Annotated in this window: 118 protein-coding genes, 1 pseudogene and 1 riboswitch (1 of these 120 only partly in view); of the genes and pseudogenes, 71 read left to right on the plus strand and 48 right to left on the minus strand. The window is 72.4% G+C overall.

Features of this window, described 5'->3' with window-relative positions; genetic code table 11:
• On the minus strand, positions 1–1414 hold a 1414-nt coding region (locus AB0F15_RS07330), incomplete at its 3' end, for an ABC transporter ATP-binding protein (protein ID WP_360266587.1).
• Between the two features lie 53 nt (positions 1415–1467).
• A complete protein-coding gene (locus AB0F15_RS07335; RefSeq protein WP_360266590.1) occupies positions 1468–2328 on the minus strand; it encodes a hypothetical protein in 861 nt (286 codons plus the stop codon).
• 51 nt (positions 2329–2379) lie between these two features.
• On the opposite strand from AB0F15_RS07335, the gene AB0F15_RS07340 reads away from it, so the two are divergent.
• A complete protein-coding gene (locus tag AB0F15_RS07340; protein ID WP_360266593.1) occupies positions 2380–2892 on the plus strand; it encodes a DinB family protein in 513 nt (170 codons plus the stop codon).
• Positions 2893–3169: 277 nt separating this feature from the next.
• The gene (locus AB0F15_RS07345; RefSeq protein WP_360266596.1) at positions 3170–4333 is read left to right on the plus strand and encodes a hypothetical protein; all 1164 of its coding nucleotides are present in this window, start codon (positions 3170–3172) and stop codon (positions 4331–4333) included.
• On the opposite strand, the gene AB0F15_RS07350 is transcribed toward AB0F15_RS07345, so the two are convergent.
• Positions 4265–4822, minus strand: a complete 558-nt coding sequence (locus AB0F15_RS07350; RefSeq protein ID WP_360267126.1) for a helix-turn-helix domain-containing protein — start codon at positions 4820–4822, stop codon at positions 4265–4267. The two genes, AB0F15_RS07345 and AB0F15_RS07350, sit on opposite strands and share 69 nt — an antisense overlap.
• A gap of 78 nt (positions 4823–4900) precedes the next feature.
• On the opposite strand from AB0F15_RS07350, the gene AB0F15_RS07355 reads away from it, so the two are divergent.
• From AB0F15_RS07355 to AB0F15_RS07380, 6 genes are all read left to right on the plus strand, one after another.
• Positions 4901–5854 carry a zinc-binding dehydrogenase gene (locus tag AB0F15_RS07355; RefSeq protein ID WP_360266599.1) on the plus strand — a complete coding sequence of 318 codons (954 nt, stop codon included), beginning with the start codon at positions 4901–4903 and terminating at the stop codon, positions 5852–5854.
• Positions 5855–5864: 10 nt separating this feature from the next.
• Positions 5865–6575, plus strand: a complete 711-nt coding sequence (locus AB0F15_RS07360; RefSeq protein ID WP_360266602.1) for an MBL fold metallo-hydrolase — start codon at positions 5865–5867, stop codon at positions 6573–6575.
• A gap of 124 nt (positions 6576–6699) precedes the next feature.
• A complete protein-coding gene (locus AB0F15_RS07365; RefSeq protein WP_360266605.1) occupies positions 6700–7515 on the plus strand; it encodes an ABC transporter permease in 816 nt (271 codons plus the stop codon).
• A complete protein-coding gene (locus AB0F15_RS07370) occupies positions 7500–8204 on the plus strand; it encodes an ABC transporter ATP-binding protein (RefSeq protein WP_360266608.1) in 705 nt (234 codons plus the stop codon). The genes AB0F15_RS07365 and AB0F15_RS07370 overlap by 16 nt, the downstream gene beginning before the upstream one ends.
• On the plus strand, positions 8191–9201 hold the full coding sequence (locus AB0F15_RS07375) for an ABC transporter substrate-binding protein (RefSeq protein ID WP_360266610.1): 1011 nt from the start codon (positions 8191–8193) through the stop codon (positions 9199–9201). The genes AB0F15_RS07370 and AB0F15_RS07375 overlap by 14 nt, the downstream gene beginning before the upstream one ends.
• The gene (locus tag AB0F15_RS07380; RefSeq protein WP_360266613.1) at positions 9198–10349 is read left to right on the plus strand and encodes an LLM class flavin-dependent oxidoreductase; all 1152 of its coding nucleotides are present in this window, start codon (positions 9198–9200) and stop codon (positions 10347–10349) included. Before AB0F15_RS07375 ends, AB0F15_RS07380 begins: the two co-directional genes overlap by 4 nt.
• A gap of 88 nt (positions 10350–10437) precedes the next feature.
• Here AB0F15_RS07380 and AB0F15_RS07385 read toward each other — a convergent pair whose 3' ends face one another.
• The 3 genes from AB0F15_RS07385 to AB0F15_RS07395 form a co-directional block, all read right to left on the minus strand.
• Entirely contained in the window at positions 10438–12558 is a 2121-nt protein-coding gene (locus AB0F15_RS07385; RefSeq protein ID WP_360266616.1) for a glycosyl transferase, read from the minus strand.
• Between the two features lie 95 nt (positions 12559–12653).
• Complete coding sequence (locus AB0F15_RS07390; protein ID WP_360266618.1) at positions 12654–13439, minus strand: IclR family transcriptional regulator; 786 nt, start codon at positions 13437–13439, stop codon at positions 12654–12656.
• 60 nt (positions 13440–13499) lie between these two features.
• A complete protein-coding gene (locus tag AB0F15_RS07395; protein WP_360266621.1) occupies positions 13500–14090 on the minus strand; it encodes a TetR/AcrR family transcriptional regulator in 591 nt (196 codons plus the stop codon).
• 85 nt (positions 14091–14175) lie between these two features.
• Here AB0F15_RS07395 and AB0F15_RS07400 point away from each other — a divergent pair.
• The 4 genes and pseudogenes from AB0F15_RS07400 to AB0F15_RS07415 form a co-directional block, all read left to right on the plus strand.
• Positions 14176–15057 (plus strand): annotated as a pseudogene (locus AB0F15_RS07400) (oxygenase MpaB family protein); the annotation flags it as partial.
• Between the two features lie 116 nt (positions 15058–15173).
• Positions 15174–16199, plus strand: coding sequence for an LLM class F420-dependent oxidoreductase (locus AB0F15_RS07405; protein ID WP_360266624.1), 1026 nt, complete (start codon positions 15174–15176; stop codon positions 16197–16199).
• Between the two features lie 97 nt (positions 16200–16296).
• Positions 16297–17610: an MFS transporter gene (locus AB0F15_RS07410; RefSeq protein WP_360266627.1), complete on the plus strand. Its 1314-nt coding sequence runs from the start codon at positions 16297–16299 to the stop codon at positions 17608–17610.
• Complete coding sequence (locus AB0F15_RS07415; RefSeq protein WP_360266630.1) at positions 17597–19012, plus strand: aminotransferase class V-fold PLP-dependent enzyme; 1416 nt, start codon at positions 17597–17599, stop codon at positions 19010–19012. The genes AB0F15_RS07410 and AB0F15_RS07415 overlap by 14 nt, the downstream gene beginning before the upstream one ends.
• 3 nt (positions 19013–19015) lie before the next feature.
• Here the strand turns inward: AB0F15_RS07415 and AB0F15_RS07420 are convergent, their stop codons facing one another.
• The 4 genes from AB0F15_RS07420 to AB0F15_RS07435 are packed head-to-tail and all read right to left on the minus strand — an operon-like array spanning position 19016 to position 22140.
• Positions 19016–19288, minus strand: coding sequence for a DUF6295 family protein (locus tag AB0F15_RS07420; RefSeq protein WP_360266633.1), 273 nt, complete (start codon positions 19286–19288; stop codon positions 19016–19018).
• Positions 19289–19301: 13 nt separating this feature from the next.
• Complete coding sequence (locus AB0F15_RS07425) at positions 19302–20042, minus strand: dienelactone hydrolase family protein (protein WP_360266636.1); 741 nt, start codon at positions 20040–20042, stop codon at positions 19302–19304.
• Complete coding sequence (locus AB0F15_RS07430; RefSeq protein ID WP_360266639.1) at positions 20039–21709, minus strand: MFS transporter; 1671 nt, start codon at positions 21707–21709, stop codon at positions 20039–20041. The genes AB0F15_RS07425 and AB0F15_RS07430 overlap by 4 nt, the downstream gene beginning before the upstream one ends.
• The gene (locus AB0F15_RS07435; RefSeq protein WP_360266641.1) at positions 21706–22140 is read right to left on the minus strand and encodes a MarR family transcriptional regulator; all 435 of its coding nucleotides are present in this window, start codon (positions 22138–22140) and stop codon (positions 21706–21708) included. The genes AB0F15_RS07430 and AB0F15_RS07435 overlap by 4 nt, the downstream gene beginning before the upstream one ends.
• Positions 22141–22282: 142 nt before the next feature.
• Here AB0F15_RS07435 and AB0F15_RS07440 point away from each other — a divergent pair, with 142 nt between their 5' ends.
• On the plus strand, positions 22283–22579 hold the full coding sequence (locus AB0F15_RS07440) for a hypothetical protein (RefSeq protein WP_360266644.1): 297 nt from the start codon (positions 22283–22285) through the stop codon (positions 22577–22579).
• Positions 22580–22584: 5 nt separating this feature from the next.
• On the opposite strand, the gene AB0F15_RS07445 is transcribed toward AB0F15_RS07440, so the two are convergent.
• From AB0F15_RS07445 to AB0F15_RS07465, 5 genes are all read right to left on the minus strand, one after another.
• Positions 22585–22881 (minus strand): hypothetical protein, encoded by a 297-nt coding sequence (locus AB0F15_RS07445; RefSeq protein ID WP_360266647.1) that lies wholly within the window; start codon positions 22879–22881, stop codon positions 22585–22587.
• 184 nt (positions 22882–23065) lie between these two features.
• Positions 23066–24118 (minus strand): GTP-binding protein, encoded by a 1053-nt coding sequence (locus AB0F15_RS07450; protein ID WP_360266649.1) that lies wholly within the window; start codon positions 24116–24118, stop codon positions 23066–23068.
• Positions 24115–24264, minus strand: a complete 150-nt coding sequence (rpmF, locus tag AB0F15_RS07455; protein WP_360266652.1) for a 50S ribosomal protein L32 — start codon at positions 24262–24264, stop codon at positions 24115–24117. Before rpmF ends, AB0F15_RS07450 begins: the two co-directional genes overlap by 4 nt.
• Positions 24264–24518, minus strand: a complete 255-nt coding sequence (locus AB0F15_RS07460) for a type B 50S ribosomal protein L31 (RefSeq protein ID WP_360266655.1) — start codon at positions 24516–24518, stop codon at positions 24264–24266. The genes rpmF and AB0F15_RS07460 overlap by 1 nt, the downstream gene beginning before the upstream one ends.
• Entirely contained in the window at positions 24515–25777 is a 1263-nt protein-coding gene (locus AB0F15_RS07465) for a GTP-binding protein (protein WP_360266657.1), read from the minus strand. The genes AB0F15_RS07460 and AB0F15_RS07465 overlap by 4 nt, the downstream gene beginning before the upstream one ends.
• 78 nt (positions 25778–25855) lie before the next feature.
• On the opposite strand from AB0F15_RS07465, the gene rpmB reads away from it, so the two are divergent.
• From rpmB to cobA, 8 genes are all read left to right on the plus strand, one after another.
• On the plus strand, positions 25856–26092 hold the full coding sequence (gene rpmB, locus AB0F15_RS07470) for a 50S ribosomal protein L28 (protein ID WP_360266660.1): 237 nt from the start codon (positions 25856–25858) through the stop codon (positions 26090–26092).
• A complete protein-coding gene (gene rpmG / locus AB0F15_RS07475; RefSeq protein ID WP_005149953.1) occupies positions 26092–26259 on the plus strand; it encodes a 50S ribosomal protein L33 in 168 nt (55 codons plus the stop codon). The genes rpmB and rpmG overlap by 1 nt, the downstream gene beginning before the upstream one ends.
• Positions 26259–26564, plus strand: a complete 306-nt coding sequence (rpsN, locus tag AB0F15_RS07480) for a 30S ribosomal protein S14 (protein ID WP_360266663.1) — start codon at positions 26259–26261, stop codon at positions 26562–26564. The genes rpmG and rpsN overlap by 1 nt, the downstream gene beginning before the upstream one ends.
• A complete protein-coding gene (rpsR, locus tag AB0F15_RS07485; RefSeq protein WP_360266666.1) occupies positions 26561–26815 on the plus strand; it encodes a 30S ribosomal protein S18 in 255 nt (84 codons plus the stop codon). The genes rpsN and rpsR overlap by 4 nt, the downstream gene beginning before the upstream one ends.
• Positions 26816–26906: 91 nt before the next feature.
• The gene (locus AB0F15_RS07490) at positions 26907–27623 is read left to right on the plus strand and encodes a MoxR family ATPase (RefSeq protein ID WP_360266669.1); all 717 of its coding nucleotides are present in this window, start codon (positions 26907–26909) and stop codon (positions 27621–27623) included.
• Positions 27624–27750: 127 nt separating this feature from the next.
• Positions 27751–27957 (plus strand): hypothetical protein, encoded by a 207-nt coding sequence (locus AB0F15_RS07495; RefSeq protein WP_360266672.1) that lies wholly within the window; start codon positions 27751–27753, stop codon positions 27955–27957.
• Positions 27954–29825 (plus strand): hypothetical protein, encoded by a 1872-nt coding sequence (locus AB0F15_RS07500; RefSeq protein WP_360266674.1) that lies wholly within the window; start codon positions 27954–27956, stop codon positions 29823–29825. The genes AB0F15_RS07495 and AB0F15_RS07500 overlap by 4 nt, the downstream gene beginning before the upstream one ends.
• A gap of 47 nt (positions 29826–29872) precedes the next feature.
• Positions 29873–31111 carry a uroporphyrinogen-III C-methyltransferase gene (gene cobA / locus AB0F15_RS07505; protein WP_360266677.1) on the plus strand — a complete coding sequence of 413 codons (1239 nt, stop codon included), beginning with the start codon at positions 29873–29875 and terminating at the stop codon, positions 31109–31111.
• Between the two features lie 125 nt (positions 31112–31236).
• Here cobA and AB0F15_RS07510 read toward each other — a convergent pair whose 3' ends face one another.
• Together AB0F15_RS07510 and AB0F15_RS07515 are read right to left on the minus strand one after the other, a co-directional pair.
• Positions 31237–31383 (minus strand): hypothetical protein, encoded by a 147-nt coding sequence (locus AB0F15_RS07510; protein ID WP_360266679.1) that lies wholly within the window; start codon positions 31381–31383, stop codon positions 31237–31239.
• A 12-nt stretch (positions 31384–31395) separates the two neighbouring features.
• The gene (locus AB0F15_RS07515; protein WP_360266682.1) at positions 31396–32274 is read right to left on the minus strand and encodes an alpha/beta hydrolase; all 879 of its coding nucleotides are present in this window, start codon (positions 32272–32274) and stop codon (positions 31396–31398) included.
• 135 nt (positions 32275–32409) lie between these two features.
• On the opposite strand from AB0F15_RS07515, the gene AB0F15_RS07520 reads away from it, so the two are divergent.
• Positions 32410–33252 (plus strand): crotonase/enoyl-CoA hydratase family protein, encoded by an 843-nt coding sequence (locus AB0F15_RS07520; RefSeq protein ID WP_360266685.1) that lies wholly within the window; start codon positions 32410–32412, stop codon positions 33250–33252.
• A gap of 10 nt (positions 33253–33262) precedes the next feature.
• Positions 33263–34966: an AMP-binding protein gene (locus AB0F15_RS07525; RefSeq protein WP_360266688.1), complete on the plus strand. Its 1704-nt coding sequence runs from the start codon at positions 33263–33265 to the stop codon at positions 34964–34966.
• Positions 34967–34988: 22 nt separating this feature from the next.
• Here AB0F15_RS07525 and AB0F15_RS07530 read toward each other — a convergent pair whose 3' ends face one another.
• Positions 34989–35381, minus strand: a complete 393-nt coding sequence (locus AB0F15_RS07530; RefSeq protein ID WP_360266690.1) for a hypothetical protein — start codon at positions 35379–35381, stop codon at positions 34989–34991.
• Between the two features lie 25 nt (positions 35382–35406).
• Positions 35407–35910, minus strand: a complete 504-nt coding sequence (locus AB0F15_RS07535; protein ID WP_360266693.1) for a hypothetical protein — start codon at positions 35908–35910, stop codon at positions 35407–35409.
• Positions 35911–36225: 315 nt separating this feature from the next.
• Here AB0F15_RS07535 and AB0F15_RS07540 point away from each other — a divergent pair, with 315 nt between their 5' ends.
• The 8 genes from AB0F15_RS07540 to trxA all read left to right on the plus strand — a co-directional run bounded on the left by AB0F15_RS07540 (position 36226) and on the right by trxA (position 40536).
• A complete protein-coding gene (locus AB0F15_RS07540) occupies positions 36226–36435 on the plus strand; it encodes a hypothetical protein (protein ID WP_360266696.1) in 210 nt (69 codons plus the stop codon).
• 194 nt (positions 36436–36629) lie between these two features.
• Positions 36630–37247, plus strand: a complete 618-nt coding sequence (locus AB0F15_RS07545) for a CDP-alcohol phosphatidyltransferase family protein (protein ID WP_360266699.1) — start codon at positions 36630–36632, stop codon at positions 37245–37247.
• Between the two features lie 100 nt (positions 37248–37347).
• Positions 37348–37734, plus strand: a complete 387-nt coding sequence (gcvH, locus tag AB0F15_RS07550; RefSeq protein ID WP_360266702.1) for a glycine cleavage system protein GcvH — start codon at positions 37348–37350, stop codon at positions 37732–37734.
• A 114-nt stretch (positions 37735–37848) separates the two neighbouring features.
• Positions 37849–38319 carry a glycogen accumulation regulator GarA gene (garA, locus tag AB0F15_RS07555; RefSeq protein ID WP_360266705.1) on the plus strand — a complete coding sequence of 157 codons (471 nt, stop codon included), beginning with the start codon at positions 37849–37851 and terminating at the stop codon, positions 38317–38319.
• Positions 38316–39062 (plus strand): MerR family transcriptional regulator, encoded by a 747-nt coding sequence (locus AB0F15_RS07560; RefSeq protein ID WP_360266708.1) that lies wholly within the window; start codon positions 38316–38318, stop codon positions 39060–39062. Before garA ends, AB0F15_RS07560 begins: the two co-directional genes overlap by 4 nt.
• Before the next feature lie 216 nt (positions 39063–39278).
• A complete protein-coding gene (locus AB0F15_RS07565; protein WP_009078856.1) occupies positions 39279–39752 on the plus strand; it encodes a bifunctional nuclease family protein in 474 nt (157 codons plus the stop codon).
• A 41-nt stretch (positions 39753–39793) separates the two neighbouring features.
• Complete coding sequence (locus AB0F15_RS07570; RefSeq protein WP_360266712.1) at positions 39794–40189, plus strand: MerR family transcriptional regulator; 396 nt, start codon at positions 39794–39796, stop codon at positions 40187–40189.
• Between the two features lie 11 nt (positions 40190–40200).
• Positions 40201–40536: a thioredoxin gene (gene trxA, locus AB0F15_RS07575; protein ID WP_360266714.1), complete on the plus strand. Its 336-nt coding sequence runs from the start codon at positions 40201–40203 to the stop codon at positions 40534–40536.
• Here trxA and AB0F15_RS07580 read toward each other — a convergent pair.
• Positions 40517–41128 carry a TetR/AcrR family transcriptional regulator gene (locus AB0F15_RS07580; RefSeq protein WP_360267129.1) on the minus strand — a complete coding sequence of 204 codons (612 nt, stop codon included), beginning with the start codon at positions 41126–41128 and terminating at the stop codon, positions 40517–40519. The genes trxA and AB0F15_RS07580 overlap by 20 nt on opposite strands.
• Before the next feature lie 298 nt (positions 41129–41426).
• Here AB0F15_RS07580 and AB0F15_RS07585 point away from each other — a divergent pair, with 298 nt between their 5' ends.
• The 5 genes from AB0F15_RS07585 (at position 41427) to AB0F15_RS07605 (ending at position 49025) form a co-directional block, all read left to right on the plus strand.
• Entirely contained in the window at positions 41427–42005 is a 579-nt protein-coding gene (locus AB0F15_RS07585) for a MerR family transcriptional regulator (protein ID WP_360266717.1), read from the plus strand.
• A gap of 42 nt (positions 42006–42047) precedes the next feature.
• Positions 42048–42146, plus strand: a riboswitch (glycine riboswitch).
• A gap of 308 nt (positions 42147–42454) precedes the next feature.
• On the plus strand, positions 42455–42856 hold the full coding sequence (locus tag AB0F15_RS07590) for a hypothetical protein (RefSeq protein ID WP_360266720.1): 402 nt from the start codon (positions 42455–42457) through the stop codon (positions 42854–42856).
• A gap of 153 nt (positions 42857–43009) precedes the next feature.
• The gene (gene gcvP / locus AB0F15_RS07595; RefSeq protein WP_360266723.1) at positions 43010–45913 is read left to right on the plus strand and encodes an aminomethyl-transferring glycine dehydrogenase; all 2904 of its coding nucleotides are present in this window, start codon (positions 43010–43012) and stop codon (positions 45911–45913) included.
• A gap of 5 nt (positions 45914–45918) precedes the next feature.
• Positions 45919–46854, plus strand: coding sequence for an NAD-dependent epimerase/dehydratase family protein (locus AB0F15_RS07600; protein ID WP_360266726.1), 936 nt, complete (start codon positions 45919–45921; stop codon positions 46852–46854).
• Positions 46851–49025: a glycosyltransferase family 2 protein gene (locus tag AB0F15_RS07605; RefSeq protein WP_360266729.1), complete on the plus strand. Its 2175-nt coding sequence runs from the start codon at positions 46851–46853 to the stop codon at positions 49023–49025. Before AB0F15_RS07600 ends, AB0F15_RS07605 begins: the two co-directional genes overlap by 4 nt.
• Here AB0F15_RS07605 and AB0F15_RS07610 read toward each other — a convergent pair.
• The gene (locus AB0F15_RS07610) at positions 48955–49452 is read right to left on the minus strand and encodes a GtrA family protein (protein WP_360266732.1); all 498 of its coding nucleotides are present in this window, start codon (positions 49450–49452) and stop codon (positions 48955–48957) included. The two genes, AB0F15_RS07605 and AB0F15_RS07610, sit on opposite strands and share 71 nt — an antisense overlap.
• Positions 49453–49641: 189 nt before the next feature.
• Here AB0F15_RS07610 and AB0F15_RS07615 point away from each other — a divergent pair, with 189 nt between their 5' ends.
• On the plus strand, positions 49642–50796 hold the full coding sequence (locus AB0F15_RS07615; RefSeq protein WP_360266735.1) for an NAD-dependent epimerase/dehydratase family protein: 1155 nt from the start codon (positions 49642–49644) through the stop codon (positions 50794–50796).
• A 41-nt stretch (positions 50797–50837) separates the two neighbouring features.
• Here AB0F15_RS07615 and AB0F15_RS07620 read toward each other — a convergent pair whose 3' ends face one another.
• Positions 50838–51197 carry a nuclear transport factor 2 family protein gene (locus AB0F15_RS07620; RefSeq protein ID WP_360266738.1) on the minus strand — a complete coding sequence of 120 codons (360 nt, stop codon included), beginning with the start codon at positions 51195–51197 and terminating at the stop codon, positions 50838–50840.
• A gap of 188 nt (positions 51198–51385) precedes the next feature.
• Here AB0F15_RS07620 and AB0F15_RS07625 point away from each other — a divergent pair, with 188 nt between their 5' ends.
• Entirely contained in the window at positions 51386–52180 is a 795-nt protein-coding gene (locus tag AB0F15_RS07625; protein ID WP_360267132.1) for a helix-turn-helix transcriptional regulator, read from the plus strand.
• A gap of 40 nt (positions 52181–52220) precedes the next feature.
• Complete coding sequence (locus AB0F15_RS07630; RefSeq protein ID WP_360266740.1) at positions 52221–53000, plus strand: aldo/keto reductase; 780 nt, start codon at positions 52221–52223, stop codon at positions 52998–53000.
• On the opposite strand, the gene AB0F15_RS07635 is transcribed toward AB0F15_RS07630, so the two are convergent.
• The 5 genes from AB0F15_RS07635 to AB0F15_RS07655 all read right to left on the minus strand — a co-directional run bounded on the left by AB0F15_RS07635 (position 52997) and on the right by AB0F15_RS07655 (position 59071).
• Positions 52997–54889 (minus strand): hypothetical protein, encoded by a 1893-nt coding sequence (locus tag AB0F15_RS07635; protein ID WP_360266743.1) that lies wholly within the window; start codon positions 54887–54889, stop codon positions 52997–52999. The genes AB0F15_RS07630 and AB0F15_RS07635 overlap by 4 nt on opposite strands.
• 100 nt (positions 54890–54989) lie before the next feature.
• Entirely contained in the window at positions 54990–55898 is a 909-nt protein-coding gene (locus tag AB0F15_RS07640; protein ID WP_360266745.1) for a 3-methyladenine DNA glycosylase, read from the minus strand.
• On the minus strand, positions 55895–56938 hold the full coding sequence (locus tag AB0F15_RS07645; protein WP_360266748.1) for a hemolysin family protein: 1044 nt from the start codon (positions 56936–56938) through the stop codon (positions 55895–55897). Before AB0F15_RS07645 ends, AB0F15_RS07640 begins: the two co-directional genes overlap by 4 nt.
• Positions 56935–58272, minus strand: a complete 1338-nt coding sequence (locus AB0F15_RS07650) for a hemolysin family protein (protein WP_360266751.1) — start codon at positions 58270–58272, stop codon at positions 56935–56937. Before AB0F15_RS07650 ends, AB0F15_RS07645 begins: the two co-directional genes overlap by 4 nt.
• Positions 58273–58489: 217 nt before the next feature.
• The gene (locus AB0F15_RS07655; protein ID WP_103352903.1) at positions 58490–59071 is read right to left on the minus strand and encodes a TetR/AcrR family transcriptional regulator; all 582 of its coding nucleotides are present in this window, start codon (positions 59069–59071) and stop codon (positions 58490–58492) included.
• Positions 59072–59254: 183 nt separating this feature from the next.
• Between AB0F15_RS07655 and AB0F15_RS07660 the strand changes: the two genes are divergently transcribed.
• The 5 genes from AB0F15_RS07660 (at position 59255) to pip (ending at position 63458) form a co-directional block, all read left to right on the plus strand.
• On the plus strand, positions 59255–59656 hold the full coding sequence (locus tag AB0F15_RS07660) for a hypothetical protein (protein WP_360266755.1): 402 nt from the start codon (positions 59255–59257) through the stop codon (positions 59654–59656).
• 38 nt (positions 59657–59694) lie between these two features.
• On the plus strand, positions 59695–60282 hold the full coding sequence (locus tag AB0F15_RS07665; RefSeq protein WP_360267135.1) for a DUF3558 domain-containing protein: 588 nt from the start codon (positions 59695–59697) through the stop codon (positions 60280–60282).
• A 3-nt stretch (positions 60283–60285) separates the two neighbouring features.
• Entirely contained in the window at positions 60286–61671 is a 1386-nt protein-coding gene (locus tag AB0F15_RS07670) for a hypothetical protein (RefSeq protein WP_360266758.1), read from the plus strand.
• Between the two features lie 25 nt (positions 61672–61696).
• A complete protein-coding gene (locus tag AB0F15_RS07675) occupies positions 61697–62425 on the plus strand; it encodes an ESX secretion-associated protein EspG (RefSeq protein ID WP_360267138.1) in 729 nt (242 codons plus the stop codon).
• Positions 62426–62504: 79 nt separating this feature from the next.
• Entirely contained in the window at positions 62505–63458 is a 954-nt protein-coding gene (gene pip, locus AB0F15_RS07680; RefSeq protein ID WP_360266761.1) for a prolyl aminopeptidase, read from the plus strand.
• On the opposite strand, the gene AB0F15_RS07685 is transcribed toward pip, so the two are convergent.
• Positions 63459–64658 carry a Glu/Leu/Phe/Val dehydrogenase dimerization domain-containing protein gene (locus AB0F15_RS07685; protein WP_360266764.1) on the minus strand — a complete coding sequence of 400 codons (1200 nt, stop codon included), beginning with the start codon at positions 64656–64658 and terminating at the stop codon, positions 63459–63461.
• Positions 64659–64778: 120 nt separating this feature from the next.
• On the opposite strand from AB0F15_RS07685, the gene AB0F15_RS07690 reads away from it, so the two are divergent.
• From AB0F15_RS07690 to AB0F15_RS07720, 7 genes are all read left to right on the plus strand, one after another.
• Positions 64779–65705, plus strand: a complete 927-nt coding sequence (locus AB0F15_RS07690; RefSeq protein WP_360266766.1) for a LysR substrate-binding domain-containing protein — start codon at positions 64779–64781, stop codon at positions 65703–65705.
• 130 nt (positions 65706–65835) lie between these two features.
• Positions 65836–67098, plus strand: a complete 1263-nt coding sequence (gene egtA / locus AB0F15_RS07695) for an ergothioneine biosynthesis glutamate--cysteine ligase EgtA (RefSeq protein ID WP_360267141.1) — start codon at positions 65836–65838, stop codon at positions 67096–67098.
• Complete coding sequence (gene egtB, locus AB0F15_RS07700; RefSeq protein WP_360266769.1) at positions 67095–68432, plus strand: ergothioneine biosynthesis protein EgtB; 1338 nt, start codon at positions 67095–67097, stop codon at positions 68430–68432. Before egtA ends, egtB begins: the two co-directional genes overlap by 4 nt.
• A gap of 4 nt (positions 68433–68436) precedes the next feature.
• Positions 68437–69192 (plus strand): ergothioneine biosynthesis protein EgtC, encoded by a 756-nt coding sequence (gene egtC, locus AB0F15_RS07705; RefSeq protein WP_360266772.1) that lies wholly within the window; start codon positions 68437–68439, stop codon positions 69190–69192.
• Entirely contained in the window at positions 69189–70166 is a 978-nt protein-coding gene (egtD, locus tag AB0F15_RS07710; RefSeq protein ID WP_360266775.1) for an L-histidine N(alpha)-methyltransferase, read from the plus strand. The genes egtC and egtD overlap by 4 nt, the downstream gene beginning before the upstream one ends.
• Before the next feature lie 46 nt (positions 70167–70212).
• Positions 70213–70635: a nitroreductase family deazaflavin-dependent oxidoreductase gene (locus AB0F15_RS07715; protein WP_360267144.1), complete on the plus strand. Its 423-nt coding sequence runs from the start codon at positions 70213–70215 to the stop codon at positions 70633–70635.
• Positions 70636–70793: 158 nt separating this feature from the next.
• Positions 70794–72398: an alpha/beta hydrolase gene (locus tag AB0F15_RS07720; protein ID WP_360267147.1), complete on the plus strand. Its 1605-nt coding sequence runs from the start codon at positions 70794–70796 to the stop codon at positions 72396–72398.
• 45 nt (positions 72399–72443) lie between these two features.
• On the opposite strand, the gene AB0F15_RS07725 is transcribed toward AB0F15_RS07720, so the two are convergent.
• A complete protein-coding gene (locus tag AB0F15_RS07725; protein ID WP_360266777.1) occupies positions 72444–73022 on the minus strand; it encodes a TetR/AcrR family transcriptional regulator in 579 nt (192 codons plus the stop codon).
• A gap of 88 nt (positions 73023–73110) precedes the next feature.
• Here AB0F15_RS07725 and AB0F15_RS07730 point away from each other — a divergent pair, with 88 nt between their 5' ends.
• Positions 73111–73965, plus strand: coding sequence for an alpha/beta hydrolase (locus tag AB0F15_RS07730; RefSeq protein WP_360266780.1), 855 nt, complete (start codon positions 73111–73113; stop codon positions 73963–73965).
• 105 nt (positions 73966–74070) lie between these two features.
• On the opposite strand, the gene AB0F15_RS07735 is transcribed toward AB0F15_RS07730, so the two are convergent.
• Positions 74071–76935 (minus strand): aconitate hydratase, encoded by a 2865-nt coding sequence (locus tag AB0F15_RS07735; protein ID WP_360266783.1) that lies wholly within the window; start codon positions 76933–76935, stop codon positions 74071–74073.
• 366 nt (positions 76936–77301) lie between these two features.
• On the opposite strand from AB0F15_RS07735, the gene AB0F15_RS07740 reads away from it, so the two are divergent.
• From AB0F15_RS07740 to AB0F15_RS07765, 6 genes are all read left to right on the plus strand, one after another.
• Positions 77302–78615 carry an NlpC/P60 family protein gene (locus tag AB0F15_RS07740; RefSeq protein WP_360267150.1) on the plus strand — a complete coding sequence of 438 codons (1314 nt, stop codon included), beginning with the start codon at positions 77302–77304 and terminating at the stop codon, positions 78613–78615.
• A 43-nt stretch (positions 78616–78658) separates the two neighbouring features.
• Positions 78659–79375, plus strand: coding sequence for a methyltransferase domain-containing protein (locus AB0F15_RS07745; protein ID WP_360266786.1), 717 nt, complete (start codon positions 78659–78661; stop codon positions 79373–79375).
• A gap of 9 nt (positions 79376–79384) precedes the next feature.
• Positions 79385–79930: an NTP transferase domain-containing protein gene (locus tag AB0F15_RS07750; protein WP_360266788.1), complete on the plus strand. Its 546-nt coding sequence runs from the start codon at positions 79385–79387 to the stop codon at positions 79928–79930.
• A 168-nt stretch (positions 79931–80098) separates the two neighbouring features.
• Complete coding sequence (locus AB0F15_RS07755) at positions 80099–81172, plus strand: AAA family ATPase (RefSeq protein ID WP_308671871.1); 1074 nt, start codon at positions 80099–80101, stop codon at positions 81170–81172.
• A gap of 7 nt (positions 81173–81179) precedes the next feature.
• A complete protein-coding gene (locus AB0F15_RS07760) occupies positions 81180–82124 on the plus strand; it encodes a DUF58 domain-containing protein (protein ID WP_360266792.1) in 945 nt (314 codons plus the stop codon).
• Positions 82125–82197: 73 nt separating this feature from the next.
• Positions 82198–83178, plus strand: coding sequence for a VWA domain-containing protein (locus AB0F15_RS07765; protein WP_360266795.1), 981 nt, complete (start codon positions 82198–82200; stop codon positions 83176–83178).
• A 40-nt stretch (positions 83179–83218) separates the two neighbouring features.
• On the opposite strand, the gene AB0F15_RS07770 is transcribed toward AB0F15_RS07765, so the two are convergent.
• From AB0F15_RS07770 to AB0F15_RS07805, 8 genes are all read right to left on the minus strand, one after another.
• Complete coding sequence (locus AB0F15_RS07770) at positions 83219–83731, minus strand: hypothetical protein (protein WP_360266798.1); 513 nt, start codon at positions 83729–83731, stop codon at positions 83219–83221.
• A gap of 66 nt (positions 83732–83797) precedes the next feature.
• The gene (locus tag AB0F15_RS07775) at positions 83798–84265 is read right to left on the minus strand and encodes a tRNA (cytidine(34)-2'-O)-methyltransferase (protein WP_360266802.1); all 468 of its coding nucleotides are present in this window, start codon (positions 84263–84265) and stop codon (positions 83798–83800) included.
• 3 nt (positions 84266–84268) lie between these two features.
• Positions 84269–84691, minus strand: a complete 423-nt coding sequence (locus AB0F15_RS07780) for a thioesterase family protein (RefSeq protein ID WP_360266805.1) — start codon at positions 84689–84691, stop codon at positions 84269–84271.
• A gap of 16 nt (positions 84692–84707) precedes the next feature.
• Positions 84708–85652 carry a TAXI family TRAP transporter solute-binding subunit gene (locus AB0F15_RS07785; RefSeq protein ID WP_360266808.1) on the minus strand — a complete coding sequence of 315 codons (945 nt, stop codon included), beginning with the start codon at positions 85650–85652 and terminating at the stop codon, positions 84708–84710.
• A complete protein-coding gene (locus AB0F15_RS07790; RefSeq protein WP_360266811.1) occupies positions 85649–87043 on the minus strand; it encodes a HAMP domain-containing sensor histidine kinase in 1395 nt (464 codons plus the stop codon). Before AB0F15_RS07790 ends, AB0F15_RS07785 begins: the two co-directional genes overlap by 4 nt.
• A 4-nt stretch (positions 87044–87047) precedes the next feature.
• A complete protein-coding gene (locus tag AB0F15_RS07795) occupies positions 87048–87716 on the minus strand; it encodes a response regulator transcription factor (protein WP_360266814.1) in 669 nt (222 codons plus the stop codon).
• A gap of 7 nt (positions 87717–87723) precedes the next feature.
• Positions 87724–89040, minus strand: coding sequence for an MFS transporter (locus AB0F15_RS07800; protein WP_360266817.1), 1317 nt, complete (start codon positions 89038–89040; stop codon positions 87724–87726).
• A 134-nt stretch (positions 89041–89174) separates the two neighbouring features.
• The gene (locus tag AB0F15_RS07805) at positions 89175–89936 is read right to left on the minus strand and encodes a GntR family transcriptional regulator (RefSeq protein WP_360267152.1); all 762 of its coding nucleotides are present in this window, start codon (positions 89934–89936) and stop codon (positions 89175–89177) included.
• 525 nt (positions 89937–90461) lie between these two features.
• Between AB0F15_RS07805 and AB0F15_RS07810 the strand changes: the two genes are divergently transcribed.
• Both AB0F15_RS07810 and fabI read left to right on the plus strand, forming a co-directional pair.
• Positions 90462–91166, plus strand: coding sequence for a beta-ketoacyl-ACP reductase (locus tag AB0F15_RS07810; protein ID WP_360266820.1), 705 nt, complete (start codon positions 90462–90464; stop codon positions 91164–91166).
• Between the two features lie 43 nt (positions 91167–91209).
• A complete protein-coding gene (fabI, locus tag AB0F15_RS07815; protein ID WP_360266823.1) occupies positions 91210–91977 on the plus strand; it encodes an enoyl-ACP reductase FabI in 768 nt (255 codons plus the stop codon).
• Positions 91978–91980: 3 nt separating this feature from the next.
• Here the strand turns inward: fabI and AB0F15_RS07820 are convergent, their stop codons facing one another.
• Complete coding sequence (locus AB0F15_RS07820; protein WP_360266826.1) at positions 91981–93141, minus strand: Cmx/CmrA family chloramphenicol efflux MFS transporter; 1161 nt, start codon at positions 93139–93141, stop codon at positions 91981–91983.
• A gap of 69 nt (positions 93142–93210) precedes the next feature.
• The gene (locus tag AB0F15_RS07825) at positions 93211–93789 is read right to left on the minus strand and encodes a TetR/AcrR family transcriptional regulator (RefSeq protein ID WP_360266829.1); all 579 of its coding nucleotides are present in this window, start codon (positions 93787–93789) and stop codon (positions 93211–93213) included.
• Between the two features lie 86 nt (positions 93790–93875).
• Between AB0F15_RS07825 and AB0F15_RS07830 the strand changes: the two genes are divergently transcribed.
• Positions 93876–94919 carry a ferrochelatase gene (locus AB0F15_RS07830; RefSeq protein ID WP_360266832.1) on the plus strand — a complete coding sequence of 348 codons (1044 nt, stop codon included), beginning with the start codon at positions 93876–93878 and terminating at the stop codon, positions 94917–94919.
• Here AB0F15_RS07830 and AB0F15_RS07835 read toward each other — a convergent pair.
• A complete protein-coding gene (locus AB0F15_RS07835; protein WP_360266835.1) occupies positions 94916–95698 on the minus strand; it encodes a methyltransferase in 783 nt (260 codons plus the stop codon). The genes AB0F15_RS07830 and AB0F15_RS07835 overlap by 4 nt on opposite strands.
• A 52-nt stretch (positions 95699–95750) precedes the next feature.
• Positions 95751–96548, minus strand: a complete 798-nt coding sequence (locus tag AB0F15_RS07840) for a hypothetical protein (RefSeq protein WP_360266838.1) — start codon at positions 96546–96548, stop codon at positions 95751–95753.
• 100 nt (positions 96549–96648) lie between these two features.
• Between AB0F15_RS07840 and AB0F15_RS07845 the strand changes: the two genes are divergently transcribed.
• A complete protein-coding gene (locus AB0F15_RS07845) occupies positions 96649–98046 on the plus strand; it encodes an ATP-binding protein (protein ID WP_360266841.1) in 1398 nt (465 codons plus the stop codon).
• Positions 98043–100004, plus strand: a complete 1962-nt coding sequence (locus tag AB0F15_RS07850) for a VWA domain-containing protein (RefSeq protein ID WP_360266844.1) — start codon at positions 98043–98045, stop codon at positions 100002–100004. Before AB0F15_RS07845 ends, AB0F15_RS07850 begins: the two co-directional genes overlap by 4 nt.
• A gap of 247 nt (positions 100005–100251) precedes the next feature.
• Here the strand turns inward: AB0F15_RS07850 and AB0F15_RS07855 are convergent, their stop codons facing one another.
• Both AB0F15_RS07855 and AB0F15_RS07860 read right to left on the minus strand, forming a co-directional pair.
• The gene (locus AB0F15_RS07855) at positions 100252–100590 is read right to left on the minus strand and encodes a hypothetical protein (RefSeq protein ID WP_360266846.1); all 339 of its coding nucleotides are present in this window, start codon (positions 100588–100590) and stop codon (positions 100252–100254) included.
• A complete protein-coding gene (locus AB0F15_RS07860; protein WP_360266849.1) occupies positions 100587–101849 on the minus strand; it encodes an amidohydrolase family protein in 1263 nt (420 codons plus the stop codon). The genes AB0F15_RS07855 and AB0F15_RS07860 overlap by 4 nt, the downstream gene beginning before the upstream one ends.
• Positions 101850–101903: 54 nt before the next feature.
• On the opposite strand from AB0F15_RS07860, the gene AB0F15_RS07865 reads away from it, so the two are divergent.
• From AB0F15_RS07865 to mshC, 3 genes are read left to right on the plus strand one after another with little or no spacing between them, the layout of a single operon-like run.
• Positions 101904–102560, plus strand: coding sequence for a MerR family transcriptional regulator (locus AB0F15_RS07865; RefSeq protein ID WP_360266852.1), 657 nt, complete (start codon positions 101904–101906; stop codon positions 102558–102560).
• Positions 102500–102679, plus strand: a complete 180-nt coding sequence (locus tag AB0F15_RS07870; RefSeq protein WP_360266855.1) for a TipAS antibiotic-recognition domain-containing protein — start codon at positions 102500–102502, stop codon at positions 102677–102679. Before AB0F15_RS07865 ends, AB0F15_RS07870 begins: the two co-directional genes overlap by 61 nt.
• A 24-nt stretch (positions 102680–102703) precedes the next feature.
• Positions 102704–103942: a cysteine--1-D-myo-inosityl 2-amino-2-deoxy-alpha-D-glucopyranoside ligase gene (mshC, locus tag AB0F15_RS07875; protein WP_360266858.1), complete on the plus strand. Its 1239-nt coding sequence runs from the start codon at positions 102704–102706 to the stop codon at positions 103940–103942.
• A 63-nt stretch (positions 103943–104005) separates the two neighbouring features.
• On the opposite strand, the gene AB0F15_RS07880 is transcribed toward mshC, so the two are convergent.
• Complete coding sequence (locus tag AB0F15_RS07880) at positions 104006–105646, minus strand: ABC-F family ATP-binding cassette domain-containing protein (protein ID WP_360266861.1); 1641 nt, start codon at positions 105644–105646, stop codon at positions 104006–104008.
• A gap of 155 nt (positions 105647–105801) precedes the next feature.
• Positions 105802–106278 carry a MarR family transcriptional regulator gene (locus tag AB0F15_RS07885; RefSeq protein ID WP_360266863.1) on the minus strand — a complete coding sequence of 159 codons (477 nt, stop codon included), beginning with the start codon at positions 106276–106278 and terminating at the stop codon, positions 105802–105804.
• A gap of 145 nt (positions 106279–106423) precedes the next feature.
• Between AB0F15_RS07885 and AB0F15_RS07890 the strand changes: the two genes are divergently transcribed.
• Genes AB0F15_RS07890 through AB0F15_RS07900 form a run of 3 tightly spaced genes read left to right on the plus strand, consistent with a single transcriptional unit; the run spans position 106424 to position 109110 of the window.
• Complete coding sequence (locus AB0F15_RS07890; protein ID WP_360266866.1) at positions 106424–107011, plus strand: helix-turn-helix domain-containing protein; 588 nt, start codon at positions 106424–106426, stop codon at positions 107009–107011.
• Positions 107008–108243, plus strand: coding sequence for an MFS transporter (locus AB0F15_RS07895; RefSeq protein WP_360266869.1), 1236 nt, complete (start codon positions 107008–107010; stop codon positions 108241–108243). Before AB0F15_RS07890 ends, AB0F15_RS07895 begins: the two co-directional genes overlap by 4 nt.
• A 33-nt stretch (positions 108244–108276) precedes the next feature.
• A complete protein-coding gene (locus AB0F15_RS07900; protein WP_360266872.1) occupies positions 108277–109110 on the plus strand; it encodes a metallophosphoesterase in 834 nt (277 codons plus the stop codon).
• Here the strand turns inward: AB0F15_RS07900 and AB0F15_RS07905 are convergent.
• A complete protein-coding gene (locus AB0F15_RS07905; RefSeq protein ID WP_360266874.1) occupies positions 109105–109650 on the minus strand; it encodes a CGNR zinc finger domain-containing protein in 546 nt (181 codons plus the stop codon). The genes AB0F15_RS07900 and AB0F15_RS07905 overlap by 6 nt on opposite strands.
• Positions 109651–109682: 32 nt before the next feature.
• On the opposite strand from AB0F15_RS07905, the gene AB0F15_RS07910 reads away from it, so the two are divergent.
• On the plus strand, positions 109683–110624 hold the full coding sequence (locus tag AB0F15_RS07910) for a phosphotriesterase (RefSeq protein ID WP_360266877.1): 942 nt from the start codon (positions 109683–109685) through the stop codon (positions 110622–110624).
• Positions 110625–110628: 4 nt separating this feature from the next.
• On the opposite strand, the gene AB0F15_RS07915 is transcribed toward AB0F15_RS07910, so the two are convergent.
• Positions 110629–111540: a PAC2 family protein gene (locus AB0F15_RS07915; RefSeq protein ID WP_360266880.1), complete on the minus strand. Its 912-nt coding sequence runs from the start codon at positions 111538–111540 to the stop codon at positions 110629–110631.
• A 38-nt stretch (positions 111541–111578) separates the two neighbouring features.
• On the opposite strand from AB0F15_RS07915, the gene metH reads away from it, so the two are divergent.
• Positions 111579–111861 carry the 5' end (the start) of a methionine synthase gene (metH, locus tag AB0F15_RS07920; protein WP_360266883.1) on the plus strand. 3272 nt of this gene lie beyond the right edge of the window, so 283 of the gene's 3555 nt are visible here — the first part of the coding sequence; the start codon lies at positions 111579–111581; the stop codon falls past the right edge of the window.

The following is a 111861-nucleotide window of genomic DNA, read 5'->3' on the forward strand; positions in this document are numbered from 1 at the left end:
GGGGGCGCGCGCCCCGCGGCCGCGGCCCGCCCGAAAGCGACCGCCCGCGCTCGGTGACGGCGGTCGCGACGCCGTCGGGCAGCGCGCTCGCCACCTCGTCGACGGCGGCCGCGGTCATCGCCTCGGCGGTTTTCGGTCCGGTGGAGACGTTCTCGGCGACCGTCCCGGCGAAGAGGTCGGCGTCGTGCGCGGCGACCAGCACCACCGCGCGAACCCGGCCGGGGTCCACTGTGGACAGGTCGACCGAGTCGACCGACACGGAGCCGCCCGCGGGATCGGCGGCGCGGCCCAGGCAGTCGAGCAGGTCCGTCGCGGCGGCCGGATCGGTGGCCACCACGCCGAGCAGCTCACCGGGCCGGGCTTCGAAGCCGACGTCGCGCAGGGCGCCGTGGCTCAGCGCGGACACCGTGACGTGCCCGGCCGCCGGAACCGGCAGCACGGCGTCCCCGGCGCCGACCGCGGGCGGCGCGTTCAGCACGTCGGCGATGCGCGCGGCCGACGCCCGGCCCTGCGCGAGTTCGCCGTTGACCCAGGAGAAGATGCTGAACGGCGTGATCAGGTACTGCGCGAGCCCGACCGCGGCGACCAGGTCCCCGACGCTGATGTCGCCCGCCGCGGCGAGATTGCCGCCGACGAGCGCGACCACGGCGATGAAGATCCCGGTGAGCGCCAGCAACGCGCCGTTGTGCCAGGCCTGGGCACGGGCCGCGCGCAGTGTCGCCCGCAGCGAGTCCTGGCTGGTCCGCCGGTAGCGGTCGACGGCGGCGCGCTCGGCGCCGACGCCCTTCAGCACGCGCAGCCCGGCGACGAGGTCGGTGGCGATGCCGGAAGCGACCGCGGAGCGCTCCTGCTCGGCCTCGCTGCGGCGCTCCAGCGGCTTGCCGATCAGGTGCGCCAGGTACAGCATCGGCGGCGTGCCGAGCAGCACGAGCAGGCCGAGCGGCAGCGACATGGTGAGCAGCGCGACGGCGCTGACCAGCAGCCCGGCCAGGCCGGCGACGCCGAAGGGCAGGACGCCGTTGACCGTGCCGACGCGCTTGGCGTCCGACGTCCCGATGCTCACCAGTTCGCCGGCGAGGGTGCCGGAACCGGCCACCCCGCCCGGGTGCAGCACCCGGCGTCCGACGGCGAGGCGGAGGTCGTGACCGGCGCGCTCGGCGGCGCGTTCGCCGAAGCGGGCGCCCAGGCGGTAGCTGGTCGACAGCGCGGCGAAGAGCACGCCCAGCACCGCCAGCCAGACCACCAGCGTGCGCACCGAACCGCCCGCGACGGCCTGGTCGATCACCACGCCGATCACCACCGGCACCAGTGCTTCGCCGCCTTGGTGGCCCGCGGTCAGCAGCGCCGCGAGCACCACCGATCGTCGTTGCCCGGCGATCGACCGGCGGAGGACTTCCCGTCCCGTCGTGCTCACCCGCGCCTCCCTGTCCAGAGCTGGGATAGGTAAGGCTAGTCTAAGTAAAGGAGTTACGGGAACACGGTGGGCTTCGTCTCGGCTCGCGGTTCGGTCGCCGGTTCGCCGAACCGGGCGAGCGCGAGCGCGGCCACCACGGCGAGGGCGAACCCGGCGACGGCGACGACGGCGAATCCGGGCCGGGTGCGGTCGCCGAGCGCCAGGACGCCGATCAGCGACGGGAACACCGTCTCGCCGAGCACCATCGCCGCGGTCGAGGTGGTGACGCTCCCACGCTGCAACGCCGTCGCGTAGAACAGCATCGCCAGTCCGCCCGCGACGGCGACGGTGTAGGTCGCGGGGTCGGTGAGCAGGTCCAGCGGCGCGAGGCTGGGGATGATCCGGCCGGCGATGGCGACGACACCGAAGCACAGCCCGGCGACGAGCCCGAGCGCCGGCGTCCGGATGCGGCGGTTCGCCTTGCCCGCGACGATCCCGGCCAGTGCGAGGACGGCGACCGCGCCGATGAGGACGAAGCGGAAGCCGAGCCCGACCGGGTCGGAGCCCTCGCTTTCGGCGGCGGCGCCGAGCAGGGCGAGCCCGGCGCACACGACGGCCACGGCCGCCCATTCGCGGCGGCCGAGCCGCACCCCGAGGAACCGCGCGGCCACGGCGGTCACGGCCAGGCTGGCGGCGAGCGCGGCCTGCACGACGAACAGGGGAAGGACGTGCAGCGCCACGATCTGCGCGACGAACCCGAGAACGTCGAGGGACAGTCCCAGCACGAACTTCCCCTGGCCGAGCACGCGGACCAGCAGTTTCGGGTCGACGCCGTCGGCGCCGGTGTCGGTGGCCCGTGCGGCGACCGACTGCATCACCGAAGCCACGCCGTACGCGCATGCCGCGCTCAAGGCGCAGAGCAGTCCCCACCACATGGCGATCACTCTATGGGGGATTTTGTCGGACCCGCGCGGTAGGTTGCCGTCATGTCGAACACGAGTTCGAAGACGCACCGCCGTTGGCCGGCGCCCGTGGCCGGTGCCGAGCTGCGCCTGCTGCTGGATTTCCTGCAGTTCCTGCGGGCCACGGCGGTGAACAAGCTGGCGGGGCTGCCCCGGGAGCAGGCGGCGGCGACACCGTTGCCCGCCTCGCCGCGGATGAGCGCGCTGGGCGTGGTGAAGCACCTCACCGCCGCCGAGCGCTGGTGGCTGTCGATCGAGGCGGGCGGGGCCGACCTGCCGTCGCTCTGGGCCGGCAGCCCGGATCCGAGCTGGGACCTGGCCCCCGGCGACACCCCGGCGACGGTGGTGGCGGCCTACAAGGCCGAGTGGGCGCGGGCGGAGAAGGCCCTGCGCGGGCTGGGCCCGGACGACCGCACGCGGCGGCGGTCGGAGTTCACGGTGCGGTGGGTGGTGGCCCACGTGGTGCAGGAGACCGCGCGGCACGTAGGGCACCTGGACGTGCTGCGCGAGCTGGCGGACGGGGAGGTGGGGGAATGACGCACGGGTGAGCGGGCGGGCCGTCGGGGCGGAACCCAGGCGGATCGCGGCGGGCATCGGCCGGAGAAAAACGGATGACGCCATCGCTATCGTGGATTCGTGGCCGTCGTTGCGGAGTACCGCCGATTTACCGGCCCCCTGGCCCTTTCCGGGAGCCGGTGGGGTTGCGGTGCCACGTCCGCGGCCGGCGCTGCCTGAACCGCGACACCGACCTCGCCGGGTGCCCGGGCCAGGGGGAAGAGCCCCCAGCCGTCCCGCTCACCTCGGAGGTCTCGTCATGCCCCGAACGCTCACCGCCGCCCAGCTCACCCACGCTCTCGCGGTCCGCGATCTCACCGATCCGGCCGCCGGGCCGCACGCCGTGCAGCTCGTCGTCGACCGGGCCGTCGCGGCGGTCGCCGCCCGGTGGCCCTGCGCCGTCCGGTGGTGGCCGGGCGATCGCATCGTCACCGTCGCCGACAACTACGACCACCTCGGCTACGACCCCGCCGACGTCACCCGCGACGCCCGCTACACCCGGTACGTCGACGCCGGTCACGTGCTGCGCAGCCATTCCAGCGCGATGATCCCCGCCGCGCTGCGGGCCTTGGCGGCGAACCCGGCCGACGACGTCCTGCTCGTGTGCCCGGGCGTCGTCTACCGCCGCGACAGCATCGACCGGCTGCACAGCGGCACGCCGCACCAGCTCGACCTGTGGCGGATCACCCGCGGCACGACGAACCGGGCGGACCTCGAGGAGCTGGTCGGCGCCCTCCTGCCGGGACGGCGTTGGCGGCTCGAACCCCGGCGGCATCCCTACACTGTGGACGGTGCCCAGCTGGACGTCGAACACGACGGCGGCTGGGTCGAGATCGCCGAGTGCGGCCTCGCCCATCCCGCCGTCCTCGCGCGCGCCGGCCTCGGGGACGGCTGGTCCGGGCTCGCCCTCGGCCTGGGTCTCGACCGGATGCTGATGCTGCTCAAGGGCGTCCCCGACATCCGCCTGCTCCGCTCGGCCGAGCCGGCGGTCGCCGCCCAGATGACGGACCTCGCGCCGTACCGGCCGGTGTCGGCGTTGCCGCCGGTGTGCCGCGACCTCTCGATCGCCGTCGCCGCCGACGACCGGGCCGAGGACCTCGGCGACCGCGTCCGCGACGCCCTCGGCGCCGGCGCCGACGTCGTGGAGTCGGTCGAGATCCGGCAGGAGACGCCGTGCGCCCGGCTGCCACCGCAGGCGCGAGCCCGCATGGGCGCCCGCCCGGACCAGAAGAACCTCCTGGTCCGCCTGGTGCTCCGGCCCCTGGACCGGACGCTGTCCGACCACGAAGCGAACGTCCTCAGGGACCGCGCGTACGCCGCCCTCCACCAGGGAAGCGCCGGCGAGTGGGCCGGCTCAGGCCCGCAGGCCCCGGATCGCGAGCGCGGCGAAGCGCCGGGAAGCTGCGACGCGGGCCGCCGGTGAGGCGCCCTGGAGGCCGCCGTTGGCCATGAGGACGAGGAGCACGTCGGCCGGCTCGACGTCGGGGCGCAGCTGACCCGCTTCCCGTGCGCGGCGGGTCAGCTCGGCGATCGACCGCACCGCGCGTTCGCGGTCCGCGGCGAAGCCCAGCGCGTGCGGGAACTCCGCGGTGAACGCCGCGGCGAACCCCCGGTCGCGCGCGTGCAGCTCGCACAACCCCTCGATCATCGAGGTGAAGCCGCGCCCCGGATCGGGATCGGCCAGTCCTTCGTCGACGATCGCGTAGCACGCGCGCATCCGGTCGGCGAACGCCTCGGTGGCCAGGGCCTCCTTGGTCGGGAAGTGGCGGTACAGGGTTGCCGGGCCGACGTCGGCGTGCCGGGCGATCTCCCGCATCGGCACGGTCAGGCCGTCGGCGGCGAACACCGCTCGCGCCGCATCGAGGATGCGTTCGCGGTTGTCCCGGGCGTCCGAGCGCCGGAGGTGAGGCAAACCCACGGTCACTCCCTCACTTTAGCCAACCGGACGAGGGCGTCCGTTACCGTCCGGCGTCGACGATCGGAGGAAACGGTGCAGGCAGTCGCGGTGCAGGTGTTCGGCGGTCCCGACGGGCTGGAGGTCGTCGACCGGCCGGTCCCGAGCCCGGCCGGCGGGCAGGTGCTGATCACGACCGAGGCGATCGGCGTCGGCGGGGTCGACGTCCTGATCCGCCGCGGCGCGCTCGCGGCCTACGGCTTCGAACCCGGTCACGTCCCCGGCGGCGAGATCGCCGGCACGGTGGCCGCGGTCGGCGACGGCGTCGACCCGTCCTGGATCGGACGCCGGGTCTGGGCGTTCGCCGGCGGAGGCGGCGGCTACGCCGAACGAGCCGTCGCTCCGGCCGCCACGCTCGTCCCGCTGCCGGAAACCCTGTCGCCCGTCGACGCCGTGACACTCGGCAGCTCCGGGGTGGTCGCCCGCTTCGGCCTGCGCCACGCCCGGTTCACCCCCGGCGAGTCGGTGCTGGTGCGGGGCGCGGCCGGCGGCATCGGGATCATGGCGGTCCAGCTCGCCGCCCGCGCCGGTGCCGGAGCGATCGCGGTGACGACGTCGTCGGCCGGCCGCGGCGAGCGCCTGCGGGACCTGGGCGCGACCCACGTGCTCGGCCGCGACGGCGGGGGAGCCGGCGGCTTCGACGTGATCCTCGACGTCGTGGCCGGTCCGGACCTCCCCGCGTTCTTCGACCGGCTCAACCCGAACGGGCGCTTGGTGGCCGTCGGCGCGGTCGCCGGCGACCCACCCGCCGGATTCGGGCAGGCGTTGTTCAAGGCGTTCCGGAAGTCGTTGTCGTTCGCGACCTTCAGCGCGGACACCGTGCCGCCGGCCGACCGCACCGCCGCGATCGCCGAGCTCTTCTCCGGCGGCCTGCGCGCGGTCGTGCACGAGGTGCTGCCGCTGGAGCAGGCCGCACTGGCGCACCGGAAGCTCGACGACGGCGAGGTGTTCGGCCGGCTCGTGCTCACCACGTCGAGCTTCCGCCCGTAGGGTGTCCCGCATGACTGATCGGCTCTACTTCCGGCAGCTGCTGGCCGGGCGTGACTTCGCCGTCGGCGACCCGGTCGCGACGCAGATGGTGAACTTCGCCTACCTGATCGGCGACCGCGAGACCGGGGACGCCGTCATCGTCGACCCGGCCTACGCGGTGCGGGACCTGCTGGACGTCTTGGCGCAGGACGGGATGCGGCTCACCGGCGTGCTGGCGACCCACCACCACCCCGACCACGTCGGCGGCGAGATGCTCGGCTTCTCGCTGCCCGGGATCGCCGAGCTGCTCGCCATCGAGCCGGTGCCGATCCACGTCAACGGCGCCGAGACGGAGTGGGTCCGGCGGGTTACCGGCGTGTCCGGTACGGACCTGCGCTCGCACGACCACGACGACGTCCTCGAGGTCGGGGCCATCCCCATCCGGCTGCTGCACACGCCGGGGCACACGCCGGGCAGCCAGTGCTTCCTGGTCGAGGACAAGCTCGTCTCGGGCGACACGCTCTTCCTGGAAGGGTGTGGCCGCACCGACTTCCCTGGCGGGGACGCCGACGAGATCTACCGCAGCCTGCAAGCGCTCGCCGGCCTGCCCGGCGACCCCGTCGTCTACCCGGGGCACCAGTACTCGGCCGAGCCGTCGGCGGCACTGTCGGAGGTGAAGCGCACCAACTTCGTCTACCGGCCGCGCTCACTCGACGAATGGAAGGTCATGTTCGGCGGCTGAGCCAAGTCGTTCCACGGGGTGAAACACGCGGAGTTCACGGAGTGGGCGCGGATTGACTTCGGTTCCCGAGGACTGGAAGGTCGGGACCACGCCATCCCGAACGCCCCCTCCCCGGGAGAAATCCGTGTCGATTTCCACTACGGGCGTGCTCGCGCACGTCCGGAAAGCCGCCGAGCGGCCGCCTCGCGCGGTCCGGCGGTCCGATCTGCGGCGCTGGATCAGCCCGGTGGCGCTCCTTGCCGCCTGGCAGCTCGCCAGCGCCACCGGTGTCCTGCCGCCCGACAAGCTCAGTTCTCCGTGGACGGTCGTGCAGGCCGGTGTCGAATCCGCGCGCAGCGGCGAACTCGGGACTGCGTTCGCGGTGTCGCTCGGCCGGGTCGGCGCCGGTTTCGCGCTCGGCGCGGTCGCCGGCCTGCTGCTCGGCATCGTCTCGGGGCTGTCGCGCTGGGGTGAGGCGCTGGTCGATCCGCCGGTGCAGATGCTGCGCACGCTGCCGTTCCTCGGCCTGATTCCGCTGTTCATCCTGTGGTTCGGGATCGGCGAGGAGACGAAGATCGTGCTGGTCGCGCTGGGCGTGGCCTTCCCGCTCTACCTGAACGTCCATTCGGGAATCCGGGGCGCCGACCCTGCGCTGGTCGAGGCGTCGCGGGCGTTGGGGTTCAGCCGTGCGGAACGGCTGTGGCACGTCGTGCTGCCCGGCGCGTTACCGCAGACGCTGGTGGGGCTGCGGCAGTCGCTCGGGCTGGCCTGGCTCGCGTTGATCGTCGGCGAGACGGTCAACGCCGACGCCGGCGTCGGCTACCTCATCAACAACGCCCGGGAGTTCCTGCGCACCGACGTCGTGGTCGTCGGGTTGGTCCTGTACGCCCTGCTCGGCCTGGTGACCGACGCGCTGGTCCGGCTGCTGGAACGGAAGGTGCTGCGGTGGCGAGCCCGGTAGCGGAGGTGCGTGGTCTCACGAAGCGGTTCGGGGACCGGACCGTCCTCGACAGACTGGATCTGACGGTGGAGCACGGCGAGTTCGTTGCTCTGCTGGGCCGCAGCGGGTCGGGCAAGTCGACGCTGCTGCGGGTGCTGGCCGGTCTCGACGGTGACGTCGAGGGCCGCGTGGACGTGCGGGGGACGGTGTCGGTCGCGTTCCAGCAGCCGCGGCTGCTGCCGTGGCGGAAGGTGTGGCGCAACGTGGTGCTCGGCCTGCGTCAGGGCGGTGTCGCGAAGTCCCGGAACCGGGTGCTGGCGGAGAAGGCGCTGGCGGAGGTGCAGTTGGCCGCGCACGCCGAGGATTGGCCGTTGACGTTGTCCGGCGGTGAGGCTCAGCGTGTGTCGCTGGCGCGGGCGTTGGTGCGCGAGCCGGGTCTGCTGTTGCTGGACGAGCCGTTCGGCGCGCTGGATGCGCTGACCCGGATCTCGATGCACCGGTTGGTGCTGGACCTCTGGCGGCGGCACCGGCCGGGTGTCCTGCTGGTGACCCACGACGTCGATGAGGCCCTGCGCCTCGCCGACCGGGTGCTGGTGCTCGACGGCGGGCGGATCGTGGCCGGGCACCGGCCGCGGGACGCCGCTGACCACGACGACCTCCGCCGCCGCGTGCTGGCCGACCTGGGAGTGACCGAAGATGCTGTGGCGTAAGGGATTGGCTGCCGTCGCGGCGGCCGTCATCGTGACCGCGTGCGGGGCGGCGACCGGCGAAGACCCCGCCGCCGTGCCGGCACCCGTGAGCGCGGCGGACCTGGCGAAGGTGACGCTCAAGATCGGTGACCAGAAGGGCGGGCTGAAATCCCTGCTCACCGCGGCGAACCTCCTGCAGGGGACGCCGTACAAGATCGAATGGTCGACGTTCACGTCGGGCCCGCCGCTGCTGGAGGCCGCCTCGGCCGGCGCGATCGACGCCGGGCGCGTCGGCAACACGCCGCCGATCTTCGCGGCCGCCGCGAAGGCGAAGATCAAGGTGATCAGCGTGTCGCGCAGCAACGTCGAGCGCGAAGCCATCCTCGTCCCGCCGGACTCGCCGCTGCGGGACGCCGCCTCGCTGAAGGGCAAGACGATCGGCGTCGCGAAGGGCAGTTCGGCGCACGGGCAGCTGCTCAACACGCTGCACAACAACGGACTGTCCACTAAGGACGTCAAACTGAGCTTCCTGCAGCCCTCCGAGGCGTACGCCGCGTTCACCCAGCACGCCATCGACGCCTGGGCGATCTGGGACCCCTACACCGCGCAAGCCCAGCTCGAGGCCGACGCGCGGGTACTGGCCGACGGCCGCGGCGCGTCGAACGGCCTGGCCTTCCTGACAGCGGGCACGGCCGCGCTCGGCGATCCCGGCAAGAACTCCGCCCTGCGCGATTTCGCGGTGCGCGTGGTCAAGGCACAGAAGTGGGCCGACACGCACCGCGAGGAGTGGGCGCAGGCGTGGGCCCGGGAAACCGGGTTGAAGCTCGAAGTCGCGCAGAAGGCCGTCGAGGCGGGCCGCGATCAGCCGATCGTCCTGGACGACGCCGTGGTGGCGTCCGAACAGCAGCTCGCGGACGCCTTCACCGATGAGAAGACCTTGCCCGGCAAGGTGGACTTCGCCGCCTTCGTCGACCGGCGGTTCGGTCCCGACCTGGACCAGGCGAGGAGCAACGGATGAGCGTCAGGCTGCACTGGTTCCTGCCCACCAGCGGCGACGGCCGCACGATCGTGGAACGCTTCCACGCCAACCGGTCCGCGGGCCCGTCCGCGCAGCGCGACCCGGATCTGGACTACCTGGCCCAGGTCGCCCGCGCCGCCGAGCGGCAAGGCTTCGAAGGCGTCCTGACGCCGACGGGCACGTGGTGCGAGGACGCGTGGCTCACCACGGCCGCGCTGATCCGGGAGACGACCCGGCTCAAGTTCCTGGTGGCCTTCCGCCCCGGCGTCATTTCGCCGACGCTGGCCGCGCAGATGGCCGGGACGTTCCAGCGGCTCTCGGGCGGCCGCGTGCTGCTCAACATCGTCACCGGGGGCGACGCGGTGGAACAGCGGCGCTTCGGCGACTGGCACGATCACGACGCCCGGTACGCCCGCACCGACGAGTTCCTCACCATCGTCCGCGGAGTCTGGTCCGGGCAGCCGTTCACCTTCACGGGCGAGCACCTGCGGGTCGAAGGCGCGACGACGCTGGCCGCGCCGGACCCGGTGCCGCCGATCTACTTCGGCGGTTCGTCGCCGGCCGCGCTGCCGGTCGCCGCGCGGCACGCCGACGTGTACCTGACCTGGGGCGAACCACCCGCACAGGTCGCCGAGAAGATCGGCAAGGTCCGCGAACTGGCCGCCGGGCGGGACATCCGGTTCGGCGTCCGGCTGCACACCATTTCCCGCGACACCTCGGCCGAAGCCTGGGCAGAGGCGCAGAAGCTGCTCGACGCGCTGAGCCCGGAACAGGTCGCCAAGGCGCAGGCGCAGCTGGCCGCCAGTGAGTCGGTGGGGCAGCAGCGGATGGTCGCGCTGCACGGCGGCCGGTCCGGCGGCGGCGTCCGCGGCCTCGAGATCCACCCGCACCTGTGGGCCGGGATCGGCCTGGTCCGCGGCGGTGCGGGCACCGCACTGGTCGGCAGCCACGCCGAGGTCGCCGACCTGATCGAGGAGTACCACTCGATCGGCGTCACGGAAGTCGTGCTGTCGGGCTACCCGCACCTCGAAGAGGCGTACTGGTTCGGCGACGGCGTCCGGCCGGAACTGGCGCGGCGCGGCTTGCTGGCGGACGTCCCGGCACCGCTCCGGCCGGCGCACCCGGAGCGCACCGTCGCCGCGCTCTGACCTGGCCGGGTCGAGCCGCGTCGAGGACCTGGTCGCGGACGGCGATCACGACCCGTCGCCGCGTGGTTTCCGTCCCCGCCAACGGAATCTATCCGACGAACGGGACGAGCAGGCCCGGCGGCGCGAACAGCGGGTAGGTGACGAGCACGCCGTCGGCCGTCCGGATCACCGAGGCCGGGCGGAACAGGTCGCGCTGGCCGGTGTAGAACGCCGTCGTGCCGTCTTCGCCGCCGGTCAGCAGGACCCGGCGGCGCGGCTGCCCGGCGGCGTCTTCGCCGGCGACCTCCGGGAAGGCCGCGACCCGGACCGGCTGGATGGCCGCGAGCGCGGCGATCGTCGCGATGAGCCGCGGATCCGCGCCACCCGCGCGCAGCACGGCGGCGGCCTCCGGGGTCAGCGTGATCCGCCCCGACGCCGTCAGGGCCTCCCCGGCGTGGGCCCGCGCCGGCGCCTCCGGCGGCGCGGCCGGATCGGCAGGCGGAAGCCCGAGGCGCCAGACGGTGACGCGGGCGTCGCCGTCGCCGAACACCGCGGTCGTCCCCGCGCCGGCGAAGGCGCCCTCCAGAGCCGGGTAGTGCTGCCGGAGCCCGGTCTCGCCGGCCCCGAAGACGGCCCATTCGGCGGGCGGGCAAGTGACCGCGCACGCGGCGGGCGCGGCCAGCAAGCCGGTCGGCCAGCCGGCGTTCGCGAGTTCGGCCCAGGCGGCGTCGTCGACGAGCAGCCGGGAGCCGGAAGCATTGGTGCGCAACCACTCCCGCGCCGCGGCGAGTGGCCCGGCCCGCTCGGTGGTCGGCCGCAGCGCGGGATAGCCGACCCCCCAGCTGACGGCGACCGTCAAGGCCACCGCGGCACCGGCGAGGGCGCGCCCGGTGCGGTTCCGGTGGCCGGTGTCGCCGCGGGGTGCGGGGGTGAGTTGCCGGGTGGCACCGGTCCGGCTCTCGCCGGTGGTCCCGCGGTGGTCGGGGGTGGGTTGGTGGGCGGTGGCGCTGGTGCGGCTCCGGCGGCCGGTGTCAGTGCGGGAACCGAGGCTGGATTGCCGGGTGAGGGCCAGCGCCGCCCTGGTCCGGCCTCGGCGGTCGGTGTCCTCGCGGTGGGCCGGGGCGCGCCGCCGGGTGATGGCCTCGGTGACGCCGGCCAGCACGACCCCCGTCCGGCTCCGGCGGCCGGTGTCGCCCCGAGACACCTGACTGAGCTGCCGGGCGACGGCCAGTGCCGCCCTGGTGCGGTTCCGGTGACCGCTGTCGCCGCGGTGGGCCGGGGTGCGTCGCCGGGTCGTGGCCTGCGCGACGCCTGCCAGCAGCAGGGGTGTCACCGGCAGCAGGAGGGCGAGCGCCGCCGTGTCCGGTACGCCGGGCACCACCAGCGTCGCGGCGAGCAGCAGGCCGGACACCGCGAACGGCCGTACCGCGGTCACGGCCAACCCGGCGACCAGAGCGGCGGCCGACAGCGCCGCCCACGCCGGGTCCAGGGCGGCCCAGTCCGCGACCGAGGGACGGCCCGCCGCCGCGAGGTGCGGGCGGAGGAGCGCGGCCGCCGGGCCGAACGCGATGCCCAGCCCGAGGTTCAGCAGCACCGCCACCAGCGCCGCCCGGACCGGGGCGCGCCGCACCAGCAGCCAGCCGGCCGCGGGCAGGAAGAACAGCGCCAGCGGCGACGTGAGGACCGCCGCCAGCAGGCAGACCGCCGCCGCCGCGTCGTGGCGGATCCGGGCGCCGGGCCGGGTGATCAGCACCAGCGCCCCCAGCACCCACACCGCCGCCAGGTGCTCCACGACGACCAGCCGCTGCAACCCGAGCGCGAGCGGGGACGCCGCGAGCAGCAGCACCGCGGCCGCCGACGCCCACCGGGTCAGGCCGAGCCGGCGCGCCAGCACCCAGAGCAGCACGGCGCCGGTGATCGCCGCGACGAGCACGGTCTCGCGGACCGCGGCCAGCGCCGTCGCCGAGCGCACGAACGCGCCGGAGACCATCGTGACCCCGGCGAGCTGCAACCAGCCGAAGGGGCTGCCCCCGGCACCGCCCGCGTCGGCGAACGACGTGAGGTGGCCGAGCGCGTAGGCGTGGGCGACCGTGGCGGCCTCCGCGGGCAGGACCGGCTCGGGAGCGGCGAGGTAGAGCACGCGCAGGCCGCCGGCCAGCGCCAGCAGGGCGAGCACGATGTCGAGCGACAGCAGCCGATGCGCGGCGGAGACCGGGCTGTGCTGGGCCATTGGACGGATGGTAGCGGGTCCCGAAGTCCCGTCCAGTGGGGGACCACGGCGTCAGCCGGACGGCCTAGCCGCCGCAAACCCCTTGCCGCGCAAGACTAGTTCCTTCTGTCCGGAGTGGATCCGGAGAGTGTCCGGGTCAACGCGAGCGCCACCGTCCGGACGGCCGGAGCGACCCGTTCGGTCCGCATCCGGTTGGCCCAGCCGGAGATCGACACCGCTGCCACCGCGACCCCGCGGGAGTCGAGCAGGGGGCTGGCCGCGCACACCACGCCGACGCCGGATTCCTCGCGCTCCAAGGCGATCCCGTCCTCCCGGACCCGGGTGAGCTGGCGGCGGAGCAGGCCGGGCGCGGTGATCGTCCGCGCGCTCATCCGCGGTAATCCGGCGTCGATCACCTGGTTCACCACGGATTCCGGAGAAAATGCGAGGATCGCCTTGCCGACGCCGGTGGCGTGCGCGGGAAACCGGCCGCCGATGCGCGACGGCAGCGTCGGCGCGTCCGGGCCGCGCAGCACGTCGAGGTACACGACTTCGGTGCCTTCGAGGATCGCGAGGTGGACGGTGTTGCGCGTGGCCTCGCGCAGGTCGGCCAGGTAGGGCCGGGCCGCCTCGACCAGGCCACGGCGGGGCGAGGCCAGCTGGCCGATTTCGAACAGGCGCAGCCCGAGCCGCACCGCGCCGGCCTCGCGTTCGAGCAGCCCCGTCTCGGTCAGGTGCCCGACGAGCCGGTGCACGGTCGTCTTCGCCAGACCGGTCCGGCGGGCCAGTTCCGAGACGCCGAGGGCCTCGTCACCCGGCCGGAAGGCCTCGAGGAGCGCGGCGAGCCGGGCCGCGACGAGGCCGTCGCCGCTCGCGCCGTCGTTCCGCCCAGCGGTACGCATGGGTTGAGTGTGCCCGATCCGCCGCGCGACTGTCAGCAGGCGGAGGTGAGGGAAGTGCGGCTAGTGGCTGTCGGCGCCGAGGACGAGTCTCACACAGTGCGCGACGAGCCGTTCGCGCGAAACCTTCAGCGACCCGTCGAGGTAGGCGATGAAGACGTTGCTCAGCGCGCCGACCAGCCCGACGGCGACCAGCCGGCGTTCGGTCTCGTCGTCGTGGGACAGCTGCTCGCCGACGAGTGCGGCGAACACCGGCAGCAGGTGCAGGCCACGGCGGGTCAGCGCCGGGTCCGTCAGCGGGGCGAGCAGCAGGACCCGGCCCTTGCGGGGGTCGTCGACGATCAGTTCGACGAACGCGCGCACGGCGTTCCCGGCCCGCAGCACCGGCGTGGGGGCGTCCCGCACCGCGTCGACGAGCGCCTGCCGCGCCTCTTCGCCGACGTGCTCGTACACCGCCGCGACCAGCTCTTCGCGGTCGGCGAAGCTCTCGTAGAAGTAGCGCTCGGTCAGCTTCGCGTGCCGGCACACCGCGCGGACGCTCGTCCCGGCCGAGCCTTCGGTGCCCAGCAGTTCCAGGCCCGCGGCCACCAGCTGCCCGCGCCGGAGCGCCTTCCGGTCGTCCAGCGTCGTGCCCGCCCAGGTCCGGCCCGGCATCACAGCTCCTCGGTTGACTACAACTGTTGTCAGATCCTAGCCTGACAACAGGCGTAGTCAGTTCCGACTCGACGAGGAGCCGCTGATGACCCGGGAAACTCCCGAACCACTCGGGCCGGACTCGCTGACCTGGAAGTACTTCGGCGACTGGCGCGGCCTGCTCATCGGCCTGTGGGCCGGGTCGATGCAGAACATGCACCCGGGCCTCGGCGCCGGCGTCGAGCAGCACTCGCGGTTCTTCGAGGAGCGCTGGCAGCGGCTGTTCCGCTCGCTCTACCCGATCGGCGGGGTCGTCTACGACGGTCCGCGCGCGCACCGGACCGCCCTGGAGGTCCGCGGCTACCACGACCGCATCAAGGGCGTCGACGCACAAGGGCGGCGCTACCACGCGCTCGACCCCGACACCTACTACTGGGCGCACGCGACCTTCTTCGTCAGCACGATCCTGATCGCCGACCACTTCACGGGCGGCATCGGCGAGGCGGAGAAGCGGCAGCTGTTCGACGAGCACGTCCAGTGGTGGCGGATGTACGACATGAGCATGCGGCCGGTACCCGAAAGCTGGGAGGACTTCCGGCGCTACTGGAAGCACATGTGCACCGAGGTCCTGGAGGACAACAAGGCGACCCGGGACGTCCTGGACATCCGCGGGCTCGGGAAGCCGCCGTTCCTGCCCTGGCTGCCGGACGCGCTGTGGCGGCCGGTCCAGCGGGTGATCGCCCGCAACTTCGTCTGGCTGACGATCGGCCTGTACGACCGCGAGATCCGCGACCTGCTCGGCTTCCGCTGGTCCGAGCGCGACGCGCGGCGGCACCGGCGGTTCGGGAAGCTGGTCAACGCCGTCTTCACGCTGGTCCCGGACGACCGCCGCTACCACCCCCGGGCCCGCGCGGGCCGTCGGCGCGCGCGTGGCGAGGTGGCTGCGGATGCGCCGTTGGTCGAGACTCCACCCAGGAACCTGCCGCCATGGACCGCTGTCGGGGGTCCAGGGGGCTCGCCCCCGGCCGGGTCCGGGGCCGGGCCCCGGAAACAATTGCGCGGGGCAAGCCCGAGCACTACGCGCCGAACGTCTAGGAGGCCTTCGTGAAGCTGGGATTCCACATCGGGTACTGGGGCAGCGGCCCGACCCCGGGTGCGCTGGAAGCCGTCCAGAAGGCCGAGGAGCTCGGCTTCGACTCGGTGTGGACGGCGGAGGCGTACGGCTCGGACGCGTTCACGCCGCTGGCCTGGTACGGCGCGGCCACGAGCCGCATCCGGCTCGGCACGAACATCGTGCAGATGGCCGCGCGCACCCCGACCGCGACCGCGATGCACGCGCTGACCCTGGACCACCTTTCGGGCGGCCGGATGGTGCTCGGGCTCGGCGCGTCCGGCCCGCAGGTCGTCGAGGGCTGGTACGGCCAGCCGTACCCGAAGCCGCTCGCCCGGACGCGGGAGTACATCGACATCGTCCGGCAGGTGATCGCCCGCGAGGCGCCGGTCACCCTCGACGGCCAGTTCTTCCAGCTGCCGCTCAAGGGCGGCACCGGGCTCGGCAAGCCGCTCAAGCCGACGGTGCACCCGCTGCGCCCGCAGATCCCGATCCACCTGGCCGCGGAAGGCCCGAAGAACGTGGCGCTGGCCGCCGAGATCGGCGACGGCTGGCTGCCGATGTTCTTCTCGCCCAAGAGCAACGGCTTCTACCGGGCGGCGCTCGAGGAGGGCTTCGCGCGGCCGGGTGCGCGGCACACCCTGGAGACGTTCGAGGTGCCGTGCTCGGTCCCGGTGATCGTGCACGACGACGTCGAGGAGGCGGCCGGCTGGATCAAGCCGTCGCTCGCGTTGTACATCGGCGGGATGGGCGCGAAGACCGTCAACTTCCACCACGACGTCTTCGCGCGGCTCGGCTACGAGGACGTCGCCGACAAGGTGCAGGAGCTGTACCTGGCCGGCCGCAAGGACGAGGCCGCGGCCGCGATCCCGACGGCGCTGGTGGAGGACACGTCGCTGATCGGGCCGCCGTCGAAAATCCGCGAAGAGCTGAAGGCGTGGGAGGACACCGTGGTCACCCAGCTGCTGCTGCGCGGTGACGCCGCGACACTGACGAAGATCGCCGAAGCCCTTTTGTGACCGGGTAGCGCGGGTCGCTCCGTGTCCTCGGTCACGGCGATGGCACGATTCCCCTCGACACCGGGTGAGTGCGCCCGGCACGCCTTCGAGGAGGACCATGGCGACGCTGTCCGGCCGGACGAGGTTCCGCTATTCGCTCGGCTCGTTCGTCACCGGGTCCTTCGGCACGGTCCCCGGCCTGGTGCTGGTCAAGTACCTGACCGACACGATGGCCGTGCCCGCGGGCTGGGCGGCGGCGATCGTGTTCGTGCCCAAGGCCTGGGACTTCTTCTTCAACCCGGTCGCCGGCCGGCTGTCCGACGCGGACCTGATCAAGACCGGCAGCCGGCGCCGCTTCCTGCTGATCGGAGGCGTCGGCGTCGCGATCCTGTTCGCGGCGATGTTCGCCCACCCCGGCTTCGGGAGCCCGGTGCCGGACGCGCTGTACGTGGCGATCACGTTCGCCCTCTGCGCGACGGCGTACGCGCTGTTCCAGGTGCCGTTCAACGCGCTGCCCGCCGAGCTGACCGAGTCGGCGACCGAACGCACGAAGCTCACCAGTGTCCGCATCGGCGTGCTGGCCGTGACGATCCTGATCTGCGGCGGCGGCGCCCCGGCGATCACCGCGTCGATCGCGGGGGTCGCCGGCTACCGGGTGATGGCCGTGGTGATCGGGCTGATCGTGCTGGCCGCGACGCTGCTGGTGTACTTCGGGCTCAAGGGCGCGCCGGTCGGTTCACTGCGGCCGAACACCGTGAACCTCAAGGAGCTCGTCCGCACGCTCGCCGGCTGGCGGCCGTTCCGCTGGCTGCTCGGCACGTACTTCATCCAGGCGCTGGGCATCGGCACGGTGCTCGCCGCCATCCCGTTCTTCGCCCAGCGCATCCTGGGCGACGACGCCTACGGCACGATCCTGTTCGTCATCTTCGTCGGCCCGGCGCTGGTCACCATGCCGCTGTGGCCCCGCCTCGGCGACCGCGTCGGCAAGCTCAACGGCTTCCGCCTGGCCACCGCCGCCTTCGCGATCGGGCTGCTCGGCCTGGTCTTCGCCCAGTCGATCCCGCTGGTCGTCACGTTCGTCTTCGTAGCGCTGTGCGGGGTCGGGTACGCGGGGATCTCGGTGTTCCCGCTGGCCATCCTGCCGGACCTGATCACGGCCGAGGAGGAGCGCACCGGCGAGACCCGCGCCGGGATCGCGGCGGGCGTGTGGACGGCGGGGGAGACCCTCGGACTGGCGTTCGGCGGCGGGCTCTGGGCGCTCATCCTGGCGTTCGGCGGGTATGTGTCCAGCACGGACGCCACCGCGTTCCAGCCGCACAGCGCGATCGTGGCGATCCTCGTCGGGGCGTCGATCATCCCCGGCGTGCTGATCGCGCTGGCCCTGCCGCTGCTGCGGCGCAAGGTGCTGGAGCCGCGCCGTGAACCCGTCTGAGGACGTCCTCGCGACGCTGCGCGAGCTGCGCGCGGGCGACCTGCCGACGCACGGCGGCCGGACCCTGGCCTACGTCTACGACAGCGGTCTGTCCGAAGTGGACTCCCTGGGCGCGGCGGCGCACGCGCTCGCGTCGTCGGCCAACGGCCTGGACCCGACGGCGTTCCCGAGCCTGCTGAAGATGGAGAACGACCTCGTCTCCGCGGCCGCGGAGCTGCTCGGCGACGTCCCGGGGGTGGTCGGCTCGGTGACGTCCGGCGGGACGGAGTCGTGCCTGCTGGCGGTGCTCGCCGCCCGCGACGCGCACCCCGGGATCGCGTCGCCGTCGATCGTGCTGCCGACGACCGCGCACGCGGCGTTCCACAAGGCGGCCCACCTGTTCGGGTTGCGGCGCATCGACGTCCCGGTCGACCCGGTGACCTTCCGCGCCGACCCGGCCGCGATGGCCGCGGCGATCGACGACTCGACGGTCCTGGTCGTGGCGAGCGCGCCGTCGTACGCCCACGGCGTGCTCGACCCGGTGCCCGAGATCGCGGCGGCGGCTTCGGCGCGGGGCGTCCGGATGCACGTCGACGCCTGCATCGGCGGCTGGGTGCTGCCGTACTTCGCCCGCCTCGGTGCGGACGTCCCGCCGTTCGGCTTCCGCGTCCCCGGCGTCACGAGCATTTCCGTGGACCTGCACAAGTACGCGTACTGCCCGAAGGGGACGTCGGTGCTGCTGCACGCTTCGGCGGAGCTGCGGCGCACGCACTACTTCGCGAGCGCGGCCTGGCCGGGCTACACGATGCTGAACACGACGATCCAGAGCACCCGCTCCGGCGGCCCGCTCGCCGCGGCGTGGGCGGTGGTCAACCACCTCGGGTCCGACGGCTACCTGAAGCTGGCGGCCGCCGCGCGCGAGGCGACCGCCCGCATCCGTTCCGGCATCGCCGGACTGCCGGGCCTCCGGGTGCTCGGCGACCCGGTGTCGACGCTGATCGCGTTCACCGGCGACGACGGGTTCGACGTCTTCACCGTGGCGGACGAGATGAAGGCGCGCGGCTGGTACGTCCAGGCGCAGTTCGCTTTCGCAGCGTCGCCCGCGAACCTGCACCTGACGGTGACGGCGGCCAACCACGGCAGCGAACAGGAGTTCCTGACCGACCTGGCCGCAGCGGTGGATGCGGCACGGGCGGCCGGCCCGGTCACGGTCGACCCGGCGGTGGCGGAGTTCGTCGCGGCCTTGGACCCGGCGACGCTGACTTCGGAGCAGTTCGCAGGTTTGCTCGCGGCCGCCGGGCTCGGGGGCGCGTCCGGCCTGCCGGACCGGATGGCGCCGATCAACGCGCTCCTCGCAGCGGCACCGGCGCCGCTGCGGGAGCGTCTGCTGCTGGAGTTCCTGGGCGCCCTCTACACGCCGTGAATCTCACTGGTCCCGCGAAGCCAGCCCCGCCGGCGCGGACTTGACCGCCGCGTGGATCGCGTCCGCCAGCGCCAACGCGTCCTCTTCCGTGAGTTCCAGGGCGACTCGGGCGGAAGCGCCCAGGGCGGGGTTCCGGAAGTCGATGTTCACCGTGTGCGCGTACGGCGCGTGGACCGGGTGGTCGACGTACACGGTGCCTTCGGTCAGCCGGAACCAGCCGCGGGCGCCCTTGCCGCTGCCTTCGAGCGCGAACTTCTCCGTCAGGTAAGTGCACATTGCGGGTCCTCTCTCAGGCGGTGAGCGTGCGGGCGTAGAAGCCGAGGATGCGTTCCCAGCCGTCCTTGGCGGCTTCGGGGCGGTAGCTCGGGCGGTCGACGGCGAAGAACGCGTGGCCGGCGTCGGCGTAGGTGTGGAACTCGTGCTCCTTGCCCAGCTTCTCCAGCTCCGCAGCCAGGACGGCGACCTCGTCGGGGCCGGGGAACTGGTCGTCGGCGCCGAAGATGCCCAGCAGCGGGCAGGACAGCTGCGGGGCCAGGCCGAGCAGCGGCTTCATCCGCTTCATGGCCTCCGGCGGGTCGTTGACGACGAACGCGCCGTAGCAGTCGACCGCCGCGTCGAGGTCGAGGGAGCAGGCGGACAGGAACGCGTGCCGGCCACCGGAGCAGTGGCCGATGACGCCGACCCTGCCGTTCGCGTTCTCCAGGGCCTTCAGGTAGTCGGCCGCGCCGGAGACGTCACCGACCAGGCGGCCGTCGGGGATGCCACCGGCCGCGCGGACCGTCGCGGCCGCGTCGTCCGGGTCCGCGCCCGGCGCTTCGCGCGTGTACAAGTTGGGGCAGAGCGCGTTGTAGCCCTCGACGGCGAAGCGGCGCACCATCTCCTTCGTCGCCGCGTCGTAGCCGGGCAGGTGGTGGATCACGACGACGCCGCCCCGCGGAGCCGGGTCGGTCGGTTTGGCCAGGTAGGCCTCGAGTTCGTCGCCGCCGTCGCCGGTGATGGTGACGGTTCCGGCGATGATTTCGTCGCTCATCGGTGCTCCTTCGATCCTTCGGGAGTGTGGACGTACCGCGCGCCGCGCGAAGCGGAAGCGATCGCGGCGACGACGGCCATCGCCGCCGCCGCGGTGAACACGACCACCAGGCCGTGGTGGAACGGGCCGGACACCAGCCGCGGGAAGAACTCGCCGCCGGTGAGCGCCGCCCGGTCGGCGGGGGCGAGCCCGGCGAGGACGTCCGGGCCGAGCAGGTGCCCGACCGGGTTGCTGCCGAGAAATGCCGCGAACAGCGTGCTGACCGGCGGGAGCTGCGCGACGCCGTCGGCGACGGTCGCCGGGACGCCGTGGGCCTGCAGGCCGCCGGTGAGCGTCTGCGGCAGTGACGAAGCCAGCCCGGCGACCATCAGCGAGAAGAACACGCCGATCGACAACGACGTCCCGGAGTTCTGGAACGTCGCCCGCATCCCGGAGGCGACGCCGCGCTGTTCGGTCGGGACGCTGCTCATGATCGCCGACGTGTTGGGCGCGGCGAACATGCCCTGGCCGACGCCGCTCAGCACGAGGAGGGCGGCGAACGCCGGGTAGGAGAAGTCCACCGGCAGGGCCAGGAGGCCGAGGAACGCCGCGGCGACCAGGAGCAGGCCGCCGGTGGCCAGCGGCCGGGCGCCGAACCGGTCGGACAGGTATCCCGACACCGGGCCGGCGAGGAGGAACCCGACAGTCAGCGGGAGCAGGTGGATGCCCGCCCACAGGGGTGTCCGCTCGTAGTCGTAGCCGTGCAGGGGCAGCCAGATCCCCTGCAGCCAGATGATGAGCATGAACTGCATGCCACCACGGGCGACCGAAGTCAGCAACGCGGCGACGTTGCCGGCGGCGAACGCGCGGATCCTGAACAGGCTCAGCTGGAACATCGGTGCGGCGACGCGGCTCTCGATGACGCCGAACAGCAGGAGCAACAGCACTCCGGCGCCGAGCCCGCCGAGCACCCACGGGTTGCCCCAGCCGGTGGCGGCGCCGCCGTAGGGCTGGATGCCGTAGGTGATCGCGGCCAGCACCAGCGCGGTCCCGGCCGCGAAGGTGACGTTGCCGCCCCAGTCGATCTTGGCGCGCTGCGGCGTCCCCACCTCGCGGAGGCTGCGGATCGACCAGATCGTGCCGAGCAGGCCGAACGGCACGCTCACCCAGAACACTGCGCGCCAGTCGATCTCGGCCAGCAGCCCGCCGACGACCAGGCCGAGGAACTGCCCGGCCAGCGCGGTGATCTGGTTGACGCCGAGTGCCATGCCGCGTTGCTCGGCCGGGAAGGCGTCGGTGAGGATGGCCGCCGAGTTCGCCGTCAGCATCGAGCCGCCGACGGCCTGGACGACCCGCCAGCCGATCAGCCAGAGCGCCCCCGCGCCGCCGTGGAACGGGTCGAACGACAGCGCCACCGACGCGGCGCTGAACACGACGAACCCGACGTTGTACATCTTGACCCGGCCGAACATGTCGCCGAGCCGTCCGAGCGTCACCACCAGCACGGCCTGCACCAGCAGGTAGCCGAGGATCATCCAGAGCAGGTAGCCGATGTTGCCCGGGGCCAGGGGGTCGAGCCCGATGCCGCGGAAGATCGCCGGCAGCGAGATGATGACGATCGAGCCGTCGAGCGCGGACATCAGCACGCCGAGCGTGGTGTTGGACAGCGCGACCCACTTGTAGCTCACAGCTCGTCCGCCAGCCGCTCGATCAGCGGGATGGCCGCGACGAGCTCGCGCTGCTCGGCCGCGGTGAACTTCCCGGCCAGCGCGGCCGCCATCCGCCGCGTCGTCTCCGACCGCCGGTCGGTGAGCAGCTTGACGCCGGTTTCGGTGACCGTCATCAGCACCTTGCGGCCGTCGGAGTCGTCCTTGCGCCGCTCGACGAGCCCGCGCTCGACCAGCCCGGCGAGGGTGACGCCCATGGCCTGCGGCTTGACGCGTTCGAGGTCGGCGAGGCAGCCCGGGGTCGCCGGGCCCTCCCGGTCGAGCCGGGACAGCACCAGGCGTTCGGGTTGGGTCAGTTCGCCGGCGACGTAGCCCTGCCGCAGCCGGCGGATCAGCCGGCCGAGCGCGACGCGCAGGTCGGCGCTCGCCTGGAGGAGCTCCTCGTCCGTCACGATCGTCAACCTAGACTGATAAACCTGGGTTGATCAACTCGGACTCCGGCGGCGCTATCGGGTGAGCCGGGAGCTTTCGCCCGGGCCGCCACCGGCGTCCGGTGTTACTGTCCGAAGTGGACACACCCGGGAAGGGAAGCCGATGACCACCCTGCACGTCCGGCACGCCGGCCACGACCACATCCACCGCGAGGGCTGCGGCCACGCGGCGATCCCGCACGGCGACCACGTCGACTTCGTGCACGAAGGCCACCTCCACCGCGCGCACGACGGGCACTTCGACGAGTGCGAAATCGCGGGTCACGTGCCGCACACCGGCCACGACCACGTCCACGGCGACGGCTGCGGCCACCAGGCGGTGCCCCACGGCGACCACGTCGACTACCTGCACGACGGGCACCGCCACGCGACCCACGAAGACCACTACGACGACCACTGACGCCCTCAGCCGAGCGGGATTCCCACGGTGGTCCGCCCGCCGGGGGTCTCGACGGCCACGGTGAGCACCCGGGCCTCCGCCGGCGGCCCGGGTTCGAAGATGTGCCGCTCCAGGACCATGCCGTGCGACCCCGAACCGCCCGCGCGCCCACCGCGGTACTGGGTTCCCGCGTCGTCCCACCCACGCCGGCGGATTTCCGCCCCGAAGCGTTCCCGCAACCGGCGCGGGTCGAAGTCACCGTGCGCGAAGTTCCCGTGCGCCAGGTTGAGGACGACGATGGTGGACCACACCTCCAGGCTCACGGTCGGCGTCTTCCTGGGCCAGGGTTCCCGCGGCCACCAGGCCGATCGCCACCCCGCGGATCTCGCGCCGGTCGAAGCTCAGCTGCCGCCCGTGCGGCGGCTGCCCGCGACCCGTGCCCAATTGATCGGAAATCAGTTTCTCCAGATATCCCCGCCCGTCCATGTTGCCATTCTTCAGCCGCGGTCAATGCATTTCGACCGGCTCCCACTCCGGGAACGGGTCCGGTCCGGTGGCGATGTCGCCGAGGCAGTCCCGCAGCGCGGTCAGGAGTGCTTCGCCCGCCAGGTCGACGCCGATGAACACCAGCTCCTGCCGTGGCGCCGCGGCGACGCCCTGGGGTTCGAACCGCGCCACCGTGCCCGCCTGCGACCACAGCCCGGTCACCCCGGGCCGGGACGCCAGCGCGAAGAACCCCTTCGACCGCAGCACCGTCCCGAATTCGCCGGAATCCAGTCGCCGGGTGACGAAATCCCACAGCCGGGCCGGGTCGAATGGCCGGGAAGCGCGGAACACCACGCTGGAGATGCCGTACTCCTCGGTCTCCGGGACGTGGTCACCGTTGAGCTCGGCCACCCAGCCCGGCGCCTCCTGAGCCCGGACGGCGTCGTACCGGCCGGTCCCGAAGACCTGCTCGAGTGGCACCTTCCCGAAGCTGCCCGTGACGACGTCGGCGGCCGGGTTGAGCCGTCGCAGCGTCGCCACCAGGCGGTCGACGTCGGTGGCGAGGTCCGTCTTGTTCAGCAACAGGACGTCGGCGAACTCCACCTGGTCCACCAGCAGGTCGCTGACCGTCCGCTCGTCGTCCTCGTACTGGTCGAGCCGGCGCTCCACCAGGGAGTCGCCTGCCGTCAGCTCGCGGGTGAAGTTCGCCGCGTCCACCACCGTGACCATCGTGTCGAGGTGGGCCACGGACTCCAGGAACGAGAACGTCGCCGCGACCGGCATCGGTTCGGAGATGCCGCTCGACTCGATGAGCAGGTGGTCGAAGCGGTCGCCCGCGCACAGCGCCGCCACCTCCTCGAGGAGGTCCTCCCGCAGGGTGCAGCAGATGCACCCGTTGGTCAGCTCGACCAGCCGCTCCTGCGACCGGACCAGCGCGGCGTCGATGTTGACCTCGCTCATGTCGTTGACGATCACCGCCACCCGCAGGCCGTCGCGGTCGGCGAGGATGTGGTTGAGCAGCGTCGTCTTGCCCGCGCCGAGGAAGCCGGACAACACCGTGACCGGAACGCTCACGAGTGGAAGTGCTTCATCAGCCGGCGCGGGACCAGCTGGACCTTGCCGTCCACCTCGATCGGCACCAGGTCGGGCACGGCGGCCTTCCACTGCGCCCGCCGGGACCGCGTGTTGCTGCGGGACATCTTGCGCTTCGGGACGGCCATCAGCGGGTGCCCCGCTTCCCGTAGCGGCGGTGGAACTTCTCGACCTGGCCGGCGCTGTCCATGATCCGCTGGGTGCTGGTCCAGAACGGGTGCGACCACGAGCTGATGTCGACCACGACGAGCGGGTAGGTGCGGCCGTCGGACCACTCGATCGTCTTCTCGGAGGTGATGGTGGAGCGGGTCAGGAAGGCGTCGCCGGTCGACGAGTCCTTGAACACCACGGGGTGGTAGCCGGGGTGGATGCCGGGTTTCACTGGTCTTCCTTTCGGTTGGCCGCGGTCGCGTCGTGCCGCGCCGGGTCGATTTCGGTGTCCTCGCAGGGTTCTTCGTGCCAGTCCCCGAACGGGTCGGGGTAGCGCAGCCAGGCCTCGGGGCCCTCGGCGAGTTCCGCGTCGGTGAGCAGCGCGCCGCGCAGGGCGGCCTCGATCTCCGCCGGCGTGGCCTGGTCGGTGACGACGACGAGTTCCTGCGCCCGGTCACCGTGCACCGGGTCCCAGCGCAGGGACGCCAGTGTGCGGCGCTCGGGGGAGGCGTCCGTCCACTCCGGACCGTCCGGCGACGCGAGCCACGGCCCGGCGTGCCCGAGGCCCAGCCCGCCGCCCGCCGACTCGATCCAGAACGCGACGTCGGGCTGGCTCGCCACCCACCCGCGGCCGCGGGTGCGGACGACCCCGTCGAGGAGCACGTCGAGCGCGTCGTGCAGCCGGGTGGGGTGGAACGGCCGCCGCGCGGTGAAGGTGAGCAGGGCGATGCCGCAGTCGGGGTGCAGCGGTGGCGCGCCGCGCAGCAGCGCGCCGTGCATGTCGGTGACCTCGCCGCGCCGGGCGTTCCCCGGTACGGCGTCGAGCACGCTGTGGCCGTCGATCCGGGCGAGCTCGACCCGGGGGATCGACGGCGCGACCCGGTCGAGGACCGCGGACGCCTTGGCGGCGCTCCACGCGTCGGTGGCCGCGCCGGCCAGCACGAGGACGTCGGCGAACTCGACCTGGGACAGCGCGACCTGGGCGACGGTCCGCTCGTCTTCGGGGCTGCCCTGCAGGTTCCGGTCGGCCAGTTCGTCGTCGCCGGTCGCGTCGGCCAGCCAGGTGGCGCAGTCGACGACGGTGAGGACGGCCCGCAGGTCGACGTCGTCGCTCACCGGGTGCTCGCCGACCAGGACGTTCCGGATCGCCCAGCTCACCGGCTCGGGCTCCATGGCTTCGTCGAGCCGGACGACGATCCGGGTCACCTCCGGGCGCCGGGCCAGCCGCCGCAGCAGGGGAAGCAGGTCCTGCCGCAGGGTGCAGGACACACAGCCGTGGGCCAGCTCGAGCACGGTCAGCTCGTCGTGCTCGCCGAGCCGCAGGCGTCGCCGGACGACACCGGAGTGGATCTCGCGCAGGTCGTGGTGGACGACCGCGGTGCCCGGTCCGGCGGCGCGCAGCAACTCGGCCAACGCGGCGTTCGGGGCCGGGGCGAGGCCGCTCACCAGAACGAGCGGGAGGCGGGGGTGGGGGGTCTGGTCGGGGGTCACGGCGGCTCCAGGAATACGGGCGGGGTACGGTGCGTAGAGTAGATGAAAACGAAAACCACTATCAACTTGGGAGGGTCCTTGTCCGCCGTCTGCCAGGTCACCGGCCGCAAGCCGGGCTACGGCAAGCAGGTCTCGCACTCCCACCGCCGCACGTCCCGGCGGTGGGAGCCGAACCTGCAGAACCGCCGGTACTTCGTGCCCGGTGAGGGCCGCTGGGTGCGGCTGCGCGTCTCCGTCAAGGGCATGAAGACCATCGACAAGCGCGGCATCGGCGCCGTCGTCGCCGAGCTGAAGGCGAAGGGGGTGAAGCTGTAATGGCGAAGAGCACCGACATCCGGCCGATCATCAAGCTGCGGTCGACCGCGGGCACCGGCTACACGTACGTGACCAAGAAGAACCGCCGGAACGATCCGGACCGGATGGTCCTGCGCAAGTACGACCCCGTGGCGCGCAAGCACGTCGAGTTCAAGGAAGAGCGCTGATGGCCAAGAAGTCGAAGATCGCGAAGAACGAGCAGCGGAAGGTGATCGCCGCCCGCTACGTCGAGCGCCGCCGCGCGCTCAAGGCCGTGATCGCCTCGCCGGACTCACCGGCCGGGGAGAAGGGGGCGGCGGTCGTCGCGCTGCAGAAGCTGCCGCGGGACGCGAGCCCGACCCGGATCCGCAACCGCGACACGGCCGACGGGCGGCCTCGTGGGTACCTGCGGAAATTCGGGCTGTCCCGGGTCAAGATGCGCCAGGCCGCGCACCGCGGCGAGCTGCCCGGCGTCACGAAGTCGAGCTGGTGAGCCGGATGCCGAAGCCCCAGCGCGACCGCCCGGCCAAGCGCAAGGTGAACCTGTTGCACGCCAACAAGATCACCGAGGTCGACTGGAAGGACGCCGACCTGCTGCGGAAGTTCGTCTCCGACCGCGGCAAGATCCGTGCCCGCCGCGTCACGGGATTGACCCCGCAGCAACAGAACCAGGTCGCCACGGCGATCAAGAACGCGCGTGAGATGGCCCTTCTGCCGTACCCGTCCGCGGGGCGCGCGAGCTGAAACCGGGTGCGCGGAGCCGGGCGGTGCGCGACCATGGGCGGACGAAGGGGGGCGTCGCGGGAGGATGTCCTGACACACAGGAGGTCCACGCTTGCGCGCCCAGCTCACGGTCACGCCCGCCCGGCTGCCCGATGTCCTGCTGACCGTCGCCGTCGTGCGGCCGGTGTTCCTCTGGGGTGCGCCCGGCATCGGGAAGTCCTCCCTCGTCCGGGAGTTCGCCGCCGGGCTGGGTCTCGAGTGCGTTTCGCTGCTGGGGACCCAGCTCGCGCCGGAGGACCTCATCGGCGTCCCGCAGATCGTCGACGGCCGCAGCCGGTTCTGCCCGCCGGAGCCGATCGCCCGCGACGAGCCGTACTGCCTGTTCCTCGACGAGCTGAACGCCGCCGCGCCCGACGTGCAGAAGGCGTTCTACTCGCTCATCCTCGACCGCCGGATCGGCTCGTACGAGCTGCCCGCCGGGTCGGTCGTGATCGGTGCCGGCAACCGGGCCACCGACCAGGCGCTGGCCCGGCCGATGGCGTCGGCCCTGGTCAACCGCCTGGTGCACATCCACCTGCGGGCCGCGGCGGGCGACTGGCTCGCGTGGGCCGCGGGGCACGGCATCCACCCGTGGGTGATCGAGTACCTCACCCAGCGGCCGGACCACCTGTGGAGCCCGCCGCCGAAGACCGAGGAGCCGTTCTCGACGCCGCGGTCCTGGCACATGCTCTCGGACCTGCTCCACTCCGCCGGCGTCCCGGCCGACGACGAGACGGTCGCGCTGCTGGCGTACGCCACGCCCACGCCGGTGCGTTCCGCGCGTACCTGAAGGTGGCCCGGCACGCCTTCGACCTGGAGGCGATCCTCAAGGGTGACGCGCGCTGGCCGGCCGAGCCGGGCGATCGCGACCTGCTCTACTTCCTCGCCGAGACGTTCCGCGCGCGCCTGGTCAGGACTTGCCCGCGGACAAGCGCCACGCTTCGGCGGCCGTGCGCCAGTTCGCCTTCCGCGCGAAGAGCCTGCTCGTGGAGCTGGCCGAAATCTCCCTGGAGATGGCGCAGCTGGTCATCGCCGACGACGAAGCGGGCGACCCCCGGCTGCCGTCGTGGTTCCTGGTCGAGGCCGCCCGCGACCTGCCGCGGCTGGTCGCGGCGCGCGCATGAGCGGCGCTCGCGTCGAAGCGAAGCGCCGCGAGCGCCGGAACCAGGCGATCGCCGACGGCTGGGACCGGGCGCGCTCCCACACCGTCCTCGACCACCTCGCCCGCGGCGCGAGCCTGAGCCAGGAGAGCCTGACCGGCGTGGCCGGCTGGGCCGTCGTGAACGACCGCGGGCTGATCACCCCGAACCGCGCCCGCGACGCCGAGCGCGGCGAATGGGCGTGGGTGTTCGCGCACCTGCTGCTGCACCTCGGCCTCGGCCACCTCGACGACGAGCAGCTCGCCGACGTGGAGCTCGGCGAGCCCTACGGTGCCGCGTGCTGCGTCGCCGTCCACCGGTTCGCCGAGGCCGTCCGCGTCGGCACGCCCCTGGTGACGCTGCCGGATCTGCCGGGCACCGACGAGCTCGCCCTGAGCCGGGCCTGGCGCGAAACCGGCGTACCGGAGCCGTTCCGGTTCCTCGGGACGGGCGGCGCGCGGCCGTGCCTGACGCTCGCGCCCCCGATGAGCCGCCGGCAGTGGCAATACCACGGGAAGCCGAAGCCGTGGACCGAGCGCTTCGCCCGCGGGCTGATCGCGTCGGCCACCGAGGCGATGGAACGCGCCGCGGACGCGCGCGGGCAGGCCCGGCACCACCGGGCGACGGGGGAGTGGGACCGCGCGCTGTCCTGGTTCGTCTCCTCGTTCCCGCTGCTCGGCGCGGTGGCCGCCGGATTCACCCTGGTCGTCGACGCCGAGGTGGTCCGCGCGTGGGACATCTCCCTCGCCGCGGTCGACGCCGAGCACGGCGAGATCTACGTCAACCCGGCCGCCGCGCTGACCGCCGAGGAGTGGCGGTTCGTCCTGGCCCACGAGATGCTGCACGCCGCGCTGCGCCACGACCGCCGGGCGCTGGGCCGTGACCCGTACCTGTGGAACGTCGCCTGCGACTACGTGATCAACGGCTGGCTGGTCTCGATGGGCGTCGGCGAACTCCCCCACGGCGTCCTGCACGACCAGCAGCTCACCGGGATGTCCGCGGAGTCGGTCTACGACACGCTGACCACCGACATCCGCCGCGCCCGCAAGCTGCTCACCCTGGGCTCGCGCGAGGTGGGCGACGTCCTGGGCGACTGGCTGACCGAGCCGGAGGCGGCGCAGCGGCGGTCGTCGAAGCGGGCGGAGGCGAAGCCGCTGCCGTGGCGCGACGGCGACCGGACCGGCGGCGTCGACCTCGACGAGTTCTACCGCCGGGCGCTGACGCAGGGACTCCAGTACCACCACGCCCAGGGCCGCGGGCTCCTGCCGGCCGGCCTCGAGCAGGAGATCCGCGCCCTCGACCACCCGCCGCTGCCGTGGGACGCGCAGCTGGCCCGCTGGTTCGACGAGCACGTCCGGGTGGAGGCGGCGGTGCGCAGCTACGCGCGGGCGTCGCGCCGCCAGTCGGCGACCCCGGACATCCCCCGCCCGGGCCGGGTCCGCCCGGAGCGGCTCGACCGGCGAGTCACCTTCGGCGTCGTGCTGGACACCTCCGGCTCGATGAACGCCGAGCTGCTCGGCAAGGCGCTGGGCGCGATCGCGTCGTACGCGCTGGCCAGGGACGTCCCGGCGGCGCGCGTGGTGTTCTGCGACGCCGTCGCCTACGACGCCGGCTACCTCGCGGTGGAGGACATCGCGGGCCGCGTCAAGGTCCGCGGCCGCGGCGGCACCATCCTGCAGCCCGGCGTCGACCTGCTGCAGCGCGCCGAGGACTTCCCGGCGGACGGCCCGATCCTGATCATCACCGACGCGCAGTGCGACCACGTCCGGCCGCGGCGCGAGCACGCGTACCTGGTGCCGCGGGGCGCGCGGCTGCCGTTCGTGGCCCGCGGGCCGGTCTTCCGCGTGGCGTGACCCACGCTGGGCTGGCGCACCGGTGAACCGCCAATAAACTCCCGGCCATGGACGACCCGCACTACCTTTCCGGCCTCCAGCTCACGGGCCGCCGCGTCGTGATGATCGGCGGCGGCACGGTCGCGCAACGCAGACTGCCCCGGCTCATCGGCGCGGGCGCCCGCGTGGAACTGGTGTCGCCGCACACCACGCCGTCGGTGCAGGGGATGGTGGACGCGGGCGAGCTCGTCTGGCACGAACGCCCCTACGCCGAGGGTGACCTTCGCGCCGCCTGGTACGCGCTCGCCTGCACGAACGACCCGGAGGTCAACGCCGCCGTCTGCGCCGAGGCCGAGCGCGAGCGGGTGTTCTGCGTCCGCGCCGACGAGGGCGAGTCCGGCAGTGCCGTGACCCCGGCGTCCGGCCGGCACGGCGGCCTGCTGTTCGGCGTGCTCTCCGGCGGCGAGCCGCTGCGCTCGGCCGCGGTGCGCGACTCGATCCTCGACGGCCTGCACAACGGCACGATCGAGGACGGCCGTCAGCCGCACCCGGAGGGCAGCCTGCCCGGGGTGGCGCTGGTCGGTGGCGGCCCGGGCGACCCGGAGCTGATCACGGTCCGCGGCCGGCGCCTTTTGTCCCGCGCGGACGTCGTCGTGGTGGACCGGCTGGCGCCCCGCGAACTGCTCGACGAGCTCGCGCCCGAGGTCGAAATCGTCGACGCGGCGAAGATCCCGTACGGCCGCGCGGCGAGCCAGGACGTCATCAACAGCACGCTGATCGAGCGCGCGAAGGAAGGCAAGTTCGTCGTCCGGCTCAAGGGCGGCGACCCGTACCTGTTCGGCCGCGGCTTCGAGGAGGTGCTGGCCTGCGCCGAGGCGGGTGTCCCGGTGACGATGGTCCCCGGCATCACGAGCGCGTTCGCGGTCCCGGCGGTGGCGGACGTCCCGGTGACCCACCGCGGCGTGGCCCACGAGGTGGTGGTGGTCTCCGGCCACGTCGCCCCCGGCGACGACCGGTCACTGGTTGACTGGGAGCTGCTGGCCCGGATGCGCGGCACGATCGTGCTGATGATGGGCGTGGAGCGCCTGCCGCAGTTCGCGGAGGCCCTGCTGGACGGCGGCCGTGCGGCGGACACCCCGGTCGCGATCGTGGAGGACGGCACGATGCGCACCCAGCGCACCCTGCGGTCCACTTTGGACAAGGTGGTCGCGGACGCGGCGGCGGCCGGGGTCCGGCCGCCGGCGGTGATCGTCATCGGCCCGGTGGCCGGCCTCGCCCCGTGTCCTGAGGGGACCCGTGAGCCGTGACTCGCGTGACTGGGGCCGTAACTCGCGTGATCTAAGCCGGAACTCGCGAGACCCGGCTTAGATCACGCGAGTTACGTGCTCAGTCACGCGAGTTACGTTCCGGATCACGCGAGTTACGGATCTGATCACGTGGGGCGCGGCCGGCCGGCGGCGGCGAGGATCGCGTCGGCGACTTCGGCGATAGGCTTGCGGCCGTCGATGAAGCGGTGGAGCCAGCCCGCCGGCACCGGATCGGGGGGATCGGTGTTACCGGTCACCCACACCAATGGCATGGGCGAAGCACCTCAGTCCGCGTAGCAGCTCGCGGCGAAGTCGCGGATCGCGTCCGACAGCCGGGTCGGGTCCAGGCGGAGTTCGACCGGGCTGCGGGCCTGGACGAACTCCGCGTCCGGCATGTCGAGCGCCAGGGTGTCCGCGTCACCGAACGGGTGGATCGGGTCGCCCTGGTGACCGATCACCAGCGCGCGGGTCGTGATCTTGCGCCGGACCGCCTTCGGCGGCGCGATCCGGCCGAACAGCACGCCGTGGATGAGCGCCGCCATCGGGGCCGGGCGCTGCGAAAGCGTGTCCGTGACGACGTCGACCCACTGGTTGCCGTGCGGGACCAGCGACGCCGCCAGCGCCACCGCCTGCACGGTGAACGGCAGGAACCGGGCCGCCATCAGCAGCGGGGCGAAAGTGACCAGCCCGGCGACGATCGCGTTGTCCAGCACCGGCATCTCGACGATCAGCCCGCGCGCCCGGGAAGGCGCCTTCACCGCCACTTCGAGCGAGACGTTCGCGCCCAGCGACGTCCCGCCGATGACGGCGGACGACACCTCGAGGTGGTCCAGCAGCGCCAGGGTCTGTTCGGCGAACGAGGGCATCGAGTACAGCCACGACTCGGTCGGCCGGTCGGAGTCGCCGTGGCCGAGCAGGTCGAGGGTGATCACCCGGAACCCGGCGTTGGCCAGCCGGCGGGCGAGAGGGGCGTGCATGCGGCGGGTCAGCATGATGCCGTGGGTGAGGACGACGACCTTGTCGCCGCTGCCGAACTCGGTGTACCAGAGCCGGTGGCCCTCGTGGTCGAACGAGCCGGTCAGCTCTATCGGGCGGGACTCGCGCCGGGCGGGCGGGGCCGGGGGATCCGGCTCGATCAGGGTCGCGCTGCCGGCCGGGCTCATGTCCCACCGTCCTCCCCGTATCGCGGTCACTTACGTCCAGGAAAACATCCCCTGATCACCTTGGCACAGTGACCACGGCATCAATTGACAACGTGCCAATGGCGGGTCGTCGCGGGCATGGGTCAAGATGACCCAATGACCGCTACTGCTGACAGTCTGCCCGACCTCGTCTCCCTGAAGGTCGACGTCGACGGCCACGTGGCCGAAGTGACGCTTCTCGGCCCGTCGAAGGGCAACGCGATGGGGCCGGACTTCTGGCGCGAGCTGCCGCTGGTGTTCCGCGCGCTCGACGCCGACCCGCAGGTCAGGGCCGTGGTGCTGACCGGGAGCGGGGCGCACTTCTCCTACGGCCTCGACCTGCCGGCGATGATGGGCGACTGGGCGCCGATGCTGGGCGGGGACAACCTGGCCGGACCGCGCACGGCGTTCCTCGACCAGGTCCGGTCGCTGCAGGCGGCGGTCAGCTCGATCGCGGAATGCCGCAAACCGGTCATCGCGGCCGTTTCGGGCTGGTGCATCGGCGGCGGCGTCGACGTGGTCGCCGCCGCGGATATCCGCCTGGCCAGCGCGGATGCCAAGTTCAGCGTCCGCGAGGTGCGCGTCGCCATCGTGGCCGACCTCGGCAGCCTCCAGCGCCTCGCCTCCATCGTCGGCGAAGGCCACCTGCGCGAGCTCGCCCTGACCGGCAAGGACATCGACGCCGCGCGCGCCGAGAAGATCGGGCTCGTCAACGACGTCCACGCCGACCAGGAGGCGCTGCTGAAGGCCGCGCGGGAACTCGCCGGGGAGATCGCTGCGAACCCGCCGCTCGTGGTGCAGGGTACGAAGCAGGTACTGGCGACGAACACCGAGCGCCAGGTCGCCGACGGCCTCCGGTACGTCGCGGCGTGGAACTCGGCGTTCCTGCCCAGCAAGGATCTCGGCGAAGCCGTCCAGGCGTTCATGGAACGCCGCAAGCCGGAGTTCAAGGGCGAGTGAAGGAGGCAGCGTGAGCGCTTCGGAGGTCCACCACGCGTTCCGCGCGGCCCGGGACTACCTGCAGACCCACCGCGAGGCCTACGAAACGGCGTACCGGGACTTCGCCTGGCCGCAGTTCGACGAGTTCAACTGGGCGATCGACTGGTTCGACGTCGTCGCACACGACCCGGGCAACGCCGACCGGTACGCGCTCTGGATCGTCGAGGAAGACGGCCGCGAGAACCGCTGGACCTACCCGGAGATGTCCGGCCGGTCCAACCAGGTCGCCAACTGGCTGCGCGGCCTCGGCGTCCGCCGCGGCGACCGGCTGATCCTCATGCTGGGCAACCAGGGCGAGCTGTGGGAGACGATCCTCGCCGCGATCAAGCTCGGCGCCGTGATCATCCCGGCGTCCACCCTGCTCGGCCCGGCCGACCTGGCCGACCGCGTGGAGCGCGGCGCGGCCAAGCACGTCGTGGTCCGCTCGGTGGACGCGCCGAAGTTCGACGGCGTGGCGGGCGGCTACACCCGGATCGCGGTGGGGGAGCCGGTCGAGGGCTGGCACCCGTACTCGGCCGCGTTCGCCGAGTCCCCGGAGTACACCCCGGACGGCCCGACGAAGGCCGGCGACCCGCTGCTGCTGTACTTCACCTCCGGCACGACCGCGAAGCCGAAGCTGGTGCAGCACACGCACGTCTCCTACCCCGTGGGCCACCTGTCCACGATGTACTGGATCGGGCTGGAGCCCGGCGACGTCCACCTGAACATCTCCTCGCCCGGCTGGGCGAAGCACGCGTGGAGCAACTTCTTCGCGCCCTGGAACGCCGAGGCGACGGTGTTCCTCTACAACTACAGCCGGTTCGACGCGGGTGCGCTGATGGCGCAGATGGACCGGTGCGGGGTGACCAGCTTCTGCGCGCCGCCGACGGTGTGGCGGATGCTCATCCAGGCCGACCTGAGGGCGCTGAAGACGCCGCCGCGCAAGGTCGTGGGCGCGGGGGAGCCGCTCAACCCCGAGGTGATCGACCAGGTCGAGAAGGCGTGGGGCGTCACCATCCGCGACGGCTTCGGCCAGACGGAGAGCAGCGTCCAGATCGCCAACACGCCCGGTCAGGACGTCGTGCCCGGCTCGATGGGCCGCCCGCTGCCCGGTTTCGTCGTGGCACTGGTCGACCCGGTCAGCGGCGAGCGCGCGACCGAGGGCGAGATCTGCCTCGACCTCGCCCACCGGCCGGTGGGCCTGATGACCGGCTACACCGGCGACGACGAGCGCACGTCGGCGGCCTTCGGTGGCGGCTTCTACCACACGGGAGACGTCGGTTCGATCGACGAACGCGGCTACCTCACCTACGTCGGGCGCACCGACGACGTGTTCAAGGCGTCGGACTACCGGATCTCGCCGTTCGAGCTGGAGAGCGTCCTCATCGAGCACGAGGCGGTGGCCGAAGCGGCCGTCGTCCCGGCCCCCGACCCGATCCGGCTCGCGGTGCCCAAGGCATACGTCGTGCCGGCGGCGGGCTTCTCACCGGACGCGGCGACCGCGCGGTCGATCTTGGCCCACTGCCGCGAGCACCTGGCGCCGTACAAGCGGATCCGGCGGCTCGAGTTCGCGGAACTGCCGAAGACGATCTCCGGCAAGATCCGCCGCGTCGAGCTGCGTGGCCGCGAGAACGACCCGAAGCGGCCGGTGGGCACCGAGTACCGCGAAGAGGACTTCCCCGACCTCAAGTCCTGACGGGCCGGGCTCGCGGGCCCGCTCAGGTGCGGGTGCCCTCGACCTGGCGGCCGTCCTCCGTCGAGCACGCCGTCACCGGGTCGTTCGCGCCGCTGCCGCACGTCCACTCGCCGATCGCGAGCGGGCCGGGGCCGTCGGGGGAGGCGGCCTCGGCCGGCGTGAGCTTGGCGAAGTAGTCCTTCAGCAGTGTCGCCGCCGCGGCGCAGTCGACCTTCCCGTGGGCGACGACCGTCGTCTTCGCGCCGCCGCTGCCGGGGACGTCGCCGCACGGCACGCCCGGCGCCGTCGACTCCGCGGCAGCGACCGCGGCCGGCGCGGCGGAAGACGGCGCGGCGGGCGCCGGGTCGCCGCCACCGCAGCCGGCCAGTGCGGCGGTCGCGGTGACGAGCAGCAAGGGGTAGGCGAGTGTCTTCATGGGCCCTTCAGGGAACGGGAACGGATCACTCGGACGGCACGACGGCGGCGAACACCGTCTGCTCGCCCTTGGTACAGGTGGTGCCGCCCTGCGCGGCCGGCGGACCGGAGGTGCACAGCCAGCCGTCGACGGTCTCGTTCACCGCGTCGTTCGAGCCGGCGCCCTGGCGCCCGGCGATCTTGCGGTGGAAGTCGCCGACCAGCTTCGTCGCCGTGACGCAGCTGACGCCGGCGGAGCCGCTGTCGAAGACGTAGAGCGTCAGCCCGCTGGCGGCGGTCACCGTGCCGCACGCCCCGGGCACCGACGGCGGCGGCCCGGACGGCTTGGTCGCCGGGGCCGGCGCGGACGAGCCGTCACCGGCGGCGGGCGGAGGCTGCGGGGTGTCCGGCGACGTCGTCGCGGGCGCCGGGGCCGTCGAGGACGGCGGGGCCGGGGGAGCCTGCGCGGCCGGGGCGCCGGAACAGGCCGCGAGCACGGGCAGGGCGAGGCAGGCCACGAGCCACGTCCTCGTGGTGGTCGGGTGGGGCACCGCGATCCTTCCTGCCCGCCTGGCTGGTCCGGTCATTCTGGCCCATCCGGGCCGGGGCCCCGCGGATCGACGCGCCCACGGGTGTGCCGGAGATTACTCCAGCGGGGTGGCGGCCCGGACCGGTGGCTGCCGTCAAAATGTCCACAGTGGACGATTAACATTCCGTTCACGCTCCGAAACCTCACGCTGTCATCAAGAATCGATCGGTCTAATTCGGGCCGTGGCGGTTAACATCCCGGCCCCGCGGGCCGAAGATCATGGTGGAGGCCGACGAGCTTCCCCGTCCCCGACACCCGCACCGAATCCGTGAGAGCGATGAACGCCGACGCAGTCACCAGCACCGAAGACCCGTCCAGTCCGCCGACCGTCCCGAGCACCGTCGTCTGGTGCGGCGGCCGCCCGTACGTCCTCGAGGGACGCGCCGGCCGCGCCCGCTGGATGGGCACCGACTACCGCGGCCGCCCCGAGTCGCTGAGCAGCGCGGAGCTGCAGCGGCGCGGGTGGAGCCACCGCCGCGCCAGCTGACGCCGGGCCGGGCCGCGCCAGGGGGGCGGCCCGGATCCCGTCCACGTCGGGGCTCTCCGTGGGGTGCTCGGGCTCAAGTCGTCCGGCGCCCGGTACGTCCGATTGCCTGCCGCGCCCTCCGCGCCTCGCACTTCCGGGGCAGCGCGCCCCGCACCACCAGGCGACCGGGCGCCGCTCCGCTGTTTAATGGCCCGGTGAGCACAGCCGCCCCCGAACCCGCCGCTCCGGCGGATCCCGAGCCGTCGCTGCTGCGGCAGGCCCTGAACGTCCCCAACATCCTGTCCTTGCTGCGGCTGGCCGGGGTGCCGGTGTTCCTGTGGCTGCTGCTCGGCCCGAAGGAGGACGGCTGGGCGCTCGCGCTGCTGGTGTTCAGCGCGCTGACCGACTGGCTCGACGGCAAGCTGGCCCGCTGGCTCAACCAGATGTCCCGGCTCGGGCAGCTGCTCGACCCGGCCGCCGACCGGCTGTACATCCTCGCGACGCTCGTCGCCTTCCTGGTCCGCGACATCATCCCGTGGTGGGTCGTCGTGCCGCTCGTGCTGCGCGAGGCCGTGCTCGGCGTCTGCGTCGTCGTGCTGCGCCGCCGCGGGTTCGCGCCACCCGAGGTCACCTACATCGGCAAGGGGGCCACCTTCGTCCTGATGTACGCCTTCCCGTTCCTGCTGCTCGCGCAGGGTGGCTCCGCCCTCGCCGCGGTCTGCCGGCCGATCGGCTACGCCTTCACCATCTGGGGAGGCGTCCTCTACGTCTGGTCCGGCGTGCTCTACGTCGTCCAGGCACGCAACGCGCTCCGCGGGGCCGCGGAGCACTGAGGGCGACACTTTCGCCGGGTCGTGGCGGGCGGCTGCGCCGTGTGGGTGTAAGACTTCGCGCAACACGTTTCGCCAGTGAGGGCATGAAAGGGGACCGTCGGTGTCCGCTCCTGAAGAGCTTCGCTACACCGAGGAACACGAGTGGGTCGCCACCCGGGGCGAGGACACCCTCGTCCGCGTCGGCATCACCGAGTACGCGCAAGACCAGCTCGGGGACGTCGTGTTCGTCGACCTGCCCGAGGTCGGCCGTCAGGTGACCGCGGGCGACGTGTTCGGCGAGGTCGAGTCGACCAAGAGCGTCTCCGAGCTGTTCGCGCCGGTCGACGGCGAGGTCGTCGCGGTCAACGACGCCGTCGCCGACTCGCCCGAACTGATCAACAGCGACCCCTACGGCGAGGGCTGGCTGGTCGAGATCCGGCTCGACGACCCGGCGGGTCTGGAAGCGCTGCTCGAAGCCGAGGCGTACGACGCGCTGACCAAGGGCTGAAGCCCGCTCCGCCGGTTCGGGGAGCCGGGGCTCGGAGAATCGATCAGGCACGGTACGTTGGCAGCTACACGTTCTTGAGTACTGGCAACACAGCATGTGTGGAGGAGAGCTCAGGTGAGCACGAACGACGGGCCCGGCGGCGTTCCCCCGGAGCAGTCTCCGGAGCGGACCTCTGTCTTCCGGGCCGACTTCCTGGCCGAAGTCGAAGGCCACGAGTCCACCCCGGCCCCGGAGGCCCCGGTCCAGGGTGTCGACGCCCTGCCCGCGGGTTCGGCCCTGCTGGTCGTGAAGCGCGGGCCGAACGCGGGTTCGCGGTTCCTGCTCGACCGCGACACCACCAGCGCCGGACGGCACCCGGACAGCGACATCTTCCTCGACGACGTCACGGTCTCCCGCCGGCACGCCGAATTCCGGCGTGAGGGCGGCGAGTTCGTCGTCATCGACGTCGGCAGCCTCAACGGCACCTACGTCAACCGCGAGCCGGTCGACCAGGCGGTGCTCGCCGGCGGCGACGAGGTCCAGATCGGGAAGTTCCGCCTGGTCTTCCTGACCGGCCCGGGGCACGGGGGCCAGGGGGCGCAGTGACGGCGGCCGGACGGCCACAGAACCATGGACTGAGCATCGGGGCCGTGCTGGCGCAGCTGCGCGGCGACTTCCCCGATGTCACCATCTCCAAGATCCGGTTCCTCGAAGCGGAAGGCCTGGTCCAGCCGGGCCGGACGGCTTCGGGGTACCGGCAGTTCGCCGCGGCGGACGTGGAGCGTCTGAGGTTCGTCCTGGCCGCCCAGCGGGATCACTACCTGCCGTTGAAGGTCATCAAGGAACAGCTGGACGCGGCGGACTCGGGAGCCGGGCCCGCCGCGGCCCTGCCCCGCCCGCCGCGCCGGCTGGTGCCGATCGACGTGACGGCCGAGAACGTCGGCCTGCCCGTGGCGGAAGACTTCGCCGCGGGCAAGGAGCTGCGCCTGACCCAGGAGGAAGTCCTGGAGCAGGCGGGCATCGACGCGGCCGCGCTGGCCGAACTGCAGCAGTACGGCCTGGTCCGGTCCGGGCCCGCGGGGTTCTTCGACCCCGACGCGGTCCTGGTCGCCCGGACGGTCAAGGCGCTGACCGAATTCGGGATCGAACCGAGACACCTGCGCGCCTTCCGCGCCGCGGCCGACCGCGAGGTCGGGCTGCTGGAGCAGATCGTGACGCCGGTGTACCGGCACCGCGACCCGGAGGCCAAGGCGAGGGCCGACGAGGTGGTGCGGGAGCTCGCGGCACTGTCCGTGACCCTGCACACGCTCCTCGTGAAGGCCGGGATCCGCGGCGTCTCCGGATGTTGATCGATAACGAGGCAGTGAGATCCTCTTTGCGGTCCCATGTCAATGACTGAATGTTCGGCACTGCATGCCGTACCGTGAAGGCACGGGTTTGCGGCAGGCGAACCGAGAGAGTCCGGACAGCGAGCACAGCGCACGGATGACGGGTAGCGTCGACAGTGAGGGCGCGAAGCCGTTATGGCGCTGCCGCCCGTGTGCACGAGAGGGAGGCGAAGCCCGATGAGCGAAATGCGCGTCGTCGGTGTGCGGGTCGAGCTGCCCGCGAATCAGCCGATCTTGTTGCTGCGGGAGACCGAGGGTGAACGGTATCTGCCGATCTGGATCGGCTCGGTCGAAGCCACCGCCATCGCCTTGGAGCAGCAGGGGGTCCGCCCCGCCCGTCCGCTCACGCATGACCTGCTGAAAGAGGTCATCGGAGCGCTGGGCCGGGAGCTGGAGCAGGTCGTCATCACCGACCTGAAGGAAGGCACGTTCTTCGCGGAGCTCGTCTTCGACGGTGACATCCGGGTGTCCGCCCGGCCGAGCGACTCGGTCGCGCTGGCCCTGCGGATCGGCGTCCCCATCCACGCCGTGGACGCGGTGCTGGAAGAGGCCGGCCTGATCATCCCGGACGAGCAGGAGGACGAGGTCGAGAAGTTCCGTGAATTCCTCGACTCGGTTTCCCCGGAAGACTTCCGCGGAGCGGATACGTGAGACCTTGCCTTGACGCGGACGTCAACGTCTAGCGTCGGGGTATGCGGATCGGAGAATTGGCGCAGCGCACGGGTACCACCACCCGTGCGCTGCGTTTTTACGAGGACCAGGGCCTCCTGTCGGCCCGGCGCTCGGCGAACGGCTACCGCGAGTACGACGAGGACGACCTCCAGCTCGTCAGGGAGATCCAGACGCTGCAAACGGTCGGCCTGACCCTCGAGGAGACCCGGCCGTTCGTCGACTGCCTGCGCAGTGGCCACGAGACCGGCGACGCGTGCGCGAGTTCGATCGAGGTGTACCGCCGCAAGCTCGAAGAGGCCGACGCCCTCCTCGCGCGGCTCGGCGGCATCCGCACCCAACTGGCCGCGAAGCTGGCGGGCGCCCTCGCCCGGCAGGCGCCCGATCCGTGTGTCGTGCCCGCATCCCCGCGCCCGTGAAGGAGCCCCTCATGTCCGAAGTCACCGAAGTCACCGATGCGACCTTCGCCGAGGTCCTCGGCAGTGACGTCCCCGTGCTGGTCGAGTTCTGGGCCACCTGGTGCGGGCCGTGCCGGATGGTCGGCCCGGTGCTGGCGCAGCTGGCCGCCGAGCGGGACGGCGAGCTCGCCGTGCGCAAGATCAACGCGGACGAGAACCCGGAGACCACCCGCTCCTACCGGGTCATGTCCCTGCCCACGATGATCCTCTTCCGCGGCGGCGAACCGGTCGAGACGATCGTCGGCGCGTTCCCGAAGGCCCGCATCGAAGACCGCCTCGACCGGGCTCTCAAGGCGCCGTCGCTTTGACGAAGGTGTCCGCCAGTTCGCGCCCGTACTGCTCGAGGTCCAGGGACGGGTCGGCCGCGTAGGCCGCGGCGACGCCGTCGATGGCCTGGGCGATGGCCATCGCCATCACCGCAGGCGTGAACTCGCCGAACACGCCCTCGGACTGGCCCTGCCCCAGCTGGCGGGCCAGTCCGTGCACGCGCAGGTCGTCGACCAGCACCTTCGTCATCACCCAGCCGTCGGCGTCGTCGGCGTTGGCGGCCAGCTCCGTCAGCGCCCGGACGCATTCGGGGTACGCGCGCAGGAACGCGACGGACGTCTCGATGTGGGCCCGCAGGTAGCCGGGCCGGTCGGCCGGGTCGAGGCCGCCGCCGGTGCGCTCGGTGAGGAACTCGTGCTTGGTCTCGACGACGGCGCTGAGCACGGCCTGCATCAGGCCCGCCTTGTTCGTGAAGTGGTACGAGATCAGCCGCGTGCTGCTGAGCCCGGCGCGCTCCTTGATCTTGGCGAAGGTGGTGCGGCGGTAACCCAGGTCGGCGAGGACGCCGATGGTCGCGCCGATGATCTGCGCGCGGCGCGCGGCCTCGGTGACGCTGAGGCCCAGCTCGGCCATGTGGGCGGTGTTTACTTGCATGAGTAAAAAATAACACAGCTGAGTAAGATCGTCGAACGCGTTTGAACCGCCGTGGACGGGGTACGGCGAACGGCTCAAAGGCTCAGCCGACCGTTGAGCCTTGCCGCGCGTCGCGTTGACCGGTGTTCTCCTGGCGCTTACCGTCGGAGGAGGCAAATCGTCACGGTGTGATTCACGGTCTGGGGCCGAACCGTGGCGGTTGATCTCCGGCGGGTCCCACTCTGGGACCGTCCGGCTGTCATTCGCCGGCCGCCTGGTCGGGCGAGGGGAGGCTTGCGTGGTCGAGGCTGGTTCCGAGAAGCAGCCTGTCGAGGTCGCAACCGGTGAGCAGGGTGAACTGTTCCCCGACGAGTCGCTGCCCGACGAGCTGGTGGGCTACCGGGGGCCGGCGGCGTGTCAGATCGCCGGGATCACCTACCGCCAGCTCGACTACTGGGCCCGGACCAAACTGGTCGCGCCCAGCATCCGCACCGCGCACGGCTCCGGCTCGCAGCGGCTGTACTCGTTCAAGGACATCCTGGTCCTCAAGGTCGTCAAACGCCTCCTGGACACCGGCGTCTCCCTCCAGAACATCCGCGTCGCCGTCGACCACCTGAGCGTCCGCGGGGTCCGCGACCTGGCCAGGGTGACGCTGTTCTCCGACGGCACCACCGTCTACGAATGCACGTCGCCGGAGGAGATCGTCGATCTGCTCCAGGGCGGTCAAGGCGTCTTCGGCATCGCCGTCAGCGGAGCGATGCAGGAAATCAGCGGCACCATCCACGACTTCCCCGCCGAACGCGCCGACGGCGGCATCGTCGAGACGCACCAGCCGGACGAACTCACCCAGCGCCGCAACGCCCGCAAGACCGGGTGATCACCGCTGCGGCGGACGGAGTAAGGTTCCCCTTGCGGTCGACGAATCCGCGCGGGAGAGTCCGAGCCTCATATTGAGCTCGGCGCCGAAGGAGCAAATCCTCCCCGGAACCTCTCAGGCACCCTGGACCGCGCGGACGAGACGCCTCTGGAAAGCGGGTCGTCAGGACACCACCTGATGGCCCCGCCGACGGTGCAAGCCCGGTTCAACCACGCGGGCGAAACTCTCAGGCGCCCGGAAACGGGTACGGACAGAGTGGGGAGGCTTTTCCTTCCGGTTTCCGCGAGCTCTGTGCTGATCGTTCGCGTTGTCGCCGGTCGCGGCGCATCCCGGGGTGATGGGTGGTCGCACGCTGAGAGACGTCTCGGGGCGATCCGGATCTTTACCCTCGGTACGTTGCCGATCAGCGACTGCTCGCCGTTGGCGGAGCTCGGGATCCAGGAGGGGAAATGGACCGGTTGCAGCGATCGCTGACATTGGTGGCGGCTTTGGTGCTGTCTTCCGGCGGTTTGGTGGCGGCCACCCAGGAGGCCGCAGCCGCGACCGGTGACGCGGCCGGTGCCGTCGTCAGCCCGGCGGATCCGAAGCCCCCTCTCACGGCCAGCAATCCCGGCCCCCAGACCGGCACCGCCGGCGTCCCGGTCACTCCGGTCCAGCTTTATTGCTACCACCAGAACTACATTTGTGACTGGACCATCACGGGCCTGCCGCCGGGTCTGACCTACACGTCCTACGGGAAAATCAGCGGCACGCCGACGACGGCCGGTCACTACACCGTCAACGGCACGGTGAAGGACGTCATCGATCAGCGGACCGCCACCACCTCGTTCTCCTGGACCATCAACCCGTAGCCGTGGACAGGCCGGCACACCGACCCGGCCGACTACGCGAACACCCGCCGCCGCGGCCAGTCCCGCCCAGGGGCCCCGCCCCTGGTCCCCTTCCGAGGTTGCCTCCGCTCTAGAGTCGAGTGGGGTAGGCAGCGCCGTTCGGAGGAGGCCATCGTGGATCCGTCACTTGCCTCGCTGGAACAGGGCACCCCCTTCGCCGACCGGCACATCGGGCCTGGTCCTGCCGAACTTCGGCACATCCTCGACGTCGTCGGCGTGGCTTCTCTCGACGAGCTCTCCGAGCGTGCTGTCCCCGAGTCGCTGCGGGCCTCCGCCGGCCCGCTCGACCTGCCCCCGGCCGCCACCGAGGCCCAGGCGCTCGCGGAGCTGCGGGAACTCGCCTCGCGCAACCGCGTGACCGCTTCGATGATCGGCCTCGGCTACCACGACACCTTCACTCCGCCCGTCATCCGGCGGAACGTGCTCGAGAACCCCGCCTGGTACACCGCTTACACGCCCTACCAGCCCGAGATTTCGCAGGGACGGCTCGAGGCGCTGCTCACCTTCCAGACCGTGGTCGCCGACCTGACCGGGCTGCCCGTCGCCAACGCCTCCCTGCTCGACGAGGCCACCGCGGCCGCCGAAGCCATGACGCTCGTGCGCCGCGCCGGCCGGTCGGCCTCCTGCCGCTTCGTCGTCGACGAAGACACCCTGCCGCAGACCCTCGCCGTGCTCCGCACCCGGGCCGAGCCGCTCGGCATCGAACTCGTCGTCGAAGACCTGTCCCAAGGACTGACCGGGCTCGGGCTCGGCGGCGACTTCTTCGGCGTGCTGCTGTCCTGCCCGGGCGCCTCGGGCGCGGTGCGCGAACTCGATCTCACCATCGGCGAAGCGAAGAAGCACGGCGCGGCCGTGATCGTCGCCGCCGACCCCCTCGCCCTGACCCTGCTGCGCCCCCCGGGCGAGCTCGGCGCCGACGTCGCCGTCGGCTCGACGCAGCGGTTCGGCGTCCCGCTCGGCTTCGGCGGCCCGCACGCGGGGTACCTGGCCGTCCGCAAGGGCCTCGAGCGGCAGCTGCCCGGCCGGCTGGTCGGCGTCTCGAAGGACGCCGACGGTACACCCGCGTACCGGCTCGCCCTGCAGACGCGCGAGCAGCACATCCGCCGGGAGAAGGCGACGTCGAACATCTGCACCGCGCAGGTCCTGCCGGCGGTGCTGGCCTCGATGTACGCGGTGTACCACGGGCCCGAGGGGCTGCGTTCGATCGCGCTGCGGGCCCACCGGATGGCCACCGTGCTGGCCGCCGGCCTCGCCGAGGGCGGCGTCGACGTGGTGCACGGCGAGTTCTTCGACACGGTCGTCGCGGCGGTGCCCGGCCGGGCGGACACCGTCGTCGCAGCCGCTCGCGACCTCGGCATCTCCCTGCGCCGCATCGATGAAGACCACGTCGGCATCGCCTGCGACGAGACCACGACCCGCGAACGTCTTTCCTGTGTGTGGAAGGCCTTCGGTGTCGCGGTGTCCGATGTGGACGGTCTCGACGCGGACACCGCGGACGCGCTCCCGGCCCCGCTGCGGCGGACGAGCGGCTTCCTGGCCCACCCCGTGTTCCACGCGCACCGCTCGGAAACCGCGATGCTGCGCTACCTGCGGCAGCTGGCCGACAAGGACATCGCGCTCGACCGGAGCATGATCCCGCTGGGATCGTGCACCATGAAGCTCAACGCCACCGCGGAGATGGAGCCGCTCACCTGGCCGGAGTTCGCCGGGCTGCACCCGTTCGCGCCGGCCGAGGACGCCGCCGGGCTCCTGGAGGTGGCCGCCGACCTGAGCGCGTGGCTCGCCCGGATCACCGGCTACGATGCGGTTTCCCTCCAGCCGAACGCCGGCAGCCAGGGCGAGTTCGCGGGCCTGCTCGCCATCCGCGCCTACCACCGCTCCCGCGGCGAGCACGCGCGGGACGTCTGCCTGATCCCGGCCAGCGCGCACGGCACGAACGCGGCGAGCGCGGTGATGGCGGGCATGCGGGTGGTCGTCGTCGCCTGCGACGACGGCGGCAACATCGACCTCGCGCACCTCAAGTCCACTGTGGACTCCCACCGGGCCGACCTGGCCGCGATCATGCTCACCTACCCGTCGACGCACGGCGTCTACGAGGACACCGTCGGCGAGGTGTGCGCGGCGGTGCACGACGCGGGCGGGCAGGTGTACGTCGACGGCGCCAACCTGAACGCGCTGATCGGCGTCGCCCAGTACGGCCGGTTCGGGGCCGACGTGTCGCACCTCAACCTGCACAAGACGTTCTGCATCCCGCACGGGGGCGGCGGGCCCGGCGTCGGCCCGGTCGGGGTCCGTGCGCACCTGGCCCCGTTCCTGCCGGGCCACCCGCTGCAGCCGGCCGCCGGCCCGGCCACCGGTGTCGGCCCGGTCAGCGCCGCGCCCTGGGGCAGCGCGTCGATCCTGCCGGTTTCGTGGGCCTACATCCGGATGATGGGGGCCGCCGGCCTGCGCCGGGCGACGCTCGTCGCGGTGGCCAACGCCAACTACGTCGCCCGCCGGCTCGCCGGCCACTACCCGGTGCTGTACACCGGGCACGCCGGGCTCGTCGCGCACGAATGCATCCTCGACCTGCGGCCGCTGACGAAGGCCACCGGCGTCACGGTCGACGACGTCGCGAAGCGGCTGGTGGACTACGGGCTGCACGCGCCCACGATGTCGTTCCCCGTCGCGGGCACGCTGATGGTGGAGCCGACCGAGAGCGAAGACCTCGCCGAACTCGACCGCTTCTGCGCCGCGATGATCGCGATCCGCGGCGAAATCGACCGCGTCGCGGCGGGGGAGTGGCCCCTCGAAGACTCGCCGTTGCGGCAGGCACCGCACACCGCGCGGTGCCTCGCCGGCGACTGGGACCGGCCGTACCCCCGCGAAACGGCGGTGTTCCCCGCCGGGCCGGGCGCGGCGAAGATCTGGCCGCCGGTCCGGCGGATCGACGGCGCGGCGGGCGACCGGAACCTGGTCTGCTCCTGCCCGCCGCCGGAGGCCTTCGCGGACCGGGCACAGGAACGCGAGGTAGGTTGACGCCCATGGTGAGTGGGCACGGTCCTGATCGGACGTCCGTGGTCGTGACCGGTGGCAGCGGCTTCATCGGCCGGGCCGTCGTGCGCGCCCTCCGCGGCCGGGGTGTCCCGGTCACCGTCGTGGACCGGGTGCCGTTCCCCGAAGCGCTCGACGGAGTCCGCGTCGTCGCCGGCGACCTCCGCGAGGCGGCCGTGCGAGAGCAGGCCGTGACCGGCGAGACCGCGGGCATCGTCCACCTCGCCGCGCTGACGTCGGTGCTGAAGTCGGTCGAGCTGCCCGAGGACACCTTCGCCGACAACGTCCTGGTCACCCAGGAACTCCTGGAACTCGCGCGCCGCCACGAGGTACCGAAGTTTCTGCTCGCCTCGACCAACGCGGTGATCGGCAACGTCGGCACCGCCACCATCACCCCGGACCTGCCGCTGCGCCCGCTCACGCCGTACGGCGCCACCAAGGCGGCGTGCGAAATGCTGCTCTCGGGCTACGCCGGCGCGTACGGCATGACGACGTGTGCCTTGCGGTTCACCAACGTCTACGGCCCGGGAATGTCCCACAAGGACAGTTTCGTGCCGCGGATGATGCGGGCCGCGCTGACCGGCAGCGGGATCAAGGTCTACGGCGACGGCCGCCAGCGCCGCGACCTCGTGCACGTCGACGACGTCGTCCGCGCGGTCCTGCTGGCCCTCGACAGCGGCTATTCCGGTCGCGCGATCGTCGGTGCCGGGCGCTCGGTGTCGGTGCTCGAGATGGTCGAGACCGTGCGCGAAGTGACCGGCGCCGCGCTGCCGGTCGAGCACGTGGCGGCTCCCGCCGGGGAGATGCCCGCGGTCGTCGTCGACGTCTCGGCGAGTGCGGAAACCATCGGCTACCGGCCGGAGGTCTCGCTGACCGACGGCCTGGCCACGGCGTGGAAGTACTTCTCCGGCCTCGCGACACCGTGAGGACGTTCTTCAAGCGGCACTGGCCGCTCCTCCTGCTCCTCGTCCCGGCGATCACGCTCCGGGTGCTCACCTGGCTGGCCTACCGGCCCGCGCTGCTGTTCATCGATTCGTTCCGCTACATCGACAACCTGCACGCCCTGCGCGCGGACCAGCTCGACCCGATCGGCTACGACCTGGTCCTGCGGCCACTCCTGTCCGTCGGCGGCCTCGCCTGGGTCGCGGCGGTGCAGCACGTCGGCGGGGTGCTCATCGCGATCGGTGTCTACGGGCTGGTGCTGCGCCTCGGCGGCCGCCCGTGGGTCGGGGCACTCGCCGCGGCGCCGATGCTGCTCGACGCCTACCAGCTCCAGATCGAGCAGAACATCATGTCCGAGGTGACGTTCGAGGCCGTGCTCCTCGGCCTCCTCTGGCTGCTGCTCGGCTGGGGCACCCCCGGCTGGAAGCGTGCCGGCGCCGCGGGCCTGCTGCTCGGCTTCGGCGTGCTGACAAGGCTGATCGGGATTTCCCTGGCCGGGCCCCTGCTGGTCTTCCTGGTCGTGGCCGGGGGCGCGTGGCGGCAGTGGGCGGGCTGGCGCCGGGCCGGCGTCGGACTCCTGGGCCTGCTCGCCGTCCTGGTGCCGTACTCGGCGCGCGTCCACGCGGAAACCGGGAAGTGGGGCCTGAGCGGACCTTCGGGGAACATGCTCTACGGCCGCACCGCCGCCGTCGCCGACTGCGCGAACCTCCACCTCACCCCGGAACTGCAGGTGTTCTGCCCGGCCGAGCCGCGCGAGACCCGGCTCGTCGACAACTACACCCACGCCGACCTCGACCCGAACTGGCCCGGGCCGCTGCCCCCGGGCGCGGACAAGGCCGCGCTGGCCCACGAGTTCGCGATCGACGTCCTGAAGGAGCAGCCCGGCGACGTCGCCGAAGCGATCCTGGACGACTTCGCCAAGAGCTTCGCCTGGACGCGCGAGCAGGACCCGACCGACGTCCCCCTGGACCGGTGGCAGTTCCAGCCGAGCTACCGGCCGTGGGCCGACCAGTCCCTGATCGACCTGGTCACGCTGCAGAACGACGGCGTCGTCGCGAGCGTCGACGAGCGGCTGGCCTGGATCCTCATCGACTACCAGCTCGGCGGCGGGTACGTCTCGGGCGGAGTGCTCGGCGTCGGCGCGCTGCTGGGCCTGCTGACGATCTTCCGGCGCAAGAAGCCGCTGGACCGGGCGCAGGCGGGAGCGCTGCTGGCGGCGTCGAGCGGGCTCGTGCTGCTGTTCGCCTCGGCGGTGTTCCAGTTCTCGTGGCGCTACCAGCTCCCGGCGCTCGTGCTGTTGCCGGTCGCCGGGGCGCTCGGCTTCACGACGCTGACGTCGGCGAGCCGGAAGCGGCTTGCCGCCTTCCCCGACGACGTCGACTCCGAGGCCCTCGACGACTTCCGCGGCCGGCACCCGGAGGTGAAGCCGGCCCCGCTGATCGTCGTCATCGCCGCCTACAACGAAGCCGGCGGGATCGGCGAGGTGCTGGAGAAGATGCCGGCCGAGTGCCTCGGCATGCCGGTGGCCGTCCTCGTCGTCGTCGACGGCGGCACCGACGACACGGCCGCGATCGCGCAGGCGCACGGTGCGTACGTCTGCGTCGCGCCGCGCAACCGCGGCCAGGGCGCCGCGCTGCGGCTGGGCTACCACCTCGCGGCCGCGTCCGGCGCCGAGTACGTCGTCACGACCGACGCCGACGGCCAATACGACAACAGCGAGCTCGAAGCCCTCGTGCGCCCGGTCGTCGACGGCACCGCCGACTTCGTCACGGGGTCCCGCCGGCTCGGGCACGAGGAAGCCGACAGCCGCGTCCGGTGGCTCGGCGTGCGGGTGTTCGCGGTGCTGGCGTCCGTGCTGACCGGGCGGCGGATCACCGACACGTCGTTCGGCTTCCGCGCGATGCGGGCGGAGCTGGCGTGCTCGGTCCCGCTCAACGAGCCGCAGTACCAGTCTTCGGAGCTGCTGCTGGGCGTCACCGCGCGCGGCGCCCGGGTCACCGAGCTGCCGATGAGCATGCGGCTGCGCAAGGCGGGCAAGAGCAAGAAGGGCGGCAGCCTCGTCTACGGCGCCAACTACGCCCGGGTCATGACCGGGACGTGGTGGCGGGGGTACGTGCTGCGCCGCGGCCGAACACGAGCCGGTCGAGCAGGGTGAACTTGACGACGAACACCAGCGCGTAGCTGGCGATGTACGCGCCGTCGACGAGCACGACCCACCAGAGGTGCGGCAGGTCCAGGGGCGCCAGCAGCGAGCCCGCGAGGGTCGTCAGGCCGATCGACGCCAGCCCGCCCAGCCCGATGACGCCGAGGTAGGGCAGCAGTTCGCCCCGCACGCGCGGCCGCCCGGTGCGGCCCCACACCCAGCGCCGGGTGACCGCGAAGTTCAGCACCGCGCCGGCTGCCCAGGCCAGCGTGCTCGCCAGCGCCGGGACCCCACCGGCGGCGAGGACGGCCAGCAGCACGACCTGGCTGACCGCCGTGGCCGCGACCGAAGTGGTCGCGGCGCGCGCCAGCCGGGCCCAGCCGCGACGGCGGGTCTTCTCCGCCGTGCGGGGCCGCACGCCGTTGGTTACGGTCGTCATGCCCCCATCTTCCCCGCGGGCCGGCCGCCGCGCCGTCCGGCCCCCTCACGCATAGGAGATTCACAGCTCATTGCCAGGCCCTCATCAGCACGTGATCTATAGCGTTCGGGGTCCGGGTGGCGGAGCAAGCTTCTGCTTCTTCGGGGGGTCGGCATGCTTGTGGCGTAAACGAACAGGAAAGGCGGCACAATGCGTGTGCTGGTTCTCGGCGGTGACGGATATCTGGGCTGGCCGACCGCCCTGCACTTATCGGACAAAGGCCACGAGGTGGCCGTCGTCGACAATTTCGCGCGGCGCGGGTACGACGCCGAGCTCGGTGTCGAGAGCCTGGTCCCGATCGAATCCCTCGCCGACCGCATCACCACCTGGCAGGAGGTCTCCGGCCGGACGATCACCGGCTACGAAGGCGACCTGCTGGACGCGGAGTTCCTGTTCGGGGCGGTGCGCGACTTCGCGCCCGACGCCGTCGTCCACTACGCCGAGCAGCGCTCGGCGCCCTATTCCATGATCGACCGCGAACACGCGGTGTACACCCAGCACAACAATGTGGTCGGCACGCTCAACCTGCTCTACGCGATCGCGGAGATCAATCCGGCGATCCACCTGGTCAAACTGGGTACGATGGGCGAATACGGCACGCCGAACATCGACATCGAGGAAGGCTGGCTGGAGCTCGAGCACAACGGGCGCAAGGACCGGGTCCTGTTCCCGAAGCGGCCGGGTTCCTTTTACCACCTGACCAAGGTCCACGATTCGCACAACATCGAATTCACCTGCCGCGCATGGGGACTGCGGGCGACGGACCTGAACCAGGGCATCGTCTACGGCCAGCAGACGCCGCAGACCGCGCTGGATCCGCGCCTGGCGACCCGCTTCGACTACGACGCGGTGTTCGGCACGGTGCTCAACCGGTTCGTCATCCAGGCCGTGCTGGGCCAGCCGCTGACGGTGTACGGCAAGGGCACGCAGACCCGGGGCCTGATCGACATCCGCGACACCGTGGAGTGCATCCGCCTCGCCGTCGAGCACCCGGCCGAGCCGGGGGAGTTCCGCGTGTTCAACCAGATGACCGAGAGCATGTCGGTGGCGGGCATCGCCGACCTCGTGGCCGACCGGTTCCCCGGCCCGGTGCAGATCGAGCAGCTGGAGAACCCGCGCACCGAGGCGCCGGAGCACTACTACAACGTGCAGCACACCGGGCTGGTCGGGCTCGGCCTCCAGCCGCACCTGCTTTCGGACACGCTGATCGAGTCGATGTTCGACATCGTCGGCGCCAACAAGCACCGGGTGAACCCGGAGAAGCTGCGCCCGACCGTCCGCTGGCGCGGCGCGCTCAAGGCCTAGCCGGGCGTGCGGGCTCCCGCTGTCCGGGAGCCCGCACGGTGTCAGCCGGGCAGCTTGTCGAGAAAGCCGTGCACCTTGGCGATCTTCCCGTCCTCGAGTTCGACGACGTCGAAGCCGATGGCGACCGGCTCGGCCCCCGGAGTGCCGAGGTACCACTGGAACCGCGCGAGCTCGTGGTGGGCGTCCGGCTCGGCGGGCAGGCTGAAGGCGAGCCCGGCGAACTGCTGCTGCGCCCCGGCGACGAACTGGTCGATCCCGTCGTGGCCGCTGACGGCGCCGAGGGGATCGGTGTAGCCGGCGCCGGCGGTGAAGACGTCGGCGATGAGAGCACGGCGCTTGTCGGCGTCGGTCTCGTTCCAGACGGCGATGTACTGCTCGACGACGGTACGGACGTCGGTCATGGAGGATCCTTTCGTTGGGGGACAACGGTTTGCCGTCCCGGCGCTGGAACCCACTCTGGCGGCGCGGCGGCGGCGCGTCGATTACGCGGGAGGTAATGGCGCAGCGGCGGCGGAAGCGGCCGCGGGCATTACCCCCGAAGTAATGGCAGCCACCCGGTGATCGCCGTAGCGTCGCTCGCGTGACGACCATGGTGCAAGCGCGGCAGCGGCCCGTCGGCGAGCTGCTGCGGGAATGGCGCGACCGGCGCCGGATCAGCCAGCTCGACCTGGCGATCTCGGCGGACATCTCCACCCGCCACCTGAGCTTCGTGGAAACCGGCCGCTCCAAGCCGAGCCGGGACATGGTGCTGCGCCTCGGCGAGCACCTCGACGTCCCGCTGCGGGAACGCAACCGGCTGCTGCTCGCCGCCGGGTACGCGCCCGCCTACGCCGAGAACGCGCTGGGGGCCCCGGAGATGGACGCCGTCCGCGGGGCCGTCCGGCAGTTGCTGACGAGCCACGAGCCGTACCCGGCCGCCGTCGTCGACCGGAACTGGAACCTCGTCGACGCCAACGCCGGCGTCGGGCTGTTCGTCGACGGCATCGCGCCCGAGCTGACCACCAACGTGCTGCGGGCGACCCTGCACCCCGACGGCATGGCACCGCACATCCTCAACCTGGGGGAGTGGCGCGCCCACCTGCTCGGCCGGCTGCGGCGCCAGGTGGGCCAGACCGCGGACGCCGGGCTCGCGCAGCTCCTCGAAGAACTGCGCGGGTACCCGTGCGACCAGCCGGTGCCCGAGGTGGAGGTCCCCGGACCGGGTGACATCTTCGTGCCGTTGAAGTTCCGCCACGAGGGCACCGACCTGACGTTCTTCAGCACGGTCGCCACGTTCGGGACCCCGCTGGACGTCACCGTGGCCGAGCTGGTGATCGAGTCGTTCTTCCCGGCCGACCCGGCGACGGCGGCTTGTCTGCGCGAGCGGGCCGCCCGGGTGGGATGATGGGGTTCCGCGCAGCATCCGAAGTGAGGATCACCGGTTGATGGCCGTCCCGCCTTCACTCGCCTTGTCCGACGGAGTCCACGTCCCCCAGCTGCTGTTCGGCGTCGCGGGCCTGTCCGCGGCCGAAACCGGCCGGGCCGTCCGCATCGCCCTCGACACCGGCTACCGCGGTGTCGACACCGCACCGGGAGCCGAGACGGCGGTCGGTGCGGTCCTGTCCGCCGCCGAAGTACCGCGCGAAGAGTTGTTCGTCAGCGTGCACGTGCCCGCACAGGGCTACGACACCGCCCGCCGGGCCGCCGACCGGGCGCTGGAGGCGCTTCAGCTCGAGCGGGCCGACCTGTGCCTGCTGGACGGCACGAACGGCGCGTTCACCGACACCTGGCGGGCGCTGAGCCGGCTGCGCGCCGACGGCCGGGTCCGCGCGATCGGCGTGGCCGGGTTCGGCGTCTCCGAGCTGCGCCGGCTGATCGACGCGACCGGTTCGGTGCCCGCGGTCCACCTGGTCGAGCTGCACCCGTGGCTGCAGCAGCTCCCGCTGCGCGAGTTCCACACGCAGCGCGGCATAGTGACGGCTGCGGCCAGCCCGGCCGCGAACGCCGCGCTGCTGTCCGACGAGACGGTCACCGCGCTCGCCGCGAAGTACGGCAAGACACCGGCGCAGATCGTGCTCCGGTGGCACCTGCAGAACGACACGATCGCCGTGGCGGCCTCGGCCACCACCACCCGGATCCGCGAGAACTTCGGGATCTTCGACTTCGAGCTGGCCGATGACGACCTCGCCGTGGTGGCCGAGCTCGACAACGGCTCGCGCGTCTAGGCGGGCTTGATGCCCGCCGCGGTGAAGTCGGCCTGCTGGGCGGGCTGCTCCAGGTACTCGCGGAACGTCTGGGCGGCGCGCAGCACGGTGTCGTCGATGTTCGGGCCGGCGAGCCCGATGAACGGGTAGTCCGCCGAGCGGGCGTTCGCCACCGACTGGGCGGGCGAGCCGATCATCTCGGGCTTCTTGGTGGTGAGCTCGCTGACCCAGTACGACGATTCGGGCAGCCAGGCGGCGGGGAGCCCGCCGATGGAGTCCAGGTTGGTCCGGCCGACCAGCGCGTCGAGCACCTGCGCCGAAGCCTTGGCCTCGATCGCGACGTGCACGCACTGGCCGTGGACGACGGTGGCAGCCTGGTTCCACCGCTCGGCCGCGGCGGTGAGCGGCTTCTGCGCGCTCGGGGTGACGATGATCCGCATGTTCGAGGTGCCGCCGTCGCAGCTCGCGGCCTGCGCTTCGGCGCGGCTGTTGAGCTCGTTGTCGGCCCAGTTCCACCCCACGACGCCGAGCCCGATGAGGACGGCGAGGACGAGGCAGGCGATCGGCCACGTCGCGATCCGGCGGCGCGGAGCCTTCTTGCCGACGATGCGGTGCGAGCCGGTGACATCGCCCTTGCCGACGACCCGGTGCGAACCGGTGGCGTCGCTGCGGGCCGCCCGCTGCGGCCCGGTGTTCTCGTCCCGGGCGGTGCGGTGGGGCCCGGTGTTCTCGACGCGTTCGGTGCTCTCCCCGCGGCCCGCGGCCCGGGACGTGCCGGTGTCGTCGCTCCGGTCGAGGGTGCGGAAGGTCCCGGACGCCTCGTCCGGGGCGTCGGCGAGGTCGTCCGGCCGGGTGATCACCTCGGTCCGCTCGGCGGCGGATTCCGGGTGGCGAACGGCGGGGGCTTCGCCGCGGCGGGCGGGGTGGGTGCCGGTGTTCCGGCCGCCCTTGCGGCGGGAGCGGCCGGCGGGTTCGACGGGGTAGGCGGCGGTTGCTTCGGCGGGGTCGGCGTACGAGCCGGGGGCTTCGCCTCGGCGGGTGGGTTCGGCGTGGCCGGGGGCGGGGTGGCCGAAGGCGGGCTGGGTGCCGGGCGCCTCGATGCGGTCGCCGGCCGGGTGGGTGCCCGGGGCTTCGCCTCGACGGGAGGCGCGGGCGGGTTCGGCGTGGCCGGCGGCCGGCTGGGTGCCGGGCACTTCGAGGCGATCGGCGGCCGGGTGGGCGCCGGTGGTGGTCTTGCCCCCCTTGCGGCGGGAGCGGCCGGCGGGTTCGACGGGGTACGCGGCGGTTGTTTCCGAGCGGCCGGCGTCCGAGCCGGGGGCTTCGCCGGGGCGGGAGCCGCGGGCGGGTTCGGCCGACGAGCCGGGCGCTTCACCACGGCGGGAGCCGCGGGTGGGTTCGGCGGGGTGGAAGCCGGGGGCTTCGGTGCGGTTCGGGGCCGGGCGGGGGCCGGCGGACTTGCCGCCCTTGCGGCGGGCGCGGCCGGGTGCTTCGGCGCTGCCCGCGGCGGCGTAGGCGCCGGGCACTTCGATGCGGCTCGCGGCCGGGTACGGCCCGGAGGCGGGGATCGGGCGAGCGTCAGTGGCGCGCTCCGCGACCGGATAGGATCCCGAAGCCTCGCCGCGCCGGACGGCGGGCTGTGCGCCGCTGTGCTCGGGCGGGAATCCCGGCGGGAACCCGGGCGCCTCGGCTCCTTCCGTGAAGAAGGCCGAGGCGGATGACTCGCGGGAGGCACCGGCGGCGCGGCCCGCGATGCCGAAGGCGTCGGAGATGGAGCTGCGGCCCGGGGTGCGGAAGGCGCCGGAAGCCTCGCTGCGGCCCTCGGCCGGGGACGGGCGGCCCTCGGCGGGCACACGCGGCGTGCGGTCCTGAGGGTGCGGCACCGGCTCCTCGTCCCGGTAGTGTCGCCCCATCGGTCATCCTTTCGGGGTGAGCGCATGTCAAGCACGCGCTGCTATGCAATCAAACCGTTATCACCCTAACAGGTGAGTATCGGAGAGAGAATAATCTGACTCACAGTTGCCTGTGTTCAGGGTGGGCTGCGCTGACCAGGCGATGGCACTGCGCAATCAGGCGATGACGCAACGGCGCCGCCCGCCGGGCGAATTCGCTTTGGGCCCGGGCGTATTCGGCCCTTCCCGCAGCGGTTTCGATCCGCACCGGCGGATAACCGAATCCGGCCAGGTCGTACGGGCTTGCCCGCATGTCGAGCGTCCGGATCTCGACCGCCAGCTCGAAACAGTCCGCCACGAGCTCCGCGGGCACGAACGGGTCGAGTTTGTACGCCCACTTGAACAGGTCCATGTTCGCGTGCAGGCACCCCGGCTGCTCGAAGGAGACCTGCGTCTCCCTCGACGGCGTCAGCTCGTTGCGCGGCCGCGCGGGCGCCGTGAAGAAGCGGAACGCGTCGAAGTGCCCGCACCGGATGTCCAGTGACTCCACGACCGCGTCGGTGCCCGCCGAGCCCAGCCGCAGCGGCACCTGGTCGTGCCGCACCGAATCCGCGGGCTCGCGGTAGACCATCGCCCACTCGTGCAGCCCGAAGCAGCTGAGCCGGGGCGCGCGCGACGCCGTCGCCGTCAGCAAGCCGAGGACGAACTCGGCCGTCCGGGCCTTGCCCGCGCCGAAGGCCGCCGGATCGAGGGTGACGCCGTCGGGGGTCGACACGTAGCCCTTGCGGTCCAGGAAGCGTCGCGCCGCGGGGCCGTCGAGCGCGACGCCGGGTCCGGGCTGCCACCGCTCGAGGTGCGACGGCCGGTGCGAGTAGTAGGTGAACAGGAAGTCCAGCACCGGGTGCTTCTCGCCCCGCGCCCGCCGCTCCTGGTGCGGGCCGGTCCACCGCCGCATCCGCGAGATGTGAGCCGCCTCGCGGGCCAGCCAGTCCGCTTCGGCGAGCACTTCGGCACCGGTGACGCCGGTCATGCGCCGACGTGGGTGCCGTCGCGCACCGTGCCCACGTACTCCTCGACGAGGTCTTCCAGCGCGACGACGCCGACGGCGTTCCCGCTCGCGTCGAGCGCCCGCGCGAGGTGGCTGCGTTCCTTGCGCATGGCCGAAAGCGCGACGTCGAGCCGTGCGTCGGCGCGCAGCTCGGTGAGCGCCCGCGTCTTCGCGGCGGGCACGATCGCCGCCGGGTCGTGGCCCGCCAGGTCGAGGATGTCCTTGACGTGGATGTAGCCGGTCAGGCGCCCGTCGTCGGTGCACACCGGGAACCGCGAGAACCCGGTGGAGGAGACGGCCTTTTCGACCTCGCCGACGGTCGGCGAGCAGGGCAGCGTCGTCAGCTCGGCGGTCGGCACGAGCACGTCCGCGACCGTCTTCTGCACCGACGAGAGCGTCTGGGCGAGCCGCTGGTGCTCGGACTGGTCGAGCAGGCCTTCCCGCCGCGACTCGCTGAGCAGCTCGGCCAGCTCGTCGGACGTGTAGGCCGTCTCCAGTTCGTCCTTCGGCTCGACGCGGACCGCGCGCAGCAGCGAGTTCGCCACGAAGTTCAGCAGCCAGATGAACGGGTTGGCCACCTTCACCCACGCGACGTGCGCCGGCACCAGCCACAGGGCGAGCCGCTCGGGCTCGGCGATGGCGAGGTTCTTCGGCACCATCTCGCCGATCAGCACGTGCGCCACGGTGATGAACGCCAGCGCGATGGCGAACGAGATCGGGTGCAGCAGGGCCTCGGGCAGGCCCAGCAGGTCGAAGGCGGCCGACAGCCGGTGCGCGATGGCGGGCTCGCCGAGGCGGCCGAGCAGCAGCGAGCAGATGGTGATGCCCAGCTGCGCGCCGGCGAGCATCAGCGACACGTGCTTGCTCGCGTTGATGACGATCTTCGCGCGCGTCTTGCCCTGCTCCAGCAGCGCCTCGAGCCTGTCGCGCCGCGAGGAGATCAGCGTGAACTCCGCGCCGACGAAGAAGGCGTTGGCCAGTAGCAGGACCACTACCAGGGCGATGTTCAGCCAGTCGCTCACGGGGCCACCTCCGCTTCCGGAGCCGTGCGGACCGGGGCGACTTCGACCTCGGCGATGCGGTGTTTGTCCATCGTCGTCACGGTCAGCAGCCAGCCGTCGACCTCGGTGGCGTCCCCTTCGGCGGGGATCTTGCCCAGCCGCTCGAGGATCAGCCCGGCGATGGTCTCGTAGTCGCCGTCCGGCATCCGGAACCCGGTGACGCCGGTGACCTCGTCGGCGCGCAGCTGCCCGGACACCAGCCAGCTGTCCGCACCGACCTGCTGCGACGCCGGCGCCTCGCGCTCGTCGTGCTCGTCGCGGACGTCGCCGATGATCTCCTCGACGACGTCCTCCAGGGTCACCAGCCCGGCCGTGCCGCCGTACTCGTCGACGACGATGGCCAGCTGGAAGCGCGAGTCGCGCAGGCGCAGCAGCAGGTCGTCGCCGGGCAGGGACTCCGGCACGGTCGGCACCGGCCGCATGACCGAGCCGATCGGCACGGCGGCCCGGTCGGCGGCGGGCACGGCGAAGGCCTGCTTGACGTGCACGGCGCCGCGGACGTCGTCGAGGTCCTCGGCGTGCACCGGAAAGCGCGAGAACCCGGTGCGCAGCGAGATCTCGATGAGGTCTTCCACGGTGTCGTCGACGGCCAGGGCTTCGAGCTGCACGCGCGGGGTCATCAGCTCTTCGGCGGTGCGCTCGCCGAACCGCAGCGAACGGTCCAGCAGTTCGGCGGTGGACGTGTCGAGCGTGCCGCTCTCCGCGCTGGACCGCACGATCGAGCCGAGTTCCTGCGGCGAGCGGGCGGACCGCAGCTCTTCCTGCGGCTCGACGCCGAACTTGCGCACGAGGAAGTTCGCGCTGTTGTTCATCAGGGTGATGAGCCAGCGGAACAGGGCCGAGAACCGCGAGTGGTAGCCGGTGACCGCGCGGGCGGTCGGCAGGGGCCGGGCGATCGCCAGGTTCTTCGGCACCATCTCGCCGAGGATCATCGACAGCGAGGTGGCGATGACCAGGGCGAGCACGATCGACGCGCCCGCGGCGAACCCGGCGGGCAGGCCGACCGCCGTCAGCAGCGGCCGGACGAGCTCCCCGATCAGCGGCTCGGCCAGGTACCCGGTGACCAGCGTGGTCAGGGTGATCGCCACCTGGGCGCCGGAGAGCTGGAAGGACAGCGTCCGGTGGGCCTTCTGGACGGCCAGCGCGCGGCGGTCGCCGACCTGGCGGACGTTGGCCTCGACCGTGCTGCGTTCGAGCGCGGTCAGCGAGAACTCGGCCGCGACGGCGAGCCCGGTGCCGACCGTCAGCAGCACGAAGAGGAGGACGCCGAGCACGGCGAAGACGATCTGGGTCATTCCGCACCCGCCTCGGCGGCGGGGGGTGGACCTATCGGACAGCCGGGTCGGTCACCCGGCCCGGTACTGTCACCGGGTGACTGCGCTGCGCGCACGAAACGGTCACTCCTAGCAGAAATCGGCGTGTACTGCGGATATGCGGCAATCTTAACGTGTCCACCGCACCTGCCGCTGGCGCCACGGGTGTGTCGGCGCGCTCATCTGCGGGCGGCCCGGATCAGGCGGTACCCGGCCGGTGCCGCCGCACGGTCTCTTCGACGAGGTCGAGCACCGGCCCCAGGCCGGCCGCGGGCAGGCCCATGGCCAGGTGCGACACGAGTCCTTCGAGGACCAGTTCGAGGAACGCGGTGAGGACGTCGACGTCGACGTCGTCGCGCAGGTTCCCCGCCTCCCGCTGCCGCAGCAGGCGCAGCCGGGTGGCGGTGGTGAGCTGCTCGGACCGCTCGGCCCAGCGGGCGCGGAACTCGGGGTCGGTCCGCAGCCGCCTGCTCACCTCCAGGCGCGTCCCCAGCCAGTCGGCCGGGTGGTCACCGCCGGCCAGCAGGTCCCGCATGACCTGGACGAGCCCCTGTTCGGCGACGACGTCGGCCATCCGGAGGGCGTCGTCCTCGGCGAGGGCGAGGAAGAGTGACTCCTTGTCGCGGAAGTGGTGGAAGATGGCCCCCCGCGAGAGGCCGGTGGCTTCCTCCAGGCGCCGGACTGTGGCACCTTCATAGCCGTAGCGCGCGAAGCACACGCGCGAGCCGTCGAGGATCTGGCGCCGGCGTGCGTCGAGGTGATCCTGGCTTACGCGTGGCATCCTGAAATCCTGGCACCGCGGACCGGGATTTCGCAATCCGTACGTACGTACTGTGACCCGGAGTGCGCGGGAACCGAGCTGGCGCCCCCACCGTCGGAACGTTGCAGCGATTCGCTGACACGAAGTGAGACGGTTGGCTAAGGTTTGCCCATCACGGTGGGTGAGCTGAGGGGAAGGTGCGGCGTGATCATCGGCGAAGCCGGCCAGGCGGTCCAAGCGGTCTGGGGCGGCGGCATCCTGGGTGAGAGCGGCCGTGTCTACGGCGGCGGTGGCGGCGGGGGCGGCCGGTTCGAGATGGACCCCGACGAACTCGCTTCGGTGATCGGCCTCTGGGAAGACGAGCTGGACAAGATCGTCAAGGACGCGGACAAGATCCTTTCCATCATGACCTCGGTCGAGGCGCCGGGGCAGGACTCGGTCAGCAGCGGCTACGCCTCGACCACCATCGACTCCCTGGTGGCGCTTCAGACCCAGAACGACTCGATGCGCAAGTACGTGCAGGAGTACATCAAAAAGCTGAAGGAAGCGCAGACGAAGACGGTCGCGACCGATCAGGGTATGGCCGACCCGTTCCGGACGGTGTGACCGTGCGCCTGCCCGTTCGCCTCACGGCCGGTGCCGCGATGGCCGTCCTGTTGCTCGCAGGTTGTTCACCGGAGACGACCGGCACCGCCTCGCCGGCGCCGAGCTCGTCTGCGTCTTCGAGCGCATCGTCCGATCCGGACGTGCCGAAGGTGACCACGCCGCTCGACGCGGCCAAGTACGAGTCGAAGCCGTGCGACATCGTGCCGGCCTCGACACTGGCCTCGCTCCGGTTCACCGACCCGGGGACAGTGCAGCAGAAGGACGACGGAATCGGCGCGGCGGGACCGAGCTGTGGGTGGAAGATCGCCGGCGAAGGCGTCAGCATGCTCGTCATCATCGGTACCGGGAACCGCGATCGCGGTGTCGGTGGCCTGGCCGGGCTGTACGGGGCGCACGAGCGCGGGAAGCTGCCCTTCCTCGAGCCTGCGCCGGCCGTCGAAGGCTACCCGGCGATCTACCTCGACCTGCGTGATCGGCGGCCGATCGGCGCCTGCAGCATGAACATCGGGGTCGCCGACGACTTGGCGATCGCCGTGGATTCCGGCGGCTACCAGGGGGAGCAGGATTCGTGCGCCGCGGCCCAGCAGGTGGCGGCCGCGATCATCACCACACTCAAGGGGGCATGACGGGTGGACGGCAAGCAGATCTACGACAACTTCAGACAGGGCGACACCGCCGGCCTCCGCAACGCCGCGGATGAGGTCTCGCAGCTTTCGTCGGCTTACCTGGATCGCGCGCAAGGCATCAAGTCCCTGCAAGACCGGATGAAGCAGGCCTGGACCGGGAACGCCGCCGACGCGGCCAACGCCGGAGCCGGTCCGCTCGAACAGGCTTTCGCCGAGACCGCCGCGCCGCTCGACGTGACCAAGGCTTCCGTCGACACCCAGGCCGCCGTCTTCGACTCCTCCAGTCACTCCGTTGTCGAAGTTCCGCCCAAGCCCGACAAGCCGAACCCCTGGACCACCGGGCTCAAGGCCGCCATTCCCATCGCCGGGCCGTTCATGGCCAAGGACGACATCGACTCCTACCAGGCGGGGATCGCCAAGTACAACGCGGCGAACGAAACCAACGTCCGCGTCATGGACCAGTACAGCAGCGTCACCAGCGGGACCAGAGCGATCCTGCCCACCGACTACGGCGTCCTCGAGGCCGACGGAGCCGCGATCTCCGTCAACACGCCGAGTACGCCCGGGCGGGTCGGGGGGACGGACAGGACCGGCTGGGGCGAACAGCCGCCGCCCGGGAGCGGGAGCGACGACCACACCTCGACCACCAGCGTCGACACGACGCACACCGGCGGCGGGGACAAGCCCGGCGGCACCGGAGGGACTGGTGGCACCGGAGGGACTGGTGGCACGGGGGGAACCGGCGGGACCGGAGGCACCGGAGGCACCGGAGGCACTGGGGGAACAGGCGGCACTGGTGGCACCGGAAGCACCGGCGACGACACCCACACGACCGGCTCCGGCCGCCCGACCGTCCCCACCGTGCCGACCAGACCGGGACAGACAACCGACCAGCCCGGCAAGACGCCGCCGAACACCGGTGGGGTCGACTTCTACCCGACCAACACCGGTGGCGGTGGCGGCCAGAACTACGGCCAGAACTACGGCCAGAACCCCCTGAACCCCAACGACCCCTACTCCAGCACCGGCGGACGCGGCCCGAACAGCGGCAACGCCGGCAGCCGGCTCCTCGACCCGACGGGCCGAGGCGGAACAGGGACCGGCACCGGCTCCGGCAGCGGTGCCGGTGGCGCGGGGGAGCGGGGCCTCGGCGGTGGCCGCGGCTCCGGCATGGGCAGCCTCGGCAACGCCGCCGCCGCGGAGGCGGCCGCCGCGCGGGCTGCGGGAAATTCGCGGGGTGGCCAGATGGGGCCGATGGGGCCCGGCGGCCGTCGGGGCGAAGGCGATGAAGACGACGAGCACCAGCGCCCGGACTACCTGATCGAAGCGGACCCGGACGCGATCTTCGGCACCGACCAGCGGACCAGCCCGCCGGTCATCGGCGAGTAGGCGGGTGGACGTGGCAACAGGCCGGGTGGACGTTCCGGTCGAGGCGCTGGCCGCGCTGGCCGAGCGCGAACAGGTCGGGCAGCTGCACCTCACCCTGCGTCCCGAGCCGTTGTGGCTTTCGGACGAAGAGCGCGAGGAAGCCGGCAAGCGGGTCGACGCCGCGTTGGCGGAAGCCGGCCTGGTCGACGCCCGCGGCCGGGCGACGGTCGACTTCCTCGACTGGCTCCCGCTGCTGGCCGGGCCGGCGCGGGAGTGCTACGGCTGGGTCGGTACCGGCGGCCGGACCTACGGCGTGCTGGCCGCCGCGAAGGGGCTGCAGGCCGTTTTGGCGGTCTCCGACGGGACCCACGTCGGCGTGCAGGAAATCGACCGGAACCGGCTCGCCGAGTCCCTGGTGGAACAGCTGCCGCCGGTCGGTCCCGGCGGCGGGCAGCGGCGCACCGTGCGGGTGGCGGACCTCGCCGAGGCCGCCCGCCGCGGGCAGGCCGCCTACCCGCTGGACCCGGCCGTCGCCGACGTCGTCGGCCTCGTGCAGCGACCGGTGTCGGGCAGCGGGGAACTCTACGTCGGCCGCCGCGACGACGTCGGGCGGCACACCTGCCTGCAGCAGCCGCTCCACTACGCCGACACCGACTGGGGCCGCTACCTCAGCTACACGTCGGGCGCCGGCGACGACGAGGTCATCCACATCGGTCCGGCGGGTCCGCAGGAACTGGCCGACACGCTCACCGAGCTGGCCGCCACTCTCGGCTGAGCCGGAAAAGGCCGCGCGCGGCGCTTCCCGCGAGTACTAATGTGACAGCGCTGTTGTATCCCTGCGGAAGGACGCGCCGATGGCCGGGCTCCACCCCGAGATCGAACCGTACGAGCACGGCATGCTCGACGTCGGCGACGGGCACGAGATCTACTGGGAGACCTGCGGAAACCCGGACGGCAAGCCCGCGCTCGTCGTGCACGGCGGCCCCGGCTCCGGGTGCTCGGAAAACGTCCGCCGCTTCTTCGACCCGGCGCGCTACCGGATCGTCCTGGCCGACCAGCGCGGCTGCGGCCGCAGCACCCCGCACGCCGGTGCCCGGGTCGCCGACCTGTCCGCCAACACCACCGAGCACCTGGTCGCGGACTTCGAACTCCTCAGGACGCGCCTCGGCATCGACAAGTGGCTGCTGTTCGGCGGTTCCTGGGGCTCGGTCCTCTCCCTGACCTACGCGCTGCGCCACACCGAGCGGGTCAGCGAAGTCGTCCTGATGGGCCTGGCCACCGACCGGTTCATCGAGATCGAGATGCTCATCCGCGGCCTCGGCGCGTACTTCCCGGAGGGCTTCGCGAAGTTCCGCGAGGGCGTGCCGGAAAGCGAGCGCGACGGCGACCTGTCGGCGGCCTACCACCGGCTGCTGATGGACCCGGACCCCGCGGTCCACCACCGGGCCGCCGCGAACTGGTGCGCCTGGGAAGACGCGATGCTCCCGGGCGTGCCGCCGCACGACGTCTTCGAGGACCCGGCGTACCGGCTCTGCTTCGCCCGGCTCGTCACGCACTACTTCAGCAACCGCGTGTTCCTCGAGGACGGCGAAATCCTGCGCCAGACCGGCAAGCTCGCCGGCATCCCCGCGGTGCTGGCGCAGGGCGTGCTGGACACGAGCAACCTCGTCGGCACGCCCTGGCTGCTGCACCACGCCTGGCCGGGCAGCGAGCTGGTGATGCTGGACGACGTCGGGCACACAGTGTCGGCCGCGTCGATGCAGGAGGTCCTGATCGGCGCGACCGACCGCTTCGCGGACCGCGGCTGACTACGGGATGAGCAGCGCCGGCTCGCCTTCCGGGGTGAGCGCGGCCTCGGCGCGCCGAGCCCGGTTGGCCTCGGCCAGCCCCAGCCCGGTGCGGCGCAGCGGCAGCCGGTCCATGGTCCACTCCGCCAGCAGCAGGGCGACCTTCGCCTGCATTTCCGTGCGCAGCCGCAGGAACGAGTCGGCCGGATCCGCGCCGACCTCGCCCAGCAGCAGCCACCACGCCCAGGCCGCCGCGCCCGCGTTGGCGACGAAGTCGGGCACGACCGCGACCCCTCGGGCCGACAGCGCCGCCTCCGCTTCCGGCGTCGTCGCCGCGTTGGCCGCTTCGACGACGACCTTGGCCTTGACCAGGTTCTCGTTGTCCGGCCGCAGCGCGTAGGAAATCGCGGCCGGCACGAAGATGTCGGCGTCGATGCCGACGATCGTCTCGCGCGGCAGCGAGCGGACGCCGGCGGGCAGCCGGGAGCGGTCCACCTCGCCGAAGCGGTCGCGCAGCTCCAGCAGCGCGGGGACGTCGAGGCCGGCGGGGTCGTACAGCGTGCCGGCCGCGTCGGCCACCGCGACCACCTTCATCCCCGCTTCGTGCAGGTACCAGGCCGCGCCGCCCCCCATGGTGCCGATGCCCTGGATCGCCACGGTCGTTCCGCGCACCGCCCAGTCCCACGCCGCCGCGACCCCCAGGCACGCCTGCGCCACGCCGTAGCCGCCGACGACGTCGCCGAGCAGCAGCCCGCCGGGCACCGGCGCGTTGAGGCCCGCCTGCACCCGGCGCAGGGTGCGCGCCGGGTCCGCCGACCGGGCGATCGCCGCGTGGTACGACTGCTCCAGTCCCAGCTCGGCGAACACCTCGTCGATCAGGTGCTGCGGCACGCCGAGGTCCTCGGCGGTCACCCAGTGGGCGTCCAGCCACGGCCGCAGGAACGCGCAGAACCGCTTCAGCACGTCGAACGCGCGCGGATCCTTGGGGTCGAAGTCGATGCCGCCCTTGGCCCCGCCGACCGGCAGGTTGAAGGTCGCGGTCTTGTTCGCCATCCCCCGGGCGAGGTCCTCGACCTCGGTCATCGTGCAGCCGGCCCGCATCCGGGTGCCGCCGGTGGCGATTCCGGACACCAGGCTGTGCACGACCAGGTAGCCGGGCGCGCCGGTGACGGGATCGGTCCACGTGAGCCGCATCAGCGGCTGGACATCGCGGGGGGTCATCTGGCCACTCACCTCCAGGGAAGTCCGGGGCGGTCCGGCGACCGCCTCCCCCGAGCGTGCGCTCCCGGTGGCCCACCCGTCCATTTAACGAACCTGCACGATCTCGGTTAGGTTTTGTTCATGGAGCTTTCGTTGCACCGCTTGCGGATGCTGCGCGAGCTGCACCGCCAGGGCACCGTGACGGCGGCGGCCGCGGCGCTGCACTACACCGCTTCGGCGGTGTCGCAGCAGCTCGCGCAGCTCGAGCGGGACGTCGGCGCGAAGCTGTTCGAACGGCTCGGCCGGCGCGTTCAGCTGACCGAACTGGGCACGCTGCTCACCGAGCACGCCGAAGAGATCCTCGGCTCGGTGGAGCGCGCGACGCTCGCCCTGGAAGAAGCCCAGACCGCCCGCACGGTCCGGCTGACCGCCGGGGTGTGGGCCTCGGTGGCCTCCGGCCTGCTGCCGACGGCGCTGACCGCACTGGCCGGCACGCACCCCGGCATCGAGGTGCGCACCCGCGAGCTGGCCCCCGAGGACACCGCCGACGCGGTCCGGGACGGCCGCCTGGACCTGTCGTTCGTCATCGACTACTCGGACGCGCCGACGCCGTGGGACGCCGGGCTCGAGCGCGCGGTCGTCGCCGTGGAGCGGCTGCACGCGGCGGTGCCGCGGGGCGCCGTGCCCTCCGGGGCGGCGTCCCTGGACGAGCTCGCCGAGCACCCGTGGATCCTGGCCGGCCCCAAGTCGCACTTCGGCCGGGCGATGCGCACCGCCTGCCGGCGGCACGGCTTCGCCCCGAAGATCAACCACGAGGTCGAAGAGCAGTCGACGGCGATGGCGATGGTCGGGGGCGGGCTGGGCATCACCCTCGTGTCGGACCTCGGCCTGCGCCAGCTGCGGCCGCCGGGGATCGACGTCGTCACCCTCACCACGCCGCTGCTGCGGACGGTGTCGATCGCCTACCGGCGCACCGCGTTCCGGCGGCCCGCACTGCACGTGGTGATCGACGCCGTGCGCGCGTCCGCGGCCGAGCTCGGCCTGGGCACCGAGCCCGCGTTGCCCTGATCCGGGCCTTCTTACGGAGTGGTGAACCCCTCCCGATGTGCAAGATCCGCCCTGAATTTGTCGTACCCCGCGTGTAGCGTCCGAAGGCAAGAAGTTCCCCCCACAAGGAACAGGAACGGACATGACAGAGGTGTCCACGGTGCACGATTTTCCCGAGAAGTCGGGTAGTGCGTCGAACCGCACCGCGCGGGTCCTCGCGGACCGCGCGGCCGGCGAGGCGTATGTCGCATCGGTGTGTTTCAAGCACGGGCCACCGCGCCTGACCGGCGTGGAGCTGGAGTTCACCGTGCACCACGCCGACGACCCGGCCAGACCCCTCGATCCCGACGTCCTCGCCACGGCGCTGGGTCCGCACACCCCGCGGACGCTCCGCCCCGGCAGCCCCGCCACCCCGCTCCCGGCCGGCTCACCCGTGAGCCTCGAGCCCGGGTGCCAGGTCGAGATTTCCGCTCTTCCCCAGGCCTCCCTGCGTGAACTCGACGCGGTGGTCACGGCCGACCTGCACCACCTGCGCGACAGCCTCGCCCGGCACGGTCTCGAACTGGGCGAAACGGGCATCGACGCTCACCGCGCCCCCCGCCGGATCCTGCACACGCCGCGGTACGCGGCCATGGAGCGCCGGTTCGCGCCGATCGGTCCCGGCGGCCTCACGATGATGAGCAGCACCGCGGGCCTGCAGGTCTGCGTCGACGCCGGGGGGCCCGAGCACTACGCCGCCCGGTGGGTGGCGGCCCACGCGATGGGCCCGCCACTGCTCGCCCTCTTCGCCAATTCCCGCGTCCACGCCGGGCGGGACACGGGGCACGCCTCCGCCCGGTGGCTGGCGGTCCACGACACGGAAGCGGTCCGCACGCGCACGGCAGGCGTGGCGGGCGACGACCCGGCCGGCGCGTGGGCCCGGCGCCTGCTCGACGTCCCCCTGATGGTGCTGCCCCGCGGCGACCGGCCGTGGGACGCGCCGGAGGGGCTGACGTTCGCCGACTGGATCGACGGCCGGGGCGCGGCCGCCCTGCTGCCGCGGCCGACGGTGGCGGACCTCGATTACCACCTCACCACGATGTTCACCCCGGTCCGCCCGCAGGGGTACCTGGAGATCCGGTACCTCGACGCGCAACCGCCGGACGAGTGGCTGGCCCCGGTGGCGCTGGTTTCCGCGCTGCTCGCCCGGCCGTCCACCGTCGACAAGGCGCGCGATGTCTGCGCCGCGGTCGCGGACCGGTGGACCACCGCGGCGCGGCGCGGCCTGGCGGACCCGGAGCTGGCGGCCGCCGCGGCGGCGCTGGCCGACCTCGGCTGTGCCGAGCTGGGCGCGACCGGGCTGCCGGAGGAATCGATCACCGAGATCAGCGAGAGCGTGCAGGGGCGCGTGTACCGATCGAGGAGCGAAGCATGAGCACGGAAGCACTGGGTGACCTGAGCGCGCAGGACCTGCGTGCCCGGGCGGCCGAAGCACTGACCCGGGCCCGGGCGCGCAGCGTGGCGCTGACCGATGCCGTGGACGACGAAGACCTGGTCCGCCAGCACTCCAAGCTGATGTCGCCGCTGGTCTGGGACCTGGCGCACATCGGCGTCCAGGAAGAGCTGTGGCTGGTCCGGGACGTCGGCGGCCGCGAGCCGCTGCGGCCGGAGATCGATGACATCTACGACGCCTTCCAGCACGCCCGCGCCGACCGGCCGGAATTGCCGCTGCTCGGCCCGGCCGAGGCACGCGCGTACGTCAAGCAGGTCCGCGAAAAGGCGTTCGACGTGCTGGAACGCGTTCCGCTGGCGGGCAGCAGGCTGACCGAGCAGGCGTTCGCGTTCGGCATGATCACCCAGCACGAGCAGCAGCACGACGAGACGATGCTGGCCACCCACCAGCTGCGCCGGGGCGACCCGGTGCTGCACGCGCCCGAGCCGCCGCCCGCGCGGTCCGGCGCGCTGCCGGCGGAGGTCCTGGTGCCCGGCGGTGCGTTCACGATGGGCACGTCGGCGGAGCCGTGGGCGCTGGACAACGAACGCCCGGCGCACGAAATCGCCGTCGACGCGTTCTGGCTGGACACCGTGCCGGTCACCTGCGGGGCCTACGTCGAATTCCTCGACGGCGGCGGCTACGACGACGAGCGGTGGTGGAGCCCGGCCGGCTGGACCTACCGGACCGCGAACGGGATCAGCGCGCCGCGGTTCTGGAAGCGGGAACAGGACGGCTGGTGGCGCACCCGGTTCGGCGTCCACGAGCGGGTGCCCGCCGACGAGCCGGTCGTGCACGTCTCCTACTACGAGGCCGAGGCGTACGCGGCCTGGGCCGGGCGGCGGCTGCCGACCGAGGCGGAGTGGGAGAAGGCCGCACGGTTCGACCCCGCGTCCGGCCGGTCGCGCCGGTTCCCGTGGGGCGACGAGGAACCGGGTCCCGAGCACGCCAACCTCGGCCAGCGGCACCTGCGCCCGGCGCCGGCGGGGGCGTACCCGGCCGGCGCGTCGCCGACCGGCGCGCACCAGCTGATCGGCGACGTCTGGGAGTGGACGAGCACGGACTTCCACGGTTACCCGGGCTTCGCCGCCTTCCCGTACCGGGAGTACTCGGAGGTGTTCTTCGGCCCCGAGCACAAGGTGCTGCGCGGCGGGTCGTTCGGCACGGACTCGGCGGCGATCCGGGGCACGTTCCGCAACTGGGACTACCCGATCCGGCGGCAGATCTTCGCCGGCTTCCGCACCGCCCGCGACGTGGCACCCGGCGAGGTGGGCTAGGCGCATGTGCCGCCACATCGGCTACCTCGGCGAGCCGGTTTCGCCCGCCGGGGTGCTCTTCCGTGCCCCGCATTCCCTGCTGGTGCAGTCGTACGCGCCGGCGGACATGCGCGGCGGCGGCTCGGTGAACGCCGACGGGTTCGGGCTGGGCTGGTACCCCGGCCCGGGCTCGCCGCCGCTGCGCCACCGGCGTTCCACTCCACTGTGGACGGACGAGACGCTGCCGCCGCTGGCCGCGGCGGTGACCGCCGGCGCGTTCGTCGCCGCGGTCCGCAACGGCACCACCGGCATGCCGGTGACCGAGGTGGCCGCGGCGCCGTTCACCGCCGGGCGCTGGCTGTTCAGCCACAACGGCGTCGTCCGCGGCTACCCCGATTCGCTGGCCGAACTGGCCAAGACCCTGCCCGTCACCGAACTGCTGACGCTCGAAGCGCCGACGGATTCGGCCGTGCTCTGGGCGCTGCTGCGGGCCCGGCTGGCCACGGGGGAGGATCCGCTCGAGGCGGTGGCGGCGCTGACCGCCGCCGTCGAAGCGGCCGCGCCCGGGTCTCGGCTCAACTTCCTGCTCACCGACGGCGAAACGCTGATCGGCACGGCCTGGACGCACGCATTGTCCGTGCTGGAAACCCCGGCCGGCGTGCTGCTGTCCTCCGAACCCTGTGACGGCGACCCGCGCTGGCGGCCCGTCCCCGACCACCACGCCGTGCGCGCCACCGCGGCCGGCGTCGACCTGCTTCCCCTGACCCTGGAGCCGTCATGACCGAAGTCGATCTCGACCACCACCGCTCCGGCGACGCCGTCACCGCGGAACTGCGCGCCGACGTCGTCGCCGGGCTCACCGCCGAGCAGAAGTGGCTGCCGCCCAAGTGGTTCTACGACGCCGACGGCAGCGAGCTGTTCGAGAAGATCACCCAGCTGCCGGAGTACTACCCGACCCGCAGCGAGCGCGAGGTGCTGGCCGCGCACGCCGGCGACGTCGCGGAGCTGACCGGCGCGCACACGCTCGTCGAGCTCGGCTCGGGGTCGAGCGAGAAGACCAGGCTGCTGCTCGACGCGCTGACCGCGCACGGCACCCTGGAGGCGTTCGTCCCGCTCGACGTGTCCGAATCCGCGCTGGCCGAGGCGGCCGAAGCGATCTCGAAGGACTACCCGAAGCTGAGCGTCCGCGGCGTGGTCGGGGACTTCACCCAGCACCTCGCCCTGCTTCCCGGCGGCCAGCCGCGCGTGGTGGCCTTCCTCGGCGGCACCATCGGCAACTTCCTGCCCGCCGAGCGCAGCGCCTTCCTCCGCTCGGTGCGGGAGGTGCTGGACGAGGGGGAGTGGCTGCTGCTCGGCACCGACCTGGTCAAGGACCCCCGGATCCTCGAACGCGCCTACGACGACGCCGCCGGCGTGACGGCCGAGTTCGACAAGAACGTGCTGCGCGTGATCAACGCCCGGCTGGGCGCGAACTTCGACCTCGACGAGTTCGAGCACGTCTCGCACTGGGACGCGGAGAACGAATGGATCGAGATGCGCCTGCGGGCCCGGCGCGAGCTGACCGTCGAGATTCCGGGCGCGGACCTCACGGTGACCTTCGCCGAAGGCGAGCACATCCGGACGGAGATCTCGGCCAAGTTCCGCCCGAGCGGCGTCGAGGCCGAGCTGGCCGCGGCCGGGTTCGCCCTCGACCACTGGTGGACGGACTCCCAGCAGCGGTTCGGGGTGAGCCTGGCAAGATCCGTGCGTGGATAATCCTCTCCGGGCACTGGCCCGGGCCGCCGGTACCAGGCCGTGGCTGATGCGCACGGCCCGGTTCGTCGTGTGGGCGGACAAGAAACTGCACAAGGCGTTCGGCGGCCGGGTGAGCCTCGTGGCGCTCGCCGGGCTGCCGTCGCTGCGCCTCACGACGACCGGCCGCAAGAGCGGGCTGCCCCGCAGCACCAACCTGCTCTACTACCCGCGCGGCGGCGACTTCGTGCTGACCGCGTCGAACTGGGGCCGCCCGAACGACCCGGCGTGGGCGCTGAACCTGCGCGCCGGCCCGAAGTGCCAGGTGGCGCTGGCCGGAAAGCCGGTCGACGTCCTCGCGCGGGAGCTCCACGGCGAGGAGTACGACCGGATGTGGGGCGAGCTGCTCGCCTTCTGGCCGGGGTACGCGATGGAGCAGCGCGAAGCCGGCCGGAGGTTGCCGGTTTTCGTGCTCACCCGGACGGCTCGATAGGTTCCACCATCCGTTCGGCCGGTGCCGGGATTCACCGCTTTGTGCCAGTCTCTCCCGGGTAACGCGCAGTGGCGTCGTGACCTCGCGGCGCTGCGTGCATTCCAAAGAATGCGCGTGACCTAGGGAGGAACGTCTTGCCGAGATCCACACAGGGCCGGGTGCGGTCGTTCGCACTGGCGGGGGCGCTCGTGGCCGGCGTGGGACTGGCCGGGACGGCCGGCACCGCCGCGGCGGCCGAAGACTCGGCGGTCAAGCCCGCCGTCGTCGGCGCCACCCCCGCCGTCACCTGGGGTACCTGCTCGAGTGACACCCTCGCCGGCGTGCCCGCGGACCAGGTGAAGTCCTACAGCTGCGCCCGCTACCGGGTGCCCATCGACCACGACAACGCCGCACGGGGCACGATCGACATCGCCCTCCTCAAGCGCGCCGCCCGCACGCCGGACACGCGGGTCGGCTCGCTGTTCCTCAACCCCGGCGGCCCCGGCGGTTCGGGCCTGCGGATGCCGATCAGCGGCCAGTACATCTTCCAGCCGCAGGTCCTCGACCGCTTCGACCTGATCGGGTTCGACCCGCGGGGGGTCGGCGAGAGCAACCCGCTGCGCTGCTTCACCACGCAGGAGGACGCCGACGAGGTCTTCGGCGCCCAGATCGCGGTGCCGCTGAGCCGCACCGAAATCTCCGGCACGCTCGCGAGTTACCGGGACTACGGCCGGTTCTGCAAGAACAACGCGGGTTCGTTGCTGAACCACATGTCCACCAAGGACGTCGTGCGCGACCTCGACACGCTGCGCGCGGCGGTCGGCGACCGGAAGCTGACCTACGTCGGCTTCTCGTACGGGACGCTGATCGGCTCGACATACACGTCGATGTTCCCGAAGCAGTCCCGCGCCATCGTCATCGACGGCAACGTGGACCCGGCGCTGCGCACCAGCGACGGTGTCGAGTACGACCGCGAGCGCGCGCAGGGTTTCGAAATCTCGCTCGACGGCTTCCTCAAGCGGTGTGACCAGGTGGGCGCGAAGTGCGCGTTCAGCGACGGCAATCCGCGGGCGAAGTTCGACGAACTGCGCGAGTACCTGCGCAAGCAGCCGATCACCATCCCCGGCGGCGGCACCGTCGACATCAACCAGTTCACCGGCGGGGTGTCGAGCGTCCTGTACTCGCCGGCGGCGTTCCCCGGCCTCGCCGAGGACCTGCAGGCGCTCTACACCGCCCTCCACCCGGCGGGGGTGCAGGCCCAGACCTTGCAGGCGAAGCCGCTGAAGGCGCTCACCCCCGGCAAGCAGGGCCTGGCCGACCAGAACCCGGACAGCCCCTACACCAGCGACGACTCGTACTTCGCCGTCAACTGCTCCGACAAGCCGTTCCGGATCAAGCAGGAGCAGGTGCCCGACATCGCCGCGAAGTGGGAGCGCGAGTCGCGCACCTTCGGCCGTTACCAGGCGTTCGCCGACACGGCGGGCTGCCCGGTGTGGCCGGCGAAGAAGCCGGACGTCTACCGCGGCCCCTGGCGGGCGAAGACGGACGTCCCGGTGGTCGTGGTCGGCAACTTCTACGACCCGGCGACGCAGTACCGGTTCGCGCAGCAGATGGCGGCCGAACTCGGCAACTCCCGGCTGCTGTCGGTCGACGCGTTCGGCCACTGCATCCTCGGTGATGCCCTCGGCGTCGACAAGGCCGTGGCCGACTACCTGACCGATCTCAAGGTCCCGGCGGCCGGCCAGGTGTTCCAGCCGAACGTCCAGCCGTTCGAAACCCCGTAGCACCGAAGTGACGGGCCAGGGTGACGTGGTCGCCCCGGCCCGTTTTCACGTCCGGAGCAGCCGGTCGAGCAGGTCGACGGCGGCGGCTTCGGCCTCCGCGGCGGCACCCGGGTGGTCTTCGGCGCGGGCGAGCACCATCGCGACCTCGTTCATCCCGGCGAGCAGCACGTGCGCGAAGAGGTCCACGCGGGCGGCGGGAATCCGGCCGTCGCGCCGCAACGCCGCCTTGATCTTGCCGAGGGCACGCCGCTCGTCGAGCTCCCGCCAGCGCTGCCAGCCGAGCACCGCCGGCGCGTCGATGAGCATCACCTGCCGCACCACGGGGTCCGCGGTGCTCCGGATCCACGCCAGGCAGGCCGCGCGCAGGGCGGCCACCGGCTCGGTCACGCCTTCGACGGCCCGCGCGCCTTCCGCTTCCACCCGCTCGTACACCGCGTCCAGCACGGCGGCGAAAAGCGCGTCCTTGCCGGGGAAGTGGTGGTAGAGCGCCCCTCGGCTCACGTCGGCGGCCCGGAGCACGGCCTCGATGGAGGTGGCGTCGTAGCCCTGTTCGGTGAACAGGCCGGTGGCGACCGCCACGAGGTGCTCCCGGGTCGCCTGGCCGCGGTCGATCTTCTTGTTCATGCCGGTGAGCGCCTCCCTCGTTGACAAACCGACTGTCGGTCTGTTGATACTAGACCGTCAGTCGGTTTCTTCTGGAGGGACTCTACCGATGGATCTCGGAACCTGGGCGGACCGGCGCGGCCGCGTGTCGACCGCCTCCGGCGAAGTGGCCTACGCCGACATCGGCGCCGGGCCGGTCGCGCTGTTCGTGCACGGCGTCGGCACCAACAGCGTGCTGTGGCGCAAGGTGATGACGGAGCTCGCGGACGTGCGCCGCTGCGTCGCACTCGACCTGCCGGGGCACGGCGGCTCGCCGGTGTCGGCCGGGCAGGACCTCGGCTTGGGCGGGCTCGCCGGGCTGCTGGACGACTTCTGCGAGGCACTGGGACTGGGCGAGCTCGACCTGGTCGCCAACGACACCGGCGGCGCGATCGCGCAGGTCTTCGCCGTGCACCACGCCGACCGGCTGCGGACGCTGACCCTGACCAACTGCGACACCGTCGGCAACCTGCCGCCCGAGGCGTTCCGCCCGGTGGTCGATCTGGCCGGGCGCGGCGAGCTGGCGCCGTTGGCGCTCCGGCTCGCCGAGGACCTGGACCAGGCGCGGGCCGGGGCCCTCGGTGCCGGGTACGAGCACCCGGAACGGGTCCCGGACGACGTCGTGCGGTCCTATGTGGAGCCGGTGTTCGGCACGCTCGGCGCCGCCCGGAACTTCGAGCGGATGCTGACGTCCATCGAGGGGAAGGACCTCGAGGCGATCGAGCCGCTGCTCGAGGAGTTCCGGGTGCCGACGCTGCTGGTGTGGGGCACCGGGGACCCGAACTTCGGCATCGAGTGGGCGCACCGGTTCCGGGACACCGTCCCCGGCGTCACGGAGATCGTCGAGGTGCCCGGCGCGAAGCTGTTCTTCCCCGACGAGCGGCCCGAAGACCTCGTCCCGCACCTGCGACGGCACTGGGCGTAGCGCTCATCCGGAGGACCGGCACAGAACGACCGGGCATGCGCCCACCGGCATGGGAAAGGGCCTCCCCGCTCGCCGAGCGGGGAGGCCCTCCGGAAGCCGGAACCCTTACGCCTGCGTCATCTTCCGCAGCACGTACTGCAGGATGCCGCCATTGCGGTAGTAGTCCGCCTCGCCCGGGGTGTCGATGCGGACGTCCGCGTCGAACTCCACGGCCGACCCGTCGCTCTTCGTCGCCGTCACGTGCACCGTGCGCGGGGTCTCGCCGTCGTTCAGCTTCGTGATGCCCGAGATGTCGAACGTCTCGGTGCCGTCGAGACCGAGCGACGAAGCCGACTCGCCCGCCGGGAACTGCAGCGGGATGACGCCCATGCCGATCAGGTTCGAGCGGTGGATGCGCTCGAACGACTCGGTGATCACCGCGCGCACGCCCAGCAGCGAGGTGCCCTTGGCCGCCCAGTCACGCGACGAACCCGAGCCGTACTCCTTGCCGCCCAGCACGACCAGCGGGGTGCCCTGCGCCGCGTAGTTCTGCGCCGCGTCGTAGATGAACGCCTGCGGCGCGCCCTCCTGCGTGAAGTCGCGGGTGTAGCCGCCCTGCACGTCGTCCAGGAGCTGGTTGCGCAGCCGGATGTTCGCGAACGTGCCGCGGATCATCACCTCGTGGTTGCCGCGCCGCGAGCCGTAGGAGTTGAAGTCCTTCTTCTCCACGTCGTGCTCGGTGAGGTACTGCGCGGCCGGCGTGCCCGGCTTGATCGCGCCGGCGGGGGAGATGTGGTCGGTGGTGACCGAGTCGCCCAGCTTGGCCAGCACGCGCGCGCCGGTGATGTCGGTGACCGGGGCCGGCTCGGGCGTCATGCCCTCGAAGTACGGGGGCTTCCGCACGTAGGTGGACTCGAGGTCCCACTCGAAGGTCTTGCCCTCCGGGGTGGGCAGCGACTTCCAGCGCTCGCCGCCGTCGAAGACGTCCGCGTAGTCCTTGGTGAACATCTCCTGCGTGATCGCGTGGTCGATGGTCTCCTGGATCTCCTGGGCGGTCGGCCAGATGTCCTTGAGGAAGACGTCGTTGCCCTGCGTGTCCTGGCCCAGCGGCTGGTTCGCGAAGTCGAAGTCCATCGTGCCGGCCAGCGCGTAGGCGATGACCAGCGGCGGCGACGCGAGGTAGTTCATCTTCACGTCGGGGTTGATCCGGCCTTCGAAGTTCCGGTTGCCCGAGAGCACCGAGACGGCGGTGAGGTCGTTCTCCTGGATCGCCGCGGAGATCTCGTCCGAGAGCGGGCCGGAGTTGCCGATGCAGGTGGTGCAGCCGTAGCCGACCAGGTGGTAGCCCAGCTTCTCCAGGTACGGCCACAGGTTGGCCTTGGTGTAGTAGTCGGTGACGACCTGCGAGCCCGGCGCCATCGACGTCTTCACCCACGGCTTGACCGCGAGGCCCTTGTCGACGGCGTTGCGCGCGAGCAGCGCGGCGCCGAGCATGACCGACGGGTTGGAGGTGTTGGTGCAGGAGGTGATCGAGGCGATCACCACGGCGCCGTGGTCGAGGACGAACTCGCCGCGGTCGGAAGTGGAGACCTTGACCGGCTTGCTCGGGCGGCCTTCGGCGGCCACGCCCGTGTGGTGCGGCGCGGGCTCGCCGCCGCCGTTGCCGCCCGCCGAGTACGCCGGCGCGTCACTGGCGGGGAAGGACTCCGACGAGGCCTCGTCCACAGTGGACTCGACGCCCTTCGGCTGCTCCTGCTGGGGAACGCCCGGCTTGCGCGCGGCGGAGCCCTCGACCTCGTCGGTGACGTAGTCCGCGAGCGACACCCGGAACGACGCCTTGGCGTCGGTCAGCTCGATGCGGTCCTGCGGGCGCTTCGGGCCGGCGATCGACGGGACGACTGTCGACAGGTCCAGCTCGAGGTACTCGGAGTAGGCGGCCTCGCGCGACGGGTCGTGCCAGAGGCCCTGCTCCTTGGCGTAGGCCTCGACCAGTGCGACCTGCTCGGCCGAGCGGCCGGTCAGCTTGAGGTAGCGGACGGTCTCCTCGTCGATCGGGAAGATCGCCGCGGTCGAGCCGAACTCCGGGCTCATGTTGCCGATGGTGGCGCGGTTGGCCAGCGGCACCGCGGCCACGCTCTCGCCGTAGAACTCGACGAACTTGCCGACGACACCGTGCTTGCGCAGCATCTCGGTGATGGTGAGCACGATGTCGGTGGCGGTGACGCCGGCCGGGATCTCGCCGGTCAGCTTGAAGCCGACGACGCGCGGGATGAGCATCGACACCGGCTGGCCCAGCATGGCCGCCTCGGCCTCGATGCCGCCGACGCCCCAGCCCAGCACGCCGAGGCCGTTGACCATGGTGGTGTGCGAGTCGGTGCCCACGCAGGAGTCGGGGTAGGCCTGGCCGCCCCGGGCCATCACCGTGCGCGCGAGGTGCTCGATGTTGACCTGGTGCACGATACCGGTGCCCGGCGGGACGACCTTGAACTCGTCGAAGGCGCCCTGGCCCCAGCGCAGGAACTGGTAGCGCTCGCGGTTGCGTTCGTACTCGATCTCGACGTTGCGCTCGAAGGCGTCGGGGCGGCCGAAGACGTCGATGATCACCGAGTGGTCGATGACCAGCTCGGCCGGGGCCAGCGGGTTGACCTTGTCGGGGTCGCCGCCGAGGTCGGTGACCGCCTCGCGCATGGTGGCGAGGTCGACGACGCACGGCACGCCGGTGAAGTCCTGCATGATCACGCGGGCGGGCGTGAACTGGATCTCGATCGACGGGTCGGCCTTCGGGTCCCACGAACTCAGCGCGCGGATGTGGTCGGCGGTGATGTTCGCGCCGTCCTCGGTGCGCAGCAGGTTCTCGAGCAGGATCTTCAGGCTGTAGGGCAGGCGCTCGGCGCCCTCGACCTTGTTCAGGCGGAACACCTCGTACGAGGCGTCGCCGACCTTCAGCGTGTCTTTGGCGCCGAAGCTGTCCTTGCTGGCAGGTGCGGTCACGTCTAACTCCAGTGGCGGGGACGCCGCGCCGTCGCGGCAGGGAAGTCCCGGGTCAGTTCGGTCGGTTCGGTGTCGTGCAGGTCCGCGCGGGGCGGAGCGAGTCTTGCGCACCCCCACCGTAGGACCGGATTCGGGATGGCACACCTCGCGGTGCCTCAAACAGTACGCGTGTCCTGTTTGGGGTTCAAGGCGACACGCGGTGTGGGCTGCGCCATCTGATGCGGGGGTCCCTCGTTAAGGGGAATTGGTGCCTACGTTGTGTAAGTTTCCTCTGTTGCTTGTGATAGTGGTGTGACTGCAGTGACACGCGGTGTGCGCTGGTGAGCGGAGGTGGCGGTCGTGGCGGGACGGTACGGAGGTCCGAGGGTGCCGGGCGTCCGCCGGGGACTCAGCGTGACCACGCTCACGCTGGTGATCTTGCTCGGCGCGGGCGGCACGGGCCTCGCGGCACCGCCGCCGCCCCCCAACCCGAGCGACTCCGACATCCAGGCGGGCAAGGCCGACGCCCATGCCAAGGCCGGCGAGGTCGGCAGGCTGACCAGCCGGCTGGCCCAGGCCGAGCAGCAGCTCTCGCAGCTGCAGGACGACGTCGAGCTCAAGCAGGAAGAGGCCAACAAGGCCCTGGTCGACCTGCAGACCGCGCAGGACGACGCGACGCAGGCGGAGAACGACGCCAAGGCCGCGCGGACCGAGGCGGACGCGGCGTCGGCGGCGATCGAGCAGGCCCGCGCGGACCTCAAGACGTTCGCCGCCGCGAGCTTCCAGCAGGGCAGCACGGTCGGCTCGCTCTCGGCGTACCTGAGCGCGGACAGCCCCAAGGACATGCTGGCCCGCGCGCAGCTGCTCGACGCCGTCGGCGGCGACCGGCTCAACGCCCTGGACCGGCTCCAGCAGGCGCAGACCGACAAGGCCAACAAGGACGCCGCGGCCCGCAAGGCCGCCGAGATCGCCCGGCAGAAGCAGGACGCGGCCCGCCGGGCCAAGAGCGGCGCCGACGCCGCGCGGACCGCCGCCGAGCAGGCCCAGGACAGCCAGGCGGCCCGCAACACCCAGCTCGAGAAGTCCAAGTCGGACGTCGAGCAGCAGCTCTACGCCGCGCAGGCCAAGGTCAGCGGGCTGCAGGGCCAGCGGCAGCGCTACCAGGACTGGCTCGCCCAAAAGCAACGTGAGGACGAGGAGCGCGCTCGTCAGGCCGCGCTCGCTTCGGCCGGCGGTAGTGGCCGTCCCTCGGGCGGTCCGGCGCCGTCGGGCCCGGCGGGCTCGTCGGTCGAGGTGGCGATCGCCCGGGCGCTGTCGAAACTGGGCATGCCGTACGCGTGGGGCGGCGGCAACGCCGGCGGCCCGACTCGCGGCATCCGCGACGGCGGCGTCGCCGACCGCTACGGCGACTACAACAAGATCGGCTTCGACTGCTCCGGTCTGATGATCTACGCCTTCGCCGGGCTCCGCTCGCTGCCGCACTACAGCGGCTACCAGTACTCGTCGGGGCGGCAGGTGCCGCTGTCCCAGATGCGCCGCGGCGACCTGCTGTTCTGGGGCGGCCCGGGCGGCATCCACCACGTCGCGCTCTACCTGGGCGGCGGGCAGATGGTCGAGGCGCCGCAGTCCGGCCTGCGGGTGCGGGTCGCGCCCGTGCGCTACGGCGGGATCATGCCCTACGCGATCCGCGTCATCGGCTGAAATCCGGTCGACGGCGGCGGCGGTCATCGCGAAGATCGACCGCGTGGACGACGAACTGAACGCGCTGCGGCGCACCCGGATGCGCTGGAACACGCCGCTGTCCGAGGGCCATGCGGAGCTGCTGCTCGACCGGATGGCCCTCGACGGGGGACACCTGGCCGACCTCGGCTGCGGCTGGGGCGAACTGCTGCTGCGTGCCGTCGCCCGGACGCCGGGCCTGCGCGCTACGGGCGTCGACACCGACGGCACGTCGCTGGCGCGTGGCCGGGCGGCGGCCCGCGAGCGGGGGCTCGACCGGCGCGTCGAGTTCGTCGAGGCCGACGCCGCGACCTGGGACGTTCCCGCCGCGCGGGCGTTCTGCATCGGCGCGTCCCACGCCTTCGGCTCGACGAAGGCCGCGCTCGAGGGGCTGGCCGGGGCGGTGCCGTCCGGTCGCCTGCTCTACGGCGACGGCTACTGGGCGACGCCGCCCGGCCCGGCGGCGCAGGAGATCTTCGGCCCGGACGTGCTGACCCTGCCGGACCTGCTCGACGCCGCGGCCGGCGCCGGCTGGCGCGTGCTGCACTTCAGCACCGCGGACCAGCGGGAGTGGGACGACTTCGAGTCGACGTCACGGGCGGCCTGGGCGGAGTGGCTGTCGGCGCACCCGGCCGACCGGCGGGCGGCCGGCGTGCGGGAGTGGCTCGACCGGCGGCTGCGTGAATACGTCGTGGACTACCGGGGCGTGCTGGGCTTCACCTACCTCGTGCTGGGCCGCTAGGGTGCCCCGGTGCGCTACGCGGGGATCGTGGTGGCCGGTGGCTCGGCCCGCAGACTGTCCGGTGTGGACAAGCCGGCGCTGTCGGTGGGCGGGAAGCCGTTGCTGGCCCGCGCGATCCACGCCCTGGACGGCGCCGAGCGGGTGATCGCCGTCGGCCCGCGGCGGCCCGGCTTCGACGTCGTGTGGACCCGGGAACCGGTGCCGGGCACCGGGCCGGTGGCGGCGCTGGCCGCGGGCCTGGTGTTCGTGCCCGAAGACGTCGAGGCGGTCGTGGTGCTGGCCGCCGACCTCCCGGGCGTCCGGCGGTCCACAGTGGACAGGCTGGTCGCGGCGATCGGCGACGGTGACGGCGCGGTCCTGGTCGACGCGGCGGGGAAGCGGCAGTGGCTGCTGGGCGCCTGGCGGGCCGCGGCGCTGCGGGCGGCGGTGCCGGCGCAGGCGGAGAACGCGGCCCTGCGGCGGGTCCTGGGCGGCCTGGTGATCGCCGACCTGCCGGCGGAACGGGATGAAGCGGACGATATCGACACCCCCGAGGACCTCGAACGGCACCGCTGAGCGCGGGAACCGGACGTCCTTCACAGATGTCACACCGGTGACCGTGTTGGCTGATCGTGGGCCCAGGCCCGCGTCCGCGTGCCGGGCGGACGAACGACCGGGGGACGCAGTACGGTCGCACCGCGTGATCACCGTCGCGGGGGCGGCGCACGAGTTTGAGGAGGCAGAGTGACCGAGCCCGGCTACGCCGAGGGCGGGAACGGGCAACAGCCCGCGACGCCGGCCCGGGACGCCCAGTTGCTGGAGCGGACCGTGTTCGAGGTCAAGCGGATCATCGTCGGCCAGGACCGCCTGGTCGAGCGGATGCTGGTCGGCCTGCTGGCCAAGGGCCACCTGCTGCTCGAAGGCGTGCCCGGTGTCGCGAAGACCCTGGCCGTGGAGACGTTCGCCCGGGTCGTCGGCGGCTCGTTCTCGCGCGTCCAGTTCACCCCTGACCTGGTGCCCGCCGACATCCTCGGCACCCGGATCTACCGCCAGGGCGCCGAGCGCTTCGACGTCGAGCTCGGGCCGGTCGTGGCCAACTTCGTGCTCGCCGACGAGATCAACCGCGCGCCGGCGAAGGTGCAGTCGGCGATGCTCGAGGTGATGGCCGAGCGGCACGTGTCGATCGGCGGGCAGACGTTCCCGATGCCCGACCCGTTCCTCGTGCTCGCGACGCAGAACCCGATCGAGAACGAGGGCGTGTACCCGCTGCCGGAAGCGCAGCGCGACCGGTTCCTGTTCAAGATCCTCGTCGAGTACCCCTCCGCCGAGGAGGAGCGCGAGATCATCTACCGGATGGGCGTCACGCCGCCCACCCCGCACGAGGTGCTCAGCCCGGGCGAGCTGGTCCGGCTGCAGGGCGTCGCGGCGCAGGTGTTCGTGCACCACGCGCTGGTCGACTACGTCGTCCGGCTGGTGCTGACCACCCGGACACCGAACGAGCACGGCCTCGCCGACGTCGCCGGCTGGGTGTCCTACGGCGCCTCGCCGCGAGCGAGCCTCGGCATCATCGCCGCCGCGCGGGCGCTGGCCCTGGTCCGCGGCCGCGACTACGTGCTGCCGCAGGACGTCGTCGACGTCGTGCCCGACGTGCTGCGCCACCGGCTCGTGCTGTCCTACGACGCGCTGGCCGACGGCGTCCCGATCGACCACATCATCACCCGCGTGCTGCAGACCGTGCCGCTGCCGCAGGTCTCGGCCCGGCCGCAGGGCGGGACCGGCCAGGGCGGCCCGGTCCCGGCGGGCGCGCCGGTCAGGTAACCCGGAAATGGCCAAGAAAGTGGACGGCGCCCGCCCTTCCTGGGCGCCGCCGGTGCTGCGCGGCGAGCGGCTGGAAGCCGGGCTCCGCACCCTGGAGCTCGACGTCCGCCGCCGGCTCGACGGGCTGCTCCAGGGCAATCACCTCGGCCTGGTGCCGGGACCGGGGTCCGAGCCCGGCGAAGCCCGCCCGTACCAGCCCGGCGACGACGTGCGCCGGATGGACTGGGCGGTCACCGCGCGCACCACGACCCCGCACATCCGGGAGACCGTGGCCGACCGCGAGCTCGAGACGTGGGTGGTCGCCGACCTCTCGGCGAGCCTCGACTTCGGCACCGCGTTGTGCGAGAAGCGCGACCTGGTGGTCTGCGCCGTCGCCGCGGTCGCGCACCTCACCGGGGGCGGCGGCAACCGGATCGGCGGGCTGCTGTCGAACGGCGCGGAGACCACCCGCATCCCGGCGCGCGGCGGCCTGGCCCACGCGCGCAACCTGGTCCGCCGGATCGCCGAGACGCCCCGGGCTCCCGAGGGCACCCGGGGCGACTTCGCCGAGGCCCTCGAAGCGCTGCGCCGGCCGCCGCGCCGCCGTGGCCTGGCCGTGGTGATCTCCGACTTCCTGGGCGACACGTCCTGGGAGCGGCCGCTGCGGGCCCTGGGCGGGCGCCACGAACTGATCGCCATCGAAGTCCTCGACCCGCGCGACATCGACCTGCCCGAAGTGGGCACCGTCGTGCTGGCCGACCCGGAGACAGGGAAACAGCGCGAAGTGCACGCTTCGGCCTTGCTGCGCAAGGAGTTCGGGGCCGCGGCCCACGCCCACCGGCAGCGGGTGGCGGCCGGCCTGCGGCGTGCGGGTGCGGCGCACCTGACGCTGCGCACCGACGCCGACTGGATCGCCGACATGGTGCGGTTCGTCGTCGCCCGCAAGCGCCGCTGGTCCGGGGGTGTGGCGTGAGGGAGCTGGCGACCGAACCATTCGACACAGCGCTGCCGGCTCAGGCGGCACCGAGCGTCAGCGAGGTGTGCGCGTGAGTTTGACGGGGTTCGCGTCGCCTTGGTGGTTCCTGCTGCTGATCGCGGTCGCCGCGGTCGCCGTCGGGTACGTGCTCGCCCAGCGGGCGCGCCGGAAGCGGACCATGCGGTTCGCGAACCTGGAACTGCTGGAGAAGGTCGCGCCGAAGAGCCAGGGCTGGGTCCGGCACCTGCCGGCGGTGCTGATCGTGCTGTCGCTGCTGCTGCTCACCGTGGCGCTGGCCGGGCCGACCGCCGAGCAGAAGGTGCCGCGCAACCGGGCGACCGTGATGCTGGTGATCGACGTGTCGCTGTCGATGGAGGCCACCGACGTCCTCCCGACGCGGCTGCAGGCGGCCCAGGAAGCGGCGACGAGCTTCGCGCGGAACATGACGCCGGGGATCAACCTGGGGCTGATCTCGTTCGCGGGCACGGCGACGGTGCTGGTCAACCCGACCACGGACCGCAACGGCGTGATCAAGGCGATCGAAAACCTGAAGCTGGCCCAGTCGACGGCGACCGGGGAAGGCATCTTCGCGGCCCTGCAGTCGGTGGAGAGCTTCTCGAGCGTCGTCGGCGGGGCGGACGGGCCGCCGCCGGCACGGATCGTGCTGATGTCCGACGGGAAGCAGACGGTGCCGGAGGACCTGTACGCGGCGCGCGGCGGGTACACCGCGGCGCAGGCGGCGAAGCAGGCCGGGGTGCCGATCTCGTCGATCTCGTTCGGCACCACCCACGGTTCGGTCACCATCGACGACAAGCCCCAGCCGGTGAGCGTCGACGACGAATCGCTGCGCGAGATCGCCCGCCTCTCGGGCGGCGACTTCTACAAGGCAGCCAGCGCCGAGGAGCTGAAGAACGTCTACGCGGACCTCGGCGAGCAAATCGGCTACGAGCTGAAGGACGCCGACGCGAGCAAACCGTGGGTGGTGGTCGGCACGCTGATCCTGATGCTGGGCGCGGCGGCCAGCCTGTTCTTCGGCCAGCGGCTCCCGTGACCCCGCTGCGGCACTTTCACGTGAAAGTGCCGCCTCGGGGTCAGGCTCGGCGGACGCCGTACAGGCTTCCGCCGAGCAGGGTGACGCCCGGCAGGACGCCGCTGACGAACGGCACCCACGGCCGCCCCGGCGTGCCCAGCAGGGCGAGGCCGGCCACGCCGAGCACGGTCAGGACCACGCCGACCACCAGGATCGAGCGGGCCTTCCAGGCCGACGCGAGCGCGGCGAAGTGGAGCCCGACGACCGTGGCGATCCACGCGACGTTCGCCTGGACCGGCGCTTCGAGCAGGTCCAGCACGAAGAACCCGGCGACGAGCAGCACCACTTCGCCGATCACGATCACGCGGTAGGCCGGGCCGAACATCGGCCGGCCCTCGAGGGTCAGCCGCCCGCCCGCACGAACGCCGAGGACCACCACCGCCGCCAGCGCGAGCACGGCGAGGGCGCGCAGCACCCAGCCGGCGGCGGCCGGCACCGGGGCACCGGAGTTGACCAGGACGAAGACCGTGCCGAACGCGGCGCCGATGAGCGCCCCCAGGAACTGCTGTCGCATCCGGCGAACCTACCGGAGCCGGGCGCGCGGCCGAATCGCCGTCGGATCGCCGTCGGCGCGGCTCGGTCAGGCGTCCGGGAGCGCGAAGCCGTTCTGGCGCCAGGCCTCGTAGACCGTGATCGCCGCGGTGTTGGCGAGGTTCAGCGAGCGGCTCGTCGGCAGCATGGGCAGCCGCACGCGGTCGGTCACCTCGGGCGCTTCCTGGACGGCGGCGGGCAACCCCACCGACTCCCGCCCGAACATCAGGACGTCGCCCGGCGTGTACGCGATGTCGGTGTACAGCCGCGTCGCGGAAGCGCTGAACGCGTACACCTTCGCCGGCAGCAGCACTTCCCAGGCCGCGGCCAGATCGGCGTGGACGTGCACCCGCGCGAGGTCGTGGTAGTCCAGCCCGGCGCGGCGCAGCTGCTTGTCCTCCAACGTGAAGCCGAGCGGCTCGACCAGGTGCAGTTCGCAACCGGTGTTAGCGGCCAGCCGGATGGCGTTGCCGGTGTTGGGCGGGATTTCCGGCTGGTGGAAGAGAACGCGGAACACGGCTCAGCCCCCGAGCAGGCCCGCGTAGACCTTGCGGACCTCCTCCGGCGGCGGCGTGGGCCGCAGGGTCGCCGGGTCGATGAAGACGTACCGCAGGTTCGCCGCCAGCAGGAGCGTTTCGCCGCGGTGGATCTCGAAGTCGAAGATCAGGGACGTCGTGCCGAGGTGGGCCGGGTACTGCGAGACGACCAGTTCGTCGTCGTGGCGGGCGGGTGCGCGGAAGGTGAGGTTCGCCTCCGCGACCACGACGTCGACGCCGTGCGCGACGAACTCCTCGTGCGAGCCGAAGAGGGCCTTCTCCGCCTCGAAGGAGCACATGTCCACATAGGCCAGGTAGTGGGCGTTGAAGACGATACCCTGCCCGTCGCACTCCTGGTAGCGCACACGCAGCGGCATCTCGGCGATCGGACGGCGGGCTTCGGTCACGAGGCCAATCTAGCGGTCAGCCGTGCAGCGCCCGGTACGCGGCCGCCGCGCCCGGCTGCAGCGGCACCGGCTGCGTGCCGATCAGCGTCCGCACGTCGAGGAACTGCGTGCCGACGGCTTCGGCGGGCACCAGGGCGGTGGCTCGTTCGACGAGCAGCCGGACCACGGCCGCGGCGACGTCGTCGGGCAGCGAAGGCGCGCAGAGCAGCAGGTTCGCCACGCCGATCGTGCTCAGCGCGCCGACTCCGCGGTACGCGCCGCCGGGCACCTGCACCTGGTCGTACACCGGGCCGTACGTCGCGCGCAGTGCGGGCACCACCGAATCCAGCGGCAGCAGGGCGATCGGCGTGGTGCGGGTGAGGTCGGCGAGCTTCGGCGTCGGCACTCCGCCCGACCACAGCATGGCGTCGATCCGGCGGCCGGCCAGCGCGTGGACGGCGTCGTCGAACAGCAGGTGCCGGGCGTCGACCGTGACGCCAGCCTTCGCCAGGACGCGCTCGCCGAGCTGGGCCGCCCCGGAGCCGTTCGCTCCCAGGGACACCGCGCGCCCGGCGAGATCGGCGAGCCGCCGGACCGGCCCGTCGGCCCGCACCACGAGCTGCAGGTAGTTCTCGTAGACGCGGCCGAGCGCGAGCAGCGGCACCTTCCCGGCGAACGGACGGCCGCCGCCGAGCGCGGTCTGGGCGACGTCGGCGAGCACCAGCCCGAGGTCGGCTTGCCCCCGCTGCACGAGGCCGACGTTGGCGACGCTCGCCTCGGTCGGCACGGCGGTGGCGTGCAACAGCGGTTCCGCGCGGTTCAGCTCCGCGGCCAGAAGCTCGGCGAAGGCCAGGTAGAACCCGCCCCGCTCGCCGGCCGCGATGGTGAGCGGGCGTTCCGGGCCGCGGTAACCTGCCGTCGAACACCCGGCCAAGGCGAGGCCGAGGCCGCCGAGCAGGGCCGTGCGGCGGGGGAGCGTCATCCCGGCACCTCCTGCAGCGGCAGCGTGACGCGGGCTTCGAGCCCGTGCGGGCTGGCCTGCCGCAGTTCCAGGACCCCGCCGCGGGTGCGCACCTGCTGGTGCGCGATGGCCAGGCCGAGGCCGGTCCCGCGCGGGGCGCCTTCGCCGCCGGCGCGCCAGAACCGCTCGGTGGCCCGCGCCCGGTCCTCCGCGGACAGCCCGGGCCCGTCGTCGGCGACGACGAGGGTCGCCGCCGTCGCGCCGGCTTCCCAGCCGGTCGTGATCTTCGCGCCGCGGCCGGCGTAGTGGACGGCGTTGTCGAGCAGGACGTCGAGGATCTGCGCGAGCTCGCCTTCCGGGCAGCGCACGGTCACCGGCTCGGCGTGGCCCGGCGGCGGGACGACGGCCGAACCGGCGTCCTCGGCGGCCGGGCGCCAGGCGTCGACGCGTTCGGCGAGCACGGCCGCGAGATCGCAGGTCTCGTCGGCGCCGCCGGCCGCCACGCGGGTCGCGGTGCTCTCGGCCAGCGCGAGCGCCAGCAGGCCGTCGAGGAGCTGCTCCAGGCGTTCGACCTCGGCGACGGTCGCGCGGTAGGTGGTGCCGTCGCCGTCGACCTGGTGGGCCAGGGAGTCGACGCGCAGCCGCAGCGCCGCCATCGGGTTCCGGAGCTGGTGCGAGGCGTCGGCGACCAGCCGGTGCTGCTGTTCGGCGGCTTCGAGCACGGCCTCGGACATCCGGTTGACCTCGGCGGCGAGCGACCGCAGCTCGCGCGGCCCGGTGCGTTCGGGGACGTGCGCGCGGTGCCCGCCCGCCACGGCCAGCACCCCGGTTTCGAGCTCGTGCAGCGGCCGCACCATCCACCGGGCCAGCACCACGGCGAGCAGCACGAACACCATCGCGGCCAGCACGGCACCGGCGCCGATGGTGCCCCACCGGGTGGCGACGTCCGCGGCCGCCGCCGTCACCGAAGCGCGCAGCACGACCACACCGGACACCCGCGTGCCGGTGCCGACCGGGCGGGCGAAGTAGGCCGGTTCGGCCGACCACGGGTCCAGCCGGTCGGCGCGCGGCGCCGGCTCGTTGCGCATGGTCGCTTCCACCAGCGCGCGCACCGCCGGGGTGCCCGCGGTCAGGCCGCCCGCCTGCACCAGCGGGACGCGCCGGGCATCGACGATGACGACGCCTTCGCCGTACAGCTCGGCGTAGCGCGCCGCGTCGGCCGCGAGGGCCGCGGCATCGTGGGTGTCGACGGCCTGCTGGGCGAGCACGACGAACCGGTCGACGTCGGCGGTGCGGGCGATGACCAGCTGCTGGGTGCGCTGCTCGGCGGTGGCCGTCAGCAGCGGCACGGCGAACGCGGCGACCACCGCGAGGGCCAGGGCGACCAGGACCACCAGGAGCCGGGTGCGCACGGCGTCAGTCCCGGCCGAGCCGGTAACCGAAGCCGCGGATGGTGGTGAGCAGTCCCGGCCGGTCGAGCTTCGCGCGCAGCTGCGTCAGGTGGACGTCGAGCGAGCGCGACACCGCGAGGTACGCGTCGCCCCAGACCTCGTCCATCAGCTGCTGACGGCTGACCGCGGTGCCGGGGCGTGCGGCGAGCACCGCCAGGATCTCGAACTCCTTGGTGGTCAGCCCGACGTCGCACCCGGCGACCAGGACCCGGCGGGCACCGAGGTCGATCTCGACGTCGTCGACGCGTACGACATCACCGGCCGGGGCGGTGCGGGCGACCGCGCGCCGCACGACGGCGTCCATCCGGGCCAGCAGCTCGGCCAGCCGCACCGGCTTGGTGAGGTAGTCGTCCGCGCCGAGCCGCAGGCCGCGGACGACCGAGCGTTCGTCGCCGCGGGCGGTCAGCACGATCACTGGGACCGGCGAAACGGCCCGGATCTTGCGCAGCACGTCGAGGCCGTCGAGGTCGGGCAGGCCCAGGTCGAGCAGGACGAGGTCGGCGTCGCGGTGGTGCTGCAGCGCGTCGGCCCCGCGCCCGACGCTGGTGACCGGATGGCCGCGCGCGTGCAGCGACTCGGCGAGCGCGCCGGCGACACCCGCGTCGTCTTCGACGAGGAGCACGCGCACGGCCATCCTTCTCTCAGCGGTCTTCCAGCTCCGAGGTCTTCGAGGTTTCCCGCATTGTGCCGTAGACGATCAGGGAAACCAGGACACAGCCCGCGACGTACCAGAAGAAGACCGTTTCGTGCCCCGCGCTCTTCAGCGCCTGGGCGATCAGCTCGGCGGTGCCGCCGAAGATCGCCACGGTCAGCGCGTAGGGCAGCCCGACGCCGAGGGCGCGGATCTTCGTCGGGAACAGCTCGGCCTTCACGATCGCGTTGATCGAGGTGTACCCCGCGACGATCACCAGCCCGGCCAGCACGAGGAAGAACGCGCCGACGGGGTTGCGGGTCGAGCCCATCACCGTCATGAGCGGGACGGTGAGCAGCGTGCCGCCGATGCCGAAGAACAGCAGCAGCGGGCGGCGGCCGATCCGGTCGGAGAGCCGGCCCGCGAGGGGCTGCAGGATCGCCGCGACGAGGATCGCGCAGAACAGCACGACGGTGACCTGGCGCCGCGGGATGTGCGCGGTGTTCTCGAGGAACTTCTGGCTGTAGGTGGCGAAGGTGTAGAAGCCGACCGTGCCGCCGAGGGTCAGGCCGACGACGAGCGCGATCTCCTTGGGGTACTTGGCGAGCGCGCGCAGCGTGCCCCGCTCGCCCGCCGCCTCGCCGCCGGACGCCTGCTTGAAGCTTTCCGACTCGTCCATGCCCCGCCGCAGCCACATCACGGTGAGCGCGGCGACGGTGCCGACGGCGAACGCGATCCGCCAGCCCCACGCCGTCAGCTGCTGCTCGGTGAGCAGCGCCTGCAGGATCAGCTGCAAGCCGAGCGCCAGCAGCTGGCCGCCGTAGAGCGTCACGTACTGGAAGCTCGAGTAGAACCCCCGCTTGCCGGGCGTGGCCACTTCGGACAGGTACGTCGCCGAGGTGGAGTACTCGCCGCCGACCGACAGCCCCTGGATCAGCCGGGCGACGAGCAGGAGGATCGGCGCGGCGATCCCGATCGTGTGGTAGTTCGGCGTGACGGCGATGAGCAGGGAGCCGCCCGCCATGAACGTCACCGAGAGCACGAGCGCGCTGCGGCGGCCGAACCGGTCGGCGAACCGGCCGAGCATCCAGCCGCCCAGCGGGCGCATGAGGAACCCGACGGCGAAGACGGCCGCGGTCCCCAGGAACGCGGCCGTCGTGTCGGACGTCGGGAAGAACGACTTGGCGAAGTAGGTGGTGAACGCCGCATAGGCGTACCAGTCGTACCACTCGATCAAGTTGCCGATCGAGCCGCGCAGCACGTTGCCGATCACGCGCTTTTCGCTGCCGTGCTGATACGTGGTGGCACCGCTGAGCCGGGTTGTCATCGTCGACCTCCTGTGTTGCGACTCACGGTGACCAACCAGCGGGTAACCAAGCAAGGTCGGGAGACAGTTCCTAACACCCGCTTAGGACGGTCGCGGCGAGCCCTCCCGCGCTCTGGCCTGCGGGAGACGCGCGGTCAGTCGGCCGGCCACTCGTAGGTCAGCTCGTACAGGTTGGCCGGAAGCACGATGTCGTTCATCTCCAGCGGGCGGCGGTCGGTGCCGTACGCGACACGCGTGATCGTGATGACCGGAACGCCGGTGGGAAGCTGGAACGAGGCTGTCTCGTCCGGCGCCGGCATCCGCGCGCCGACGTGCTCGGCAAACGAGCCGATTGCGTGGCCGGCCTCTTCGAGGCGAGCGTAAGTGCCGCCTTCGCCCGTGTCGACCTCTTCGATCGCGGTGCCGCGCGTCAGCTCGCGCGGGAGGCGCGACACCGCGAGTTGAGCCACGAGCCCATCGGCGCGCATCACCCGATCTCGTACGGTCAGCTCCGTTCCGATCTCCACGGCGAGGAGTCCGGCGGCACGTCCGTCGGCAGGCTCGAACCTCAGCTTGACGTTGCCGGACGGCGTGAAGCCGCGGGCTGCGGCGTCGGCGAGTAACGCACCGCGGTTGGGTTCGCGGGCTTCGCGGGACAGTCGTGATCGGGCGATGCGCTGGATGCTGGCCGGCGGCCGGACGAACACGCCGCGGCCGTGCTCGGAGGTGACCAGACCTTCGCCGCGCAGCACGTCGACGGCCTCGCGGACGGTCGGCCGCGAGACGCCGTAGGTCTCGACGAGGTCGTGTTCGCTCGGCAACCGCGCGCCAGGCGCGAACTCGCCGGAGACGATCTTCTCGCGCAGATCGGCCGCGACCTGCCGGAAGGCTGGGACTCCGCTCGTGCGATCCACCAGGGACAGGGAATTTCGATGCTGTGCGGGCTGACCGCCGTCGCGGAGTTCCGCCCGGTGGCTCACCGTCACGCACATCGCGTGCCGCACCAGTGCCCGCGCTGTGAGGCGATCTATCGACGGGAGCACGGCATCGCACCGATCGTGCGGAGGTCGTGATGGGCTGGTGGATCCGCGACGACGGCTCGGAGATCGTCGAGGATGAGGACGGCGCGATCATCGCTGACGACGAGCCACCGCGGTGACCCGCTGTGGTCGGGGTCGCACGTTACTGATCAGTTGTGTGGAAGAACGCACCGGTGACCGTTGGTTACCGGTGCGTTCTTTGATTGAGTTCTGTTTGTCCAGCGGACCGCGTCCGCGCCTTCTCCGAAACGATCGGCTGGTCGGCGTGGGCGCACCGGATGACGCGTTGATAACACCCGCTCGGGACGGTCGCGGCGAGCCCGGGCGCGGGTGCGCGGCCCGGCGGCGCTGCCGATAGCCTCGTGCGCGGCATCAGCGCACGGCAAGAAGAGGGAGAACACAGTGGGACGGTCGGTTCTGGTCACCGGGGGCAACCGGGGCATCGGTCTGGCGATCGCCCGGGACCTCGCCGAGCAGGGGCACCGGGTCGCCGTCACGCACCGTGGTTCGGGCGCGCCCGAAGGCCTCTTCGGGGTCCAGGCGGACGTCACCGACACCGAGCAGGTCGACGCCGCCTTCAAGCTCGTCGAGGAGCACCAAGGGCCGGTCGAGGTGCTGGTGTCCAACGCCGGGCTCACCGACGACACGCTGCTGATGCGGATGAGCGAGGAGCAGTTCGAGCGCGTGATCAACGCCAACCTGACCGGCGCCTACCGCGTCGCCAAGCGCGCCTCCCGCGGCATGCTGCGCGGCAAGTGGGGCCGGTTCGTCTTCATCTCCTCGGTCGTCGGCCTCTCCGGCTCGGCCGGCCAGGCCAACTACGCCGCGTCGAAGGCCGGGCTGGTCGGCTTCGCGCGCTCGCTGGCCCGCGAGCTCGGCTCGCGCAACATCACCTCGAACGTCATCGCGCCCGGGTTCGTCCACACCGACATGACCGACGAGCTGCCCGAGGACCGCAAGAAGGAGATCCTCGCCCAGGTGCCCTCCGGCCGGTACGCCGAGCCGTCGGAGATCGCCGCCGCCGTGCGCTACCTGGCCTCCGACGAAGCCGGCTACGTCAACGGCGCGGTGCTGCCGGTCGACGGCGGCCTCGGCCTCGGCCACTGACCTCTTTCGAAAACCCCTGACCCGAACAAGACCTGGAGGACCCGTGCCCGGACTGCTCGAAGGCAAGCGCCTGCTGATCACCGGCATCATCACCGACGCTTCGCTCGCCTTCCACGCGGCCAAGATCGCGCAGCAGGAGGGCGCGAAGGTGGTGCTGACCGGCTTCGGCCGCATGTCGCTGGTCGAGCGCATCGCGAAGCGGCTGCCCGAAGTGGCGCCGGTGATCGAACTCGACGTCACCAACCAAGAGCACCTCGACGGCCTCGCCGACAAGGTGCGCGAGCACGTCGACGGCCTGGACGGCGTGCTGCACTCGATCGGCTTCGCGCCGCAGACCTGCCTCGGCGCGCCGTTCCTCGACGCGCCCGCCGAAGACGTCAAGACCGCGATCGAGATCTCGACGTACTCGTACATGTCGCTGGCGAAGGCGTGCCTGCCGCTGATGGGGCGCGGCGCGTCGTACGTCGGCATGGACTTCGACGCGCGCGTCGCGTGGCCGGTCTACAACTGGATGGGTGTCGCGAAGGCCGGGCTCGAGTCGGTCAACCGGTACCTGGCCAAGGAGCTGGGGCCGCAGGGCATCCGGGTCAACCTGGTCAGCGCGGGCCCGATGAAGACGATGGCGGCGAAGTCCATCCCGGGCTTCGTCGACCTGGAGGACGGCTGGGGCGAGCGCGCGCCGCTCGGCTGGGACAGCACGGACCCGGACCCGGTCGCGAAGAGCGTCTGCGCGGTGCTGTCGGACTGGCTGCCCGCCACCACCGGCTCGATGATCATGGTCGACGGCGGGGTCCACTTCCTCGGCGTCTGAGCTTCACACGGCCACCGGCTCACGGTCGTCGCTCCGCTGGACTGCGGCGGCGACCGTGAGCGCGACCAGCGTGGCCGCGCCGAGGGCCATCCCGGTCCAGGCGACGCTGGGGAAGCCCAGCCCGGCGTCGATCGCGACGCCGCCCAGCCAGGGCCCGATCGTGTTACCGACGTTGAACGCCGCCGTCGTGCTGGCGCCCACGAGCGTGGGCGCGTCGCCGGCGACCTGGTAGGCGCGCACGTTCAGCGCCGGGTTGAGCCCGAACCCGGCGACGCCGAAGACCAGGACGGCCGCGATGGCCACCAGCACGTCGGTGGTGAGGGCGAGCACGAACAGGGCCGCCAGCGCGAGGCCGAGACAGCCGTAGAGCGTGGCGAACGGCCGCCGGTCGGCGAGCCTGCCGCCCGCGGTGATCCCGATCAGCGCGCCGACGCCGAACAGCGCGAGGACGCCGGGCACCCACCCTTCGGGGAGGCCGTCGGTCTCGGTCAGCAGCGGTGCGAGGTAGCTGAACGCGGCGAAGATCATCGCCTGCGCCAGCGCGATCACGCCGAGGGCGAGCCAGACCCGCCCGCGGCGGTAGAGCCGCAGTTCGCCGCGGACGCTCAGCGGCCCACCGGACGTCTCGGGCACGAGTGCGGCGACCCCGGCCACCGCGAGCAGCGTCGCCGCCGCCACTGCCCAGAACGCCGTCCGCCAGCCGGCGTGCTGGCCCAGGAACGTCCCGGCCGGGACCCCGGCGACGTTGGCCAGGGTCAGCCCGCCGACGAGCACCGCCATCGCCCGGCCACGCCGGTCGACGGGCACGAGCGCGATCATCGTGGCCGTGGCGACGGCCCAGAACCCGGCGCAGGCGAGCGCCGAGACGACCCGCGTCGCGAACAGGAGGACGTACCCGCCGGCGAGGGCGCCGACGACGTGCGCCACGACGAACACGCCCAGCATCGTCAGGAGCGTCCCGCGGCGGGGGAGCCGCAGCGTGCCGATGGCCAGCAGTGGCGCGCCGACCACCATGCCGATGGCGAACGCGGAGATCAGCAGCCCGGCGTCGGGGATGCTGACGTGCAGGTCGGCGGCCATCGCGGGAAGCAGGCCGGTGATCATGAACTCGGATGTGCCCAGCGAAAAGACGCTGAGCCCGAGTACGAAGACAGCCAGGGGCACGGGTCCTCCTTGGTTGTGTATCGATCAGTTCAAAATTCGGGCGAGGTCTCCCGGCTCCTGGGTCAGGTCTCAGCGTGCGACGATCGCCGAAAGCGCCAGATCGGCGACGGCGTACAGCGCGTCGCGGTTCGAGCCACGGCGGCCCATCACCCGCAGGCCCGAGATGGTGCTGAGCAGGAACTCCGCCACGCCGGCCGGGTCAAGGCCGTCGCGGAGGCTGCCGTCGAGCACGCCTTCCCGGGCGCACTCGGCGAACATGGCCAGGTTTTGTTCGGTGTCGCTGCGCAGGGCGGCGCCGACCTCGTCGTCCGGCAGCCCGAGTTCGGCGAGGGTGTTCACCACGAAGCAGCCGCGGTTTCCGAGGCCGGCTTCGATCACCGTGTCCAGGACCGCCGTGATCCGCTCGGCCGCGGTGCCGGGCCCGTCCAGGATCGCCTTGCGCTTGCCCAGTTCCCGGGTCGTGTAGTGCGTCAGTGAACGCTGAAAGAGGGCGCGCTTGCTGGTGAAGGTGTTGTAGACGCTGCTACGGCCGAGCCCGGTGGCCTCGCACAGTTCCTGCGTCGACGTCGCTTCGTAGCCGTGTTCCCAGAAAGCCTGCATCGCCTTCTCGACGGCGGCGGTTTCGTCGAACTCCCGTGGCCTGGCCATGCCGCCAGTCTACCAGAGTTTTGGACTGGTCGATTCATAACGAGCCCGGCTCAGCGTGCGGGCCGCCACATCGGCAAGATGACGGGGTGGGATACGACGCGTTGCTGTGGCTTTCGTTCGGCGGTCCGGAAGGACCCGACGACGTCCTGCCGTTCCTGGAGAACGTCACCAGGGGCCGGGGGGTACCGCGCGAGCGGCTCCTGGAGGTCGCCGAGCACTACCGGCACTTCGGCGGCGTCTCGCCGATCAACCGGCTCAACCGCGACGCGATGGCCGCCGTCGAGAAACAGCTTTCGGCCGCCGGCATCGACTTGCCGGTGCACTTCGGCAACCGCAACTGGCACCCGATGGTCGAGGACACCCTGGCTTCGCTGACGTCGCAAGGCGCCAAGCGGGTCCTGGTGTTTCCCACGAGCGCGTATGGCGGCTATTCGGCGTGCCGTCAGTACGACGAGGACATCGAGCGCGCCCGCGCGGCGGTCGGCGCCGACGCCCCCGAACTGGTGAAGATCCGGCAGTTCTTCGACCACCCGCTGTTCGTGTCGGCGACCGCCGACGGCGTGCGCGCGGCTCACGCGTCGCTGGGGAACGAGCCCGGGATCCGCACGGTGTTCACGGCGCACTCGGTGCCGGAGAGCGCGGACCTCGCGTCGGGCCCGCCCGCGGAAGGCGGCCGCCGCTACTCGCGCCAGATCGCGGAGGCCGCGCGCCTGGTGGCGGCCGAGGCGGGGATCGCGGAGTACGACGTCGTGTGGCAGTCGCGGTCCGGGCCGCCGCAGGTCCCGTGGCTGGAGCCGGACATCCTCGACCACATCGACGCCCTGCACGCCGCGGGAGTCCGTGGCGTGGTCGTCTCGCCGATCGGGTTCGTGTCGGACCACCTCGAGGTGATCTGGGACCTGGACAACGAGGCGGCGGAGCGCGCGGCCGAGCACGGCATGGCCTTCGCCCGCGCGGCGACGGCGGGTGCGGACCCGAGGTTCGCGGAGCTGGTGGTGGAGCTGATCCGCGAGCACACGCACGGGGTGCAGCCGCGGAAGCTGTCTTCGTTCCCGGTGGCCGGGTGCACGGTCAACGGGGCGCCGTGTGCGGTGGGCTGCTGCGAACCGGCGAAACGCACTGGCCGCTAGTCCTTCTTGCGCCCCACCAGGTGGAAGACGCGGCTGAGCCGCCGGTAGGGATCGCGGCGGCCTGCCTCGAGTTCGACGGCCGCCACCCGCTCCGCTTCGGCCTCGTCCGGCGGGGCTCCGCTGAGGTCGAGCCAGTCGACGAACAACCAGACCCCGTACCACTGCAGCGGTTCCACGCCCCGGGCCCGGAGTGACTCGCCGAGTTCGGCCACGGTGCCCGCTCGGGTCGGCAGGCCCAGCACGCCGATTTCGGTGCGGGCGTCGAACGCCGTCAGTGCGTCCTCCCAGCGTCCCTCCATGGCCGGGCGCACCGCCGCCGCGTCGGCGTTGCCCGCCATGATCGAGACGAGGCCGCCGGGCGCGGCGCACCGGCACAGCTGGTCGAGGACCGGCTCCGGGCGCTCCAGGTACCCGAGCACGCCGTGGCACAGGACGGCGTCGAAGCGACGGCCGCCGACCGCCTCTTCGGCGTCCGCGCCGTCGGCTTCCACGAACGTCACCCGCTCCCGGGCCGCGTCGGGGAGCGACCGGAGCCGCTGCCGGGCTTTGTCCAGCATCGCCGCCGACGGGTCGAGCAGGGTGATGTCGTAGCCCGCGCCGGCCAGCGGGAACGACTGGTGGCCCGCACCGCCGCCGACGTCGAGCACCGACGCCGGCGGCGCGGGCAGGTGCTCCAGCAGCTGCCGGTGCATGACGTAGGTGCGCACGCGCCCCTTCACGGAGGCGTAGGCACCGTCGGCGAACTGGCCGGCCAGCGCGGCCCAGGTGTCCTCGACCATCGCGCCACGGTACCGGCGGCTCCCGATGGGGCGTGGGGGCGCTCGGCGGGGCTCAGCCTTCGCGGGCGGTCTGCTCCGCGAACACCCGCACCGCCTCGTTGACCGCCGCGCAGCGAGCCGTGCGGACCGCGTCCGACAGCGGCCGCAGGGCCTGGGCCCGCAGCGTCGAAGCCGAAGCCGACAGTGCGCCGCCCGGGTCGTCGGCCGAAGCGATCGCCAGGATCGCGGCGATCTCTTCGGCGCGCTGCAGTACCCGCAGTGCCCGGCCCGGGGTGCCGGCCGGCCAGTCGACGTCCGGGCGGGAACGCAGGTGCGCCGACAGCTCCGCACGCACGCCCGGCCGGTCCGAAGCCACGTCCTGCGCCTGCAACGCCCCGGCGCTGGCCCGGATCGCGTCCGTCAGCCCGTGCTCGGCCTCGCCGAGCGGGACGTACTCCGGGGTCGTCGGCGACGACAGCGAGTAGACCGTCCAGCGCACCAGTCCTTCGGCGATCGGCTCCGGCACCAGACCGAACCCGAGGTCGGGGAGCACCAGCGCGTCTCCCGCGCGCAACGCCGCTTCGGTGAACAGCCCGCCGCCGCCGAGGCCGCGGACGTCGCCGGGGACCGGGAGCACCAGCAGGAGAGATTTCGCTCCTTGCGAACGCAGGGCCATCAGCAGCTGCACCGGAGTGGCCGCCCGGTTGAACGCGAGCGGGAGCTCGAACGCGTCGGCCGCGGCCGGGTCGGCGGCCACGACATCGTGGGCCTCACCCCACGCGAGCAGGGCATCGAGGACATCGTCGGACGCGGCGGCCCCGTTGAGCCACGCGCTCGACCAGACGGCGAAAGTCGCACTGGGACGGCACACGACGCCCTATTTTACCGGCTCGCACGATCTGCCGGGAGCGCGCCCACGCTGGAGTCGCTCCACATCGACGGGCCGCCGATCCGGCAGTAGCGTCGAACCGGTGAACGCTGTTCCAGACGCACTTCCCCGCACCGCCGGGGCCCTGCGCGCGGCCGGGTACGAACCGCGCCCGATCGCGCAAGAGATCCACGACAACCTGCTGACCGCCCTCAAGAACGGCGAAGACGCCTGGCCGGGCATCGTCGGGTTCTCCCGCACCGTGCTGCCGCAGCTCGAACGCGCGCTGCTGGCCGGCCACGACGTCGTGCTGCTCGGCGAACGCGGCCAGGGCAAGACCCGCCTGCTGCGCACCCTCGCCGGCCTGCTCGACGAGTGGACCCCCGTGATCGAGGGCGCCGAACTGGGCGAACACCCGCTGCAGCCGATCACGCCCGCGTCGATCCGGCGCGCCGCCGAACTCGGCGACGACCTGCCGGTGGCCTGGCGCCACCGCTCCGAGCGCTACACCGAAAAGCTCGCCACGCCAGACACCTCCGTCGGTGACCTGATCGGCGACGTCGACCCGGTGAAGGTCGCCGAAGGCCGCAGCCTCGGCGACCCCGAGACCATCCACTTCGGCCTCGTCCCGCGCGCCCACCGCGGCATCGTGGCCATCAACGAGCTGCCCGACCTCGCCGAGCGCATCCAGGTCGCGCTGCTCAACGTGATGGAGGAGCGCGACATCCAGGTCCGCGGCTACACGCTGCGGCTGCCACTGGACGTCCTGCTCGTGGCCACCGCGAACCCCGAGGACTACACCAACCGCGGCCGGATCATCACCCCGCTGAAGGACCGGTTCGGCGCCGAGATCCGCACGCACTACCCCCTCGACGTCGAAGCGGAGATCGCGGTCGTCCGGCAGGAAGCCCACCTCGTCGCCGAAGTCGGCGAGCCGCTGCTCGAAGTCCTCGCCCGGTTCGTCCGCAACCTCCGCGAGTCGACGGTGATCGACCAGCGCTCCGGCGTCTCGGCGCGGTTCGCCGTCGCCGCGGCCGAGACCGTGGCGGCCGCGGCCCTGCGGCGTTCGGCGCTGACGGGGGAGGAGCCTGCGGTGGCCCGTCCGGTCGACCTCGACGCCGTGCCGTCGGTGCTGCGCGGCAAGATCGAGTTCGAGCCCGGCGAAGAGGGCCGCGAGATCGAGCACCTGGTGCACCTGCTGCGCCTCGCGATCGCGGAGACCGCGCGCGACCGGTTCGCCGGGCTGGACCTGCGGCCGCTGGCCGACGCGGTCGGCAACGGCCACCTGGTGTCCACCGGCGAGCGCGTGCCGGGCAAGGACGTCCTCGAAGCCCTGCCGGAGCTGCCGGTGCTGCACGAGGTCGCCCGCCGGGCCGGGGTCGCCGCCGACGAGCCCGCCGGGCGCATCGCGGCCGCCGTCGAACTCGCCCTCGAATCGCTGTTCCTGTCGCGAAGGCTCGCCAAGGACTCCGACGACACGACGACCGTCTACGGCCGATGACCGCGGTCCCGCTTCCCGACGGCTACTCCTACGGCCCGTGGCACGACGGGCCGGATCCTCTGGCGCCGCCGGCCGACCTGCGCGACGCGCTCGACGAGATCGGCCGCGACGTCATGGCCGGGGCGTCGCCGCGCTCGGCACTGGAGGAACTGCTGCGGCGCGGCACCGAGCGCACCGCGGGTCTCGACGAGCTGACCCGCCGGCTCTGGCAGCGCCGCTCGCAGATCCAGCGGCGCAACAACCTCGACGGCACCCTCCAGGAGGTCCAGCGCCTGCTGCAGGAGGCCCTCGACGCCGAACGGCGGGAGCTGTTCCCGGACCCGGACGACGACGCCCGGTTCCGGGAGGCCCAGCTCGACGCGCTGCCGCCGGGCACGGCCGCGGCCGTGAACGAACTCGCGGACTACGACTGGCGTTCGGACCAGGGCCGCGAGAACTACCAGCAGATCCGGGACCTGCTCGGCCAGGAGCTGATGGAGTCCCGGTTCCAGGGCATGAAGCAGGCGCTGCAGAACGCCGGGCCCGAGGACGTCGAGCGGATCAACGAGATGCTCGGCGACCTCAACGACCTGCTGGCCGCGCACGCCCGAGGCGCCGAAGACATCCAGAAGCGCTTCGAGGACTTCATGGGCAAGCACGGCGAGTTCTTCCCGGAGAACCCCCAGAACGTCGAAGAGCTGATCGACGCGCTCGCCGAGCGTTCCGCGGCAGCCCAGCGGATGCTCAACTCGATGTCGGCCGAGCAGCGGGCGGAACTCGCCGAGCTGACCCAGCAGGCGTTCGGTGACCCGCGGCTGGCGCAGCAGCTGTCGAATCTGGACGCGCAACTGCGGGCGGCCCGGCCGGGTGAGGACTGGACGGGCTCGGCGCGCTTCCGCGGCAACAACCCGCTGGGCATGGGCGAAGGCGCCCAGGCCATGGCGGACCTCGCCGAGCTGGACGCACTGGCCGAGCAGCTCGGCCAGTCGTATCCCGGCGCCCGGCTGGAGGACATCGACCTGGAGGCCCTCGAACAGCAGCTCGGCAAGGACGCGGGCGTCGACGCCCGCCGGCTGGCCGAACTGGAGCGCGAGCTGCGCCGCCAGGGCCTGTTCGAACGGGCGGCCGACGGCTCGCTCCGGTTGTCGCCCAAGGCGTTGCGGCGTCTCGGCGAGACGGCGTTGTCCGACATCGTGAACGCGTTGCGCGGCAAGACCGGCGAACGCGAGACCGAGTCGGCGGGCGCGGCGGGTGAGCCCACCGGCGCGTCGCGGCCGTGGCGGTTCGGGGACATGCAGCCATGGGACGTGCCGCGGACCATCCGCAACGCCGTGCTGCGGTCGGTTTCGGTGGGGGAGCGGCAGGTGCGCCTCGACGTCGAGGACGTCGAAGTGGTCGAGACCGAGCACCGCTCCCGCGCGGCGGTCGCGCTGCTGGTCGACACGTCGTGGTCGATGGTGTCGGAAGGCCGCTGGCTGCCGATGAAGCGCACGGCGCTCGCGCTGCACCAGCTCATCAGCACCCGCTTCCGCAACGACGCGCTGCAGCTGATCACGTTCGGTCGGTACGCGCAGTCGGTGGAGCTGCCGGAGCTGGTCGGCCTGGAGGGCGCGTGGGAGCAGGGCACCAACGCCCACCACGGGCTGCTGCTCGCCGGGCAGCACCTGCGGCGGCACCCGGACGCCCAGCCGGTGGTCCTGATGGTCACCGACGGCGAGCCGACGGCGCACCTGGAGCCCGACGGCGAAGCGATCTTCGACTACCCACCGCAGCCCCGGACCCTCCTCAAGACACTGTCCGAAGTGGACAGGCTGGCCAAACTGGGTGCATCGATTTCGGTGTTCCGCCTCGGCGACGACCCGCGGCTGACGTCCTTCGTGGACCTGATCGCCCGCCGCTCGGGCGGCCGGGTGATCGCCCCGGACCTGGACGGCCTGGGCGCAGCGGTGGTCGGCGACTACCTGCGCACGCGACGCTGACTCCGGCAGTTGCTGCTTCGGCGGCCGCCGCCTCGGCGGGCGAGTAGGCGCGCAGGGCGGCGGCTGCCTGCACGCCCGCTGGTAGCCGTTGCCGCCGCGACGGCCGGGTGGTCGTACAGGGCTGTCTGCACCTGCCGGTAGCTGGTATCCGGCCCGGCGGCCAGGTCGCCGGGTGGTCGTGCAGGTCGGCGAGCCACCTGCGTACCGATCAGCCGCCGACCGCTCCGGTGCCGGACGCCGGGTGGGCTCAGGGCCGGTGCCGCCGGACGCGGACGGTCCGCGGGTCGATCCAGTGGCCGTGCGGGGGCTGGTCGGCCAGCGGGTCCGCCCAGCGCACCCGCAGCCGGTCCGGGTGGGCTTCCTGGATGCGTGCCTCTGTCCACCGGTCCGGCGCTTCCTCCACCCACCACGGGTCGCTCAGGCACGACAGGCCGTCGCGGCGGACGATCTCCTCGGCCTCGTCGCGCCCGGCCGGTCCGGCCAGCGGCGCGTGGAACACCGTGACCGGCTCCCAGCCCGACCCCGTCCGTCGGAGGTGGCCGAGGAGCTCGCTGTCCTCCTCGCGCCGGACCTCGATCGGGCTCACAGCTCCACGCCCAGCCGGGCGCGGACGGCAGCGATCACCTTCTCGGTCTGCGCCCGCAAGGCGCCCAGCCCGGCCTGCTCCTCGGCCGATCCGACGTAGGCGTCCAGGTCCGCCCGGACTCCCTGCTTCCAGACGGCCGTGACCTCCTGCGTCGCGGCGATGTCCTCGTCGGGGCGCCCGGCGACCAGGACGAGGTCCGCGCGCAGCCCCGGGCGGATCCGGCCGCGGTCGGCCAGGCCGAACACGTCGGCCGGCCGCGCCGTCGCCGCGGTGAGCGCGGCGGACGGCGAAAACCCGGCCGACACGAGGTGCCCCAGCTCGCGGTGCAGGCTCGCGCCGTGGACCGTGCCCGGATTGGGCGCGTCCGTCCCGGCCAGCAGCGGTACGCCTGCCTCGTGCAGCAGCCGGGCGTTGGTCCGCGCGGCCGCGAAGTCGGGCAGCTGCGGTGGCAACCACCGCCGCCGTTGCCGGTCGAGGACCGCGCGCCACTCCGGGCCCAGGCGGGGACCGAGGGCAGGCTCGCCGAGCAGTGCGTCGCCGGGGAAGCCGTCGGCCACCGACAGCGTCGAGATCACCGCGACGCCCGCCGCGGCGATCGCGTCGACCTGGGGGCCGCTGAGCGCGTCGAACGGTACGTGCGCGAGCACGTCGACCCCGGTGGGCAGCAGGTCCACCGCCCCGCGCGCGGTCGACACGTGGGCGGCCACGATCAGGGCCGCCGCGTGCCCGGCCTCGACGAGCGCGGCGATCGTCGGGACGTCCAGCGACGGCATCGGCATCGGTCCGCCGGTGCCGTCGTCGTAGAGCACCTTGAGGTGCGCCGCGCCTTCGGCGACGCGGTCGGCGACGAACCGCTCGGCATCCCGCGGCCCGGTCACGGCCGGAAACGGCGCGTACATCATGCTCGGGTGGCCGCCGGGCGCCGTGGCCCCGACGCTGGACGACCGCACGTCGGCGGCGTCCGGGCCGGCCGCGTCGGCCAGGGCCGCCCGGACGGTGTCCGGCTTGCTGAACATGTCGAGCACGGTCGTGACGCCGAACGTGAGGGCTTGCCGGGGCGCGCCGGGCAGCAGGTGCACGTGGGCGTCGATCAGCCCGGGCAGCAGGGTGGCGCAGCGGGCGTCCACGTGCTCGTCGCCGGGGCGCCGGAGCGTGTCGTCGCCGACCGCGGTGAGGCACCCGTCCGCGATCCGTACGGCGGTGTGGTCGGTGAGGCGCTCGCCGTCGAAGACGCGGGCGCCGGTGATGGTTGTGGTCACGGCACCCACGGTAGAAGTTGACACCGTGTGAAGGTCAACTTCTAAGCTGGCGGCATGCGGTACTCGATCAGCCAGGTCGCGAAGGCGTCCGGCGTGTCGGCGCGCATGCTCCGCCACTACGACGCGCTCGGGCTGCTCACGCCGGCTTCGGTGGCGGCGAACGGCTACCGCTGGTACAGCCGGCCCGAACTGCTGCGCCTGCAGCGCATCCTGCTGCTGCGGCGGCTCGGGCTCGGCTTGGCCGAGATCGGGGCGGTGCTGGGCGACCAGGTCGACGAGGCGGCCGCGCTGCGCGGCCACCTGGCTCAGCTCGAGGACGAGCGGCGGCGCCTCGACCGGGTCATCGCCACCGTCGAGGAGACGATCGCCGACCTCGGCCACGCCCGGATCGGCGACCCGGACCGGTTCTTCGCCGGCCTGCGCAAGGACGGCGCCGCCATGCGGCAGAGCTACCGCGAGACCTTCGGGGAAGGTGCCGCGGCGGCCTTCGACGTCGCCCAGGCCGCCCAGCACGGGCTCAGCGCCGCGGACTACGAGCACGCCGCCGCGCAGGGAGCGGCGCTGTTCCGGCGGCTGGCCGCCGTCATGCGCTCGGGTGCGGCGCCGGAGGACCCGCCGCACTCGACGCCGTCGCCGAACACTACGAGTCGGTGCGCCGCTTCTGGCAGCCGACCGCCCCGGCCTACGCCGCGATGGGCGGGCTGTACCTGAACGATCCCCGGCAACGGGAGCTGGCCGAGCGGGCCGACCCGGACCTGCCCGCGTGGCTGGCGCGGGCCATCGAAGCCTACGCGCGAGTACGGCTCGTCCCACCGCTCGGGAACGCCTGACGAGCCAGCCCTTACAGTCGGGGTATGCAGACTTGGTCATCGGTCGACGTGCCCCGCATCCCCGGCACCCCCCGCCCGCTGCGGCTCCACGACACGGCCACCGGGCAGACCCGCCCGACCGCGCCCGGCGCCACCGCCCGGATGTACGTCTGCGGCATCACGCCCTACGACGCGACGCACCTGGGGCACGCCGCGACCTACCTCGCCTTCGACCTGGTGAACCGCATCTGGCGGGACAACGGGCACGACGTCCACTACGTGCAGAACGTCACGGACATCGACGAGCCGCTGCTGGAGCGCGCCGCGCGCGACCAGGACGACTGGGTCGTGCTGGGTATGCGGGAGACGGCGCTGTTCCGTGAGGACATGACCGCACTGCGCGTGATCCCGCCGAAGCAGTTCGTCGGCGCCGTGGAGAGCATCCCCGAGATCGTCGAGGTCATCGCGAAGCTGCTGGCCAACGGCAGCGCCTACCGCGCGGACGACGCGGAGTTCCCCGACGTCTACTTCGACCACACGGCGACCGGCAGGTTCGGCTACGAATCGAACTACGACGCCGAGACGATGGCGAAGTTCTTCGCCGAGCGCGGCGGCGACCCCGGCCGCGCCGGCAAGCGCCACCCGCTGGACGCACTGCTGTGGCGCGTTGCCCGGGAAGGCGAGCCGTCGTGGGAGTCCGAGCTCGGCTCCGGCCGCCCGGGCTGGCACATCGAGTGCAGCGCGATCGCGGTCAACCGGCTGGGCCTCGGCTTCGACCTCCAGGGCGGCGGCTCGGACCTGATCTTCCCGCACCACGAGTACAGCGCGGCGCACGCCGAGGCCGTGGCCAAGGACGGCCCGTTCGCCCGGCACTACGTGCACGCCGGGATGATCGGCCTCGACGGCGAGAAGATGTCGAAGTCGCGCGGGAACCTGGTGTTCGTCTCGCGGTTGCGGGCCGACCGGGTCGATCCGGGCGCGATCCGGCTGGCGCTGTTCGCCGGCCACTACCGCGAGGACCGGCCGTGGTCGGCTCAGCTGCTGGCCGACGCCGAAACCCGGCTCGCGCGCTGGCGGGAAGCCGTCTCGCTGGGCACCGGACCGTCGGCGGCGGACACCGTCACGCGGTTGCGCGACCACCTGTCGGACGACCTCGACACCCCGAAGGCCCTGGCGGCGATCGACGCGTGGGCGAACGAAGCCCGGCGCCGCGACGGCACCGACCCGGCGGCCCCGGACCTGATCCGCACCGCGGTCGACGCCCTCCTCGGCATCACCCTCTGACCCTGACGTCGAGGGGCGGCACTTTCACGTGAAAGCTACGCTTTGCGCCGCAAAGCGCCGCTTTCACGTGAAAGCGGCGCTTCCTCGGCTTGTGGGAGGGAGCTCCAGGTGGTCGCCTGACCAGTCCCGGCGCAACCACCGGTCGTGGGAAGCGATGACGACCGCGCCCGGTGCCGTTTCCAGCGCCGCGAACAGTTCTTCCGCCAGCGTGAGGGAAATGTGGTTGGTCGGCTCGTCGAGCAGGAGCACGTCCGGCGAATCGGCCAGCAACACCGCCAGCGCCAGCCGCCGCCGCTGGCCGACCGACAGCGCGCCCACCGGCTGCCGGAGATCCCGTGACGCCAGCAAGCCGAGCCGGCTCAGCGGGGGAGCGTCCTCGCCGAGCGCGTCCCGGTACACCCTGGCCGCGGTCCGTTCCGGTTCGGCGAACACCACATCCTGCTCCAGCAGCCCGACCCGCACGCCGTGTCCGAAGTGGACCGTCCCGGCCGCGGGCGCGAGCCGTCCGGCCAGCACCGAGAGCAGCGTCGACTTCCCGGCGCCGTTCCCGCCGGTGACGAGCAGCCGCGCCGAACCGTCGATGTCCAGCCGCGGCAGCCGCAGCCGCCCCGGCACTTCGAGTGAGCGCACCGCAACCGCCGGTCCGTCGCCCGCGGCGCGGCCGGTGAGCTCGGCCCGGAACCGCAGCGGCGCCGGGGGTTTGCGCACCTGGTCGCGTTCCAGGTTTTCCAGGCGCTGCTCGGCGTCGCGGACCCGCCGCGAGATCGTCTTCTGGACGCGGGCGCCCTTGAAGTGGTGGATGAACTTGTCGTTGTCGCGCGGGGCGCGGCCGTGGGCGACGTGGCGTGCCGTGACCGCGACGGTTTCCCGCAGCTCCTTCAGTTCCTCCTGCTCCTCGGCGTAGCGCTGTTCCCAGCGGGCCCGTTCGGCGCGTTTGTGCCCGAGGTAGGCGGAGTAGCTGCCGCCGTAGCGGACGGCGCCGCCGGCCTGCCGGTCCGCCGCGGCCGGGTCGAGGTCGACGATGTCGGTGCAGACGGCGTCGAGGAACACCCGGTCGTGCGAGGACAGCACCACGATGCCGGTCAGCTCGGTGAGATGGCGCTCCAGGAACTCCATCGCGGCGTCGTCGAGGTGGTTGGTCGGCTCGTCGAGCAGGAGCGTGGCCGGCTGCCGGATCAGCAGTGCGGCCAGGCCCAGCCGCGACCGCTGGCCGCCCGACAGCGTGCCGAGCCGACGGCCGGGTTCGACGCCGCCGAGGCCGAGGCCGTCGCAGACGAGCTTCGCGCGGCGGTCGGCGTCCCAGAGGTCGTGGGCCTGCGCCCACTCCAGCACGCGGCCGTACTCCTCGAGCACGCCCGCGTCGTCGGGCCGGTCGGTCATGGTCGCGGTCAGCTCGTCGAGCCGGGCCGCGGCCGCCCGGATCTCGGCGAGCGCGCCGTCGAGGACGCCGGCGAAGGTCGCGTCCATCGGGAACGGCAGTTCCTGGAGCAGGAACCCGACGTCCCGGCCGCGCCGCACCTCGCCGGAGCGCGGTTCTTCGAGCCCGGCGAGCAGGCGCAGCAGAGTGGACTTGCCGGTGCCGTTCTCGCCGACCAGGCCGAGCCGCTGCCCGGCCGACGCGGTCAGCGAGACGCCGTCGAGGACGACGCGGGTGCCGTAGCCGAAGACGACGTCCTTGGCCTGCAACGGAAAGAGGGAAGACATGGGCGATCACCGAACCCTGGGGGAAGAAAGCGAGATCCCGCCGGGCGTCGGGGCACGCGGGAGCGTCGGCTCGACCGGGGTGCCGCCTCGAGCGGGATGGGCGCGGTTCAGTTCCTCATAGTGGAACCAGGTTAACGCAACATCCGTAGAGTTAGTCAACCGGTTATGGCCTGGGTCACATCCGGCAGCCCGGTGGTCGACCGTTCGGCCGCCGCGGTGCCGTCGGTGAGGAACTCGAGCAAGGCGGTCAGCTGACGGCGGTCGAAGCGCGCGAGCCGGTCGCCGACGAACCGGGCCATCGGCGCGTACAGCTCGGCGAGCTCGGCCATCCGGTCGGGCAGCGGCCGGACGACGAGCCGGCGCCGGTCGGTGGGATCGGGGGCGCGTTCGGCCAGCCGGTGGCGGTCCATCCGGTCGAGCAGCCGGGTGAACGCGCCGGTGCTCATCCCGAGGAGCCGGGCGAGTTCGGTCGGGGAGTCGCTGACCCCGCCGTGGAGCAGGTGCAGGCAGTGCAGCTCGGCCGGGGTGACGGCCATCCGCTCGGCGACCGCCGCGTGGAAGAGCGCGGTGGAACCCACGAAGCGGGGGAGGGCGAGAGCGGCGGCGGTGGCTAGTTCGCGCTGGTCGGGCAACGTCCATCCAAGCTCGGGTCACGACGCAGTCACTGCCCGGTGCAGTCACTGCCCCGCGAACGATAGCGGAGCCGGTTGACAAACCCCCAGGCGGCACGAACTCTGAAAGAGAGCTTTCGAAATTATCCTTTCAGATTGGACGCCGATGGCCGACCTGCCGCCGCGCAAGCGGATCGAGGACGTCGAGCTGCTTCGCGCCTTGGCGCACCCGTTGCGGTCCGCGCTGCTGAACCACCTCACCGCCGTCGGCCCGCGCACCGCGAGCGAGTGCGCCGACGCCGTCGGCTCGACGGCGTCGAACTGCAGCTGGCACCTGCGGCAGCTCGCGCAGTACGGCCTCGTCGAGCGCGCCGAGACCGAAGACGGCCGCGAACGCCCGTGGCGCGCCCGGCAGGTCGGGCTGGACATCGGCCGGTTCGCCGATGATCCGGCCCGCCGGGCCGCCCAGCTCGGGGTCGTGGGGGCGAGCCTGAGCCACGAACAGGAGCTGACCCAGCGATACCTGGACTCCCTCGACGACCTCGACCCGGCCTGGGTCGAGGCGTCCGGGCTCTCGACGTACACGTTGCGCGTCACGCCGGAGGAGCTGACCCGGCTGAGCGACGCGATCGACGCGCTGGTCCGGCCCTACGTCGGCGCGATCCGGCCCGACGCGCCGGCGCACGCGCGCCCGGTGCACGTCAGCCTGCGGGCGTTCCCGCGCGTCGACCACTCGGGGCGGGCGGAGGAGTGAACCGGCTGCTGGGGGTGCCGGCGTTCGCGCGGCTGTGGGCGGCCGCCTTCTTCGGCGAGACGGCCGAGTGGATGCTGCAGGTGGCGTTGCCGCTCCACGTCTTCCAGCGCACGGGCTCCGCCGCGACGACGGCCCTGAGCATCGTGCTCGGCCTGCTGCCCGCGGTCCTGCTGAGCCCGGTGGCCGGCGTCGTCGCCGACCGGTGGAACCGCCGCGCGGTGTTGTTCGGCGTCTGCTGCGGGCTCGCCGTCGTGGCGCTCCCGCTCCTGGCCGAGCCCGGCGTCACGGTGGTGTACGCGGTGATGGCCGCCCAAGCGGCCCTCGCGTCGGTGTTCGAACCCGCCCGCAACGCGCTCGTTCCGGAGCTCGTCGGCGTCGCGGACGTCACCGCGGCGAACGGGCTGATGAGCGTGAACGGCAGCATCGCCCGGCTGGCCGGCGGCTGGGCGGGCGGCGCCCTGCTGGGCTTCGGCGGGCTCGCGGACGTCATCACCGGCTACCTGGCCGTCCTGGCGGTGGCGGCGGCGCTGCTGGCCAAGCCGTTCCGCCGGGTCACCGCGCCGGCGCCGGTCCCCGCCCGGGAGCCGGTGGTGCGGGCCTGGCTCGCCGGCTTGGGTGAGCTGACGCGCGACCGGCGTCTGTGGCGCACCGGGTTCGCGCTGGTCCTGACGTCGCTGGCGCAGGGCATGTTCCTGGTGCTGTTCGTGGTCTACGTCCTCGACGTGCTCGGCGGCAGCGAAGCCGACGCCGGGCTGCTGCGGGGTGTGCAGGCGCTCGGCGGGCTGGCCGCCGGATTCGCGCTGGCCACCGTGGCGCGGCGGGTCGCGCCGGCCGCGTTGCTCGGCTGGGGTGCGCTCGGGCTGGGCTTGCTGTCCGCGGTGATCTGGAACCTGGCGCCGGTCACGACGGCGCTGGGCGTGTACGTCGGGTTGTTCGCCGTGGCCGGCGCCCCGGGCGTGGTCGTCGGCGCCGGGGTGCTGTCGGAGATCCAGCGCGCGGTCGCGCCCGAGCGCGCCGGGCGGGTGCTGAGCACGACGTTCGCCATGGTCGCGACCTTCACCACCGCCGGCGCGCTGCTGGCGGGCGCGCTCGTGGCGGTGACCGGGCCCGCCGCGCTGCTGGACGTCCAGGCCGGTGTCTACGTCTTCGCGGGCGCCGTCGTGCTCGTCCGCCGGCGGGGCACGCGGGAGCCGGTGGGGCGATACCGGGCGGCCTCGTCGGCGAAGTCGTAGAGCCGCCCCGGCCGCGGTGGTTACGGTGGAGGGGTGCCGCACCTCTTCGCCACCAGCGACCTCCACGTGACCCACGAGGGCAACGGCCCCGTCCTCGACTCGGTCGTCCCGGAAACACCCGAAGACTGGCTGCTCGTCGCCGGCGACGTCGCCGAACTCGCCGACGCCACCATCGGGACGCTGAAGACCCTGCGCAGCCGGTTCGCGAAGGTCGTCTGGGTGCCGGGCAACCACGAGCTGTGGACGACGAAGAACGACGACTGCCAGCTGCGGGGCCAGGCCCGCTACGAACACCTCGTCGAGCGGTGCCGCGAGATCGGCGTGCTGACGCCGGAGGACGAGTTCCCGGTCTGGCGGCACGGTCCGCGGCCGCTGACGATCGCGCCGCTGTTCCTGCTCTACGACTACAGCTGGCGGACCCCGGAAGCCGAGGGCAAGTCCCTCGAGGAAGCCCTACGCCAGGCCAGGGAGGCCGGGGTGGTCTGCACGGACGAGTACTTCCTCCACCCGGACCCGTACCCGAGCCGGCAGGCCTGGTGCGAGGACCGGCTCAAGATCAGCACCGGCCGCCTCGACGCGATCCCCGCGGACCACGGCACCATCCTGATGTCGCACTGGCCGCTGCACCGGCACCCGACGGCCCCGCTGTACTGGCCGGAGTTCGCGCTCTGGTGCGGCACCACGAAGACCGAGGACTGGCACCTCCGCTACCGCGCGGAGATCGCCGTCTACGGCCACCTGCACATCCCGCGCAGCACCGAGGCCGACGGCGTCCGGTTCGAAGAGGTCTCACTGGGCTATCCGCGCGAGTGGCGCAAGCGGGCGCGGGGTGCGGTGCCGATGCGCCGGATCCTGTGGCCCTCATGATTCCGCGCGGCGCCGTTCCCTGAGCGCCCGGACCCGGCCCCGGCTGGCGCAGGCGGGGGCGGGGCACCAGCGCCGCCGCCCGCCCGGATCGGCGAACACGCCGCGGCAGTCCTGCTCGGGGCAGGTCCGCAGGTCGTGCCGCAGCGGTCCGGTGAGCCAGTCCGCGGCTTGGCGGGCGAGCCGGCCGAGCGCGTCGGCGGCGGTCGCGGGGGCGCTGCGGTGGAGCCGGTCGAGCGCGGCGAGGTGGACCGGCTCGGCCTTGAGGAAGGGTGTCAGCGGGCTCACCTGGCCGGCTCTCGGCGGAATCCCGTCGACCGCGCCCAAGGCGAGTTCGCGGAGGACCTCGCGGAGCCGGTGGGCCTCGCGCAGGTCGGCGTGCGTGACCGGCGCGAGCGGCGTCAGTTCGACCCGGATGAGCCAGTCGCGCAGCCGCTCGACCGTCGGGATCCGCTCGATCGGCTGCGGCCCGAAGTGGCGGCCGCGGGTGGCGAGCAGGTTCAACCAGGGTGCGCCCATGTCGAGGCGGAAGTCTTCGGACACCTCGCCATCGTAACGGGTGAGGCGTTACACTCATGTTCGTGACTGGGGAACCCGAGGTGCGCACGGTGCTGGGCGACATCGATCCGGCCGAACTGGGCGTGACGAACTCGCACGACCACCTCTTCTTCGCCTCCAAGCTGCTGCCGGGCCAGGAACTGGACGACCCGATCGCCGCCGCGCACGCGCTGCTCGAGTTCAAGATGCGCGGCGGCGCGGCGCTCGTCCAGTGGACGCCGTACGGCCTGACCCGGCGCACCCGCGACCTCGCCTGGATGTCGGAGGAGGTCGGCGTGCACGTGGTCGCGGCCACCGGCCTGCACCGCGTGGAGCACTACGCCCCGGTGATCCTCGGCCGCGTCATCGACGGCCTGGTCAAGGAGTTCGTCGCCGACCTCACCGAGGGGACCCAGCCCGCCGACCTGCCCGACGAGCCGCGGACCGGCCCGCGGGCCGGGCTGGTCAAGGTGGCCGGCGCGTTCCACACGATCGACTCCCACGCCCGGCTGACGATGACCGCCGCCGCGGTCGCCCACCAGGAGACCGGCGCGCCGATCGCCGTGCACCTCGAACTCGGCACAGCGGGCCTGGAGACGGTCGAACTCCTCTGCGGCAAGCTGGACGTTCCCCCGGACAAGGTGATCCTCGGGCACCTCAACCGGAACCCGGACCCGCGGCTGCAGCGGAAGATCGCCGAGACCGGCGTGTTCCTCGGCTTCGACGGCCCCTCGCGGGCCAACCACGCCACCGACTGGCGGCTCTTCGACGGCCTCGAAGCGCTCGTCGCAGCCGGGCACGGCGGGCAGCTCCTGCTCGGCGGCGACACGACCACCGCCGCCGCCCGTGACCAGCCGGGCGCGTCCTACCTGCTCACCACGCTCGCGCCGCGGCTGACCGAGCACCTCGGTGGCGACGTCGTCACGGCCATGCTGGTGGCGAACCCCGCCCGGGCGTTCGCCACCAGCTGGCCGAAGTGATGCCTCAGCGCAGGCCGAAGCCTTCCTGTCCGCCTCCACCACCGCGGCCGCGGCGGCGGAGGTAGCGCTCGAATTCGGCGGCGATCTTGTCGCCGCTGACGTCCTCGGCCACGACCTCGCTCTGGGCGTCTCCGCGCTCCTCGAGGCTGCGGACGTACTCGCTGATCTCTTCGTCCTCGTCGGCCATCTCGCTGACCGTGCGCTGCCACTCCTCGGACTGCTCCGGCAGCGCACCCAGCGGGATCTCGACGTCGAGGATGTCCTCCAGCTTGTGCAGCAGCGCCAGCGTGGCCTTCGGGGACGGCGGGTGCGACACGTAGTGCGGCACCGCGGCCCAGATCGAGACGGCCGGGATACCCGCCTGCACGCAGTAGTCCTGCAGGATCCCGACGATGCCGGTCGGGCCCTGGTAGTTGTTCAGGTCGAGCCCGTACAGCGAAGCGGTGTCCTTGTCGTACGCCGTTCCGGTGACCGGGACCGGCCGCGTGTGCGCGGTGTCGGCGAGCAGGGCGCCCAGGGTGACCACGGTCGCGACGTCCAGCTGCTGGATGTGCTCCAGCAGCTCGGCGCAGAAGGCGCGCCAGCGCATGTTCGGCTCGGGCCCCTGCACGAGGACGACGTCCCGGTCGAACCCGTCCGGGCGGCACACCGACAGCGTCGTGGTCGGCCAGTCCACCCGGCGAGTGACGCCGTCCACCATCCGGACGGTCGGGCGGCTGACCTGGAAGTCGTAGTAGTCGTCGGGCTCCAGCTCGGCCAGCGGCGTGGCGTCCCAGTTCAGCTGCAGGTGCTCGACCGCCCGGCTGGCCGCGTCACCTGCGTCGTTCCAGCCTTCGAAGGCGACCACCATCAAAGGCCGGCTGGGTTCGGTGCGGTCGCCGGGCGGCCGCGGGGTCTCGTCGACGGGCTCACTCACCGGACCAGCCTACGACCACCGGCCTTACCCTGTTCAGCATGTCCGACCGCCTGTCGTCGCCGTTCGCCGATGCCCTGCGCTCCCGCGTCCTGGTGGCCGACGGGGCGATGGGGACCGCGCTGCAGGCCCACGACCTGAGCCTGGACGACTTCGGCGGCCTGGAGGGCTGCAACGAGATCCTCAACGTCACCCGGCCGGACGTGGTCCGCTCGGTCCACCGCGGGTACCTGGAAGCGGGCGCGGACGCGATCGAGACGAACACTTTCGGGGCCAATTTCGCCAACTTCGCCGAGTACGACATCGCCGAGCGGATCTTCGAGC

This window comes from Amycolatopsis sp. NPDC026612 (assembly GCF_040638285.1).
Classification (GTDB): Bacteria; Actinomycetota; Actinomycetes; order Mycobacteriales; family Pseudonocardiaceae; genus Amycolatopsis.

Excerpts from the sequence above, each read along its gene's own strand:
- AB0F15_RS07375 (WP_360266610.1), top strand. The coding sequence starts at position 8,191 with ATGCTGTGGCGTAAGGGATTGGCTGCCGTCGCGGCGGCCGTCATCGTG.
- AB0F15_RS07520 (WP_360266685.1), top strand. The coding sequence starts at position 32,410 with ATGACCGCTACTGCTGACAGTCTGCCCGACCTCGTCTCCCTGAAGGTC.
- AB0F15_RS07510 (WP_360266679.1), bottom strand. The coding sequence starts at position 31,383 with ATGCCATTGGTGTGGGTGACCGGTAACACCGATCCCCCCGATCCGGTG.
- AB0F15_RS07385 (WP_360266616.1), bottom strand. The coding sequence starts at position 12,558 with ATGGCCCAGCACAGCCCGGTCTCCGCCGCGCATCGGCTGCTGTCGCTC.
- AB0F15_RS07795 (WP_360266814.1), bottom strand. The coding sequence starts at position 87,716 with ATGGCCGTGCGCGTGCTCCTCGTCGAAGACGACGCGGGTGTCGCCGGC.
- AB0F15_RS07580 (WP_360267129.1), bottom strand. The coding sequence starts at position 41,128 with ATGGCCGAGCTGGGCCTCAGCGTCACCGAGGCCGCGCGCCGCGCGCAG.
- mshC (WP_360266858.1), top strand. The coding sequence starts at position 102,704 with ATGCAGACTTGGTCATCGGTCGACGTGCCCCGCATCCCCGGCACCCCC.
- AB0F15_RS07685 (WP_360266764.1), bottom strand. The coding sequence starts at position 64,658 with ATGACCCCCCGCGATGTCCAGCCGCTGATGCGGCTCACGTGGACCGAT.
- AB0F15_RS07630 (WP_360266740.1), top strand. The coding sequence starts at position 52,221 with ATGGCCGTCCCGCCTTCACTCGCCTTGTCCGACGGAGTCCACGTCCCC.
- AB0F15_RS07600 (WP_360266726.1), top strand. The coding sequence starts at position 45,919 with ATGGTGAGTGGGCACGGTCCTGATCGGACGTCCGTGGTCGTGACCGGT.
- AB0F15_RS07380 (WP_360266613.1), top strand. The coding sequence starts at position 9,198 with ATGAGCGTCAGGCTGCACTGGTTCCTGCCCACCAGCGGCGACGGCCGC.
- AB0F15_RS07620 (WP_360266738.1), bottom strand. The coding sequence starts at position 51,197 with ATGACCGACGTCCGTACCGTCGTCGAGCAGTACATCGCCGTCTGGAAC.
- AB0F15_RS07440 (WP_360266644.1), top strand. The coding sequence starts at position 22,283 with ATGACCACCCTGCACGTCCGGCACGCCGGCCACGACCACATCCACCGC.
- rpsN (WP_360266663.1), top strand. The coding sequence starts at position 26,259 with ATGGCCAAGAAGTCGAAGATCGCGAAGAACGAGCAGCGGAAGGTGATC.
- AB0F15_RS07725 (WP_360266777.1), bottom strand. The coding sequence starts at position 73,022 with ATGAACAAGAAGATCGACCGCGGCCAGGCGACCCGGGAGCACCTCGTG.
- AB0F15_RS07610 (WP_360266732.1), bottom strand. The coding sequence starts at position 49,452 with ATGACGACCGTAACCAACGGCGTGCGGCCCCGCACGGCGGAGAAGACC.
- rpmG (WP_005149953.1), top strand. The coding sequence starts at position 26,092 with ATGGCGAAGAGCACCGACATCCGGCCGATCATCAAGCTGCGGTCGACC.
- AB0F15_RS07665 (WP_360267135.1), top strand. The coding sequence starts at position 59,695 with ATGGCCGTCCTGTTGCTCGCAGGTTGTTCACCGGAGACGACCGGCACC.
- AB0F15_RS07515 (WP_360266682.1), bottom strand. The coding sequence starts at position 32,274 with ATGAGCCCGGCCGGCAGCGCGACCCTGATCGAGCCGGATCCCCCGGCC.
- AB0F15_RS07360 (WP_360266602.1), top strand. The coding sequence starts at position 5,865 with ATGACTGATCGGCTCTACTTCCGGCAGCTGCTGGCCGGGCGTGACTTC.
- AB0F15_RS07640 (WP_360266745.1), bottom strand. The coding sequence starts at position 55,898 with ATGACCGGCGTCACCGGTGCCGAAGTGCTCGCCGAAGCGGACTGGCTG.
- AB0F15_RS07540 (WP_360266696.1), top strand. The coding sequence starts at position 36,226 with ATGAACGCCGACGCAGTCACCAGCACCGAAGACCCGTCCAGTCCGCCG.
- AB0F15_RS07730 (WP_360266780.1), top strand. The coding sequence starts at position 73,111 with ATGGATCTCGGAACCTGGGCGGACCGGCGCGGCCGCGTGTCGACCGCC.
- AB0F15_RS07785 (WP_360266808.1), bottom strand. The coding sequence starts at position 85,652 with ATGACGCTCCCCCGCCGCACGGCCCTGCTCGGCGGCCTCGGCCTCGCC.
- egtB (WP_360266769.1), top strand. The coding sequence starts at position 67,095 with ATGAGCACGGAAGCACTGGGTGACCTGAGCGCGCAGGACCTGCGTGCC.
- AB0F15_RS07500 (WP_360266674.1), top strand. The coding sequence starts at position 27,954 with ATGAGCGGCGCTCGCGTCGAAGCGAAGCGCCGCGAGCGCCGGAACCAG.
- AB0F15_RS07425 (WP_360266636.1), bottom strand. The coding sequence starts at position 20,042 with ATGAGCGACGAAATCATCGCCGGAACCGTCACCATCACCGGCGACGGC.
- AB0F15_RS07420 (WP_360266633.1), bottom strand. The coding sequence starts at position 19,288 with ATGTGCACTTACCTGACGGAGAAGTTCGCGCTCGAAGGCAGCGGCAAG.
- AB0F15_RS07865 (WP_360266852.1), top strand. The coding sequence starts at position 101,904 with ATGCGGTACTCGATCAGCCAGGTCGCGAAGGCGTCCGGCGTGTCGGCG.
- AB0F15_RS07690 (WP_360266766.1), top strand. The coding sequence starts at position 64,779 with ATGGAGCTTTCGTTGCACCGCTTGCGGATGCTGCGCGAGCTGCACCGC.
- AB0F15_RS07335 (WP_360266590.1), bottom strand. The coding sequence starts at position 2,328 with ATGTGGTGGGGACTGCTCTGCGCCTTGAGCGCGGCATGCGCGTACGGC.
- AB0F15_RS07760 (WP_360266792.1), top strand. The coding sequence starts at position 81,180 with ATGGCCAAGAAAGTGGACGGCGCCCGCCCTTCCTGGGCGCCGCCGGTG.
- AB0F15_RS07565 (WP_009078856.1), top strand. The coding sequence starts at position 39,279 with ATGAGCGAAATGCGCGTCGTCGGTGTGCGGGTCGAGCTGCCCGCGAAT.
- AB0F15_RS07570 (WP_360266712.1), top strand. The coding sequence starts at position 39,794 with ATGCGGATCGGAGAATTGGCGCAGCGCACGGGTACCACCACCCGTGCG.
- AB0F15_RS07340 (WP_360266593.1), top strand. The coding sequence starts at position 2,380 with ATGTCGAACACGAGTTCGAAGACGCACCGCCGTTGGCCGGCGCCCGTG.
- AB0F15_RS07880 (WP_360266861.1), bottom strand. The coding sequence starts at position 105,646 with ATGTCTTCCCTCTTTCCGTTGCAGGCCAAGGACGTCGTCTTCGGCTAC.
- AB0F15_RS07650 (WP_360266751.1), bottom strand. The coding sequence starts at position 58,272 with ATGACCCAGATCGTCTTCGCCGTGCTCGGCGTCCTCCTCTTCGTGCTG.
- rpmF (WP_360266652.1), bottom strand. The coding sequence starts at position 24,264 with ATGGCCGTCCCGAAGCGCAAGATGTCCCGCAGCAACACGCGGTCCCGG.
- AB0F15_RS07530 (WP_360266690.1), bottom strand. The coding sequence starts at position 35,381 with ATGAAGACACTCGCCTACCCCTTGCTGCTCGTCACCGCGACCGCCGCA.
- trxA (WP_360266714.1), top strand. The coding sequence starts at position 40,201 with ATGTCCGAAGTCACCGAAGTCACCGATGCGACCTTCGCCGAGGTCCTC.
- egtD (WP_360266775.1), top strand. The coding sequence starts at position 69,189 with ATGACCGAAGTCGATCTCGACCACCACCGCTCCGGCGACGCCGTCACC.
- AB0F15_RS07850 (WP_360266844.1), top strand. The coding sequence starts at position 98,043 with ATGACCGCGGTCCCGCTTCCCGACGGCTACTCCTACGGCCCGTGGCAC.
- AB0F15_RS07590 (WP_360266720.1), top strand. The coding sequence starts at position 42,455 with ATGGACCGGTTGCAGCGATCGCTGACATTGGTGGCGGCTTTGGTGCTG.
- pip (WP_360266761.1), top strand. The coding sequence starts at position 62,505 with ATGGCCGGGCTCCACCCCGAGATCGAACCGTACGAGCACGGCATGCTC.
- AB0F15_RS07615 (WP_360266735.1), top strand. The coding sequence starts at position 49,642 with ATGCGTGTGCTGGTTCTCGGCGGTGACGGATATCTGGGCTGGCCGACC.
- AB0F15_RS07625 (WP_360267132.1), top strand. The coding sequence starts at position 51,386 with ATGGTGCAAGCGCGGCAGCGGCCCGTCGGCGAGCTGCTGCGGGAATGG.
- AB0F15_RS07395 (WP_360266621.1), bottom strand. The coding sequence starts at position 14,090 with ATGCCGGGCCGGACCTGGGCGGGCACGACGCTGGACGACCGGAAGGCG.
- AB0F15_RS07825 (WP_360266829.1), bottom strand. The coding sequence starts at position 93,789 with ATGGCCAGGCCACGGGAGTTCGACGAAACCGCCGCCGTCGAGAAGGCG.
- egtC (WP_360266772.1), top strand. The coding sequence starts at position 68,437 with ATGTGCCGCCACATCGGCTACCTCGGCGAGCCGGTTTCGCCCGCCGGG.
- AB0F15_RS07715 (WP_360267144.1), top strand. The coding sequence starts at position 70,213 with ATGCGCACGGCCCGGTTCGTCGTGTGGGCGGACAAGAAACTGCACAAG.
- AB0F15_RS07390 (WP_360266618.1), bottom strand. The coding sequence starts at position 13,439 with ATGCGTACCGCTGGGCGGAACGACGGCGCGAGCGGCGACGGCCTCGTC.
- AB0F15_RS07770 (WP_360266798.1), bottom strand. The coding sequence starts at position 83,731 with ATGCGACAGCAGTTCCTGGGGGCGCTCATCGGCGCCGCGTTCGGCACG.
- AB0F15_RS07410 (WP_360266627.1), top strand. The coding sequence starts at position 16,297 with ATGGCGACGCTGTCCGGCCGGACGAGGTTCCGCTATTCGCTCGGCTCG.
- AB0F15_RS07635 (WP_360266743.1), bottom strand. The coding sequence starts at position 54,889 with ATGGGGCGACACTACCGGGACGAGGAGCCGGTGCCGCACCCTCAGGAC.
- AB0F15_RS07910 (WP_360266877.1), top strand. The coding sequence starts at position 109,683 with ATGTTCGTGACTGGGGAACCCGAGGTGCGCACGGTGCTGGGCGACATC.
- AB0F15_RS07345 (WP_360266596.1), top strand. The coding sequence starts at position 3,170 with ATGCCCCGAACGCTCACCGCCGCCCAGCTCACCCACGCTCTCGCGGTC.
- AB0F15_RS07800 (WP_360266817.1), bottom strand. The coding sequence starts at position 89,040 with ATGACAACCCGGCTCAGCGGTGCCACCACGTATCAGCACGGCAGCGAA.
- AB0F15_RS07890 (WP_360266866.1), top strand. The coding sequence starts at position 106,424 with ATGGCCGACCTGCCGCCGCGCAAGCGGATCGAGGACGTCGAGCTGCTT.
- cobA (WP_360266677.1), top strand. The coding sequence starts at position 29,873 with ATGGACGACCCGCACTACCTTTCCGGCCTCCAGCTCACGGGCCGCCGC.
- AB0F15_RS07655 (WP_103352903.1), bottom strand. The coding sequence starts at position 59,071 with ATGCCACGCGTAAGCCAGGATCACCTCGACGCACGCCGGCGCCAGATC.
- AB0F15_RS07835 (WP_360266835.1), bottom strand. The coding sequence starts at position 95,698 with ATGGTCGAGGACACCTGGGCCGCGCTGGCCGGCCAGTTCGCCGACGGT.